The sequence below is a fragment of the Agromyces sp. Y182 genome (genome assembly GCF_059445385.1).
In genome coordinates, this window is record NZ_JCAIUF010000001.1 from 1 (window position 1) to 111,550 (window position 111,550).

Sequence of the window (111,550 nt, forward strand, 5' to 3'; positions counted from 1 at the left end):
TGCATGTGTTAAGCACGCCGCCAGCGTTCGTCCTGAGCCAGGATCAAACTCTCCAAAAAAACTGGTTCCAACACCCGAAGGCATTGAGAGTTTCAATCACTGACAGAGAAACAACTGACTACTTAGAATCAAATTGTCCATCAATCAAAGGAATCCCACCCGGCCAAAAAGACCGGGACAGGGTTCAAAAATTGGCATTGAACATAGTGCACGCTGTTGAGTTCTCAAGGAACGGACGCACCCGGCGTTCGAACCTGAGCGGATCGAACTACCGGAGCTTGTCGTTCTCATTCGGGCATCCTGTAAAGGACGGAACCGAACGCTTCAAACGCACTGAAGACATTGTCTTCAAGGTTTGGGATCTTCGTGCCACTTGAGGAGGATGAGCAGTTCTGCTCTTCCGCTCCTGTGGGGCAACGAGTGATTACATTACGTGGATTCCGGGGGGCGTGCAACTTCTGGCCGCATCCCGGGCGTGTCGTGTGTTGAGCCCCGGAAACAGAAGGGCTCCGGGCTCTCACCGAAGTGAGCGACCGGAGCCCTGGACGTCGTCATGAACGACTACTCGACGAAGATTCCGGCGAGCGTCTTCTTGCCACGGCGGAGGACCGCCATGCCGCCGGTGGCGACGCGACCATCGAGCGTTGCCGCCTCGTCGTCGATGCGCACATTGTCGAGCGACACTCCCCCCTGTGCGATCGCGCGCCGGCCCTCACTCTGGCTCGAGACCAGGCCGGTGTCGACGAGGAGCTGCACGATCGGGGCATCCGCTGCACTCGTGGTGTTCGGCAGCTCGCGCAAGGCGGCCTCGAGTGTCGCGAGATCGAGAGTGGCGAGGTCGCCTTGACCGAACAAGGCACGCGAGGCAGCGATGACGGCCGCCGTGGCATCCGTACCGTGCACCAGTGTGGTCACCTCGGTGGCGAGCACCCGCTGCGCCTCTCGCCTGAACGGCTCGGTTTCAACGAGCTGCTCGAGCTCATCGATGCGCTCCCGGCTGAGGAACGTGAAGATCTTCAGCCGTGAGATGACATCGGCATCGTCGGTATTGAGCCAGAACTGGTAGAACGCGTACGGGCTGCACATCGCGGCATCCAGCCAGATCGCATTGCCCTCGCTCTTGCCGAACTTCGTGCCGTCGCTATTGGTGACGAGCGGCGTGCCGATCGCATGCGCGCTCGCGCCCTCGACCCGATGAATGAGATCGGTGCCACTCGTGAGGTTGCCCCACTGGTCGCTGCCGCCCGTCTGCAGCACACAGCCGTGCTGGCGGTAGAGCTCGAGGTAGTCGAACCCCTGCAGGATCTGGTAACTGAACTCGGTGTAGCTGATGCCGGCATCGGAGTTGAGCCGCGAGGCGACGGCGTCTTTCTTCAACATCGTTCCGACTCGGTAGTGCTTGCCGATGTCACGGAGGAAGTCGATCGCGGAGAGACCGCCGGTCCAGTCGAGGTTGTTCACGAGCCGAACGGGGTTCTCGCCCTCGGCGGAGAGGAACCTCGAAACCTGGCCCTGCAGGTACCCGACCCACTCGGCGACGGTCTCCTTCGTGTTCAGCGTGCGCTCGGCCGAGGGCCTCGGGTCGCCGATCAGGCCCGTCGAACCGCCGACGAGGCCGAGCGGCTTGTGGCCGGCCAACTGGAGACGTCGCATCACGAGGAGCTGCACGAGGTTGCCCAGGTGCAGACTCGGCGCAGTGGGATCGAACCCGCAGTAATAGGTGATCGGCTCGCCCGCGAGGAGGTCTTTCAGCGCAGCCTGATCGGTCGAGACGTGCACGAGGCCACGCCAGACGAGCTCCTCCCAGACGTCTGCGAAGGAGGCGTCGTTCTGCTGGGTACTGAGGATCACGGGGTCTGACACTCCGTCAGGTTATCAGCGGGCCCATTAGGTTCGACCTCTAACCGACATTCGATTAAGGTTTCATGCTTACTTAGCCCGCGATGAAGGAGTCAAGGTGAAGGCAGTCCGCCCCGTCTCACGCTGGAACAGTGTCGTGCGATGATTAATGCTGTATGCTTATCCACACCACGATGAAGGATTCAAGGTGAAGGAGATGCCATGATCGTCGTCACCGCCGACCAAGTCGCCAGTCGTACGAACGCCGATCTGGCGGGTGTGGAGCGCGACCGAATCCAGCGCGATCATGGAGATCGGCTCCGACTCCCCGTCGCGCGCAACGCGGGAGACGAGATACAGCTGCTCACGAGTGACGCGCGGACCGTGGTCGACGTCGTCTTCGAACTCACCCGCGACGCCGCATGGAGCGTCGGCGTGGGCTGCGGCGCCGTGCGCGAGCCGCTGCCCGCCGATATCCGGGAAGCGAGCGGCGAGGCGTTCTTCGCCGCGAGGGACGCGGTCGAGCGGGCCAAGAAGAGCTCGCCTCGGCTCGCGATCGAGGCTGCCCACGACGATGCCGCGCACGTCGAGGCGATCTTCAAGCTCGCACTCATCCTGCGTGAACGGCGCTCGGACCAGGGTTGGGAGGTCTACGACCGCATCGTCGCCGGCGCTCTCCAATCCGACATCGCCGACGAGCTCGGGGTGAGCGCGCCGGCGATCAGCTCACGCGTGAAGTCGGCGAATATTCGAGCCGAGCTCGATGCAGTGCCGGCGCTCGCTAGGCTGCTTGAGAATCTGGATGCCGCGACGGGAGCCCGCACATGAATCACCTCGTCGTCATCGCCGACGCCATCACCTGGTCCGCCCTGCTGATCGCCATGGTCGCGGCCACCGCGCTGTCGGTGCTGGCATACCTTCGACCGCGGCGTGCCTACATCTGGTTCGCCGCAGGCACGCTCACGGTCGCGCTGCTCGCCGCGGCCTCTGCAACCGGCCCGGCTCAGTTCGGGCTCGCGCCGCTGATCACCGTGCTCGGACTCACCATCGCGGTCTTCGGCGGCAGCCCGGCCGCTGCCACGGCGCTCGACCTCGCCATGGGCGGCACCGTCGCACCCGGCCTGCACGGCGGCATCATCGTCGCTGACAAGCGATCAGCCGACGAAGAGCACCGCGGCGTGCAGTCCAGCAGCCGACGCGAGGTGCTGCGCGGAGGACTCACCATCGGTGTGCTCGAGCGCGTCGCCTCGGCGGGAGCGATCATCGCAGGCTTCCCCGAAGCGCTTGCCATCGTCGTCGCGGTCAAAGGCGTCGGCCGTTTCACCGAGCTCGAGGCACCCGAGGCGCGCGAGCGATTCATCATCGGCACCTTCGCGAGCCTCATCTGGGCATGCGCGGCGGCCTTCGTCGTGCACCTCGCCGTGCGCTGACGAGCGTCACGAGGTGCGGATGCCGCAACTCGGTCGTTCGGCCACGCGAGCGCGTACCTGCTTCCGGCGACGAGTGACCGTCTCCCCGTCGAACGTCACTCCGCGGCGAGCTTGTGACGCCGATACGGCGAGACACCCTCGTCGCCAGGCAGCCAGAATCGCCACGGATACTCCGATCCGCCGCCCGCACCGCCGACTCCCGTGCGCGGGCCGCTCGCGTGATGGAGCGGAACACTCGGCACTTGCAGTGTGAACGGCGCCGCGAGCAGGTCGCTGCCGCCGGCGTCGAGCGGCACTCCCAGTGCCTTCGAGAGCCGGCCAGGACCCCTTGCGAGGTCGCGATCGCTCACGCCTGGGCGACGGCGTCTGGCGATCTCGAGCCCTTCGACCACCGTCGCGCCGCGCATGAGCACACCCGATGAGCTGCCCACTGGTCGAGCCACGACGTTCAGACAGACGTGCATGCCGTAACTGAAATACGCGTAGAGGTGTGCGGGCGCACCGAACATCACCTCATTGCGCGGCGTTCGGCCCCGGAACGCGTGCGAGCCCGGGTCTTCGCCGACACCCCGGTATGCCTCGAGTTCCGAGAGCCGGATCGCGACCCGACCGTCGGGCGCATCGTACGCCAGCACCGCGCCGAGGAGGAGCGGCGCGAGTGCCACGGGATCCTGTTGGAAGAACTCCCGCGCCTGTGCGACGAGCTCGCTCAGTTCCGCGCCTCCGGAAGACCCGCCACGAGATGGCGCACGCGGTCGGCGAGCCGCGCGAACTGCTCGGCGACGCGCACAGGGGCGGTGCCGCCGATGCCGTCACGACTCGCGACCGAGCCCTCGACGGTGAGCACCTCCCGCACATCGGGAGTCAGGTGCGGCGAGATCGCCGCAAGGGCGTCGTCGTCGACGGCGTCGAGCTCGAGGGAGTGCTCCTCTGCGTAGCGTACGAGCGCACCGGTGATCTCGTGCGCATCGCGGAACGGCACCCGCCGCTTCACGAGCCACTCCGCGACATCCGTGGCCAGTGAGAAGCCGGCCGGCGCCTGCTCTGCCATGCGCTCAACATGGAAGATGAGCGTCGCGACCATGCCGGTGAATGCCGGCAGCAGCACCTCGAGCGTCTCGACCGAGTCGAAGACGGGCTCCTTGTCTTCCTGCAGGTCGCGATTGTAGGCGAGCGGCAGCGCCTTCAGTGTCGCGAGGAGGCCGGTGAGGTTGCCGATGAGGCGGCCAGACTTGCCGCGTGCGAGCTCGGCGATATCGGGGTTCTTCTTCTGCGGCATGATCGACGAGCCCGTCGAATAGCCGTCGTCGAGGGTGACGAAGCCGAACTCGCGCGTGTTCCAGAGGATGATCTCTTCGGCGAAGCGCGAGAGGTCGATGCCGATCATCGCCGTGATGAAGGCGAACTCGGCGACGACGTCGCGGCTCGAGGTGCCGTCGATCGAGTTCTCAGCAGGGGCGGCGAGTCCCAGGTCACGGGCGACGGATGCCGCGTCGAGACCGAGTGTCGAACCGGCGAGCGCTCCCCCGCCGTACGGCGAGACATCCGCTCGCTTCGTCCAGTCGACGAGTCGATCGAGATCGCGTGAGAGCGCCCAGGCGTGCGCGAGCAGGTGGTGCGCGAGCAGCACCGGTTGCGCATGCTGCAAGTGCGTACGCCCCGGCATGATCGCGGTGCGGTGCGTGTCGGCCTGGGCCGCCAACGCGTCGATCAGGTGCACGAGGTCGCGTCCGATCGTCGCTGCGTGGTCTTTCAGGTAGAGGCGCACGAGCGTGGCGATCTGGTCGTTGCGGCTGCGCCCGGCGCGGAGCTTGCCGCCGAGTTCGGGGCCGACGATGTCGATCAGCGCGGTCTCGAGCGCCCCGTGCACGTCTTCATCGGCGTCGCCGGCGATGATCTCACCCGAGACGACCCGGGCCTCGAGCGTGTCGAGCCCGCCGAGCATCGCGTCGAGCTCATCGGGCGAGAGGTAGCCTGCAGCGGCGAGCGCCCGGGCGTGCGCTCGAGAGCCGGCGATGTCGTAGCCGGCAAGCTGCCAATCGAAATGCGTCGACTTCGAGAGGCGTGCCAGTTCGGGCGACGGCCCGGTGGCGAATCGTGCGCCCCAGAGCGAACCCTCGTTCGTGCCGTGCGCGTCGTCGTTCGCGCCCTGTGCGCCGTTGGCGTCGGCCATCATGCACCCTTCCTGGCGAGCAGCCAGACGAGCAGCGCCTTCTGCGCATGCAGCCGGTTCTCCGCCTCGTCCCAGATGATCGATTGCGGGCCGTCGATGACGTCGGCGGTCACTTCGTACCCCCGGTCGGCAGGCAGGCAGTGCAGGAAGACGGCGTCGGATGCCGCGATCGACATGAGTTCGGTATCGACCTGGTACCCGCCGAACGTCGCGACGCGATGCGCCTTCTCCTCCTCTTTGCCCATCGACACCCAGGTGTCGGTGACGACGACGTCGGCGCCGGTCACGGACTCCCGCGCGTCGGTGAGCACCGCGACCGATCCACCGGTGGTCGCGGCGATGCGTTCGGCATCTGCAACGACGGATGCCTGGGGGGCGAACTCCGCGGGTGCGGCGACACGCACGTGCATGCCGGCCGTCGCACCCGCGAGCAGGTAGGACTGCGCCATGTTGCTGCGACCATCGCCGAGGAACGTGACGGTGAGTCCGGCGAGCCGGCCCTTGTGCTCACGGATCGTGAGCAGGTCGGCAAGCAGCTGACACGGGTGGAAGTCGTCGGACAGGGCGTTGACGACCGGAACGGTGGTGCCGGCCGCCATCTCTTCGAGGCCCGCCTGCGCATAGGTGCGCCAGACGATAGCCGAGACCAAGCGCTCGAGCACGCGCGCGGTGTCTGACGGGGTCTCCTTGCCGCCGAGCTGGCTGTTGGCGGTGGAGATGATGAGCGGCGAGCCGCCGAGATCGGCGATGCCGACCGCGAACGAGACGCGGGTGCGCGTCGACGACTTGTCGAAGATCACCGCGACGGTCTGCGGGCCGGCGAGCGGGGTCTGCGACCAGCGGTCGGCTTTCAACTGCTCGGCGAGGTCGAGGATCTCGGTCTGCTCGGCGTGAGTGAGGTCGTCGTCGCGGAGGAAGTGGCGGGTCATGGTGAGGTGTCGTCCGTTTCGTGAGTGGTGTCGGTGAGGTCAGTGCGCATGAGCTTCGCCGAGGGCGCTGGTGAGGGCGCGCGTGAATCGCACCTCGAACTCGGCGATCTCGGCGTCGCCGATGATGAGCGGCGGCGCGATGCGGATGGTGTGGTCATTGGCGGCGTTCACGATGAGGCCTTCGCGCATCGCGTCGGCGACCACGTGCCCGGCGAGCGGTTCGGTGAGGGCGACGCCGATGAGCAGACCGAGCCCGCGCGTGCCGCCGACGAGCGGCGAACCGATCGCCTCGATGCGCTCGCGCAGTTGGGTGCCGCGCACGGCGGCGTTCTCGACGAGGCCGGCACGCTCGATTTCGCCGAGCACGGCGTTGGACACCGCGGTTGCGAGAGGGTTGCCGCCGAACGTCGACCCGTGCTGGCCCTTCTGGTAGAGCGAGGATGCGTGGCCGAAGGTCACGAGCCCGCCGATCGGCATGCCGCCGCCGATGCCCTTCGCAACGGTGATCGCGTCGGGCGTGATGCCGGCGTGCTGGAAGCCGAACCATTCGCCCGTGCGCCCGGCGCCCGTCTGGATCTCGTCGACGATGAGCAGCGCTCCGTGTCGATGCGTCAGCTCGCGCGCAGCCTGCAGGAAGCCCTCGGGCAGCTCGACGACCCCGGCCTCGCCCTGGATGGGCTCGACGAACACGGCGGCCACCGCATCGTCGACGGATGCTTCGAGCGCCTCGATCGTCGCCGGGATGTGTTCCACTCCCCCGACCATCGGTTCGAACGGCGCGCGCATGTGCGGCTTGCCGGTGAGTGCGAGTGAGCCCATCGTGCGGCCGTGGAAGGCGTCGACGAGGGCCAGGATGCGCGTCCGCGCTCCGCCTGAATTGTTGAGCCTCGCGAGCTTGAACGCCGCCTCGTTGGCCTCGGCGCCCGAGTTGCCGAACCAGGCGCGCCCCTCGGGCTCTGCGCCCGCCAGCCGCACGAGCCGTTCGGCGAGTTCGAGGGCCGGCTCGGTCGTGAAGTAGTTCGACACGTGGGCGAGCTTCGATGCCTGTGCGGTCACCGCCTCGACGAACACGGGATGCGCGTGCCCGAGCGAGTTCACGGCGATGCCGGCGAGGAAGTCGAGGTACGTCGTGCCCGCGGCATCCGTCACCCAAGCGCCCGTGCCGTGCTCGAGCTTCGCGAGGGGCATGCCGATCGAGCCCATCATGCGCTGGTCGAAGCGCTGCTGCCAGTCGCTCATGCCGCGACCACCTCGGTGCCGATGCCCGACTGCGTGAAGACCTCGAGCAGGATCGAGTGCGGCACCCGGCCGTCGATGATGGCCGCCTTCGGCACACCGCCCTCGACGGCTTCGAGGCACGCGGACATCTTCGGGATCATTCCCGACTCGAGGCTCGGCAGCAGGTCGATGAGCGCGGGCACGTCGATCACCGAGACGAGCGAATCGCGATTCGGCCAGTCGCGGTAGAGGCCGGCGACGTCGGTGAGGATGACGAGCTTCGCGGCGCCGAGCGCGACGGCCAATGCGGCGGCGGCGGAGTCGGCGTTCACGTTGAGTGACTGGCCGGTGACGTCACCGTCGGGTGCGATCGAAGAGACCACCGGAATGCGTTCGGCAGCGAGTTCGGCGAGCACCGCGGCCGGGTCGACCGCGATGACGTCGCCGACGAGACCGAGATCGACTTCTTCGCCGTCGACGAGCGCTCCGCGTCGGCGGCCCGTGAAGAGCCCCGCGTCTTCACCCGACAGCCCCGAGGCGAGTGGGCCGTGCTCGTTGATGAGCGAGACGAGCTCGCGGTTCACCTGGCCGGAGAGCACCATGCGCACGACGTCCATCGTCTCGGGCGTCGTGACCCGGTAGCCGCCGCGGAACTCGCTCGGGATGCCCAGGCGCTCGAGCATCGCCGAGATCTGCGGCCCGCCACCGTGCACGACGACGGGCTTGATGCCCGCGTAGCGCAGGTAGACCATGTCTTCGGCGAACGCGCGCTGCAGCTCGGGACTCACCATGGCGTTGCCGCCGAACTTCACCACGATCGTTTCGCCATGGAACCGCTTGAGCCAGGGCAGTGAGTCGATGAGCACCTGCGCTTTCGCCGCAGCGTCGTTCTCGTCTGGTTCTGTGTCGTCGCTCATGCTCAACTCGCGTAGGCGCTGTTCTCGTGCACGTAGTCGTGCGTGAGATCGTTCGTGAAAATGGTGGCGGATGCCTCGCCGGCGTGCAGTTCGATGAGCACGTGCGTGGCCCGCGGCGTGAGGTCGACCTGGTCGCGCGGCGCGTCGGGGCGACCCGCATGGCAGACCCGGACCCCGTTCATCGAGACGTCGACGAGGTACGGGTCGAACGGCGCGCTCGTAGTGCCGATCGCGGCGAGCACCCGCCCCCAGTTCGGATCGTTGCCGAAGATCGCGGCCTTGAAGAGGTTGTTGCGGGCCACCGAACGACCGACCTCGACGGCGTCGTCTTCGGTCTCGGCACCGACGACCTCGATCGCGATGTCATGGCTCGCGCCCTCGGCGTCGGCCAGAAGCTGCAGAGCCAGGTCGCTGCACGCTGCAGTGAGCGCCGCGGTGAAGTCGGCGAGGTCGGGCGCGACGCCGGATGCCCCGGAGGCGAGCAATGACACCTGGTCGTTCGTCGACATGCATCCGTCGGAGTCGAGCCGGTCGAAGGTCACGCGAGTCGCGGCGCGGAGCGCGGAATCGAGATCTGACGCCGGCAGCGAGGCATCCGTCGTGACGACCACCAGCATCGTTGCGAGGCCAGGCGCGAGCATGCCGGCGCCCTTCGCGATGCCGCCGATCGACCAACCGTCGCCCTCGACGACGACCTGCTTCGGCGTCGTGTCGGTCGTCATGATGGCGCGCGCTGCGTCGTCGCCGCCATCGGAGGAGAGCCGGGCGATCGCCGAGACGACGCCTTCTTCGAGAACCTCGCCGTCGAGCTGGTCGCCGATGAGCCCGGTCGAACAGACGAGCACGTCGCCCGCGGCGACCCCGAGCCCGGAGGCCGCGGCTTCAGCCGTGCGATGCGTGACCTGGAACCCCTCGGGGCCGGTGAAGCAGTTCGCGCCGCCCGAGTTCAGCACGATCGCCGAGACGATGCCGTCGGCCGCGACCTGCTTCGACCAGATGATCGGGTTGGCCTGTGCGCGGTTCGAAGTGAACACGACGGCCGCCTGCTGGGCAGGTCCCCGGTTCACGACGAGCGCGAGGTCGAGTGCCCCGGTGCGCTTGATGCCCGCGGCGACACCTGCCGCCTCGAATCCCTGCGGGTGGGTGACCGTCACGGGGCGACTCCGTTCACGGGAAGGCCGGTCGACTCGGTGAGCCCGAGCGCGATGTTGGCTGACTGGATGGCGGCACCTGCGGTGCCCTTGACGAGGTTGTCGACGGCGGCGACCACCACGACGCGGCCCGCGTTCTCGTCGATCTGCAGGCCGAGCAGGGCCGTGTTCGCGCCCAGCACGTCGCCGGTGCGCGGGAACTGGCCCGCCGGCAGAAGCTGCACGAACCGTTCGCCCGCATAGGCGTCTTCCCACGCTGCACGCACCGTCGCGGCATCCGTACCCGGCACGATCTTCGCCGTGGAGGTCGCGAGGATGCCCCGCGCCATCGGAACGATGACCGGGGTGAACGAGATCGTGGGATGCGCCCCACCCGCCCAGCGCAGCGCCTGCTGGATCTCGGGGATGTGTCGGTGCACCCCGCCGACCGAGTACGGGTTCGCCGAGCCGAGGATCTCGGAGCCGAGCAGGTGCGCCTTCAAGCTCTTGCCTGCTCCCGAGGGGCCGACCGCGAGCACCGACACCAGGTCGGCCGCCTCGATGACCCCCGCGCGGATGCCGGGCGCGAGCGACAACGCCACCGTGGAGGCGTTGCAGCCCGGCGCGGCGATGCGCTTCGTCTTCGCAAGGCGATCGCGCTGCGTGCCCGATAGGCGGGGCAGCTCGGGCACGCCGTAGGTCCAGGCGCCATGGAAGTCGCCGCCGTAGAAGGCCGCCCAGTCGGCCTTGCTCTCGAGCCGGTGATCGGCGCCGCAGTCGATGACGAGCGTCTCGGCCGACAGCTCGGCGGCGATCGTACCGGATGCCCCGTGCGGAAGCGCGAGGAACACGATGTCGTGACCGGCGAGCGTCTCGGCGGTCGTTTCTTTCAACGTGAGATGCGTGTAGCTGCGTAAGTGCGGCTGCACCGCGATGAGCGGCTGGCCGGCGTTGGAGTGCGCGGTCACGGTGCGCACATCGAAGTCGGGATGATCGGCGAGGAGGCGAAGGATCTCGCCTCCGGCATAGCCGGACGCGCCGGAAACGGCGACGGAGAACGTCATGATTCCACCTTAAAGGTCGAAGCGGTCGAGGGATGGCTCTGGCGACACCTGCTGACGGCCTCGTTGCCGCGTGCGGGGTCGCCTAGAGTCGGCGCTCGCCACGACGTCGGCTGCGCACCACGACGACACGCGTGACGCGTGCGGAGGCGGCGAACCGAGCGGTGGACATGCAGCGACCCTACCGGGCGGCGCGTGGGCCGCGCAAACCGAGGGCGCGGCCCTGCTCGTGCGCGTGGCGGGCGAGCAGGGCCGCTTGCACTCGCGAGTCGAGCCCGAGCTTGCCGAGCACTCGCGACACGTGCGTCTTCGCGGTCGCCTCGGTGATCACAAGGCGATCGGCGATCTCGACGTTCGACAGACCCAGGGCGAGCGCGTCGAACACCTCCCGTTCTCGGGCCGTGAGCTTGTCGAGCCGAGCGGATGCCTCGGGGAACGGACTCCCGAGCGACTCTGCCTCGACCCTCCGCAAGCGGTCGAGCACCATGCCCGTGACCTCGGGAGCAAGGACCGAGTCGCCGGCGGCGATGCGCCGGACGGCCGCGATGAGTTCGTCGGCGGTGGCGGTCTTCACGAGGAATCCGGCTGCCCCCGCGGCGAGCGCGGCGGTCACGATGTCGTCGAGCCCGAACGTCGTGAGCACGAGCACGCGGGCATCGTGGTGTGCGACGATCTGCCTCGTTGCAGCGACACCGTCGAGCACGGGCATCTGCACGTCCATGAGCACGACGTCGAAGCTCGACTGTTCGAGTCGATGCATCGCCTCACGCCCGTTGCCCGCCTCCCCGTCGACCACGATGTCATCGGCCGCCGCGAGAAGGGCACCCAGCCCCGCGCGCACCGCTGCGTGGTCGTCGACGATGAGCACCCGGATCATCGGGCAGCTCCGGTCTGCGCGTTCTCGTCGGCCGGCTCGCCTCGACCGAGCGGGAGTTCGGCGCGGAGCCTCCACCGTCCGTCCGCGAGCCCCGCCTCAGCGTGCCCGCCGAGAAGCCGGGCGCGCTCGACGATGCCGATCAGGCCGTGGCCCCCCGCGATCGGTGGCAGCGCGTCGGAGTCCGAGCCGGCGGGGTTCGAGAGCTCGATGCGCAGCAGATCGGACTCGACGACGACGTGTACTTCGACGGCCCGGCCGGGAGCGTGCTTTGCGGCGTTCACGAGTCCCTCGGCGACGATGCGATACCCCGCGACCGAAACGGCTGTCCGCAACTGGGCGATGGCCACGGCGTCCGACTCCACCTCGATCGTCGCGCCCGACGACCGTGCACGCGCGACGAGGTCGCCGAGCTCGGCGAGCGTCGCTGGAGCTGCGAAGGAGTCTCCGTCGCTCCGGAGCACATCGATCATCGACCGCAACTCGGCGAGCGCCTCGAGGCTCGATGCCCGGATCGCCTCGAGGCCGCTCGCCGTCGCCGAACGCTCGCGCCGCGCGGTCGCGAGTGCCGCCTCGCTCTGCATGGCGATGGCGACGACGTGGCCGGCGAGGAGGTCGTGCAGCTCGAGCCCGATTCCCATGCGCTCGGCGGCGAGCGCGCCGCGGCGCTCTGATTCCGCGGCGCGTTCGACGGCCGCAGCCCGCTCGCGTTCGGACGCGGCCTCGAGCCGGGGAACGCGCACCGCGCGCCCCCACCACAAAACAAGCCCGAGGGCCATCGGCACCCAGAGGACTCTCGCGAACTCCTCGGGGGGTCCGCCCGGCAACGCGAGCGCGAGCAGTGCGAGCACAGCCGCCCCGTTCGCCGCGTACATCATCACGTCGACCCCGCGTGACGAGGAGGTGAGGGCGACGACGTAGATCAGGTCGACCACGATGATCAGGGCACCGATCGGGCTGGCGCCGGTGATGACCCCGAACGCGAACAGCACCGTGGTGGAGATGAGCGCGACCGCAAGTGGAGCCCGGAACCGAACGAGGTGCAGCGCGGCGATCATGAGAACGAGGACGACATCGAGCACCACGTCGAGCGCGGGCGAGAGCTCGGCGGGCGCCTCGGCCCAGGAGACGCGCAGACCGGCCGGCAGCAGCACGACGGCGAGCGCGAGGTAGACGACCGTCATGGCGAGCGTCGAGTGGCGCGCGAGAAGCGGGCGGAGGCGTTGGGAAGCCATACCTCCATGCAAGCAGTTTGAAAAGGCCCCCGCGACCCCACTCCTGCTGAGCCAAACGGGCCGACCGTCATTCGAAGTGTGTACACGTCGACCTCGATGACACCGATTTCGGTCGACGCGCGCCTTCGGATCACGGACAAGGCTCGAAGTATGGATCATCTTCTCGACGACGGCCGACTCAGCCCGATCATCTTCGCGATCCTCGGAGTGGAGGTCGTCTTCTGGCTCCTCCTCTTCGGCGGACTCGCGACTCGCTACCTTCTGCGCCGTGAGCTGGCGAGCCGCGTGATCCTCCTTTGCGTCCCGCTCGCCGATATCCTGCTCATCGCACTCACCGCGGTCGACCTCGCCGGCGGGGGTGAACCCGGCGTCGCCCACGCGCTCGCGGCGATCTACCTCGGATTCACCGTCGGGTTCGGTCACTCGATCATCGCGGCGACCGACCGATGGTTCGCCTTCCGATTCGCCGGTGGCCCGCCACCTGAGACGCCGGAGAAGAGTGGACCCGTGTATATCCGGCGCATGTGGCGGGAATGGCTGCGAGTGCTCGTCGCGTGGGCGATCGCGCTCCCGTGCCTGCTCCTCATGGCCGTTCTCGCGGGAGCGGGGGTTCCGACGAGTTTCGAGGACATCTGGTCTGACCAACTCTGGGCGATGGCCGCACGACTCACCGTCATCGCGGGGCTCTGGCTCGCGTTCGGTCCCGTCTACGCGATGCTGTTCCGATGGAAGCGGCACGAACCGCACACCGTCGCGCACGAAGCCGAGAACGAATCGCCCGAAGCGGTGACGGGCACTCGCCGGCCATGATCAGCATCCGCCCGCCCGATGTCAGCACGAGATCTCGCGGCCTAGGCTCGACACGACGGTGCCGCGACCACCGCGGCCGTCGAGGAGGAAACCATGGCTCTACGCGTGCTGTTCATCGGCGGCAACGGCGTCATCAGCTCGGCGGCGAGTGCTCGCGTCATCGATCGAGGCGACGAGCTCACGCTTCTCAACCGAGGCAGGAGCCGACAGCGTGCGCCGATCCCCGGGGCACGTCAGCTCATCGGAGACGCCGGGGACGCGGCATCCATCGCGACCGCGATCGGTGACGAGGAGTTCGACGTCGTCGCGAACTTCCGTTCGTTCTCGCCGGCTCAGCTCGCACACGACATCGAGCTCTTCGACGGGCGGTGCGCGCAGTACGTCTACATCTCGTCGGCCTCGGCGTACCAGAAGCCCGTCGCCCGCCTGCCGATCACCGAGTCCACCCCGCTGCGCAACCCGTTCTGGCAGTACTCCCGCGACAAGATCGCGAGCGAAGACCTGCTCGTCGCTGCCTACCGCGAGCGAGGGTTCCCGGCGACGATCATCCGGCCCTCGCACACGTACGATCGCACGAGCATTCCGCTCCTCGGCGGCTGGACCGCGATCGATCGGATGCGCCGAGCCGCCCCGGTCGTCGTGCACGGCGACGGCACGAGCCTCTGGACCCTCACCCACACGGAGGACTTCGCCGTCGCGTTCACCGGGCTGCTCGGCAACGACCGCGCGGTCGGTGAGGCATTCCAGATCACCTCGGACGAGGTGCTCACCTGGAACCAGATCTTCGCGCTGCTCGCACGAGCTGCCGGCGCACGCGCCGAGTTCAACCCGGTGCATGTCGCAAGCGAGGTGCTGGCACGAGAACTGCCCGAGCACGGCCCGGGTCTTCTGGGCGACAAGTCGCACTCGGTCGTATTCGACAACGCGAAGGTGAAGGCGCTCGTGCCCGAGTACCGCGCGACCGTGCCCTTCTGGCGCGGAGCTCAGGAGATCGTCGACTGGTACGACGCGGATGCCTCGCGGCGCGTCGTCGACCAGCAGCTGGATGCCGCATTCGACCGCATCGCAGCGCGCTACGGCGCCTGATCGATGATCGCCGCAGCGCGCTGCGCCAGTGCGCCGGTGCGTACTGTGATTCAGCGAGTTCGCGCGACCCGAAGGCGGCGTCGGATTCGCGCTCGCGCGATCACTCGCGGATGGTGGCCCCGAACCGCTCACGCGCGAGCGCTGCACCGGCGAGCTTCGCTTCGCTCGCCTCGGCAGCGGTCAACGTGCGGTCGCCGGCACGGAACCTGAGCGCGAACGTCAGGCTCTTCGAGCCCGGCGGCACGCCCTGGCCGCGATAGTCGTCGACGAGCGAAAGTTGCTCGAGCAACTCCCCCGCGCCTTCTCGAACTGCCTCGGCGACCTCGGCGGCGGCCGCGTCGACGGGAGCGATGAGCGAGAGATCCTGCGTCGCCGCCGGAAGCGTACCGATCGCGTGCGCCTCCACAGTCGGCTCCGTCAATGCGATGACGGCGTCGAGGTCGAGTTCGACGACGGCCACGACACGGGGAAGATCCGCTTCATCGGCGAGAGCAGGCAGCAGTTCGCCTGCGAAGCCGACGGTCGTGCCGTTCACGCGGAGCTCGGCGGTGCGACCCGGGTGCAGCGCCCGATGCCGACCCTGCACGAACTCGATGCGAGCGCCCGTCGCAAGCTCGACCGCGCGAACGAGGTCGAGCGCGTCGGCGATACCGGCTGGCACGGCTGGCTGGCCAGGCTGCTTCGACACGACGTCGCCGATGATGAGCGCACCCAGGTGGCGGGGCTGCGGCGGGATGCCGGCGTCGAGCACCGCCAGCACGTCGTCACTCGGCCTGGCGTCGCCGACCGGAAGTTCGGGCGAGCCGTAAACACGGCCCGGCTCGGGCAGGAACACCGTGCCGATCTCGAACAGGTCGAGGTCGGTCAGTCCACGCGAGAGGTTTCGACGGGCGGCGCCGATCAGGCCGGGCAGCAGAGAACGGCGAAGGAACGGCGCGGTCTGGTCGAGTGCATTCGCGATGCGAACGGATGGCACGGGCGAGCCGTCGGCGCTGCCGAACACGGCATTCTCTTCAGCCGAGACGAACGGGAACGAGAGCACCTCGGTCGAGCCGGCCGCGGCGAGCGCGTCTGCCGTGCGACGGCGGAGCCGCTGCGAACGGGTGAGGCCACGACCGGGCGGCGCGACGGGCAGCACCGACGGGATACGGTCGTACCCGATGAGGCGGGCGACCTCTTCGGCGAGTTCTTCACGGCCGGTGAGGTCGGGTCGCCACGCGGGAGGCACGACCGAGAGTCCGCCATCGACGGAGGTGATGCCGCCACCGATCTCGGCGAGCGCGTCGTGCACCTCGTCGTCGGAGTACTCGACGCCGATGATCGCCGAGACGAATCCATGGGGCAGGAAGATCGGCGTTCGCGGCGGGGTGGTCTGGATCAGGGACCCGCCGTCATCGGCGGTGCCGCCGGCGAGATCGGCCATGAGCTGGGCGACCCTCGACACTGCGGCAGCCGCGATCTCGGGGTCCACGCCGCGCTCGTAGCGTTTGGCCGCTTCACTCGGCAACTTGTGACGGCGTGCGGTGCGGGCGATCGACACGGGGTCCCAGTTCGCCGCCTCGACGAGCACATTGCGCGTCGAATCACCCATCTCCGTCTCGGCACCGCCCATGACGCCGCCGAGCCCGATCGGCCCGCGGTCGTCGGTGACGACGAGGTCTTCGACGTCGAGCGTGCGCTCCTTGCCGTCGAGCGTCGTGAACTTCTCCCCCGCCGTAGCACGACGCACGACAAGGCCGCCGCGGAGTTGGTCGAGGTCGTAGCCGTGGATCGGCTGGCCGAGTTCGAGCATGACGTAGTTGGTGATGTCGACGAGCACCGAGATCGAGCGGATGCCGGCGAGCTTCAGCCGTGCGATCATCCATGCCGGCGTCGGGCGGCTCGGGTCGACACCGCGCACGATGCGCGTGGCGAAGACCGAGGAGCCGAGCCTGCCGCGGATCGGTGCAGCGTCGTCGATCACGACGGAGAACGCGTCGTCCGAGACATCCGTCGCCGTGACCTGCTCGACGGGGTCGCGGAACCGCGCGCCCGTCGCGTGGGCGTACTCGCGCGCGACGCCGCGGATCGAGAACGCGTAGCCGCGGTCGGGAGTGACGTTGATCTCGATGGCGGCGTCGTCGAGGCCGAGCAACGCAATCGCGTCGGTACCGACTGGCGCATCGATGCCGAGCGTCGACAAGCGCAGGATGCCGTCGTGGTCTTCGCCGAGCCCGAGCTCGCGCGCCGAGGCGATCATGCCGTCGGAGACATGTCCGTAGGTCTTGCGCGCCGCGATCGGGAACGGACCGGGCAGTACGGCACCCGGAAGCGTCACCAAGACCTTGTCGCCGACGAAGAAGTTGCGGGCACCGCAGACGATGCCGTGTACGGCGTCGCCGCCGTCGGCCGCGGGCTCGCCCTCAGGGGCGACGCGCACCTGGCACCAGCGGATGGTCTTGCCGTTCGTCTGCGGTTCCTCGACGAACTCGAGCACTTCGCCGACGACGATCGGACCCTCGAGGTCGAACGTGTGCACGTCCTCCTCTTCGAGGCCGACCTTCACGAGGGCGGCATGCACGTCTTCGGGCGTCGTGCCCGGTACGAGTTCGACGTACTCGGCGAGCCAACTGAGCGGCACCCTCATTTCAGACCACCATTCCGAACTGCTGGGAGAAACGGATGTCTCCCTCGACCATTTCACGCATGTCCTGCACATCGTTGCGAAGCATGAGCCCGCGCTCGATGCCCATGCCGAACGCGAACCCGGTGTACACCTCGGGGTCGATGCCGGCGGCTTTCAGCACGTTGGGGTGCATCATGCCGCAGCCGCCCCACTCGATCCAGCGCGGCCCGTCTTTGAAGGTCGGGTGCCAGAAGTCGAGCTCGGCGGAGGGCTCGGTGAACGGGAAGTAGCTCGGGCGCAGGCGGATCTTCGCCTCGTCGCCGAAGATCGACTTCACGAAGTGGTCGAGGGTGCCCTTGAGGTGCGCCATTGTGAGGCCCTTGTCGACGGCGACGCCCTCGAACTGCATGAAGACCGGCAGGTGGGTCGCGTCGAACTCATCGGTGCGGTAGACGCGACCCGGGGCGAGCACGTAGAGCGGCAGCTCGCGATCGAGCATCGATCGGATCTGCACCGGGCTCGTGTGCGTGCGCAGCACGAGGTGCGCCTCGGGCGGGTCGACGAAGAACGTGTCCTGCATCGCGCGCGCCGGGTGATCGGCGTCGAAGTTCAGCGCGTCGAAGTTGAACCACTCGCTCTCGACCTCGGGGCCTTCGGCGATCTCCCAGCCCATGCCGGTGAACACGTCGCAGACGCGGTCTTGCAGCAGGGTCAGCGGATGCCGCGCGCCCGGCCGGTATCGTGACGCGAGCGCCGTGACATCCACCGTCTCAGCCTCGAGTTGCGCGACAGCTTCGGCCTCGAGGATCTCGGCCTCACGTGCAGCGAACGCCTGAGTCACCCGGCCGCGGGCGCCGCCGACGAGCTTGCCCAGCGCGGCCTTCTGATCGTTCGGCACGTTGCGCAGCTGCGCGTTGAGCAGTGCGAGGGCGGACTTCTCCCCGGTGTGCTCGGTGCGGACCTGCTTCAGCGCGGCGGAGTCGCCGGCCGATGCGATCGCCGCGAGGGCTGCATCGACCGCCGTCTGGACGGCGTTCTCGGTGATTTCACGGGGCTCGGACACGAGAAACGAGTCTAGTCGTCCTCGGTCGCTAGCTCAGTTGCTCGGATGGACGCGAACCGGTTCAGAAATTGCCAGGCGTGTACGACTGCTTCGCCGCGGCCGTCGCCTGCGCGACGAGCATCGCCTGGTTCGGGTCATCGGGGTTCAGCCGCTTGCCGCTCGACTTCGACGCCGTACGCCGCGACAGCCAGCGTGCGAACCACGAGAGTGAGAGGTTCATGATCAGGTAGAGCACGAGCGTCACGACGAAGAGCGAGAACAGGTAGCGGTTGCCGTAGAAGCTGCCGAGGTTGTTCATGTTGACCCGCAGCAGCTCGCTGTAGCCGACGATGAATCCGAGCGAGGTGTCTTTCAGGAGCACGACGAGCTGGGCGACGATGATCGGCAGCATCTGTCGGAACGCCTGCGGGAATTCCACGAGCATCTTCGACTGCAGCGGCCGCATGCCGAGGCTGAGCCCGGCTTCGCGCTGTCCGCGCGGAAGTGCGACCAGGCCCGCGCGCAGAGCTTCACCGATGATCGCGCCGTTGTAGAGGCTGAGCGCCGCTACCACTGCCCAGAACGAACCGGTGTTCAGTACGAGCAGGATGAACAGCATCATGAGCAGCACCGGCATGCCGCGCAGGAACTCGAGCACGACCGTGGTCGGAACGCGGATCCACGCGTGCTCCGAGCTGCGCAGCAGCGAGAACAAGACACCGATCGTGACCGCGAAGACCGCCGCCGTAAGTGCGGCGCGCAAGGTGCCGGCCACACCCTCGAAGATGATGAACTGCCACACCTCCGGGTCGGCGAAGATGTTCCAGCGACTCGCGTCGAAAAAGCCTGGAAGCGTGATGCCCCCGCTGTCGCGCGGCTGGGCGAGCGTCCATACGATCCAGCCGATTCCGGCGAGGATCAGAATGCCGGCGATGATCGAGGAGATCAACGAGAGACGGCGCGCCTTGGGCCCCGGAGCGTCGAAGAGAACCGATGAGTTGCTCATCGCTGCACCACCCACTTGCGTTCGAGTCGGCCGGCCAGGATGCCCAACGGGATCGTCACCACGAGGTAGAGCGTCGCGGCGGCCAGAAGGATCGCGATCACCGCATTTCCGTTCGCGTTCGCGATCTCACGGGTCGCGGCGAAGAGTTCGAAGACGAAGAATCCGCCCGCGACCGAGGTGTTCTTCGTGAGCGCGATGAAGACGTTGATGAGCGGCGGGATCGTCATGCGGAACGCCTGCGGCATGATCACGAGGCTGACCGTCTGGCCGAACCCGAGCCCCACGCTGCGTGCGGCCTCGGCTTGGCCGAGCGGCACGCCGTTGATGCCCGAGCGGAGCGCCTCGGCCACGAACGGCGAGGTGTAGACCGAGAGTCCGATCATCGCGGCAGTGACGTAGTCGAGACGCGAGCCGAGGTACGGCAGGATGATCGCGCAGAAGAAGAGCACGAGCGTGAGCGGCGTGTTGCGCACGAGCTCGGTGTAGACGGTCGCGAAGCCGCGCAGCGACCCGACCGGCGAGATGCGCATCGCCGCGATGATCGTGCCGAGGATGAGCGCCGAGATACCGCTTACCACGAGGAGCAACAGGGTCGTCCTGAAGCCCTCGAAGTAGGTCGGCAGGTTCTCGATGACGGCGTCCACGAGTCTCCGTTCCGGTCAGTAGGGATGGGACGCGTCCCGGGCGATGCTCGCCCGGGACGCGTGTCGAATCAGTAGCGGTCGACTGCCGGCGGCTCGACGAACGGCAGCACGGTTCCGGCGGTGGAGTTCCACGCCTCCTCGTAGCGGCCGTCTTCGTAGGCCTCCTCGAGGACGTCGTTGATCCAGTCGCGGAACTCGGTGTCGTCGAGTGCGAGGCCGATGCCGTAAGGCTCTTCGGTGAAGGGTTTGCCGACGACCTTGAACTCGCCCTCGTTCTGGGCGGCGAGACCCGCGAGGATCACGTTGTCGGTCGACACTGCGACGACCTGGCCGCTGCGGAGCGGCTCGAGGCAGTTGCTGTAGGTGTCGGTCTCGATGACCTCGGCGCCGAGCTCCTTCAGGTTCGCTGCCGGCGTCGAGCCGGTGACGGAGCAGACGGGCTGGCCGACGAGGTCTTCTTCGCTCTCGATGTCGTCGTTGTCGGCGAGCACGAGGATCGACTGACCTGCCATGTAGTACGGGCCCGCGAAGGAGACGACCTCTTTGCGCTTGTCGTTGATCGTGTACGTCGCCACGACGATGTCGACCTGACCGTTCTCGATGAACGGCTCACGGTTCGCGGAGACCGTCTCGACCCATTCGATGTTCTCTTCATCGATGCCGAGTTCGCTCGCGATGATCTTGCCGATCTCGACGTCGAAGCCCTCGGGATCGCCTGACGGCCCCTTGAGTCCGAAGAGCGGCTGGTCGAACTTGGTGCCGATGGTGATCTTGCCCGCCTCGGAGAGTTCCGCCATCGTCGTGCCGGCCTCGAACGTGGGCGCAGGCTCTGCCGACGGCTCTTCAGCCGTGTCGCCTCCGTTGCCGGCGCAGCCGGCGAGCGCGAGTGCCGACACCGCTGCTGCCGCGACGAGTGCCATTCTCATGCGTTTCATGTCTCTGCCTCTTCTCTGTGTTTGGTTCCTCGCCGCTCGTGGCAGCGCGGGTCTCTAGTGCTCGAGGATCTTCGAGAGGAAGTCCTTCGCGCGGTCGGACTTCGGGTGGTCGAAGAACTCGGCCGGCGTCGCCTCTTCGACGATCTTGCCGTCGGCCATGAAGAGCACACGGTCGGCAGCCTTGCGAGCGAAGCCCATCTCGTGCGTGACGACGATCATGGTCATGCCGTCTTTGGCGAGACCGACCATGACGTCGAGCACCTCATTGATCATCTCGGGATCGAGTGCGCTCGTCGGCTCGTCGAGGAGGATCAGCTTGGGGTTCATCGCAAGCGACCGAGCGATCGCAACGCGCTGCTGCTGACCGCCCGAGAGCTGAGCCGGCATCTTCTTCGCCTGGTTCGCCACGCCGACGCGCTCGAGCAGCTCCATCGCCTTCGCTTCGGCGTCTTTGCGCGACATCCGCTTCACCTTGATCGGCGCGAGCGTGACGTTCTCGAGCACCGTCTTGTGGGCGAACAGGTTGAACGACTGGAAGACCATGCCGACATCGGCACGCAGCTTCGCGAGAGCCGCGCCTTCGTCGGGCAGTTGCTCGCCGTCGATCGAGATCGTGCCGGAGTCGATGGTCTCGAGCCGGTTGATCGCCCGGCACAGCGTGGACTTGCCCGACCCGCTGGGCCCGATGACCACGACCACCTCACCGCGGTTCACGACGGTGTTGATGTCGTTCAGCACGTGCAGATCACCGAAGTGCTTCTCGACGTGGTCGACGACGACGAGGGGTTCACCGCGACGCACCGAGATGTTGGAGGTCGGCGGGGCGGGCTGGGTTGGCTCCATACTCCCAAAACTAGGGCTCGCGATGGCTCAGCACCAAGCCGGGGCGCGGTGGTTACCTAACCGTGATGCGCACTTCGCTGCGCGAAGGCGCTCTCGTACAGGCAGACGGATGCCGCGGTGGCGAGGTTCATCGACTCGGCGTGCCCGTAGATCGGCACGGTCACGACCCGGTCGGCGAGTTCGAGCTGCTCATCGAGGAGGCCGCGCGCCTCGTTGCCGAACAACCACGCGGTCGGCTTGGCCAGCACGCCGTCATTGCGAGTGGAGAGCAGGTCGTCGCCCTTCACATCGGCGGCGAGCACCGTCAGACCCGCAGCACGCGCACGCGCGAGCACATCTTCGAGCTCTGCACCGACGGCGACGGGCAGGTGGAAGATCGAACCCGTCGAGGAGCGAACGACCTTCGGGTTGTACAGGTCGACCGTGCGACCGGTGAAGATCACGGCGTCGGCGCCTGCCGCATCGGCGGCACGCACGATGGTGCCTGCGTTGCCCGGATCGCGCACCTCTTCGAGAATCGCGACGAGTTTCGGGCCAGCCGCGAAGACGTCTTTCACCGCGGTCGGGAACTGGCGGCACACGGCGACGAAGCCCTGCGGCGTCACCGTGTCGGCCATCGAATCGAGCACCTCTTCGGTGACGAACTCGACCTCGACGCCGGCCGTTGCGGCAGCCTCGCCGATCTCGGCATGCCGGTCGAGTGCGCTCGGCGTCGCGAAGAGCTCGACGACGAGTTGCGGCCGGAACGTCAGCGCCTCTGCGACCGCCTGCGGTCCCTCGAGCAGGAACAGGCCGCTCTCGGCACGTGCGGCCTTCTTGGCGAGTTTCGCGACGGCGCGGACGCGCGGCGACCTGGGATTTTCGAGCATGTCACCAGTCTATTCCCGGGCCACGATGGAGACAGGACGGCCCGGCACGCTCTGCTTCTCACGCAGTGGTGCCGGGCCGAACGAATGCGAAAGGTCGCTGCTTACGCCGCGGTCTTCGGCGCCGACGTGTCGGCGGGGAGGGCCTTCTTGGCCGACTCGACGAGCGCCGCGAACGTCGCGGGCTCGTTGACCGCGAGGTCGGCGAGGATACGACGGTCGACCTCGATGCCTGCAAGGCCGAGGCCCTGGATCAGGCGGTTGTAGGTGAGGCCGTTCGCACGCGACGCGGCGTTGATGCGCTGGATCCAGAGGCGACGGAAGTCGCCCTTCTTCTGGCGGCGGTCGCGGTACGCGTAGACGAGGGAGTGGGTGACTTGCTCCTTGGCCTTGCGGTACAGACGCGAACGCTGGCCGCGGTAACCCTCGGCGCGCTCGAGGATGACCCGGCGCTTCTTGTGGGCGTTGACCGCCCGCTTCACTCTTGCCATGACTCTGTTTCTTCCTTACGGGTCTCGCGGCTCAGCGGCCGAGAAGCTTCTTGATGACCTTGGCGTCGGGGGCCGACACGACCTTGTCCTGGTTCAGGCGGGCCTTGCGCTTCGAGGACTTGACCTCGAGGTTGTGGCGCATCCCGGCCTGCTGCTTCTTGATCTTGCCGCTGCCGGTGATCTTGAAGCGCTTCTTGGACCCGGAATGGGTCTTCTGCTTCGGCATCTCGTCTTTCTCCTTGGTTCTGCCGCCACGCGAGTGGCGGACGGGGGTGTGTCTGGCCTAGCCCTCGGCGGACTCGGCCGTCTGCGACGGGGCGTTGTCGGGGGCATCCGCCGCCGGTCGCGCCTTCGCCGCAGCACGCTGTGCATTCGCCTCGGCCTTGGCCTCGGACTTGTTCTTGAGAGGCCCGATGACCATGACCATGTTGCGGCCGTCGATCGTGGGGTTGTGCTCGACCGTGCCGTACTCGGCGACGTCTTCGGCGAAGCGCTGCAGGAGGCGGACACCCATCTCGGGGCGCGACTGCTCGCGACCGCGGAAGAGGATCATCGCCTTGACCTTGTCGCCGGCCTTCAGGAAGCCGACGGCACGCTTCATCTTCGTCTCGTAGTCGTGCTTGTCAATCTTGAGACGGAAGCGAACCTCTTTGAGGATCGTGTTCGCCTGGTTGCGCCGGGCCTCTTTCGCCTTCTGCGCAGCCTCGTACTTGAACTTGCCGTAGTCCATGATCTTCGCGACCGGCGGCTTCGAGTTCGGAGCGACCTCGACGAGATCGAGATCGGCCTCCTGCGCGAGCCGCAGGGCCACCTCGATCTTCACGACGCCGACCTGCTCTCCGGCAGGCCCTACGAGTCGGACCTCGGGGACGCGGATACGGTCGTTTGTACGGGGATCGCTGATGCGTGTTCTCCTCTACTCAAGCTGATTCGCTCGGTCGGGAGGCATCTGCCGCCCGACGACGAAAGGAGAAATCCACGTAATCGCGCACGGAATCCCACCGTGCATTCATACGGCACCCTGTCTACTCCCCCGTACTGCGCTGGTTGGCGCGGTGACGTGGAAGCGGAGTGCAATCGACCCGGTAACCTTGATGAAGCGGTATGCGCGGGTGGGAGAATCTCCACTTTCGTACCGGGGTGAAGCCCCGGAGCCCGAAGCAGTCTAACAGAGGAAGTCCGTGAACAGTAGTTCAGACGAGACCACCGTCGAGGGCGCCACCCGCGACATCGCCGAGGTCGCCGCAGTCGAGATCATCACAACCGCCGCCGTGCACCTCATGAGCGCCGCCGCCGTGAAGGTCGGACTCGCCGAAGACCCCGAAGAGCAGATCGACCTCGACGAGGCGCGCAAGCTCATCAACGCGCTCGCGGGTCTCATCACCGCCGGGGCGCCCGAGATCAGCGACATGCACGCACGGAGCCTTCGCGACGGACTGCGGTCGCTGCAACTCGCGTTCCGCGAGGCGTCGGTCATTCCCGACCCGATCGGGCAGGGTCCCGGCGAGAAGTGGACCGGCCCGGTCAGCTGAGTCCGCGTGCGTCAGCGCTGACAGTTCGGGCACCACCACGTCTCACGCAGCTCGAGATCGTTGCGCCCGAGTCGGCCGTGCTCGATGCGGGTGCCGCAGCGCCGGCAAGCTTCACCGCCGCGGCCGCACACCCAGAGCTGGCGGCCGCGGTGCGTGTCACCGGTCGTCGTGCGCACCGCACGCTCGCGGTTCGCGCGGATGACCCTGCTGGCCAGCGCCACCAACGGCTCGACGTCTACCTCGGCTACCGGCCGCGTCGGCAGGATGCCACGGAGGAAGCAGAGCTCGTTGACGTAGACGTTGCCGAGGCCGGCGAGGTTGCGCTGCTCGCCGAGCGCGACCGCGATCGGCGTCTCAGGAGAGCTTGCGAGGCGACGCACCGCCTCGTCGGCGTTCCAGTCATCGCCGAGCAGATCAGGACCGAGATACGCGAGTCGCTGCGCTTCTTCACCCGCCGGGAAGACCTCGAGGGCGCCGAGGTCGAAACCGACTGCCGAGGCATCCGTCACCTCGATGATCGCGCGCGCCTGCCAGGCCGGCCGACGCCAGTGCTCGCCTGGGCGGAACACCCGCCACTCCCCCTCCATCTTGAGGTGCGAGTGCACCACCTGATCACCGATGCGCATCAGCAGGTGCTTGCCGCGGCTGGCCACCGAATGGACGCGTTCTCCGGCCAGGTCGACGGTCGCGAAGGCCGGCACGCGGAAGTCTGAGCGCGTCACCAGATGCCCGGCGAGCACGGCGTCGAGCTGGCGTGCAGCGCGGAAGACGGTATCACCCTCGGGCATCGAACCGGAGCCCTCGGGGAGTCTCGCGGAAGCCCGCGGCGCGCAGCGGCCGGTCGAGCACCGAACCGAACACCGGAGCGCCGTTCACCGTCTCGACACGGAGGCGCTCTGAGCGCCCGCGGGTGAGAGCGGCGGCGAGTGCCGCGGATGCCGCGGACAACGCGTCGGTGTCTTCGGTGAACACGAGCGCCGTGCGCCCGCCGCGCTCGAGGTAGAACACCGCCTCGCCGTCGACGATCGCGACGAATGCACCCGACTTGCGGGCAGGGCGATGCGCGCCCTCGCCGGCTGTCTCGGGCCAGTCGAGTGCCGCACCGAATGGGTTCGCAGGGTCGGTCGCGGCGAGCGCGACGGCCTCACCCTTCGGTGCGGCGCGAAGCCGATCGACGGCGGCACCCGTGGCGAACTGCGCACCGCCCTGCCCGTCGATGAAATACCCGCGGCGCACCCGGCCCGAGTCTTCGAAGCCCGACAGGGTGCGGTACGCGAGCGCGAAGCCGCCGAGATGACCTTCGGCGACGACCGAGCCCCGGGTGACCACGCCGTAGCGTTCGAGCAATGCCTCACCGAGGGCATGCGCACGCGGCGTCGCCGCGGCGCTCACGAACGGCAGCACCGACCATCGACCCGCTGCCCGTGGCGGGTTGGCGCGCGCCGCTGCGGTGCGCCCGGCCTGCACGCTGGCCGCCAGCGAACGCCGTGAGAGCGACCCGGCACGCAGCCTCGCCCGAGGCGTCGGCGCCGCAGTCTTGTGCGCTCCGCCGCCGGTGAGCATTCCGCGCACCGGGGCGAAGGTGTCGTTCGTCACGAGCCCCGCCCAGACGAGCCGCCACAGTGCGTCGGCGAGAGCGCGGTCGTCTTCGGACCCGACAGCCTCGGCCAATTGCCGGAAGAAGAAGCCGCCACCGCCTCCGAGTACCGCGATGAGTTCGGACTCGAGCGGGTCGAGCGGTGCGGATGCCGGGGCCGGCAGGGTGAGCTCGGCGGCCTCGGCGAGGTGGAGGCTGATCCACCCGTCGTCGCCGGCGAGCGACCCGGCGCCCGCCCAGAGCACTTCGCCTGCCGCGGTCAGCTCATCGAGCATGCCGGGCCGATAGTCGGCAACCCGTGCGGGCAGTACGTAGGCCTCCCATGCCGAGGCGGGAATGCGAGCCCCCTCGAGCTGCTCGATGACCGCGGCGACGCCGTCGACCCCGGTGAGGCGCCCACCGACGTGCTGCCACGCCGGCAGGAAGCGCGCGAACTCGCGCGGTTCGACGGGTTCGACCTCGTTGCGGAGCACCGCGAGCGAACGGCGACGGATGCGCCGGAGCACACCGCTGTCGCACCACTCCAGACCGGACCCGTGCGGCAGGAACTCGCCTTCGACCACCCGCCGCTCACCGCCCAATCGAGCGAGGGCGGCGGATGCCACGGCCTGGCCGATGCCGAACCGTGCTGCCACCGCGTGAACGGTGAACGGCCCGTGTGTGCGGGCGAACCGGGCGACGAGGTCTCCGAGCGGGTCGCGCACGGGCTCGCCGAACACCTCTGGCAGTCCGGGCGGGATCGGCACACCCAGGGCGTCGCGCAGCCGGCTGACGTCTTCGACCGCGACGAACCACGACTCCCCGGCGAAGCGCACGGGCGCCGCACGGCGGGTCTCGACGAGCGAGGCGAGGGCCGCGGCGGCATCCGTCTCGTCATCGACTCTCTCGGCGACCTCGTCGGCCGTGAGGGGCCCGAGATCGCTGAGCAGATCTGCGACGCCCTCTTCGCCGCGTGCGACACGTTCGGGATGGAGTCGCTGGAGCATGCGCTCGACCTCGTCGACCACCTCTGGGTCGAGCAACTCGCGCAGCTCGACGGTGCCGAGCAACTCGGCGAGGAGTGCCGGGTCGAGCGAGAGCGCCGCCGCCCGCCGCTCGGCGAGCGGGGCGTCGCCCTCGTACATGAACGCGCCGACGTACCCGAAGAGCAGGCTCGAGGCGAATGGGCTCGGCGACTCGGTGGTGACGTCGACGAAGCGCAGCTCTCGCCGCTCGATGCGCTCGGCGAGTCGTGTGAGGGCCGGCAGGTCGTAGACGTCTTGCAGGCACTCGCGCACCGCCTCGAGCACGATCGGGAACTCGGGGAAGTCGCGGGCCACCTCGAGCAGTTGCGAGGCGCGCTGCCGCTGCTGCCAGAGCGGCGACCGCTTGCCCGGGTTGCTGCGGGGCAGGATGAGCGCTCTGGCCGCGCACTCGCGGAATCGTGCCGCGAACAACGCCGAACCACCGACATTCGCCGTGACCAACTCAGTGAGCTCCGCCGGCTCGAACGCGAAGAGTTCGGCGCCCGGCGGATCGTCGCCGGTGTCGGGCATGCGCAGCACGATGCCGTCGTCGCTCGCCACCGCGTTCGAGTCGACGCCGCTCTGCTCGCGCACGCGCGCCCCGATGGCGAGCGCCCACGGCGCATGCACGCGCATGCCGTACGGCGAGTGCAGCACGATGCGCCAGTCGCCGAGCTCGTCGCGGAACCGCTCGACCACGAGGTTCGTCGCGTCGGGCACCACTCTGGTCGCCGCGCGCTGGTCGTCGATGAACTTCACCAGGTTGATCGCTGCGCGCTCGTCGAGCCCGGCGGCGCGACTGCGTACGAGGGCATCGGATGTCGGTGCACCCGCGAGTTCGGCGATGAATTCGCCGATCGCGGCTCCGAGCTCGGCAGGGCGCCCGATGCCGTCGCCCCTCCAGAACGGAAGTCGACCCGGCTCGCCGAAAGCCGGCGCCACGAGCACCCGGTCGTGCGTGATCTCTTGGATGCGCCAGCTCGTCGCGCCGAGCGCGAAGACATCGCCGACCCGCGACTCGTACACCATCTCCTCATCGAGCTCGCCGACCCGGCGGCCGGGGCCGGCCTCGCCGACCATGAACACGCCGAAGAGGCCACGATCGGGAATCGTGCCGCCGCTCGTGACCGCGAGGCGCTGGGCCCCGCGGCGGCCGACGATCGTGCCGGCGTCGCGATCCCAGACGATACGAGCGCGAAGCTCGCCGAAGCGGTCGGACGGATACCGGCCCGCGAGCAGGTCGAGGGTCGCGTCGAACGCCGACCGCGGCAACGCCGCGTACGGCGCCGCGCGGCGCACGAGTTCGAACCACGCCTCGACGTCCCACTCGTCGAGCGCGGTCGCGGCGATGGTCTGCTGCGCGAGCACGTCGAGCGGGTTGGCGGGAATGCGCAGTGCTTCGATCGCTCCACCGATCATGCGTTCGGCGACGACCGCCGAGTGCAGCACGTCGGCACGGTGTTTCGGGAAGATGAGCCCCTTCGACACCTCCCCGACCTGGTGACCGGCACGACCGAGGCGCTGCAGGCCGCTCGCGACCGAGGGCGGCGACTCGACCTGCATCACGAGGTCGACCGCGCCCATATCGATGCCGAGTTCGAGGCTCGACGTCGCCACGACGCAGCGGAGTCGGCCCGACTTCAGGTCGTCTTCGACGAGGGCACGCTCCTCTTTGCTGACCGAGCCGTGGTGCGAGCGGGCGATGACCGGCGGGGCACCACCCGTGATGCCCGAGGCGCCGACCGCTTCGGCGGGGGTGCGGCGAGTGGCCGCCGACTCGACGAGAGCGTCGACGGGCTCTGCCGTGCGCTCTGCCCATAGCTCGTTGAGCCTCGCGGTCAAGCGTTCGGCGAGACGACGCGAGTTCGCGAAGACGATCGTGGAGCGATGGGCGAGCACCTCGTCGAGGATCGCCTCTTCGACGTGCGGCCAGACCGAACCGGCACTCGTCTCGCCTGCGAGGTCCGACAGGTCGTCGACCGGCACCGTGACCTTGAGATCGAACCGCTTGCCCGAGGCTGGGGCGACGATCGTGACCTTCCGCGTGCCACCGAGGAACCGGGCGACCTCTTCGTGCGGACGCACCGTCGCCGACAGGCCGATGCGTTGCACCGGCTGCGCCGTGAGCTCGTCGAGTCGTTCGAGCGAGAGCGCGAGATGCGAGCCGCGCTTGGTGCCCGCGAGCGCGTGGATCTCGTCGACGATGACCGTCTGCACACCGCGGAGCGTCTCGCGTGCAGCCGAAGTGAGCATGAGGAAGAGCGACTCGGGGGTCGTGATGAGGATCTCGGGCGGATGCGCGACGAGCGAGCGTCGCTCGGCCGGTGGCGTGTCGCCCGAGCGGACCCCAACCGACACCTCAGGCACCTCGAGACCATGGGCGGCGGCCGTACGCGCAATGCCCACGAGCGGTGCCCGCAGGTTGCGTTCGACGTCGACGCCGAGGGCCTTCAGCGGCGAGAGGTAGATGACCCGGGTGCCCGTGGTGGTCGCGTCGGCCCCCTCGTGGTGGAGTCGGTCGATCGCCCAGAGGAACGCGGCGAGCGTCTTACCTGAACCGGTCGGCGCGACGACCAGCGAGTGATCGCCACGGGAGATCGACTGCCAGGCGCCGCGCTGTACCGCGGTGGGCGCGCGGAAGGACTCGGTGAACCACGCCCGCGTCGCAGGCGAGAACGCGTCGAGCGCTTCCGTCATGACTCCATTCAAGCGGATGCCGCCGACTGCGGGCTGAGCGTTGTGGGGTCTCGATACGCGTCCTCCTTCGTCGGGCGCTACTCGACCGACGGGGAAGGCGCTACTCGACCAGCGGGGAGGGCGCTACTCGACCGACGGGGAAGGCTACTCGACCGACGGAGTCTCCGCGCGGATCGCGGCCAGGGCACGGGAGACGGCTTCGACCGTGCGCGCGACCTGCGCGGCATCCGTGCGCCAATTGCTCACCGAGAACCGCACGACGGTGCGACCCCGCCAGCGCGAGGTCATCGCGAGCACCTCGCCGTCGGACCACAGCCGCTCGCTGAGCGCGGCTGTCGCCGCGTCGTCATCGAGCGCGATGCACACTTGTGTGAACACGACGTCGTTCAGCACCTCGACGCCCTGAAGCCGGCCGAGGCCGTCGGCGATGGCACGGGCCGATTCGGCCAGGCCGTCGACGAGGCCCGCGACCCCCGTGCGGCCGAGGGAACGCAGCACCGCCCACGTCGGCACCCCTCGCGCGCGGCGCGACAGCTCGGGCACCTTCTCGTGCGGGTCCGCACCGACGTCCGTCGCCTGCAGGTAGCTCGCGTGCATACCGAGCGCGCGGCGCATCGCCGCAGGATCACGCACGATGGCGATGCCGCAGTCATAGGGCACATTGAGGGTCTTGTGCGCATCGGTCGACCAGGAGTCGGCCCCTTCGAATCCCGCCACGAGGTGGCCGAGCGCGGAGGACGCCGCCGCCCACAGCCCGAACGCGCCGTCGACGTGCACCCAAGCGCCGGCGGCATGGGCGACTTCGATCGCGGCGGCGAAGTCGTCGAATGCGCCCGAGTGGATGTTGCCGGCCTGGAGGGCGACGATCGCCGGGCCCGTGCCCATTGCGAGCGCAGCGCTCAACTCGTCGACGCGGATGCGCCCCTGCCCGTCGGCCGGTACCGTCGTCGGCGCCCCGAGGCCGAGATAACGCGCCGCCAGGTCGACCGTGCCGTGCCGCTCTTCACCGGCGATGTACCGCACGGCCGGCGCACCGGCGAGCCCATTGGTCTCGACATCCCAGCCGACGCGGTGCAGCACCTCGTTTCGAGCGGCCGCCATGCACGAGAACTGCGCCATCGTCGCCCCGGTCGTGAACCCGACGTCACTGCCCTCCGGCAATCCGAGGATCTCGAGGAGCCACTCCCCCGCGAGCTCCTCGACGGCGACCGCACCCGGAGTGATCGCTCGCAGTCCCGTGTTCTGATCCCACGCCGAAACCAGCCAGTCTGCAGCGAGCGCGACCGGCTGCGTGCCGCCGATCACCCAGCCGTAGAAGCGAGGCGACCCGATCGCGATGAGTCCCGGCTCGGCGCCCTCTGCGAGCCGCACGAGAACATCGAGGTCTGGCTCACCGATCACGGGCAGCTCGCGCCCCAGTCGGTCCTTGATCTCATCGAGGGTCGCGCGCGGCGGAATCCGGCGCTCGCCCACCCCCGACAGCCACTCCCGTGCGTGATGACCGGCAGCCTCGAGCACTTCGTCGTACGCGGTGTCGCCACCGGTCGGCGATGTCGATCCATCCATGCCGCACCTGGATTCCGTGCGCCGCACGCACAACCCGATTGTGCGCCGCTGCAGGGGGAACGGTCAACGGCCCCATTCAGGCGACAGACGCATCCACCCGCGCGATGCCACGCCAGCGCCCACGCAATCGGCAGACGCGCGATCAGGCGAGTGGTGCGCCACCCACGAGTCTGACCGTGAGCGAATCCACCGACGTCGCAATGACGTCGTCGGCCGCCCACCGACGTGCAAGACGCGCCGTCGTCGCGTCCAGCTCGTCCCGGCTGAGCCCACCGATGAGCTCCAGGCGCACCACGAGCTCGGGACCGGCGAGTCGCGCGTCGGGGTCGCCGGCGAGGAGGGTCACACCGAGCACCGCGAGCTCCCGGTCGATCGAACGACGGAATGCGGCCTCGACCTCTCGGGATTCGAACGGCGGATGCCAGTCCTGCGACTGCGCGACCGCCCAGAGCGCCGGCCTCCGCAGCACGAATTCGGTCGCGGAGCCCGGGTCGAGCACGACGAGATCGGTGCCGTCGTCAGCGGCGGCGAGGGCGACCCGCACACCGTCGGCCGGCACCGGCCGCGCCACGGGGTTCCATCGCGACATCGCCTGCACCGAGGCGAACACCGGCAGCACCTTGCGCCCATCAGGCCCCTCGACGGTGACGATCGAGAGCTCCTGGCTCTTGTCGACAGCGAGGCCGTGCGCGCCCGTCTCCGCACCGCCGGTTCCGAGTTCGGCGAGGAGCGGGATCAGGAGACGCGATCGGGCGAACTCCGCCACAACGGCGGCCTGGCCGATCGTGCCCGCGCGGAAACCGTCCAGCGCGGCGGCGAGGGCCTCCGGTGCCCGGCCGTCGTCGGCGGCATGCGCGTTCGACTGGAACGCCCGCCCCGCCCACGGCACGCCGGCGGAGTCGGTACCAGCACCGGCACCGGCAGCCGACTGCGAGTCGACGGATGCCGCGGCATCCGTCTCACCGCGACCCGGCTCGGCGCCGGGGTCACTGCGAAGCGACATCCAGCGCCTCGGCCAACGTGAATGCACCGGCGTAGAGCGCCTTGCCCACGATGGCACCCTCGAGGCCGAGCGGCACGAGCTCGCGGAGGGCGACGATGTCGTCGAGGCTCGAGATGCCCCCCGATGCCACGACCGGGCGGTGCGTGCGGTCCATCACCTGGCGCAGCAGATCGAGGTTCGGGCCCTGCAGCGTGCCGTCTTTCGTGACGTCGGTGACGACGTATCGGGCGGCGCCGGCTTCTTCGAGGCGCTCCATGACCTGCCAGAGGTCACCGCCGTCCTGCGTCCAACCACGCGCGGCGAGCGTCGTGCCGCGCACGTCGAGCCCGATCGCGATCGCCTCGCCGTACTGAGCGATGACGGACGCCGCCCACTCGGGGTTCTCGAGCGCTGCCGTACCGAGGTTGATGCGCTTGGCGCCGATCTCGAGGGCATGCTCGAGCGACTCGTCGTCGCGGATGCCACCGGAGAGTTCGACGTTCACGCCACGCACCTGGCGGATGGCCTTCTTCAGCACGCCCGCGTTCGAGCCGCGACCGAACGCCGCGTCGAGGTCGACGAGGTGGATCCACTCGGCCCCCTGATCGGCCCAATCGACGGCCGCGTCGACGGGGTCGCCGTAGCTGGTCTCGGTGCCGGCCTCACCCTGCGTCAGGCGCACCGCCTTGCCACCGGCCACATCGACGGCCGGAAGCAAAACCAGGCGGGGGGTCTTGTTGAATTCACTCATTCACTGTCCTAGAGATCGCGGTCGCGCCTGCGAATCGGCACAGTCACAGCATCCTAGTCCGACCACGTCGCGGCGACGTGCACGTGACGCCGATGGGCTCAGTCGAGCGTGCCGAGCCAGTTGGCGAGCAAGCGGATGCCGGGCCCCGACGACTTCTCGGGATGGAACTGGGTCGCCGACAGCGGTCCGTTCTCGACGGCCGCGAGGAACCGACCGCCGTGCTCGGCCCACGTGAGCGCGGGCTTCGGGAACGGCGGCTGCACGTCGAGCAGCCACTGCTGCGCTGCGAACGAGTGCACGAAGTAGAAGCGCTCGTCTTCGATGCCCGCGAAGAGCGCGGAGCCCTCACCCGCTTCGACCGTGTTCCAACCCATGTGCGGCAGTACCGCGGCAGGCAACTCGGTGACGATGCCGGGCCATTCGCCGAGTCCTTCGGTGTCGACGCCACGCTCGACGCCCCGCTCGAACAGCACCTGCATGCCCACGCAGATGCCGAGCACCGGCCGGCCGCCGGCAAGTCGCCGATCGATGATCTCTTCACCGCGAACCGCGTGCAGTTGCTGCATGACCGCCTTGAACGCACCGACACCCGGCACGACGAGACCATCGGCCTCGAGTGCTGCGGCCCGGTCGGCGGTGACGGTGACTTCTGCGCCGGAACGCTCGAGCGCCTTCGCGGCAGAGTGCACGTTGCCCGAGCCGTAGTCGAGCACGACGACGCGCCGGGTGCGGCTCACAAAGCGCCCTTCGTCGACGGAACGCCGGACACGAGCGGGTCGAACGACTTCGCCTGACGGAATGCCCGCGCGAACGCTTTGAATTCGGCTTCGGCGACGTGATGCGGGTCGCGGCCGCCGAGCACGGTAACGTGCACGGTCAGGCCCGCGTTGAACGCGATGGCCTCGAAGACGTGCCGCACCATCGAGCCGGTGAAGTGCCCGCCGATGAGGTGGTACTCGAACCCGGTGGGCTCTCCGGTGTGCACGAGGAACGGACGCCCCGAGATGTCGACGACCGCCTGTGCGAGCGCCTCATCGAGCGGCACGAGGGCATCGCCGTACCGCGAGATGCCGCGCTTGTCGCCGAGCGCCTGCTTGATGGCCTGCCCCAGCACGATGCCGACGTCTTCGACCGTGTGGTGCACGTCGATCTCGATATCGCCGCGTGCCCGCACGGTGAGGTCGGTGAGCGAGTGCTTCGCGAACGCCGTGAGCAGGTGGTCGTAGAACGGCACGCTCGTCTCGATGTCGCTCACGCCTGTGCCGTCGAGATCGATCGAGAGGTCGATGCTCGATTCACTCGTCTCGCGCTGGACCCGGGCGGTGCGCGGCGGTCTCGTTGCGGTCATGAGTCAATCCTATTCGGGGCCGAAACGGCGATCGCTTCGAGGAAGGCGGTGGTCTCGGCCTCAGTGCCGGCCGTGACGCGCAAGTGACCGGGGATGCCGATCTCGCGGATCAGGATGCCGCGCGCGAGCAACTGATCGAAGACCGCATGCGGGTCGTCGATCCCGCCGAAGAGCACGAAGTTCGAGCCGCTGCGATATGGGTGGAACCCGAGTCGAAGGAGCTCGACCGAGATGCGCTCGCGCTGGGTGCGTATCTCATCGACCATCGCGAGCATCTCGGTCGAGTGCGCCAGGGCGCCGAGCGCAGCCGCCTGAGTGAGCGCGGAGAGGTGGTACGGCAGTCGCACGAGCCGAAGTGCGTCGATGGCGGCCGGATCACCGGCGAGGTAGCCGACGCGGGCGCCGGCGAACGCGAACGCCTTGCTCATCGTGCGCGACACGAGCAGCCGGGGCCGCCCCGGCAGCAGCGTGAGCGCACTCGGGGTTCCGGGGTCGGCGAACTCGAAGTAGGCCTCATCGACGACGACGATGCCGCGCGCCGCGTCGACGACCGCCTCGATCGTCTCGAGTGAGAGCGGCGTACCCGTCGGGTTGTTCGGCGCGCAGAGCAGCACGATGTCGGGATCGTGCTCTCGCACCGCCGACACGGCCGTTTCGGGACTGAGTTCGAACTCGTCATCACGACCGGCGGTGAGCCACTCGGTGCCGGTGCCGGAGGCCAGCAGGCCGTACATCGAATACGTCGGCGCAAAGCCCAGCACGGTGCGGCCCGGCCCGCCGTAGGCCTGGAGGATGTGCTGGAGCACTTCGTTCGAACCGTTCGCAGCCCAGATCTGCGCCGGCTCGAGGCCATGGCGCAGATAGCGGGCGAATGCACGCCGCAGCTCGGTGAACTCTCGATCGGGATAGCGATTGAGCGTGAGAATGGCGGCGGCGACACGGGCGACGACATCGTGTGCGACGTCTTCGGGAATCGGATGCGTGTTCTCGTTGACATTGAGCGCGACCGGAACTGCCTGCTGCGGAGCCCCGTACGGCGTGCGACCACGAAGGTCATCGCGGATGGGGAGGTCTTCGAGACTCGTCACCCTTCAATGCTAACGATGCGCACCGAGGTCATTCGGACGCGCCGTCATCGACCGGCGGAACCCCGACGCTTCAGACGGTCACGGGTCACGGAGCGGCGGGAAGCGCAAGGCGCTGACCGGGTTCGACCACCGCGTCATCGAGCCCGTTGAGCCGCATGATTTCGGCGATGATCTCTCGCACATCGGCCCCGGGGTCGATCGACTCGGCGATCTCCCAGAGCGAGTCGCCTTGCCCGACCGTCGTGTATTCGAACGACGCAGCCTCGAACGAGACGCCAGTGGATTCGACGTCGGCCGCGGCGCCGCCCGCGCCGATCACCGCAACGAATGCCCACACGACGAGCGGAACTGCGCCGAGCGACGTGAACACGATGCGGCCCCGTCGCGTCAGTCGGAGCCGCGTGCGCGCGGGAACAACCGACGCCGCCTCCTCTCGCTGAAGGGCACTTGGGGGCTGGAAGCCGGGCGTTGCGATCGCTGCACTCATGTCACACCTCCTGTAGGAGTCGCATCCGGCTCTCGGCCGGGAGAACCGGATGCGAAACTCTGTTCCGAACATACATTCGAATGACGAACAACGCAAGGGAAGACGCGGGGAATTCTGTCGAGCGGATTCCGCGACACACTCGAACAAATGTTTGCCGAGCGCGCGCGAGGCGGATACAGTTTCGAATATCTGGAAGAGAGTCGACCAGAGACCACCGACATCCGGCCGCGAGGCGGCCGCTACGAGGGGCGAAGACGTTGAGCACCGACATCGACGACGTGCAGGCGGCCGGCAGGCCACGCCGCCGAAAGAGCTTGAGCGCCAAGCAGATCTCGATCCTCGAGATGATCCAGCGCTCGGTCTCCAGCCGCGGCTACCCGCCGAGCATGCGCGAGATCGGCGACGACGTCGGGCTCTCCTCGCTCTCGAGTGTCACGCACCAACTGAACCAGCTCGAGCTCGCCGGGTACCTCCGGCGCGACCCCAACCGCCCTCGAGCACTCGAGGTGCTCATCGAGCTGCCGGGCGTCACCGAGCGACCCGTCACCTCTTCCGACCCGATCCCGGTCGGCGACGCGGCGATGGTGCCGCTGGTCGGCCGCATCGCCGCGGGTGTGCCGATCACGGCCGAACAGCAGATCGACGAGGTGTTCCCGCTCCCCCGTCAACTGGTCGGCAAAGGCGAGCTGTTCATGTTGAAGGTCGTGGGCGACTCCATGATCGACGCCGCGATCTGCGACGGCGATTGGGTAGTGGTGCGCTCGCAGCGCACCGCAGAGAACGGTGAGATCGTCGCGGCGATGCTCGACGGCGAGGCCACCGTGAAGGTGTTCCGCCAGCGCGACGGCCACACCTGGCTGCTGCCGCGGAACAGCGCGTTCGAGCCCATCGTCGGCGACCATGCCGAAGTGCTCGGCAAGATCGTCGCGGTGCTCCGAGCAGTCTGACCGGGCAACCCCACCGGTCAGTCATGGAGCGGCCGGCGACGGCCGGTCGCTACGCCGCGGTCCGGACTCCGGCGAGACCGCTTCCGACCGTGGCAGGCGCCAGCGCGTTGAACCAGTCGAACACCGCATCCATGAACCCGGCGTGATCGTCACGAAACACGGTGTGGCCCGTTCCGCGCAGGGTCGCCACGGTCATGCCCTGTCCGCGAAGCTGCCGGGCGACCTTCGCCGTGATGAGCAGGCTCTTCTCCGCCAGGAGCACCAGAGTGGGGGCGACGAGGCGCACGGGCGGCACCAGCGGTCGCGTATCGGTGAAACCGAGGATGGTGCGCTTGTCCCAGTCTCGAAGCGTCGCGAGCTCGATCTCGACGTCGACCGCACTCCACTTCGGATTCATGCGCACCAGCGCCGACCGGCGCGGCCTCGGTGCTATCGCGAAGAATGCCTTGAACGCCCACCCCTTCACGCCCTTCGGGAAGGAGAAGGCCGGGTCGATGTAGATCGCCGCGCGAGGCGCGAGCCGATCTGCGACGAGGCTCGCCACCAGCCCGCCGAGCGAGTGGCCCATGACGAGATCGGGAGGGCCGTCGAGCACCGGCGTGAGCGTCTCGACGACGTCGCTCGCCCATGCGGCGGGCGAGTAGTGCACGGCACGCGGACTGCGTCCATGACCTGTCAGGTCGACGGCGAGCACCCGGAACCCCTGCGCCTCGAGCTCGGCAGTCACTCGGTGCCACGCGCGGGAATCGGACATGATGCCGTGGATGAGGACCGCGGTTCGCGAACCCCGGCCGGATTCGTGGACCGCAAGTTGCATACGACCAAAGTACGCGCTGCGCCTGTGCGTCGCCTCGACACCAGCCGAGCGTCGGCCGAACACCAGCTGAGTCCCAGCCCTGCGTCGGCCGAACGTCAGCCGAGCGGATGTCGCGAGCCGCGGCATCCGCTCGCCCGTGCTACCCGGCGAGTACCGAGGCGGCGCGACCGGCCCGCACCGCACGGGTCGCCTCGACGATGTGCCGCAGCGACTCGACGGTCTCGTCGTAGCCGCGCGTCTTCAGACCGCAGTCGGGATTGACCCAGAGCCGGGTGGCGGGGATCGCGCCGGCTGCGCGTTCGAGGAGCGCCTGCACCTCGTCGACGCTCGGCACTCGTGGCGAGTGGATGTCGTAGACGCCCGGGCCGATGCCGTGGTCGAAGCCGCTCGTCTCGAGGTCGTCGACGACCTCCATACGGCTGCGGGCCGCTTCGATCGAAGTGACGTCGGCGTCGAGGTTCTTGATCGCATCGATCACGACGCCGAACTCCGAATAGCAGAGGTGCGTGTGCACCTGCGTCGCCGGGGCCGCACCGCCGGTCGAGAGGCGGAAGGCACCGACCGACCACCCGAGGTAGGCGGGCTGGTCGGCGCGCTTCAGCGGCAGCAGCTCTCGGAGTGCGGGCTCGTCGACCTGGATGACCCGGATACCGGCTGCCTCGAGATCGGCGATCTCGTCGCGCAGGGCGAGCGCAACCTGTCGCGCCGTGTCGCCGAGCGGCTGGTCGTCGCGCACGAACGACCAGGCGAGGATCGTGACGGGGCCGGTCAACATGCCCTTCATGGGCTGCTCGGTCAGCGACTGGGCGTACGCGGACCATTCGACCGTCATCGGCGCCGGCCGCGAGACATCACCCCAGAGGATCGAGGGACGCGTGCAGCGCGAGCCGTACGACTGCACCCAACCGTGCTTGGTGACCGCGAACCCGTCGAGCAGTTCGGCGAAGTACTGCACCATGTCGTTGCGCTCGGGTTCGCCGTGCACGAGCACGTCGAGCCCGAGGTCTTCCTGCAACCGCACGACGCGCTCGATCTCCTCGCGCATGAGCGAGGTGTACTCCTCACCCGTGAGCGTGCCGCCCACCAGGCCGGCGCGGGCGCGACGGATCTCGCCGGTCTGCGGGAACGACCCGATCGTCGTCGTCGGCAGCTCGGGCAGGCCGAGGGACGCCTGCGCCACAACACGCTCGTCGTAGCTCGCGCGAGCGAAGTCACTCTCAGTGAGCGACGCGAGGCGGTCGCGTACGACCGGCACGCGCACACCCGGCGCACCGCCGCGATCGGCGAGGGCAGCGGATGCCGCGGCGAGCTCGCCCTCGATCGCGGCGCGCCCGTTCGCAAGTCCGCGACCGAGCGCGGCCACCTGGCCGACCTTCTGGTCGGCGAACGCGAGCCAGCCGACGAGTCGTGCATCGAGCGCATCCTCGTCGTCGACGTCGTGCGGCACGTGCAGCAACGAGGTGGAGGTGGAGACGGCGACGGTCGCGGTGAGGCGCTGAGCGGCCTCGAGCTGTTCGAATGCGGCGGCGAGGTCCCCGCGCCAGATGTTGTGCCCGTCGATGACGCCCGCGACCACCGTCTTCGCCGCGAGCGACTCGGCCGTCGCCGGGTCGAGCGACGCGGGCAGTACGCCGCGCACGAGGTCGAGGCCGATCGCCTCCACCGGGGTGGCTGCGAGGGCGGACAGCGCGTCGTCGAGCGAGCCGTATGGTGCGGCGACGAAGATCGCCGGGCGGCGTTCGAGGGAGCCCAGCGCGTCGTAGGCCGCAGCGACGGATTCGAGCACCCGGTCGCGTGCGACATCGATGCTCTCGCTCACGAGGGCGGGCTCGTCGAGTTGCACCCATTCGGCACCTGCTTCGGCGAGCTCCTCGAGCAGCGCCGCGTAGACGGGCACGAGGTCGGCGAGCCGGTCGATCGGCTGGAAGCTCTCGGGAGCCCCGTCGGCCGCCTTCGCGAGCAGCAGGAACGTGACGGGGCCGACGATCACGGGCCGGGTCACGAAGCCGGCGGCCTTCGCCTCGGCGAATTCGGCGAGGATCCGCTCGGCGTGCAGGGAGAAGTCGGTGTCGGGGGCGATCTCGGGGACGAGGTAGTGATAGTTCGAGTCGAACCACTTGGTCATCTCGAGCGGAGCGTCGTCGCCGACACCGCGGGCGATCGTGAAGTACCCCGCGAGGTCGATACCCCCATGCTCATCGGCGAGCCTCGCGAAACGTGGTGGGACCGCACCGACGGCCACGGCGGTATCGAGCACCTGGTCGTAGAACGAGAAGGTCTCGGGAATCGCCGAATCCGTGCGGGCCAGGCCGAGGGAGGCGAGGCGCTCACGTGTCGCGGCTCGCAGTTCGGCGGCCGTCTGCTCGAGTTCGTCGGCGGAGATCGAACCGGCCCAGAACGCCTCCACGGCTCGCTTCAGTTCGCGTCGGCGCCCGATGCGCGGATATCCCAGGATCGTGGCGATCGGGAAGGCGGGGGCATGGGTGGTCATCGTGCGGTGTTCCTTTCGTCGGCGAGCCGCTCGGCTCGCAGCCCGAGCCGGTCGACGACGTCGAGTACGGCCTCATGGCGGTTGAAGGTATAGAGGTGCAGGCCGGGGACGCCACCCGCGATCACGTCGGCGGAGAGCCGGGTGGCGAAGGCGATGCCGAGCTCTGCCTGCGCCGCGGCATCCGGCTCGATCTCGAGGTTGATCGCCAGCTCGGCGGGCGGTTCGACAGCGGTCAACTCGGTCAGGCGGGCCAGGCGAGCGGGCGTCGTGACGGGCATGATGCCCGGCAGGATGGGGATCGTCACGCCGCCCGCACGGGCACGCTGAACGAAGCCGAGGTAGTCGTCGGCACGCCAGAACAGCTGCGTGATCGCGAGGTTCGCACCCGCGATCTCTTTCGCGAGCAGGGTATCGACGTCTTGCCCGACGTCGCGCGATCGCGGATGTCCGCTGGGGAACGCCGCAACCGCGACACGTTCGGGGCGAGGCCGTTCCCTGATACGAGATGCCCCTGGATTTCCGGGCACGCCGATCTGGCCGAACGGCTCCCGTTCCTCCTGTACCCGGTGGATGAGTTGCACGAGCTCAGCGGCGCTGCCGAGGTCACCGATGCCGGCATCGGGGTCGGCATCGGTCGGCGGGTCGCCGCGCAGCGCCAGGAAGCTCGTGATGCCCGCATCGAGGAACTCTCGCACGAGCCGGTTGGCCTCGGCGTGGGAGGAGCTCACGCACGTGAGGTGGGCCATCGCTTCGACATGCGTATGCTCGAGCATGTATCGCAGCACCGTGAGGGACCGCGCGCGGGAACTGCCGCCGGCGCCGAAAGTCACCGAGATGAACGCCGGATCGACCTCGGCGAGCCGATCGATGGTACGACCGAGGGCCAGCGCCGCGGCATCGGTGCGCGGCGGGTAGAGCTCGAAGGAGATCGGCAGCCTGGGCCGACAGTCGTCGCCCGATGCATCGGATGAGGTCGGTGACATGGTGCTCCTGCTGGCGAGCGGCAACGGGGCGAACACGGCAGGCCGCGCTCCCCCGGCCGGAACGGCGGGTAGGTCTCGCGGGCGGGTGCCGGGCTCGGCGGTCGCTCCGTGTGGTCGGCTTCGGGCCGATCACAGATCGATCAAGAGCGACGATACGCCTCATCGGCCGTCGGCGAACGTCTGTGACGCGAGGTGACACGAGGTCGCGGCATCCCTCGAGCCAGAGAGTCATGGATGCCTCGGCGCTCGCGCCTCCGCGACGACCGCGCCGATCAGTCTCGGGCTGCTCCTGCGGCGCGCACTGGTCGGCAGCGCCGCCGGTCGTTCACGCCCGGACGGACGCCGCCGCGAACTCCTCGAGCTGGCCCGCGAGTTCGGGCGAAGCAAGCGCGCGAACGCGGGTGCCGTCTTCGGCATACTCGATCGACAGCACTCGCCCGGTCTCGTGGAGCGTTGAGACGACATCGCCCCGGTCGTACGGTACGAGCAGGTCGATCTCGACGGCGGGGTCGGGCAGCATGCGCGCGATCGCCTCGAGCACCTCGGGGATGCCCTCGCCCGTGCGTGCCGAGGCGAAGATCGCGCCCGGTTCGAGCCCGCGCAGCACGAGACGGTCTTCAGGCGTCACGAGGTCGGCCTTGTTGAAGACGATGAGCTCGGGGATGTCGCGTGCCCCGACCTCGCCGATGACGTCGCGCACTGTCGCGATCTGCCCGGCGGGGTCTGGGTGGGCGGCGTCGACGACGTGCACGATGAGGTCGGAATCGGCGACCTCCTCGAGAGTCGACCGGAAGGCCTCCACGAGCTGGTGCGGCAGATTGCGCACGAAGCCGACCGTATCGGCGATCGTGTAGACGCGCCCGTCGGCCGTCGTGTTGCGGCGCACCGTCGCATCGAGGGTCGCGAAGAGGGCGTTCTCGACGAGCACCCCGGCGCCCGTGATGCGGTTCAGGAGGCTCGACTTGCCGGCGTTCGTGTAACCCGCGATCGCAACGGACGGCACTGCGTTGCGCTTGCGGTTGGCGCGTTTGGCTTCACGCGCGGGCTTCATGCCGACGATCTGCTTGCGCAGCTTCGCCATGCGCGAGTGGATGCGGCGCCGGTCGAGCTCGATCTTCGTCTCACCGGGGCCACGGGAGCCCATGCCCGCACCGGTGCCGCCGACCTGGCCGCCGGCCTGTCGGGACATCGACTCACCCCAGCCGCGAAGCCTGGGAAGCAGGTACTCGAGTTGGGCGAGTTCGACCTGCGCCCTGCCTTCACGGCTCTTCGCGTGCTGGCTGAAGATATCGAGGATCACGGCGGTTCGGTCGATGACCTTGACCTTGACCGCGTCTTCGAGCGCGCGACGCTGGCTGGGCGCGAGTTCGGTGTCGGCGACGACCGTGTCGGCACCGAGGGAGGAGACGATGTGCCGCAGCTCTTCGACCTTGCCACGGCCGAGGTAGGTGCTCGGGTCGGGATGCGGTCTGCGCTGCAGCACTCCGTCGAGCACTCGGGCGCCTGCGGTCTCAGCGAGGGCGGCGAGCTCCCGCATGGAGTTCTCGGCCTCGTCTTGGGAGCCCTGCGAGTACACACCGATGAGTACGACGTTCTCGAGGCGAAGCTGTCGGTACTCGACCTCGGTGACGTCTTCAAGTTCGGTGGAGAGCCCTCCCACCCGCCGGAGGCCCGCTCGCGCCTCGCGGTCGTACTGCTCGCCGTCGGTGTCGGAGTCGGCGCCGAAGGCCGCTTCGGGCGCCATGAGCGCCGCTGCGGCATCGGAACCGAAGCGCGACACTCCGGCCTTGGTCTCAGCGCCACGGAGCACCCGCTCGACGGCATCGTCTGCGGAGTTCTGTTCGGCGTCATTCATCGTGTTAACCCTAGTTCCCGTCGCTGCGATAGGTTCCCCTGTATGGCCCCCGACCACTATTTCTCCTCTCGTCCGGGCGGCGAGGCCACTCTCCGCACCATCACCGCCACCATCGCGGGGCGCGAACTCTCGCTCTCCACCGCCGGCGGCGTGTTCAGCCCCGAGCATCTCGACACCGGCACCCGCATCCTTCTCGACCGTGCCCCCGCACCTCCAGCGACGGGCGACCTGCTCGATCTCGGCTGCGGGTGGGGTGCGATCGCGATCTCACTTGCGCTGCGATCTCCGGACGCCACCGTGTGGGCCGTCGACGTGAACGAGCGAGCTCTCGACCTCGTGCGTCGCAACACTGGTCGTCTCGGCATCACCAATGTCAACGCGGCGCTGCCTGGCGATGTTCCCGCGGACGTTCGATTCGCCGGCATCTGGTCGAATCCGCCGATCCGTGTCGGCAAAGCCGAATTGCACGCGATCCTCACGCAGTGGCTGCCCCTCCTCCAAGACGACGCGAGTGCGTGGCTCGTCGTGGCCAAGCATCTCGGCGCCGAGTCGCTGCAACGCTGGATCGCCGAAGAGCTCGGCCTCGAGGTCGACCGCGCGGCGCAAGACAAGGGATTCCGTGTACTCGAGGTACGCCACGCTGCAACCGCTCAGTGATGCATTCGTACGAACACGTCAGGCGAGGCTGAGTACTCCGTCGAAGACGAGCTCGGCGGGCCCTGACAGCGCGACGTGCTCGCCGTCGTCGGCCTGGAACATGCGCACACCCAGCACGCCACCGGGTACCTGAACCCGCCACGTGCCTGGCGCAGACTCGCCCGCCCAGTGCCGCACCGCGAGCGCCGCCGCCACCGCACCCGTGCCGCACGAGAGGGTCTCACCCGAACCACGCTCGTGCACCCGCATGCGGATGCGACCGACTCCGTCTTCGACGAGCGGCTCGGCGGGCACGACGAACTCGATGTTGGCACCGGCCTCGGGCACCGGCTCGAGCACCGGCTGGTACGCGAGATCGAGCCCCTCGAGCTCATCGTCATCGGCCAAGGCGACCACGATGTGCGGATTGCCGACGTCGATACCGAGTCCGGGGCGGGCGACCGGGAGGCTCTTGGCGCGCACGAGCGGCTCCCCGCCGGCGAGACGCCAGCGACCGAGGTCCGCCTCGAAGCCCGACGCGCTGCGGCGGACGGTGCGCACTCCGGCGCGCGTGCCGATCGCGATCGAAGCATCGGGGCCGAGATCGGCCAACCCCTGATCGAGCAGGTAGCTCGTGAACACCCGAATTCCGTTGCCGCACATCTCGGAGACGGTGCCGTCGGCGTTCCAGTAGTCCATGAACCACAGCGCTTGCGCGTTCTCGGCGAGAGCAGCCGCACCGTCGGCGAGGTTCGCGGAACGCACGGCACGGATGACCCCGTCGCCGCCCACGCCGAAGTGGCGGTCGCAGACGGCGGCGATCTGGACGGGCGTGAGTTCGGTCTCGCCTTCGGGATCGCTGAAGAGCACGAAGTCGTTGCCGGTGCCCTGCCCCTTGGTGAACCGCAGATCAAACGCCATCGGATCAGTCTATGGCCGCCTGGCGGGCGAGTTCCGTGGCTCGGGCGAACGAGTCGTCTGCGTCGATCGTGGCGGCATCTCGATACCGCTTGAACCAGCTCACCTGGCGCCGTGCGTAGGTGCGCGTGAGCTGCTGCGTCTCGGCGATCGCCTCTGCGCTCGACATGCGCCCCGTGATCTCACCGAGTGCTTGGGCGTACCCGATGGCTTTGCGAGCGGTGACCCCGCGCTCGAGGCCCTTCGGGATGAGCCCGCGCACCTCGTCGATGAGGCCGCCTCGCCACATCCGCTCGACGCGCGCATCCAGCCGCTCCACCAGGGGTGCGCGCTCGCTTCGGAGATGCACCACGCGATGCGCGCGCCACGGCACGGGTTGGTCGGGCAATCGCGCCGCCTTCGGTTCGCCGGTGACCTCGATGACCTCGAGCGCGCGTACGAGGCGGCGGCCGTTCTGCGCGTCGACACTCGCGGCTGTTGCGGCATCGATCGCGCGCAGCCGCGCATGCAAGAGCCCCGGGCCCTGCTCCGCGAGTTCGGCTTCGAGGCGGGCGCGCACCGCAGCATCCGTGCCGGGAAACCGGAAGTCGTGGATGACCGACGAGACGTAGAGTCCGGATCCACCGACCAGCAATGCGACGCCGCCGCGTGAGAGCACGTCGTCGATCGCGGCGCGGGCCGCCGACTGGTATTCGGCGACGGATGCCTCGGCGACGACGTCGAGCACGTCGAGCAGGTGGTGCGGCACCCCGTGTCGCTCATCGAGCGGGAGCTTCGCCGTGCCGATGTCCATTCCGCGGTAGAGCTGCATCGCGTCGGCGTTCACGACCTCCGCGGTGCGACCGTCTCGTGTGAGCGCCCCGGCGAGATCGAGCGCGAACGCGGACTTGCCGGTGCCCGTCGCGCCGACGATCGCGATGAGGGTCACGTCAGCGTTGGCCGTCGGCGGGATCGTAGATCGGCATGGTGCCCACTCCGGGCGAGACGAGCGGTTCGGCCCCGCGGGCTCGCAGCGTCGGCAGGCCGAGCGAGACGCGACCGGCGACGGATGTGCCGGGGGCGGCCGGGACGGCGCAGCTCTCTGCTTGGGCTCGATCCCATGCGTCGCCGGCCTGGGTGCGACGAATGCGCAATGGCGCATCGTCGACTGAATCGGCGAGCAGGTGGAACGGTGCGGCCTGCGTGATGGTGACGGAGACGACGTCGCCCGGGCGCGGCACCTCGGAGCCCTCGGGCACCTCGAAGTGCACGAGTCGACTGTCTTCGGCGCGACCGCTCAGCCGATGGGTCGCGTCGTCCTTCTTTCCGTCGGCGTTCGAGACGAGCACTTCGACGGAGTGGCCGACGAGTCGTTGGTTCTCTTCCCAGGAGATGCGATCTTGCAGGGCGGCGAGTCGTTCGTATCGCTCCTGAACGACCGCCTTCGGTACCTGGTCCTCCATCGTGGCGGCGGGGGTGCCGGGCCGAATGGAGTACTGGAAGGTGAACGCCGAGGCGAACCGCGCTGCTTCGACGACGCGAAGGGTCTCTTGGAAGTCCTCTTCGGTCTCGCCGGGGAAGCCCACGATGATGTCGGTGGAGATCGCGGCGTTGGGAATCTTCGCGCGCACGCGGTCGAGGATGCCGAGGAACTTCTCGGAACGGTAGGAGCGGCGCATCGCCTTGAGGATTCGGTCGGAACCCGACTGGAGCGGCATGTGCAGCTGCGGCATGACGCTCGGCGTCTCAGCCATCGCATCGATGACGTCATCGGTGAAGGCAGCGGGGTGCGGGCTCGTGAATCGGATGCGCTCGAGTCCGTCGATCTGGCCGGCTGCTCTGAGCAACTTGCCGAACGCCTGCCGGTCGCCGAACTCGACCCCGTAGGAGTTCACGTTCTGGCCGAGGAGTGTGATCTCGACGACGCCGTCGTCGACGAGCGCCTGGATCTCGGCGAGGATGTCGCCCGGGCGTCGGTCTTTCTCTTTTCCGCGCAGCGCAGGCACGATGCAGAAGGTGCAGGTGTTGTTGCAGCCGACCGAGATCGACACCCAGCCGCTGGAGCTCGAGTCGCGCTTGCTCGGCAGCGTCGACGGGAAGACCTCGAGCGAGTCGAGGATCTCGAGTTGCGCTTCGTCATTGTGGCGGGCGCGCTCGAGCAGGCTCGGCAGGGAACCCATGTTGTGCGTGCCGAACACGACATCGACCCAAGGCGCCTTCTCGAGGATGACGTTCTTGTCTTTCTGCGCGAGACAGCCGCCGACCGCGATCTGCATGCCCGCGTGCCGCCGCTTCACCGAGGCGAGGTGGCCGAGGTTGCCGTACAGCTTGTTGTCGGCGTTCTCTCGCACCGCACAGGTGTTGATCACGACGATGTCGGCTTCGGCGCCGTCGGCGGGAACATAACCTGCGGCCTCGAGGGAGCCCGAGAGCCGCTCCGAATCGTGCACGTTCATCTGGCAACCGAAGGTGCGGACCTCGTAGGTGCGCGGCGACGCTGCCGCTTCAGCGACCTGGTCGCGGGGTGTCTCATGAAGGGAGACGTCGTGAATGGTGCTCATGATCGCACCAGTTTACGAGCCATCCGCCGAGAGTGCCGCCGTCACCGCCTCGCGCACGATATGGCCGGGGTACCCGCGGCGCTGGAGGAACGCAGACAGGCGCCGTTCGGCGGTCTGCCGGTCGAGGCCCCTGAGCTGACGCGCTCGGCGCTCGGCGACCGCGCGCGCGTTCTCGAGCTCGGTCTCAGGGTCGAGGTCTTCGACGGCTTCACGAGCAAGCGAGGCGTCGACACCGCGGCGCCCGAGCTCTTGCAGGATCGCTCCGCTGCCTCGGCCTTTGCGCACGCCGTGGCTGTGCACGAGTTGTTCGGCGAGCCGGGCGTCGTCGAGGTACCCGAGTCGCTCGTAACGCTCGAGCCAGTCTTCGACCTCGCTGTCGTCGAGTCCGTGTTCGACGAGCACCGCGCGCACCTCTGACGTCGACAACGCCGAGCGACGAAGCCTGGAGACGACGAGCCGATCGATGCGCGCGTCTCGCTCTGCGCCGCTCTCGTCGGGAGCCGACTCCTCAGCCTCTGTCGCCCGCCGGCGAGCGCCACGGGCACTCGGAGCCGAAGGCTCCATCGCCGGCGCAAGCGCCGCAGACTCTCTCGTCAGCGCAGGAGCCGCAGGCTCTTTCATCGGTGCAGGAGCCGCAGGCTCCTTCGTCGGCGTGCGCCGGCGAGCACCATCGGCGCGACGTGCCGCAGGCTCTTTCGCCCACGGCAGGTAGGTGACCGGGGCGAGCCGCTCAGACGATGCATCGTTCATTTCAGTGCCCACCCCGGTCATCTCCGCTCGTTCGCGGTACCCAATTGGTCAGGCGCCCTTGCGCCCGAGCTTCGGCTCGATGGACTCGACGTTCGACGGAACCGCCGCAACGGCCGGTTGGCCGACGTTGAGCTTGACGAGGATCTTCTGCTCGATGTCGGCGGCGATGTCAGGGTTCTGCAACAGGAAGTTGCGGGCGTTCTCTTTGCCCTGGCCGAGCTGATCGCCGTCGTAGGTGTACCACGCACCCGACTTCTTCACGATCGCCTGATCGACGCCGAAGTCGATGAGACTGCCCTCGCGCGAGATGCCGGTGCCGTACAGGATGTCGAACTCCGCCTGCTTGAACGGCGGCGCCATCTTGTTCTTCACGACCTTGACCCGGGTGCGGTTACCCACTGCTTCCGTGCCGTCTTTCATCGTCTCGATGCGACGGATGTCGAGTCGCACCGAGGCGTAGAACTTCAGTGCCTTGCCGCCCGCGGTGGTCTCGGGGCTGCCGAAGAAGACACCGATCTTCTCGCGCAACTGGTTGATGAAGATCATGGTCGTGTTGGTCTGGCTGAGGCCACCCGTGAGCTTGCGGAGCGCCTGCGACATGAGGCGGGCCTGGAGGCCCACGTGCGAGTCGCCCATCTCGCCCTCGATCTCGGCGCGAGGCACGAGCGCCGCGACCGAGTCGATGACGATGAGGTCGATCGAGCCGGAGCGCACGAGCATGTCGGCGATCTCGAGCGCCTGCTCGCCCGTGTCTGGCTGGGAGACGAGAAGGGCATCGATGTCGACGCCGAGCTTCTTGGCGTATTCGGGATCGAGCGCGTGCTCCGCGTCGATGAACGCCGCGATGCCGCCGGACTTCTGCGCGTTGGCGATGGCGTGCAGCGTGAGCGTGGTCTTGCCCGAGGATTCGGGGCCGTAGATCTCGACGATGCGGCCGCGCGGGATGCCCCCGATGCCGAGCGCGATGTCGAGCGCGATCGAGCCGGTCGGGATGACCTCGACGGGGGCGCGATCTTCGCTGCCGAGGCGCATGACCGAGCCCTTGCCGAATTGGCGGTCGATCTGTGCGAGCGCGGTTTCGAGTGCCTTCTCGCGGTCTGCTGCTGATGCCATGGGTGGGGCTCCTTCTTGCTCGATTGCTGCTGCCTGTAGGCTGTCGTTCCACGTTGCGGGCCCAGACCGGCTGGCGCTGGCCCGCGGCGTCTCGCGACAAGGCGGTGCGGTGTGTTCCGACGCATCGACCGTATGGTCGGCCACCGACATCCGACGCCGGTTCGGCGAAGAATGTGGACGGATGCGCTGTTGCTCCTGCTGTTGAGGAGCCTAACGCAGTCTCCGAACGCATGTTCGAAGAAACGCCCGCGTGTCGAACACTTCTTCGGGCGCGATGGGGTGACCGAACGGACTACGGCTGCCCAGGCGAACGAGACTCCCCCGGAACCGGCCTACCGGCTCCGTGCCGACGCGACTCGGGGACATCCGTCGCCTCGCAGAGCGCCAACCAGACCTCGCGAGGCCGAATGCCCGCAGCGAGCGCCTCGCGTGCCGTGCGGTCGCCGAGCGACGCGAGCACCAGGTCGCCCACGATCACGCTGCCGTAGCCCGCGCCGAACTCGGTTTCGACCGCGGTATGGAACTCGCTCAGCTTCACGGGTGCCTCCCGGACAGGCGATCGGCCGGTCCGAGGACCGGCCGATCGCCAAAACGTTGAATAGTCAGCTCGCAAGTGGGTGGTGGTCAGCGGACCATCATGTCGGCGTCGAACTCGGCGACGAGCTCGTCTGGCAGGCTGTCGGGCACTACCGAGAGGCCTTCGATCACGGCGATACGGTCGCCGACCTCGTGCATGATCACCGAGATGGGCGTGTCGAGTGCATCGGCGACCGACGCGAGAATCTCTGACGAGGCCTCTTTCTGGCCACGCTCAACCTCGCTCAAGTAGCCGAGCGCGACGCTCGCCTTGGAAGCGACCTGACGAAGGGTACGGCCCTTCTGCAGGCGGAAGTCCCTCAGCACATCGCCGATCTCCTGTCGAACCAGGACCATCGGGAACCTCCTTCTCTCTGCCTACGACTCTGCTGGAGCCGGAAACCGGAGCGTCAGTCTACCTGACTCTCCGTGCTTCCAATCTAGCGTTGCACACTGGGGCTTTCGTGTGAACCTGCCACATGTAACAGGGTGTTCACGAAGACTATTCCGAGTGCCGCCGGTCGACTTCCGAGATATCCACGACGAGCGGTCGGATGCTTCGAGGCGGATCAGTCTCGTGCGAGCCGATCGAGCGCGGCGTCGAGCACCGCGACCACCGTCGCCGCGCGGATCTCGGCGCGACTGCCATGCAGCGCGAGCGCGATCGACTCGATCTCGTCGCCGAATGCGACGCCGAGGAAGACGGTTCCGGGCGACTTCCCGTCTTGACCGGTCGGGCCGGCGACGCCCGTCGTCGAGATGCCGAGGTCGGCCGCACGACCGTCGACCGCGAGCGCGCGGCGAACGCCGTCGGCCATCTGCCGAGCGACCTCGGGGTGCACGGCGCCCTCACTCGCGAGCAGCTCGGCCGAGACCCCCAGCACCGACCGCTTCACGTCGGTGTCGTACGCGACCACGCCGCCGTTCACCACGACGGATGCGCCGGGGATGCTCGTGAGTTCGGCGACGACGAGACCGCCTGTCAGCGACTCGGCGACGGCGATGCGCAGGCCGCGATCGGTGAGCTCGGCGATCAGCCGAGCTGCCGAGTCGACGGTCGCGCGAGGCATCCGCTCTCGCCCGTCTCAGCTCGCATCGCGCGAGGCGCGTGCGAGGCGCACGGCATCGCGCACGTACAGGAGCCCTGACCACAGCGTGAGGGCCAGCGCCAGCGCCATCACGGTCCAGTTCACCCAGAGCACCCAGTCGCCGAGAATGGTCCAGAGCGGCACGAGTGCGAGCGAGATCGCGACCGCCTGCACGACCGTCTTCAACTTGCCGCCCGATGACGCGGGCACGACGTTGCCTCGGCGTAGCTCGAAGAGCCGCCAGACGGTGATGCCGACCTCACGGACGACGATCACGATCGTCACCCACCACCACAGCTCGCCGAGGATCGAGAGGCAGACGAGGGCGCCGCTCGTGAGCAGCTTGTCGGCGATCGGATCGAGGATTTTGCCGAGGTCGGTGACGAGCCCGCGTGAACGTGCGATATGCCCGTCGATGCCGTCGGTGGCGATCGCCAGGATGAAGAGCACGGCCGCCGCCCAGCGCAGCCAGCCGTCTTCGCCGGCGTCGGCGAGCAACATCCAGAAGAACACGGGCGCTGCGAGGATGCGCACGACCGTGATCGCGTTCGGAAGGTTCCAGTTCGCCGATCGCGGGGGGCTTCCGGCGGAGGAGGTCATACGTCCAGACTACCGGGCGCGCCGTACGCGGGCCGAGCTCAATCGCGCCCGGTGAGACCCCATGCGTCTTCGTCAGCGTCTCCGTCGACCTCTGGGCGACCCTCGCTCATGCGGGCGACGGGATCGTCGTATCGAGCGTCGGGGGCGTCGTATGCCTCGGTCGGGGCGATGCCGTCGCCGAGCGGACCCGTCTGCGCCGCAGGAGCCGGAGCCGCGGCCGCCGTTGCCGCCGGCGCCACCGCGCGCGGGGCCGGAGCACTGGCCGGTTCTTCGCCTCGGAGACGTGCGAGCACACCGGCCAGCTGCTCGACGGTCACCAGCACGTCGCGCGCCTTCGACCCCTCGGAGGGTCCGACGATCTCGCGCGACTCCAGGAGGTCCATGAGGCGGCCGGCTTTCGCGAAGCCCACCCGCAGTTTGCGCTGCAGCATCGAGGTCGAACCGAATTGCGTCGACACCACGAGCTCGGCCGCCGCGAGCAGCAGCTCGAGGTCGTCGCCGATGTCGGAGTCGATCTGTTTACGGTCGACGGATGCCGCGACATCCTGCCGGTACTCCGGCCGTGCCTGCCGCGTGACGTGCTTCACGACCTTCTCGATCTCGGCCTCGGTGACCCAGGCGCCCTGCACGCGGATCGACTTCGAGGCGCCCATCGGCAGGAACAGCGCGTCGCCCTGACCGATGAGCTTGTCTGCGCCCGGCTGGTCGAGGATGACGCGGGAGTCGGTCACGCTCGTGACGGCGAACGCAAGTCGCGACGGAACGTTCGCCTTGATGAGACCCGTCACGACGTCGACAGACGGCCGCTGAGTCGCGAGCACGAGGTGGATACCGGAAGCGCGCGCGAGCTGGGTGATGCGCACGATCGATTCCTCGACGTCTCGGGGCGCGACCATCATGAGGTCGGCGAGCTCGTCGACCACCACGAGCAGGTAGGGGTAGGGCTTGAGCTTCCGCTCGGAACCGGCGGGCAGCACGATCTCTTCGTTGACGACGGCCTTGTTGAAGTCGTCGATGTGGCGGAAGCCGAACGACGCGAGATCGTCGTAGCGCATGTCCATCTCTTTCACGACCCACGACAGCGCCTCTGCGGCCTTCTTCGGGTTCGTGATGATGGGGGTGATCAGGTGAGGCACGCCCGCGTACGGCGCGAGCTCGACGCGCTTCGGGTCGATCAGCACCATGCGCACGTCTGAGGGCTTCGCGCGCATGAGCAGCGACGTGATCATCGAGTTGACGAAGCTCGACTTGCCCGAGCCCGTCGAGCCGGCGACGAGCAAGTGCGGCATCTTGGCGAGGTTCGCGACGACGTAACCGCCGCCGACGTCTTTGCCGACGCCGATCGTCATGGGGTGCTTCGCGTTGACGGCTGCGCCGGAGCGCAGCACGTCTCCGAGGGTGACGGTCTCGCGGTCGGCGTTCGGGATCTCGACGCCGATCGCACTCTTGCCGGGAATCGGCGAGAGGATGCGCACCTCGTTGGAGGCGACCGAGTAGGCGAGGTTCTTCGAGAGTGCGGTGACCCGCTCGACCTTGACGCCCGGGCCGAGCTCGATCTCGTACTGCGTGACGGTCGGTCCGCGCGAGAAACCGGTGACCTTCGCGTCGACGCCGAATTGGTCGAGCACCGCGGTGATCTGGCGCACGACGTCGTCGTTCGCCTGGGAGCGCGACTTCGGGGGCGGACCGGCCGCCAGACTCGACGATGCGGGCAAGTGATACGGACGATCCGGCTCGGCTGCCGCTTCCGGCTCGAATTGCGAGGGCTCCGCGCCTGCCGCCGCGGGAACGACGGCGCCGCCCGCATCGACCTCGTCGAAGACCGCGAGCACGTTCGTCGCCCCTGCGTCGTCACCGCGAAGGCCGGTGCCGCCGCGCGGCACGTCGCCCGTGAAGCCCTGCAGGGCCGACTCGGCACGCTCGAGGTCACCGAGTACCTCGGTGTCATAGCTGCTCGGAGCGGCCGCGACCTCGAGCGGCGTCTCGAAGCTGCCTGCGGCAGAACCCGCGCCGAAGACCTCGGTGAGGCCTTCCACTCCCGGCGCTTCGAACGACGGGTCCTCTTCGCGATTGGAATCGTTGCGACGCCACCACGGCACGAGACCGCCACGACCTGTGTCTTCGCCGTCGCCGTCTGCGTCGAGCGCGTCGAGGCCAGACAGTTCGGTCTGCACCGCCTTCTTGCGATCGCGACGCGACGGCTTCGGCCCGACTTCGGTCACGGGTTCGTCGTGCGTCGCCCCGAAGAGCCACTCGTAGAGCTCGCGGAACCGCGCCGGAATGCGGTTCGGCGGCGTCTTCGTGATGATCAGCAGCGCCAGCAGGAGGAGGACGATGACGACTGCCGTGGCCCCGGCCTGCGTGATCAGCGCGGTGAGCGGAGCCGCCACCATCCAGCCGAGGACGCCGCCCGCGCGGGCGAGCACGGCCATGCCCTCGCGGGGCTCGGGCAGGCCGCCGAAGAGGTGGCAGAGCGCGGAGACCGTGAGGAGCAACAGGCCGAGGCCGATGCCGATGCGGGTGTTGTCGTGCACGGAACTCGGGTGCCGGAAGAGCCACACGGCGAAGAGCAGCATGACGACGGGCAAGGCGAACGCGACGCGGCCGAACAGGCCGCCGAACGTCCACGAGTCGAGCGCCTGCGCGATGGGGTCGTTGATGAAGAACCACTCGACGACCGCACCGGCGATGGCGAGCACGACGATGAAGAACGGCAAGCCGTCGCGGCGCTCCTCTTTCGAGAGCGTCTCGGGTCCGAGTGCACGGGCGGCGCCGCCGGTGAGGTGAGCGAGTCCCATCCACGCGCGCACGACCACGTTCGGTCTCTCGGGCGTCTGGGACGTCTTCTTCGACGCGGCGGCACGAGTGCTCGCCGCGGGCAGCTTCTTCGTGGGCGCCGTGCGCGAACTCGAAGCACGCGAAGACGTGCCCGAGGCACGACCGTTCGACCTGGTGCTCGTAGCCATGCCCATAAGGCTACGGCCGCGCGCCCCCACCGGGTGTCAGCCGGACGCGAGTGTTCGCGATCCGCGAGGCGCATCCTGGGCCTGCGAAGCGCTCGACGGCTGGGCGCGCGATGGCGGACGCACGACGGCGGGGGCGCACGACGCTGACCGCACGACGATGCAGGTCACCGCAGCGACCGCACCATCGTGTCGCGGCCGGCGTGAGCGTCGACGATCGCGAAGCCCTCGGAGCGATACAACGACTCAGCGAAGTACTCCGCAGTTCAGAGCCTCCGAACCCTCAGAATCGGATCGCGTCGATGACCTTCACGCGCACCGCGCCGAGCGCAGGCAGGAGACCCGCGAGCGCGCCCACCGCGACCGCCGCGCCGATGCCGATGACCGCCGCCTCGATCGGGAATCCGGGAAGGTCCTGCACCTCGACGCCGCCCAGAGCCATGCCCATGAGCGGGCTGCGCACGAGCGCGATGGCGACTCCGACGCCGACGACGCCCGCCACGAAGGTGCCGACGACGGTCTCCATGAGCACGGAGAAGAACACCCTCCCGGCGGTCGCACCGAACGAGCGCCGCACTCCGATCTCCCTGATGCGGCCGCGCACGGTCACGAGCGCGATCGTCAGGAGGCCGAGCGCACCGAGCAGCAGGATCACGACCGCCACCCCGGTGACGAGGAGCTTGATCGGCAGGAACGGGTCGCCCTCTTGGGCCGCGTAGTCGGTGCGATATCCGTCGACCGTCGCGCCTCCACCCAGTTCGGCCATGAAGGCCTGCTTCATCGACTCGGTGAGCTCGTCGGCCGAGCCGTCGGGAACCCACATCTCGTACGCCGGCATGTACTCGCCCATCATCGGATCGGGCGTCGCAGACTGCAGCGGCAGGAACCCGTCGGCCAGGATGAACCCGCTCGGCTCGGTGTCCCACTCGCTCTGCGCGGGAGTGACGCCGATGATCACGCCCGTGGTCTGGCCCTTCCCGATCAGTTCGACCGTCGGATGGGTTGCGAGCGACGGACTCCCGAGCCGTTCCCAGAAGGCCTCGCTCACGATGACCGCCGGTGCCAGCCGATCGGCATCGCGCTCGGAGAACCAGACCCCCTCCATCAGGCGCACGCGGTGCATGATGCCGAAGTCGGGATCGACGACCTGCATCTGCACCGGCACCGCGCCGTCGACGAATTGCACCGTGAGGCTGCCCCAACCCGAGCGGCTCGCATATTCGATCTCGTGACGGTCGAGCGCGGTCTGCCACGCGGCGGCCGCAGCCTCGGTGTCGACGGCTCCACTCGCCGAGCTGACGTTGAGCGAGACCGTCGCGGGTCGCCCGCCATAGCGCTCCTGCATCTCGCGGCCGGCCTGCTCGGCGATCGCAGCCCCGGCGACCACGGTCGCGAGCGCGCACACGGCGACGGCGACGCCGATGAGCGACAGCAGCACGCGCCCGCGGTGGATGCGCAACTCTTCGAGGGCCTCGACGACCGTGCTCACCATGCCCGTCGCGGTGCGGGCCAGCCAGCCGGTCATGCGACTGCCTCAGCCGAGGCATCCGTCGTCTCGAGTCGCCCGCTCACGAGCCGGAAGTGCCGGTTGGCACGCGCGGCGATCGCGGGGTCGTGCGTGATCGTCACGAGAGCGGCACCGGTCTCGACGGCAACGGACTCGATGAGCGCCATCACCTCGGCACCGGTCTCGAGGTCGAGGGCACCGGTCGGCTCGTCGGCGAGGATCAGCCGCGGCCGGCGCACGAGCGCACGTGCGATGGCCACCCGCTGCTGCTCGCCGCCCGACAGTCGCTCGGGCTTCGTCGACAGCCGCTCCCCCAGTCCGACGCGTTCGAGCATGTCGCGGGCGATGCGCTCGCGCTGCCAGAACTCGCGCCCGCCCGAATACAGCAGCGGCGTCTGCACGTTCTCGAGGGCTGTGCGACCTGGCAGCAGGTTGAACTGCTGGAACACGAAGCCGATCTCGCGCCCGCGCAGCCGATCGCGCGCGCCGCTGCCGATGCGCCGCACGTCGTGCCCGAGGAACGCGAGCTCGCCCTCGGTCGGCGTGTCGAGAAGGCCGAGCAGGTTCAGAAACGTCGACTTTCCCGAGCCCGAGCGGCCGACGATCGAGATTCGGTCGCCTTCGAAGACCGTGAGGTCGACGCCCGAGAGGATCGTGAGCGGATGCCCGTCGGCGAGTTCCACCGTGCGACCGACGCCGCGTGCTTCGACGAGCGTCATTTCGTGACGGTTCCGCACGTCATCATGCCGTCGGGCGTCTGCACGCAGCCCTCAGCGCCGCTGTCGCCTGGCGCACCGGGCACGAACTGCAGCACCTGATCGCCCTCGGCGACGCCTTCGACGACCTCGACCTGGCTGCCGTCGCTCAGGCCGAGGCGTACGGGCTGCTCGGTGCGTTCGCCGTCGGGCGTCACGAGCCACACCACGCCGGTCTCGGCGCCGCCCTCGACCGCGGTGATCGGCACGACGAGGACGTCGTCGGCGCTGCCCGCGGAGATCGTGACCTGGGCGGAGAGGCCCGGGAAGACACGCACGTCGCCGGGCACGGCGCAACGCACAGTCGTGCCTCCGGATGCCTCGCCACCGGCGCCTGCACCAGCGCCACCGGCCGCACCCGCGGCCGATCCGGTCGGGCTGCTGCCGGCGCCCGACAGCGGCGTCGAGATCACCAGGCCCCCGCACGTGAAGGGCGCCGGACCGCCCGCGATGGTCACGGCCGCCTCGGTCGGCGCACTCGTCAGCCGATACTGCTGTTCGGGACTCAGCGTCGCCGTCACGTTGAAGCTCGGCGGGGCGACCTGGCCCGCGACATCCCCCGTGGCGACCGGTTGGCCCGCGATGACATCGAGGGAGGAGAGCACGCCCGCCGTCGGCGCGAGCACCTTCTCGAAGTGGAAGCTCGCACGCGGCACCGTGACCGTCGGCAGGCCGTCGGGGCCCGTCGACTCGACCGGTTCGACCGGATCCTCGACCTTGATGTCGAAGATCTTCTGTCCGGCGGCGACCTGCTGCCCCGCCGTCGCGAAGACCTCGTCGACCGTGCCGGTGCCCGTCGCCTTGACGGGCGCCGAGGCATCCGCGTTCACGGTGCCGGTGAGCACGACGTCGTTCGCGATGGAACCGCGTGCCACGACGGCCTGCGGCTCGGACACCGTGCCCGTGGGCGAGATCACCTCTGCGTCGGCCTCCGCCCGATCGGGGAAGAACGCGAGCTTCGCGAGTGCGATCGCGATCACCGCCACCATCACGATGCGAACGGTCGGGAAGATCCACTTGCGCCAGACGCCCACGGCACTCCTTCGTCGGGTCGCCCAGCCGTAGGGGCCGCCGGGCATCCCCACCACCTTAGGGATTCGGAGCGCCCCGCGGAATCCCTCTCAGGGAGGATTCGGGGTCATCCCCGACTCGGGGGCCACCGGTATCGACGTGCGTTGCGACGAGACCGAACCGAGCGGATGCCGCGGGCCGGGCCGACGCCGCCGCGACCGTGCACCTCGGCCCACGAGGATCAGGGCCGCCGCCGGAAGCAGGAGCGCTACGGGGCAGTCGTGATCGCGGCCACGAGCAGGCCGACTTCGCTGAGCGCCATCGACGGCGCCAGGAGGACTCGGGGCGGGGCGACGCGGTCGCCGACGCGCCCGTCATCGCCGGCCGTCGCCGAGGCTCGCCCCAGCGACCGCCCCGATGACGAGCGCGCCTCGCCGGGCTACGCCTCGATGACGAGCGGCACGAGCATGGGCCGACGGCGCAGGCGACGGTTCACCCAGCCACCGAGTACACGGCGCAAGATCTGCGAGAGTGCGTGCGAATCACGAACGCCGTTCTGCGCCGCCTCGGCGAGCGCCTCGATGATCTTCGGCTTGACGTCGTCGAACACCGACGCGTCTTCGGCGAAACCGCGCGCGTGGATCTCGGGCCCGGTGATGACCCGACCCGTCGACGCGTCGACGACGACGATGACGGAGATGAATCCCTCCTCGGCGAGGATGCGGCGATCCTTCAGGTCGGCGTCGGTGATCTCGCCGACTGTCGAGCCGTCGACGTAGACGAAGCCGAGGTCGAGCTGACCGACGACCCGCAGCACGCCGCCCCGCAGGTCGTAGACCGAGCCGTTCTCGCCGATGAAGGTGTTCTTCGCGGGGATGCCCGTGTCTTGCGCGAGCTTCGCGTTGGCGAAGAGGTGCCGGTACTCGCCGTGGATCGGCAGCACGTTCTTCGGCTTCAGGATGTTGTAGCAGTAGAGCAGCTCGCCGGCGGCCGCGTGGCCCGAGACGTGCACCTTCGCATTCGCCTTGTGCACGACGTTCGCACCGAGCTTCGTGAGGCCGTCGATCACTCGGTAGACCGCGTTCTCATTGCCCGGGATCAGGCTCGACGCGAGAATCACCGTGTCGCCCTCGCCGACCTCGATCTGGTGGTCGCGATTCGCCATGCGGGAGAGCACCGCCATCGGCTCGCCCTGCGAACCCGTCGACATGTAGACGATCTGGTCGTCGGGGATGTTGCCGGCCTTCTTGTAGTCGATGAGCACGCCCTCGGGCACATTCAGGTAGCCGAGGTCGGCCGCGATCGTCATGTTGCGCACCATGCTGCGACCGAGGAGCGCGACACGGCGGTGGTTCGCCCACGCGGCGTCGAGCACCTGCTGCACGCGGTGCACGTGGCTCGAGAAGCTCGCGACGATGACGCGGCGGGGAGCACGGTTGATGACCTCGTCGAGCACAGGACCGATCGAACGCTCGAGTGGGGTGAAGCCCGGGACATCCGCGTTCGTCGAATCGACCATGAAGAGGTCGACGCCCTCTTCGCCGAGACGCGCGAACTCGCGCAGGTCGGTGAGGCGCCCGTCGAGCGGCAGCTGGTCCATCTTGAAGTCGCCGGTCGCGAGCACGGTGCCGCCGTCGGTCTTGATCGCCACGGCGAGCGCGTCGGGGATCGAGTGGTTCACGGCGATGAACTCGAGCCGGAACGGGCCGATCTGCTCGTGCTGGCCCTCTTTCACCGTGAGGCTGTAGGGCTGGATGCGGTGCTCCTTGAGCTTCGCCTCCACGAGCGCGAGCGTGAGCTGCGAGCCCATCAGGGGAATGTCACCGCGGAGCTTCAGCAGGTACGGCACCGCACCGATGTGGTCTTCGTGACCGTGTGTCAGCACGACGCCGACGACATCGTCGAGGCGCTCCTTCAAGAAGCCGAAGTCGGGCAGGATCAGGTCGACGCCCGGCTGGTGCTCTTCGGGGAACAGCACGCCGCAGTCGACGATGAGGATCTTGCCGTCGATCTCGTAGCTGGTCATGTTGCGGCCGACCTCCCCCAGGCCGCCGATGGGGATGATGCGGAGCGTTCCGGCCTCGAGCGGGGCAGGATCGATGACGACGTCGGGCATGGGCCCTCCTTCTGTTGCGGTGTTCAGTTCGGTGCGGCCATTCAGGGCCGCGGATGTCTCATGGCGCGAGCGAACTCGTGCGTGCGACTAGCGCGTGGTGCCCGCCACCTTCGGCAGCGCGCCGCCCGCGGCGGCGTTGCGGTCGGGGCGGAAGTTGTGGAAGTCGGCGCCCGGGATGCCCGTGACGTGGTCGATCTCGTCTTCGATGAGGGCGGCCTCCCACTCTTCGGGGCCGACGAGGGGCAGGCGCACGCGCGGGCTGGCGATGCGACCGAGGCCGTGCAGGATGTACTTCGCGGCGACCGTGCCCGGCACGTGCGTCATGACGGCGCGCACGAGCGGTTCGAGCTGCTGATGCGCGGCGGTCGCCGTTGCCAGGTCGCCCGCGTTCACGGCGTCGATCATCTGGCGATACGGCGCCGGTGCGACGTTCGCCGTGATGCCGATGAGCCCGGTCGCGCCGATCGAGAGGTGCGGCAGCACGTTGGCGTCGTCACCTGAGAAGTACATGAGGTCGGTCTGGTTCAGCACTCGGCTCACCTCGGAGAAGTCGCCCTTGGCGTCTTTCACGGCGAGGATGTTCGGGTGCTTGGCGAGCCGCAGGATCGTCTCGTACATGATGGGCACCCCGGTGCGAGCCGGGATGTCGTAGAGGATGACCGGCAGGTCGGTGGCGTCGGCAACCAGACGGAAGTGCGTGAGGATGCCCGCCTGCGTCGGCTTGTTGTAGTACGGCGTGACGATCATGATGCCGTCGGCGCCGGCCTGCTCGCTGTGCTTGTAGAGCTCGATGGCGTGCGCGGTCTCGTTCGAGCCGCCGCCCGTGATGATCTTCGCGCGGCCGGCGGCGACGTCTTTGCCGACCTCGACGAGCTTGATCTTCTCGGGGTCGGTGAGCGTCGAGGTCTCGCCCGTGGTGCCGGTGACGACGATGCCGTCGGCGCCGGCCGAGATGACATCGTCGATGTGCTTCTCGACCCCTGGCCAATCGACCTCGCCGTCCGCCGTCATCGGCGTGACGAGCGCGACGAGCACTTGTCCGAAGGGATTATCTTGAGCCACGTGGTCAAGGCTATCGTCCCGCCCGCACGCATCGCTCCCACTGCAACCACGCGGCCTCAGCATCGACCGCAGCCCGATTCCCATTCGATGGATGCCGCGACCAGTGAAGCCTCACGTTCCACTGTTCGTCGCGCCTGGCGCGAGCCACCGCGTTCGCAGGCATCTCGACGTGCAGAACGCCGTCGTCGGCGATGAGCGCGCCGTGGAAGCGAAGTGCGCTCCCGCAGGCGAGACGGCCGCCGATCTCGCATGCCCGCATGACGTCTACATCCGTGTCGGGCAGCGCATACCAAGCCTGACGCACACGAAGCAGTCGGCCATGCGCGACGAGGATGCGCACGGTTTCATCGTCGAGCGCCATTCGTCGCAGATCGGATCGTCTCGCAATGCCGCCGAGGGCGGCCGTCTCCCGTTCGTATCGCATACCCGAGCATGACCGCCTCCAGCCTGGAGGACGACGTCTTCGAACCGTCCCGTGCCGAGCTGGCGTCGACCGGCGCCTGTTGAGGAGTACCCGGCTTCGGACGGACCGCGCCTCGCCGTCACGCGTGCAAGAGAACGACCTCTGATCGGAAACGCCCCTCGACTCCTGAACACAAGGACGAGCGCCGTCTTGAAACACGGACGAACGCCGACTCCTCATACATGCCAAAGGACAAACACTGATACCAACAGACAAACGCCGCCTCCCGAACACAAGGACAAACGCTCCCGAACACAAGGACAAACGCCGCCTCCCGAACACAAGGACAAACGCCGCCTCCCGAACACAAGGACAAACGCCGCCTCCTGAACACAAGGACAACGGATCGTTGACGCGCAGTGTCCTTGCATTCAGGAGTCGCGCGGTCTGAACGCGGCTCGAGTCCGTCTTTCGGGTCGCTCGGCTGATCCTGGTCGGGCCCACCGTGGTGGGTCTGATCGTGGTCAGGCGCTCGCGTCAGGCGCGACCGTGATCAGCCGCGGACCGCGGGCAGTCGTGATGTCGGTCGATCGCGATCGTAGCGACACCATCGGTAGCGGATTCCGGAGCGGGAGAGATGCTCGCCGACGAGTGGATCCGATGCCGTGAGCTTGAACACGGCAGGGATCGCCGGGGCATACACATCGCCATCAATGGGCACGAATGCATCGCCCTCAGAGTGACGCAGCTCGGTGATCTCGAGGCGATCGGCCAGTCCGAGAGCCTCCGCATACAGCTGCCCGCCGCCGATGAACCACACGCGTTCGACGTCGTCTTGCGCGACGAGGGCGAGTGCGTCATCGATGGATGCCGCGACGTCGGCGCCTTCCGCCGCCCAATCGGGCTGGCGGGTGACGACGATGTTGCGGCGCCCCGGAAGCGGGCGATAGCGCGCAGACAGCGATTCCCACGTCTTGCGGCCCATCACGACGGGGCTCCCGAGAGTGACGGACTTGAAGTGCGCGAGATCTTCGGGCACATGCCACGGCATGCCACCGTTGCGGCCGATGACGTGGCCTTCTGCCTCTGCCCAGATCAGACCGACACGAGGAGCCATGGGCGACGGGGCCATGGGCGACGCATCGACGGGCGCCGCGGCATCCGCTCGACTCATACGGCGACGGCAGCGCGGATGGGCGGGTGGTGCTGGTAGCCCTCGACGATGAAGTCGTCGAACTCGTAGTCGAAGATCGAGTCGGGGGTGCGGGCCAAGCGCAGGGTCGGCGCGGGGAACGGGTCGCGCTCGAGCTGGAGGCGCACCTGCTCGACGTGGTTGTCGTAGATGTGGCAGTCGCCGCCGGTCCAGACGAAGTCACCGACCTCGAGCCCGGTCTGCGCGGCGACCATGTGCGTGAGCAACGCGTAGGAGGCGATGTTGAAGGGCACGCCGAGGAAGAGATCGGCGCTGCGCTGATAGAGCTGGCACGAGAGCTTGCCGTCGGCGACGTAGAACTGGAAGAGCGCGTGGCACGGCGCGAGCGCCATGTCGGGGATGTCGGCCGGGTTCCATGCCGAGACGATGAGGCGGCGAGAGTCGGGGTCCGTGCGGATCTGCTCGACGACCTGCGAGATCTGGTCGATCGTCTCGCCCGATGGCGTCGGCCACGAACGCCACTGCACACCGTAGACGGGACCGAGTTCGCCCGCGGCATCGGCCCACTCGTCCCAGATGGTGACGCCGTGCTCACGAAGCCAGCCGACGTTCGACGAGCCCTGCAGGAACCACAGCAGCTCGTAGGCGATCGACTTGAAGTGCACGCGTTTGGTGGTCACGAGCGGGAAGCCCGCCGAGAGGTCGAACCGCAGCTGTCGCCCGAACACGCTGCGCGTGCCGGTGCCCGTGCGATCGGTCTTGACCGTGCCATGCTCGAGCACGTCGCGCAGCAGGTCTTCGTACGGTGTGGGAATCGTCTCGGCCATCCCCTCAAGGCTAACGCGGGCCGGCGACATCCGGGCCGAGGCGGGCCGTCGGATGAGGGGATGCCGCGAGCCTGCGTCATCCTCGGTCACACTCCCCCGGGCGCACCGGCCGCTGCGTACGCTCGACGCATGGATTGGCTCACCGCCCTCGCGACGGGCGCCGCGCTGCTCGTGGCCGCGACGGCGGTCGGTCTCGCGTGGCGCTCGCGGCAGGGCGTCGCGCGGCGGGGATCGGGCGACACGGTCCGACCGGGCGAGCTCGGTGTCGAGGCGTTCGGCGAGCGCGCCACGCTGGTGCAGTTCTCGACCGAGTTCTGCGCCCGTTGCCCGGCGACCGGTCGCCTGCTCGGGCAGCTCGCGCACGAACACGAAGGCGCAGCCCACATCGTCGTCGACCTCACGCATCGGCCCGACCTCGCCGGCCGCTTCCGCGTGACCGAGACCCCCACGACCCTCCTGCTCGACGGTGAAGGCGCGGTCCGTGCTCGCATCGCCGGCCTGCCCCGTGCCGCCGCGGTGCGGGAACGACTCGACGATCTCCTGAGGAGCAGCAGTGCTATCTCCCACTGACCCCACCACTGTGCGCGACGAGCAATCGGCATCCGCCGAGGATGCGGCATCCGCTCGAGGAGCCCAGGGCATCGACCCGCGCGGTCCGCGCTTCGGCGCTGCGATCACCGCGACCCTGCTCCTCGTCACCGTGGTGCTCTCGGTCGCCGGTGCGGCCGACGCGGCGTTCTGGCTGCTCGCGGCCATCACGCTCCTGTTCGCGTGGGGTGCGTTCGCGGGCATCCGTCGGCATCCGTTCGGCCTGATCTTCGCGAAGCTCGTGCGTCCGCGAATCGCGCCACCGACCGAGCTCGAAGATCCGCGTCCGCCGACGTTCGCGCAGGGAGTCGGCTTCGCCGTCGCGGTCGCCGGCGTCATCCTGTCGCTGCTCGGCCTGCCGTACGCGGTGCCGATCGCCGCGGCGATCGCGTTCGTCGCGGCGTTCCTGAATGCCGCGTTCGACTTCTGCTTGGGCTGCCAGATCTACCTGCTCCTCGCCCGGGCGCGGATCGTCGCTCGAACCTGACCGTCGGGCGCGCGCGCCGCTAGGCTGGAAGCCCGGCTCGACGAGGAGGACCACATGGCAGTCACGAGTGAAGCGACCACCGTCTGGAAAGGTACGCTCTTCGAGGGATCGGGCGACGTCGCCCTCGACTCCTCGGGTCTCGCCACCTTCCCGGTGAACTGGAAGGCCCGCTCCGAGGGTACGGCCGGAACGACGAACCCCGAAGAACTGCTCGCGGCGGCCCACTCCTCGTGTTTCTCGATGGCCCTCTCGCTCGGACTCGCGCAAGCGGGCACACCGGCCGAGAGCATCCAGACCACCGCGGCGGTCACGTTCGAGGCCGGCAAGGGCGTGCTCGGCAGTCACCTGCTCGTGAGCGCCCGCGTGCCGGGCCTGACCGAAGAGCAGTTCGAGGTGCTCGCCGAAGACGCGAAGAAGAACTGCCCGATCTCCCAGGCGCTCGCCGGCATCCCGATCACGATCGAAGCCGAACTCGCCTGAGTGATGCGGGTTCTCGTCGCCGGCGCATCCGGATTCATCGGCACCGCGCTCGTCGGCAGACTGACCGCTGACGGGCACGAGGTGGTGCGTCTCGTACGCCGTCGCGCGCAAGGGCTCGACGAGGCGGCATGGTCGCCTGCGGCCGGCATCATCGACTTCACCGTCATGGATCGGGTCGATGCGGTCGTGAACCTCTCGGGTGCCTCGCTCGCACGTCTTCCGTGGACGAAGTCCTACCGCGGCGAGATCCTCGAGTCGCGCGTCACGGCGACTCGCACGCTCGCCGATGCGATGCGCAAGGCGCGGCGCCCGCCCGCGGTGTTCCTCAACGCCTCGGCGGTCGGCTATTACGGCGACCGGCCCGGCGAGCTCCTCACCGAACATTCGAGCCCGGGCTCCGGCTTCCTCGCCGAAGTCGTCGCCCGGTGGGAGGCCGCGGCGCAGCTCGCGCCGGAAGAGACCCGCACCGTCGTCTTCCGCACCGGGGTCGTCGTCGGCCGTGGCGGTGCATTGAAACGGGTCGGCACGCTGACCCGGCTCGGGGTCTCAGGGCGCCTCGGCACCGGTGGCCAGCACTGGCCCTGGGTCGCCCTCGACGACGAGGTCGGCGCGATCGTGCACCTGCTCGGCTCCCCCATGTCAGGCGCCGTCAACATCGTCGGGCCTACACCGGCGACGGCCGATCGGGTGATGACCGCGATGGCCGAACGCATGCGGCGGCCCTACGTGTTCGGCGTGCCCGAGCGCGTGCTCGAGATCGCCCTCGGCCGCGCCGCCGACGAACTCCTGCTCGCGAGCCAGAAGGTGCGACCGCAGCGACTCATCGACGGCGGCTATCGCTTCCGACACACCACGGTCGAGTCGGCGCTCGATGCGATGCTCAGCGCGCCGCACGCGCCGGTTGGCTAGCCGGGCGACGCTTCGTCGAGAGTTCAGCGCTCCGAGCGCTCCGAGCGCTCCAGTTCGAGGGCTCGCCGCACGGCCTGTCTGGCGTTCCGCCGGTCGCCGGCGGCGTCGTAGGCGAGGCCGAGTCGGAACGCCGACCGCCACGACCCGGGCTCGGCCGCTGCCGCGGCCCGGAACGCGTCGAGCGCGGCAGCGGCAGCCGCCCGCTCGGGTCGGCCGCTCGGTAGGAGCGGCAGCTGCAGATCGAGACCGCCCTCTGCGTCGAGACGCTTCACGAGCGCCTGAGAACCGATGCCGAACGAGAGTTCCCGCCAGAGCGCCCAGACGGCGATGAGGGGCAGCACCATGAGCGCGACACCCATGGCGATCGCGATCGGCTCCCCCGTGCCCATGAACTGCACCGCGCGCCAGCCGACGAGCACGAGGTAGAGCACGAGGAGCGCGGCCATGATGAGCGCGCCGATCATCTTGGTCATCGGGTGGCACCCGTCTTCTCGGTCATCGGGTGGCGCCCGGCACCCCGAGGTCGAGCAGCTTGTCGAGCCCCACGGTGACTCCGGATGCCTCGGGGGCGCTGCGCAGGGCGAGCAGAATGCCGGTCTCGTACGAGCTCGGCGAGAGTGTGGAGTGAGTGATCGTGAGCGTCTCGCCATCGCCACCGAAGATCACGCGCTGCTCGGCCGAGACGCCCGACAGGCGCAAGCTGTGCACGGGCACGCCGCTCACGAGCTGCCCGCGAGCGCGCTGGTCGGCGTGGGGAGCCGCGACCGGCCCGCCTCGACCACGAGCATCGCCGATGAGCTCTGCCGTGCGCACGGCCGTGCCCGACGGCGAGTCGACCTTGCCGGCGTGGTGCGCCTCGACGATCTCGATCGAGTCGAAGTAGGGAGCCGCGAGGGCGGCGAAGGCGGTGCCGAGCACGCTGCCGATCGAGAAGTTCGGAATGAACAGCACCGCGCCTGCGTCAGCGTGGCCGCGCACGAATGCCGAGATGTCGGCGATGCGATCGCTCGACCAGCCCGAGGTGCCGACGACGATCGGAATACCGGCCCCTGCTGCGAACTCGACGATCTCGGCGCTCACTCCCGGATGCGTGACATCGAGCGCGACGTCTGCGCCCAGCATGAGGTCGAGGCTCGAGCGGGAATCGAGCGCTGCGTGGAGCTCGAGGTCTTCGGCCTCCTCGATCAGTCGAACGGCCAGTTGCCCCATCTTGCCTGTGGCCCCGGCCACGGCGACCCGTATCGTCACCGCTTCACCCTAGCAAGCGCGCATGAGGGTACGGATGCCTCGGGGTGGGCCCGGCCGCGGCATCCGCTGCCCGTGCTCAAATAGTGTGGGTGCATGCTGCGCTTCCGAGACGCCTCAGTGACCGACGCCGACGCGCTCGCGCTGCTCGGCGCGTATTTCGCCGAACGCGCAACCGGATTTCCCGCCGCGCAGGGCGAGTACCGGCCTTCCTGGCCGGACCAGGCGCAGTTCACTCCCCCGGCGGGCATCTTCCTCCTCGGGGTCGACGAGTCTGGTGCGGCGGTCGGATGCGGCGGTGTGCGAGGCCTGCAGCATCGCGACGGCAGCTTCGAGGTCAAGCATCTCTGGCTCGCTCCGGCGGCGCGCGGATCGGGCGAGGGGCGGCGACTGCTCGAGGAGCTCGAGCTGCGTGCGACGGAATTCGGGGCGCGCGAGCTCGTGCTCGACACGAATGCGAGCCTCGAGGCGGCCGGCGGACTCTACCGTTCGAGCGGCTACCTCGAGATCGAGCCGTACAACGAGAACCCGAACGCGACGCACTGGTTCGGCAAACGCCTCGCGGGGTGATCGGGGTCGCCGGCGCTCGCTTCGACAGGCTCAGCGAACCTCAGAGCAGGCTCAGCGAACCTCAGAGCTGGCTCAGCGAACCTCAGAGCAGGCTCAGCGAACTTCAGAGCGCGTAGGGCTCGGGCAAACCCGTTCGGAGCTCGGGCGGCAGGTGCGCGATGTCGTTGTGCGCGACCAGACTCCACGGCCGACCGGGCCGCTGCGTGAGCACGGTCAACGCGCAGTTCGCCTGGTTGAGCGAGACCCATCGCCAGTCGGGGGCGCCGAGCACCTCGCGCACGAACCAGCCGATGACGAAGTTGTGGGTGATCAGCAGCTCGTGCCGGTCTTCACGGTGCGAGCGGAGGAACTCCGCAGCCGCGTCGGCCATCTGCGCACTGCCCGCCTCGATCTCGGCCTCGGTGACCGACCCGAAGAACGGATCGTACGCCTTCGGCGTCTCGGGAGCGGGCCCCGACGGAACGCAGTCGAAGAGCAACGCCGAAGGCTCGGGGTTCAGGGCCGGCATCTTCGCCGCGATGATCGCCGCCGTCTCGGTCGCCCGCTGCAGCGGCGAGTGCCAGGCGTTGTCGAACGGGACCCCGCCGAGGCGCTCCGCGAGGAGTTCGGCCTGACGGCGCCCGCGCGGCGAGAGGGGCCCGTCGGGCAGGCCGTGCTCGGCGTCGAGCTGCTCGCCATGCCGGACGAGGTAGAGATGGTTTGCCACAGGTATCGGTTCCTCTGTTGCGGGTCGGGTGCCGCGCTCAGGCGACGTCGGAGCTCGAGGCGACCGCATCGGTCGCACCGGTGAATGCCGATTCGTCGATCGCGCCGACGGCGACGAGCGAGAACGGGCGGTCGATGAGGTCTGCGGCGAGACGTTGCACATCGTCGGCGGTGACGAGTGCGATGCGCCGCAAGGCCTCATCGAGATCGGCGAACTCGCCGAGGGTCAGTTCGGCCCGGCCGAGTCGGGACATCCGGGTGTCGGAGTCTTCGAGAGCGAGCGCGGAGGCACCCGCGAGCTGGCCGGATGCCCGTCGGAGTTCATCGGCGGTCACCCCGTGCTCGGCGAGGCGTCCGAGTTCGTCGCGCATGAGCTCGGCGACGATGCCCGCCTTGGCGGGTGCGCATCCGGCGTACATGCCGAAGAGCCCGGCGTCGGAGTATCCGGGAGCGAAGGAGTAGACGGAGTACGCGAGGCCGCGACGTTCGCGCACCTGTTGGAAAAGCCGGGAGGACATGCCGGAACCGAAGATCGCGTTCAGCACGCTCATCGTGGGGCGTCGATCATCGGTTGCGACGAGCCCGGGCACCCCGAGCAGGAGGTTCACCTGTTCTTTCGGGCGCGCGACGACCGTGAGCGCCGGGCCGGCTTCGAGCACGACGGGCTCGACCGGCCGGCGGTCCACCGGTAGCGCAGCGACCGATACGTCCCATCCGGCCGTGGCGAGGGCACGATCGAGTTCTGCAAGGAGAACGTCATGGTCGACGGCGCCGGCGACGGTGACGACGAGGTCTTGCGGCCGGTAGTTCGCCCGATAGTGCTCCCACACGCCGTCACGGGTGGCGCCGCGGATGGTCTCGGGGTTGCCGCCGATCGGACGGCCGAGGGGGTGACGGCCGAGCACCGCTTCGAAGAAGCGCTCGTTCGCGACATCGCCGGGGTCGTCGCCAGCCATCGACAACTCTTCGAGGATGACGCCGCGCTCGCTCTCGAACTCGACCGGGTCGAGGAGTGAGGAGGTGAACATGTCGGCGAGCACGGCGACGGCCATCGGCAGGTCGCGGTCTTGCACCTTCGCGTAGTAGCACGTGTACTCCTTCGCGGTGAGCGCGTTGTGCTCGCCACCGACCGCGTCGAAGGAGATGGCGATGTCGAGAGCCGACCGCGTCGTCGTGCCCTTGAAGAGGAGGTGTTCGAGGAAGTGCGTCGATCCGTACGTCGCCGGGTGCGCGGCATCCGCTCGCTGCTCGTCTCGAGAGCCGACCGCCACCCAGAACCCGATCGTCACGCTGCGGCTGCCGGGCACCTGTTCGCTGAGCACCCGAACCCCCGATGGGAGCACACTGCGCCGAACTCGCGCATCTCCTGCTGCCGTGAAAGAGAGTTCGGCCTGGCCGAGTGGGAGGTCAACGGCGCCGTTCATCCCGCTCAGCCTATGCCACGCTCGGCAGAAGCGCTCAGACGACGTGCGTTCGGTCGTCTGCGTCGCGGGCGCCGTCAGGCCGAGGCGCGGTCGAGCTCGACGATCTCAGAACGCGCCAGTTCGATGGATGCCGCGGCCACGAGCGCATCGACCTGCTCGGGTCGGCTCGCGCTGACGACGGGAGCGACCACGGTGGGCTTGGCGAGCAGCCAGGCGAGGGCGATCGCTGCGGGCTGCACACCGTGCGCGAAGGCGACCTCGTCGACGGCGGCGAGCACCCGGTGCCCGCGCCGCCCGAGGTGGCGCGCCTGGCGTTCGCCGCGAGCATCGTGGCGAATGTCGGCACGTCGACGCACCTGGCCGCCGAGGAATCCGTTGGCCAGGCCGAAGTAGGGCATCACCGCGAGTCCTTGCGCGTGCGCAACGAGCTCGGGAGCGCCCTCGAACGGGTGGCGATCCATGAGGTTGTACTTCGTCGTGTACGCCTGGAACCTGGGCAGGCCGTTGGCGGCGAGCACCCGCGCCTCGATGAGGCGTTCGGGGGTGAAATCGGCCGCGCCGATCGCGCGGACCTTGCCCGCCGCGATCAGGGCGTCGACTGCGCCGAGGCTCTCTTCGAGCGGCACGTCGCGGTCATCGCCGTGGAAGTAGAGCAGATCGATGCGATCGACGCCGAGGCGCAGAAGCGAGTCGTCGACGGCCACGACGAGTTCGGCCGGCGCGAGCCCGCGGTGGTCGGGGTGGTGTCCGACCTTCGTCATGACGGCCATTCGATCACGCGTGCCGCGGGCGGCCATCCACTTGCCGATGATCGACTCGCTGCGGCCCGCGGCGTAGCTGTCGGCCGTGTCGAGGAGCGCCCCGCCGACTCCCGCGAAGCGATCGAGCACGTCGAATGCCTGCTCGGTGCTGAGGGTCCAGCCGAAGGTGCTGCCGCCGAGCGCCAGCGGGTGAACGTTCAGCCCGGTGTCGCCGATCGTGGCGCGGCGAGTCACCTTGATGGGGCCCGAGAGCGGGTTCGTCGCGACCACCTCGACGTGAAGCCCGTCGAACGTCGCCGAGAGCTCGTCGTGCGGCATCGTCTCGGCCGGCATCGTCTCAGCCAACGCGAGCGTTGCCCCTCCGGCGCTCGCCGTGTGTGCCCGGTATACGTGTCGTCGTGCCACGCTCCCCTCCTCCCCAGGATTGACTCCGACGATACGGGTGGATACGTGCTCGGGGTATGCGATCCGCGGAACAGCGGGTGAACCGTTACCGAATCGTTCTTCAGCCGCCTGCGCGGCGCACGACCGTCGCGGCCTGCCGCAACAGCGGCGCGTCGACCATTCCGCCCCTGAAGGCGAACACTCCGGGCTCGCTCTCTGCTGCGTCGAGCACCGCGCGCGCCCACTCGAGTCGGTCGGCGTCCGGCCGGTACGCCTCGCGTACGACATCGACCTGCGACGGGTGGATGCACGCCGTGGCGGCGAAGCCGACCGCGGCGGCATCTTCGGCCTCGGCCCGCAGTCCGTCGAGGTCGGCGATCTCCAGGTGCACGGTATCGATCGCGGCGATGCCGTGGGCGGCCGCGGCGAGGCTCACGCGGGACCTGGCATCCCTCGCGACGTCGCGGTACCGGCCGTTCGCGAATCGGCTCGACGAACCGCCGAGCGAGGCGATGAGGTCTTCCGCGCCCCACATGAGCGCCGAGACGTTCGGGATCGCCGCGATGTCGTTCGCCGCGAGTACCCCCTTCGCCGTCTCGCAGAGGGCGATGACCTCGAAATCGCCGAGGTCGACGAGATCGGCGGTGCCCTCGCACTTCGCGAGCATCACCGTGCGGTACCCGGTCTCGGCGAGGGCCGCGAGATCGTCCGAGAAGTACGGGCCCGACGCGGGGTTCACGCGCAGGATCACCCGTTCGGGATCGAGCGGTGCGCCCAGGAGTGCGAGACGGGCGCCGTGCTTCGACTCATCGGCGACGGCATCTTCGAGGTCGAGGATCACGGCGTCGGCGCGCCCGAGCGCCTTCGCGTAGCGGTCGGGCCGGTCGGCCGGGCAGAAGAGCAGGGCCGGGCCGAATCGGAACGACGGATGCGTCATCCTCTCGTCTCCTCGTCGGCGCGCGCCCCGACGGCCCCGGCAGCGGCCGTGGCCGCGGCAGCCGCGGCGGATGCGTCGGCGGCGCCCGCTGCCAGCTGCGCGTCGGCGATCGCCGCCTGCCGCTGCCCCGCTTCGCGGAACCACACGAGCGTCGACCGGGTCGCGTGGGCGACCTCGACGCCGTGCTGGTTGCGTCCGACGTGACGCAGGGTCACGATTCCCTGCCCCGGCCGCGACGTCGACGGCCGTATCGCGACCACGACGGTCTCGCTGTAGAGCGTGTCGCCATGGAACAGCGGCGCAGGGAACGCGACCTCGGTGAAGCCCAGGTTCGCAACGATCGTGCCTTGCGTGAGCTGGGCGACGGACGCCCCGACGATCGTCGCGAGCGTGAACATCGAATTGACGAGCCTCTCGCCGAACGGCTGGGTCTCGGCCCAGGCAGCATCGAGGTGGAGCGCCTGCGTATTCATGGTGAGCGTCGTGAACAGCACATTGTCGGCCTCGGTGACGGTGCGACCCGGGCGGTGCAAGTAGCGAGTGCCCGGTTCGAACTCCTCGAACCAGAGGCCGCGCTCGAGCACGTCGCGGTGCACGGGTGGGATGACGGCTTCACCGGACATCTCGGCTCCTTCGTGTCATGGATGCCCGCGGCATCCGCTCGCCTCAGGCGGCGATTCCGAGTTCGCGGGTGATGATCATGAGCTGCACTTCGGTGGTTCCCTCGCCGATCTCGAGGATCTTCGAGTCACGGTAGTGGCGCGCAACGGTGTTCTCGTTCATGAAGCCGTAGCCGCCGAAGATCTGCGTGGCGTCGCGGGCGTTGTCCATCGCGGCCTCCCCTCCGACCATCTTGGCGATTGAAGCCTCGAGTTTGAAGGGCTTGCCCGCATCGAGCTTGCGGGCGGCGTCGTGCCAGGCGAGGCGGGACTGGTGCACGCGGGCCTGCATGCGGGCGATCTTGAAGGCGATGTGCTGGTTCGAGCCGATGGACGAGCCGAACACGACGCGCTCCTTCGCGTAGCGCAGCGCCTCTTCGAGGCATCCCTGCGCGGCGCCGGTCGCGAGCGCCGCGAACGCCACGCGGCCTTCATCGAGAGTCTGCAGGAAGTTCGCGTACCCGCGGCCGCGGGCGCCGAGCAGGTTCGCCGCAGGCACCCGCACATCGGCGAGGGTGAGCGGGTGCGTGTCGGAGGTGTGCCATCCGACCTTGTCGTAGCCCTCCTCGACGGTGAAGCCAGGCGTGCCGTTCGGCACGATGATGGTCGAGAGCTCTTTCTTGACGGTGCCGTCGGGCGCCGTCTTCTCGCCCGTGACCGCCGTGATCGTGACGAACCGGGTGATGGGCGTGCCCGAGTTGGTGATGAACTGCTTGGTGCCGTTGATGACCCACTCGTCGCCGTCGAGCACCGCCGTGGTCTGCGTCGCGCCGGCGTCGGAGCCGGCCTTGGCCTCGGTGAGGCCGAATCCGGCGAGCGCGCGGCCGGCGACGAGGTCGGGCAGGTACTCGGCTTGCTGCGCTGGCGTGCCGTGCCGGTACATCGGCATGATTCCGAGGCCGACGCCCGCCTCGAGGGTGACGCCGATCGACTGGTCGACCCGCCCGAGCGCCTCGACGGCGAGGCAGAGCTGGAAGTAGCTCTTGCCCTGACCCCCGACCGACTCGGGGAACGGCAGCCCGAAGAGGCCGAGATCGCCCATCTGCGCGATGATCTCCATCGGCAGGCGGCGCTTCGTGTCGTACTCGTAGGCCGCGGGGGCGACGACGGTGTCGGCGAATTCCTTGACCCGGTCGAAGAGCGCCTGCTCTTCGGTGCTCAGCTCGTAGTTCACGGTCGTGCTCCTCATTCTGTGCGGGGTGCGGTCGGGTGTGCGCCTTCGTGGAGCGCGGTCGACGGTGCGGGGACGGATGTCGCGGCGTCGCGAGTCGGTGCGTCGGATGTCGCGGCGTCGCGAGTCGGTGCGTCGGATGCAACGGGGTGAGGCTCGATGCGTGCGACGGTTTGGTCGCGCGCGACCTGTTCGCCGACCCCCACGGCGAGGCGCACGACGCCGGCAATGGACGCGGTGACGCGGTGTTCCATCTTCATCGCCTCGATCGCGACGACGGCGTCTCCGGCATCGACGGTGTCGCCGTCGGCGACGAGCACGGCAGTGACGGTACCGGGCATGGGCGCGCGCAGTTCGGGATCGGCGAGGCCACCACGTTCGATCATGGCCAGACGCGCGTCGAGGGCGGCGCGACGGTCTCGGGCCGGCACGCTCCAAGTGCCGGATGACGCGTGCACCCATACCGTGCCGTCGTCGGCCGTCGCGAAGGCCGGTTCGCCGCCCTGCCCCGAGGTCGGCGCGCTGCCGAGATCGGCGCCGGAGCCGCTACGGCGAGTGGAATCGGCGTCTCGCGGCGACGGAGTGATGCGGCCGAGTCGCCAGCCGCGGGCCGTCTGCCAGGCATGCGCACCACCGGCACGAGCGGCGGCGACGGCCTGGGCGTCACGGAACGCGGTGACGTCGGCGAGCATTTCGGGCGGAGCGGCATCCGTGTCAGGGGCCGGAAGTCGATCGATGAGGCCCGTGTCGAGATCACCGCGCTGCACCGCCTCGTCGGCGAGCAGGCGGCGCAGGAACCCGAGGTTCGTCTCGACGCCGAGCACGACGGTGTCGGCGAGCGCGCGGTCGAGTCGGTCGAGCGCCTCGGCGCGGTCTCGCCCGTAGGCGATGATCTTCGCAAGCATCGGGTCGTAATCGGCCGTGATGGACTGGCCGGTGACGATGCCGTCGTCGACGCGTACACCGATGCCCATTGGTGCCCGATACACGAGCAGCTCACCGGTCGAGGGGAGGAAGCCGCGCTCGGGGCTCTCGGCGTAGACACGGGCCTCGATCGCATGCCCGGTGAGACGCACCTCCGATTGCGCGAGCTCGAGCGGCTGCCCCGCCGCGATGCGCAACTGCTGTTCGACGAGGTCGATGCCGGTGACGAACTCGGTGACCGCGTGCTCGACCTGGAGCCGGGTGTTCATCTCGATGAAGAAGAACTCGTCGGGAGCGGCATCCGAGACCAGGAACTCGACGGTGCCGGCGCCGCGGTAGTTGACGCTGCGCGCCGCACCGCACGCCGCCAGCCCGATGCGAGCGCGGGTCTCGGCATCGAGCAGGGGCGATGGCGCCTCTTCGATGACCTTCTGATGGCGGCGCTGCAACGAGCACTCGCGTTCGCCGAGGTGGATCACGTTGCCGTGGTCGTCGGCCAGCACTTGCACCTCGATGTGGCGCGGTCGCTCGATGAGTCGTTCGAGGAGCAGCGTGTCGTCGCCGAACGCGGCGAGTGCCACGCGCCTCGCCGCGGCCAATGCAGCGGCGAGCTCTCGTGCATCACGCGCGATCTGCATGCCCTTGCCGCCGCCACCGGCGCTCGGCTTCACGAGCAGCGGAAAGCCCACGGACTCTGCTGCGGCTGCGAGCGCGCCGTCGTCGAGCGAGGCATCGGCGACGCCCGGCACGGTTGGAACGCCGGATGCCGCGACGTGCTGCTTCGCCCGGATCTTGTCACCCATGATCTCGAGGGCGTCGACCCCTGGGCCGACGAAGACGATGCCGGCCGCGCGGCATGCGTCGGCGAATCCGGCATGTTCCGAGAGGAAGCCGTAACCCGGGTGGATCGCCTGGGCTCCGGTCTCGCGCGCGGCGTCGATGATGCGCGACGGATCGAGATAGCTCTCGGCCGCGGCCGCCGGGCCGATGCGCACGGCATCGTCGGCGAACCGAACATGGGGTGCGCCGGCGTCGGCATCGGAGAACACGGCGATCGAGTGGATGCCGAGCCGCTTCAGAGTGCGGATGACCCGCACGGCGATCTCGCCTCGGTTGGCGACGAGCACGCGGTCGAACGGACGCGTTGCCCGACGCGGCGATCGTGACTCGGTGACGGTGTCGCCCGTGCCCATCCGCGCCTCCCTGCGCTCGACGTGCGCGAACATCAGTTAACGCACACTAACTGGATTCGATGTTAGTGCTCGCTAACTGAAATGACAAGCGGTGGCGCTGCGAGATCGACGAACAGCGGATGATTCGGCCGGCGGGCGACCGCCGGCCGCTCAGGCGCTCGTCGACGCGAGGGCAGCGCTGATGCGATCGACGCCGAACTCGAATGCCCGGTCGACGTCTCCTCCCAATCGGAACGCGCCCGAGAGCTCCATGCTGATGAACCCGGTGACCCACGCGGTGAGCGTACGGGCCGCGTCGAGGGCATGATCGGGGCCGGCGAGTTCGGTGGCGACGTCGAACAGCGGTGCGCTCGCATCGCGCAGCGCCTCGACCTCGAGCCCTGAGTCGTCGCCCGGCGCGAAGACGAGCCCGTACGCCGCGGGGCGCTCGTGTGCGAACGCCCGCACGGCGCGAGCGAGACGGGCCACCTCGGCGAGCGCGGCGTGGCCACCGTCGGCCCGAACGTTGCTCGCATCGCCGACCGCACCGAGGCGCACGCTGAGATCGACGACGGCCGCCGCAGCGATCAACCGCACGAGCTCACTGCGGTTGCGCACGCGCTTGTAGAGCGATGGGGCGCGCACGCCGACGCGTTCGGCGACGGCCTGCATGGTCAGGCCCGTGAGGCCGTCGGCCTCGAGGATCTCGCGACCCGCCGCCACGATGGCCTCGAGGGAAGTTCGTTCCGGTGTCGGCATCCTCGGCCCCTTTCGACATCTCGACTCTAGGCTATTGCGCGTAGCCATGATAGCTATGTATCATAGCCATCACCCCCTCCCGCATCCATGATCAAGCGAGGCACCAAATGAAGCTCGGCCCCTCCCTCTCCCGCATCGGCTCCGACATCGTCGCGGTCTACCTCGTCGACACGCCCGAGGGCGTCACGGTCATCGACGCCGGGCTCGCCGGCCAGTGGGGCGAGCTCACCGTCGAACTCGAGGCGATGGGCCGCTCGCTCGACGACATCCGCGGCGTCGTGCTCACGCACGGCGACTCCGACCACATCGGTTTCGCCGAGCGCCTGCGGCGCGACCATGGCGTGCCGGTCTACGTGCACGAGGCCGACGCCGCTCGTGCCCGCGGCGAGGTCTCGACCAAGCCCGAGTGGGGCAGCGTGAAGCTCGGCCCGACGGCGAGGTTCCTCTGGTACTCCATGACGCACAACGGGCTCCGCACGACCCCGCTCACCGAGGTCGTCACGGTACGAGACGGTGATGTGCTCGACCTGCCGGGCGCACCGAAAGTGATCGGCATGCCCGGCCACTCCCCCGGCAGCATCGCGATCCACGTACCGGTGGCCGATGCCGTCTTCGTCGGCGACGCACTCACCACTCGCCACGTGCTGACGGGGGCGACCGGCCCGCGGCCGGCGCCGTTCACCGACGACCCCGAAGAGGCGCTCGCCTCGCTCCGGCGTCTCGAGGGCCTCGGCGTCACCTGGGTGCTACCCGGCCACGGTTCGCCCTGGAACCGCGGAGTCGATGAGGCCGTGCGCGAGGTCGAGCGGGCCGCCGCGGCATCCGCTTCATGACCGAATGCATCTGACGCGCCGAACGTGCAGGAAACGCCCCTCAAGGGGCGCCAAATGCACGCTCGGCAGGCACGGTGAGCCCCACGACCCGCGGGCGCGGGCGAGGCGCGGGCGAGCCCTACATGCGGAAGAGTCCGAAGGAGGGCTCGGGCAACGGCGTGCGACTCGCGAGCTCGAGCGCGAACGCGAGCACCGTGCGCGTGTCCTCCGGAGCGATGATCCCGTCGTCCCAGAGACGAGCAGTCGAGTGGTACGGACTGCCCTGGTCGTCGTACTGGGCCCGGATCGGATCCTTGAACGCCTGCTCCGCGGCATCCGACCACTGTTCGCCCTTCACCGCGAGCTGGTCGCGCTTGACGGTCGCGAGCACGGATGCCGCCTGCTCGCCGCCCATCACCGAGATGCGGGCGTTCGGCCACATCCAGAGGAACCGCGGCGAGTACGCCCGCCCGCACATCGAGTAGTTGCCCGCGCCGAAGGAACCGCCGATCACGACCGTGAACTTCGGCACGCGCGTCGTCGCAACCGCGGTCACCATCTTCGCGCCGTGCTTGGCGATGCCACCCGCTTCGGCGTCGCGACCCACCATGAAGCCCGAGATGTTCTGCAGGAAGACGAGCGGGATGCCGCGCTGGTCGCAGAGTTCGATGAAGTGGGCGCCCTTCATCGCCGCCTCGCTGAAGAGCACGCCGTTGTTCGCGACGATGCCGACGGGGTGTCCGTCGATGTGGGCGAAACCCGTGACGAGCGTGTCGCCGTACTCGCGCTTGAACTCGGTGAACTCGCTGCCGTCGACGAGGCGGGCGATGACCTCGCGCACGTCATAGGGCTGCTGCACGTCGAGCGGCACGGCCGCTGTGAGCGTCGACGGGTCGACAGCGGGCTGCCGGGGCTCGCGCACCGTCCACGCGCGAGGCTCTTGCGCCGGAAGGGTCGCGACCATGTCGCGCACGAGTTCAAGGGCGTGCTCGTCGTCTTCGGCGAGATGATCGGTCACCCCCGATACCCGCGAGTGCAGTTCGCCGCCGCCGAGTTCTTCGGGCGTCACGATCTCGCCGATCGCGGCCTTCACGAGCGGCGGGCCGCCGAGGAAGATCGTGCCCTGGCCCCGAACGATCACGGTCTCGTCGCTCATCGCCGGCACGTAGGCGCCGCCGGCGGTGCATGAGCCGAGCACGGCAGCGAGCTGCGGAATGCGCTTCGCCGATAGCTGCGCCTGATTGAAGAAGATGCGGCCGAAGTGCTCGCGGTCGGGGAAGACCTCGTCTTGCAGGGGCAGGAATGCCCCACCCGAGTCGACCAGGTAGATGCACGGCAGCCGGTGCTCCTTCGCGACTTCCTGAGCCCGCAGGTGCTTCTTCACGGTCATCGGGTAGTAGGTGCCGCCCTTGACGGTCGCGTCGTTGCACACGACGAGCACGGGGCGGCCGTGCACGAGACCGATGCCCGTGATGATGCCCGCGCCCGGCGAGTCTCCTCCGTAGAGACCAGCGGCGGCGAGCGGCGAGAGTTCGAGGAACGGGCTGCCCTCGTCGAGCAAGCGGTCGACCCGGTCGCGCGGCAGCAGCTTGCCACGGGCGACATGGCGCTCACGGGATGCCGCGGGGCCGCCCGCCGCCGCCGCGGCGACCTTCTCGCGGAGTTCACGAACGAGCGCCGCGTGGCCCGCGCCGTTCGCGCGCGCCGCCTCACCGGCGGGGTCGATGCCGCTGTGGAGTGTGCCCATTCCGCTTCGCCTTCGAGCTCGGCGCGGCCCCTTGTGCGGGTGCGCGATTTCGGTTAGTGTGCACTAACTCGATCCCCGATGTTAGCGAGCATTAACCGAGATGGCAACCACTTCGCGTGCGGTCGATCAGGCCGGCACCGACCTCAGCACCGACGAGACGGTCGGCACCGACACCGACCTCGATGCCGACGACGCGGCGACCACCGACGACGCAACCACCGATGATGCGGCCGCAGCCGGCGATGCGGCCACAGCCGGCGCAACCACCGAGCGGAGCCGGCAGAAGGCCGACCGGCGCCAGGCGATCCTCACTGCGGCAGCCACGCTCTTCGCCGAGCGAGGCTACGCGGGTGTCACGATCGAAGACCTCGGCGCCGCCGTGGGCGTGCGGGGCCCGGCCGTGTACCGCCACTTCCCCGGCAAGGCCGCCGTGCTCGCCGCGATCCTCCAGGGTGCGAGCCGCACACTCCTCGACGGCGCCGAGCGAGTGCTCGGCGAGGCGCCCGACGCGACATCCGCCCTGCACCGGCTGATCGCCTTCCACGTCGATTTCGCGCTCGGCGACGCCGACGTCATCCTCGTGCAAGACCGGGAGCTCGAGCAGCTCGATGTCGGCGCCCGGCACAAAGTGCGGCTCCTCCAGCGCCGGTACGTCGAACACTGGGTCGACACCCTCGAAAGACTCCGGCCCGATCGGGCCGAGACGGAGCTCAGGTTCCGGGCACACGCCGCCTTCGGTCTCCTGAACTCCACTCCGCACAGCGCCCGCATCCCTGGGCGCAGACCCGCCGACGGCGCCGCCCGCGGCATCCTGGAGGAAATGGCATGGGCGAGCCTCATGTCGTGACCCTGCGCGTGACCCGCGCGGGTGATCTCGACGCACTGTTCCGCTTCGAACAAGATCCTGTGGCCGTGCGCATGGCCGCGTTCACCCCGACCGACCCGACAGATCGCGCTCTGTTCGACGCCCACTGGCAGCGCCTGTTCGACGACCCCACGGTCGATGCGCGCACCGTACGCGCCGACGGGGACATCGTGGGCAGTGTCGCCCGCTGGTTCGAAGGCGGTACCGCCGAGGTCACCTGCTGGATCGACCCCGGGCACTGGAACGAAGGCATTGCGACGCGCGCGATGCGGCTCTTCCTCGACTCGTTCTCCGAACGGCCGGTGCGGGCGCGGGTCGCAGCTGACAACGCCGCGTCCATCGCCCTGCTCGAGACGCTCGGCTTCCGCCGCACGGGCGGCGACGTCGCGTTCGCGAACGCCCGCGGCGCCGAGATCGAGGAGTTCACCCACATCCTCGAATAGGGCGAGCGGATGCCGCGGCGCGCTCAGTTGGCGGTGCGCGCGCCCAGCTCGGCCGCGAGCACGCCGATCCGCCGTGCGAGTGACACGTCACGCGGGGTGACACCGCCGACATCGTGCGAGGTCAGTTCGAACTCGACACGGCCCCAGCCCAGCCGCACATCGGGGTGATGGTTCAGCTCGTCGGCGACGACCGCCACGGCATCGAGCAGCCGCACCGCGCTCGCGAAATCGTCTGTCGCGTATGCGGCAACCAGATGATCCTCGACGTGGATGAAGGCCGTTCCGGCGAGCCCGTCGGCTGTGTCGGCGGGCGAGAGGATGGTGCGTTCGTCCATGTGTCCATCCTCCCGCCGCCGCGTCGATTGCGCCATGGGGTGCCGACGCCCACTCTCAGGCCATGGTCAGCGCTCGGCCCGGCTCACGAAGGATCGTGCCGATGTCGGCGAGGAACCGCGACCCCTGCGCCCCGTCGACGAGACGATGGTCGAACGAGAGACTCAGGGTCATCAGTTCACGGAGCGCGATCTCGCCGTGGTGTTCCCAGGGCTGGCGACGCACGGCCCCCATCGCGAGGATGGCCGCCTCGCCCGGGTTGAGGATGGGTGTGCCGGCATCGATGCCGAACACGCCGATGTTCGTGATCGAGATCGTGCCGCCGCTGAGTTCGGCCGGGCTCGTACGGCCCGCCCGCGCCGTTTCGGCGAGCGCGGCGATCGCGTCGGCGAGCTCGATGAGCGTCATGCGCCCCGCTCCCTTGACGTTCGGCACCACGAGTCCCCGCTCGGTCGCCGTCGCGATACCGAGGTTCACCCCACCGAATCGCACGATCTCCTGGGCGTCCTCATCCCATCGGGAGTTGATCTCTGGGGTGCGACGGGCGGCGAGGCACACGGCCTTCGCGACGACCGTGAGCGGGGTCACCTTGTGCCCGGTGAGGTCGCGATCTTCACGGATGCCGCGGAGGAGCTCCATCGTCGCCGTCACGTCGACGGTCAGGAACTCGGTCACGTGCGGCGCCGTGAACGCACTCCGAACCATCGCGGCCGCGGTGTGCTTGCGCACGCCCTTGATCGGGATGCGAGTCTCAGGGGGCGCGTCGACCGAACCCGCCGAGGTGAGCGACGAGACGTCGTCGGGCACCGGCATCGCGAGACCGGATGCCGCGCGTTCGACGTCGTCGCGCGTGATCAGGCCCCGCTGTCCCGTGCCCGTGACCGTCTCGAGATCGAGTCCGAGGTCGCGGGCGAGCTTGCGCACTGGCGGCGTCGAGCGCGGACGCTCGCCCTGGCGGGTCGCATCGGCAGGCGAGACGGCTGCGCCGGGGGTGGCATCAGCGGGACGCTCGGCCATCTCGGGCAGCGACGGAACGAGATCGTCGGCGAGCGCCGTGCGGCGTGCGCGCCGCTTCGGTCCCGACTCCGCTGCGGCGCCGTAGCCCACGAGGTTCGGGCCGGGCGCGGCTTCCGTCGCGGTGCTCTCTGAGCTCGCCTCGGACGGCGTCGGCTTCGATGTCGGCGCGACGGTCGGGGCATCCGTCACCGGAGCACCGCCCGACCCACCCGTGTCGCACGAGAACAACGGCGCGCCCACCTCGACGGTCTCGCCCTCGGCCGCGTGCAGCGCCGTCACGACCCCCGCGAATGGCGATGGCAGCTCGACCACGGCCTTGGCGGTCTCGACGTCGGCGATGATCTGGTTCAGCTCGACCCGGTCGCCGACGCCGACCCGCCAGGCGACCACCTCGGACTCGGTGAGGCCCTCGCCGAGGTCGGGCAGTGCGAAGTCTCTGATCATCATGCTCACGCCGTCGCCCCGCTCATGGAATTCGGACGCCCGAGCACCCGGTCGACGCCGTCGAGAATGCGGTCGAGGTCGGGCAGATGGTGACGCTCGAGCTTCGCCGGCGGATACGGGATGTCGTGGCCGGTGACCCGCACTGGCGCGGCCTCGAGAAACTCGAAGCAACGCTCGGTGATCGAGGCCGCGAGCTCGGCGCCGACGCCGCCCTGCTGGCCCGCCTCGTGGGTGATGACGAGCCGGCCGGTGCGGCGCACCGAAGCCTCGACCGTCGCGTAGTCGACGGGGGCGAGCGAACGCAGGTCGATGACCTCGATCGAGACGCCGTCCTCCGCAGCGGCGACCGCGGCGTCGCGGGCCGTCTGCACGAGGGCGCCGTAGGTCACGAGCGTGGCGTCGGTGCCCGTGGTGACCGTGGTCGCAACGCCCATCGGCCGCGCGTCGGCGAGGCTCGCCGTCTCGTCGACCTCTCCCTTCACGTGGTACCGCCGCTTCGGCTCGAAGAAGAGCACGGGGTCGTCGCTCGCGATGGCCTGCCGGATCATGACGAACGCGTCGGCCGGGTTCGAGCACGCGACGACGCGCAGGCCCGCGGTGTGCGCGAAGTAGGCCTCGGGCGACTCGGAGTGGTGCTCGGCCGCACCGATGCCGCCGCCGAACGGCACGCGGATCGTGATCGGCATGCGCACGTTGCCGCGTGAACGGTAGTGCAGCTTCGCGACCTGGGCGACGATCTGGTCGAAGCCCGGGTAGATGAAGCCGTCGAACTGGATCTCGACCACCGGGCGGAAGCCGCGGTACGCGAGACCGACCGCGGTGCCGACGATGCCTGCCTCGGAGAGCGGCGTGTCGACGACCCGCTTCGCCCCGAACTCGGACTTCAGGCCGTCGGTGACGCGGAAGACCCCGCCGAGCGTGCCGATGTCCTCGCCCATGAGCACGACCTTCTCGTCGTCGGCGAGCGCGCGACGAAGACCTGAGTTGAGCGCCTTTGCGAGCGTGAGTGTGGTCATCGTGGGTCTCCTTCGGCGGTGACGGATGTCGCGGCACCTGTGCTGAGCTCCGTCGAAGCATCCGAGCCGTCGAACATCGCAAGGTAGCGCGTGTAGTGCTCGCGCTGCCGGTCGAGGTGGCTGTTGGGTTCTGCGTACACGTGGTCGAACACCGTCAACGGCTCGGGGTCGGTGATCGTCGTGATGGCGGCACGAAGCTCGGCGGCGGCGCGGTCGGCCTCGGCCGAGACGTCGCGTTCGAGACGCGCGATGTCGACACCGGATGCCTCGAGCAGCGCGAGCACTCGTGACAGCGGATCGCGCCCGCTCCACTCGGCGAGCTCGTCGTCGGTGCGGTAGCGCTTGGGGTCGTCGGCGGTCGTGTGCGGGCCCATGCGATAGGTCACCGCCTCGATGAACGTCGGCCCGTCGCCGCGTCGCGCGCGGTCGAGCGCGATGCGGGTCGCCGCGAGCACGGCCAGCACGTCGTTGCCGTCGACACGCACGCCCGGCATACCGAAGCCGTCGGCTCGACGCGCGAGATGCTGCTTCGATTGCAGGCCGACGGGTTCGGAGATGGCCCACTGGTTGTTCTGGCAGAAGAAGACGACGGGGGCGTCGAAGCTCGCGGCGAACACGAGGGCCTCGTTGACGTCGCCCTCGCTCGTGGCGCCGTCGCCGAAGTAGGCGACGGCGGCGGTGTCCGTGCCCTCCCAGGCAGCACCCATGGCGTAGCCGGTCGCGTGCAGAGCTTGCGCGCCGATGATGATCTGAGGCACGGCCATGCCGTGCTCGTACGGGTTCCAGCCCGACGCCGCGGTTCCTCGCCACACCGAGAGGAGCTCGGCCGGCTGCACTCCGCGGCACCAGGCGAGCGCGTGCTCGCGATAGCTCGAGAAGATGAAGTCATCGTCGCGGAGCGCACGCCCCGACCCGATCTGCGCCGCCTCCTGGCCGGCGAGCGGCGGCCAGAGTCCGAGCTCGCCCTGCCGTTGCAGTGCGGTCGCCTCGGTGTCGATGCGCCGCACGATCGCCATGTCGCGGTAGAGGCGGCCGAGCGCCACGAGGTCGACGTCGGCGACCCACGGGTCGAAGTCGGCGTTCGAACGGCGCTCGCCGGTCGGGCTGATGAGCTGCACGAACTCGTCTGGCCGGGTGAACTCGCGCTGTATGAGGAGCCCGGTGGCGTCTCGGTCGGATGGGGTCATCGTCGATCCTCGCTGTCGGCGGGCGCGCTTCGTGGGCTGCCCGCACCCGGCGGCTCTGCCGGTTACCCAGAGCGTACGTCGATCTTGCACACAGCTCAACCAACCGCCGAGCTGTTGAGCATGTTGCACGATTCGAGCGCCCGGAGCGGTGCTATCGTGTGGCGTTATGACCGGTTACGACGCCGTCGACAAGGCCCTGCTCATCGCTCTGGCCCCCGACCCTCGCGCGACGGTGGTCGCGCTCGCCGACCGACTCGGGCTCTCGCGCAACACCGTGCAGGCGCGCATGGCGCGGCTCGAGGCATCCGGAGCGTTCCTCTCCTTCGAACGCAGCATGGACCCGACGCCGCTCGGCTACCCGCTCGAGGCATTCATCGCCGTGCACGTGCGCCAGAAGCTGCTCGGCTCCGTCGTCGACGAGATCGCACGCATCCCCGAGGTGATCCAGGCGCACGGACTCTCGGGCTCGATCGACCTCCTCGTGCGCGTCGTCTGCCGTGACGCGCACGACCTCTTCCGCATCGACGGGGAGATCCTCGCGATCGATGGCGTCGAGCGCACCGAGACGTCCCTCGCGATGGGCGAACTCATCCCCTACCGGCTGGGGCCACTGCTCGAGCGGTGATCGACAAGTTGCAAAGAACTATTTGCAAAGGTTCCTTTGCAACATGGATGCTACGAACGGCGACGACCTCGAAACACAGCCGAGCAGCACGCGGCACCCGGGTGTCGACCATATGCTCACGAGCTCGAGCCTGAAGAGCCTCGCCCACCCGCTCCGTGTACGCATCTACGACGAGCTCTCGGCGTACGGGCCATTCACCGCCAGTGGCTCGCCGCTCGTCTCGGCGAGTCCAGCGGCGCAACGAGCTACCACTTGCGCCAGCTCGAGCGCGCGGGTCTCGTACGCGAAGACGAGACCCGCGGCAAGGGTCGCGAGCGCTGGTGGGAGCGACGACCGGGGTCGATCACGGTCCCGGATGCCCGGAAGCTGCCGCCGGGCAGCGCCGAACGGCTCGCGGTGCGCATGTTGGAAGACGAGTGGTACCGCACCCGCGAACGGAACTTCCACGAGTACCTCGCCGAGGGAGAACACGTCTTCGGAGCGGAGTGACTCGACGTCGCCACCTCGGACACGATCAACGTGCGCCTGACGGCCGAGCAACTGCACGCGCTCGTCATCGATCTCGACGCCGTACTCAAGAGGTACCTCGACGCCTACAAGCGCACACCCACACCGGGCGCGCGGCCGGTGCAGCTCCACATCAACGCGTTCCCACTCGTGCGGGGCGAACTCACTCCCGCACCGACCGACGAGGAATCATCATGAACACCGCAACGTTGGGAGGCCAGACGGCCCGCCCCGTATTCCCCACCGGGGTGCCCGGCCTCGCCGTCCGTGCGGGCCGCGCGCTCGAGAGCTGGGGCGCACGTCGCGCGTCCGCCCGCCCGACACGCGACGAGCTCGCGCAGCTCATCGCGCTTCGAGGCGAGGCGCGCCGCGCCGTCGCGGACAACCCGGAGGCGATGCGGCGCGCCGGGCTTCCTCCGGTGAGCTGACACGGCGGTCGGCCTCGACCCGGCCATGTGTCCCCCGCCCTGCTACGGAGTGCGCAATTCAGGTCGGCCCTCGGTGTGTCGCGTTCGAGCGCGGCGTGTCGCGACCGCGACACACCTCCGCACCTGAATTGCGCACGGTTCAATGGCTGGCGAGACGACGGATGCCCCGCCCGAACGTGTCGGGCGGGGCATCCGTGTGTCGTCGCTCAAGCGACGAATGGGCGCGAACTACGCGTCGACGTCAGCACCCTCGGCCGGAGCCTCGGCGTGCGTGCCGGCGATCTCGCGACCGTTGGTGTCGGCGTCTTCAGCCAGCACCGGGGCGAGCGAGAGCTTGCCGCGGTCGTCGATCTTCGTGATCTCGACGAGGATCTTCTGTCCGACGGCGAGCACGTCGTCGACGTTCTCGACACGCTTGCCACCGGCGAGCTTGCGCACCTCGGAGATGTGCAGCAGGCCGTCTTTGCCCGGGAGCAGTGAGACGAACGCACCGAACGCGGCGATCTTGACGACGGTTCCGAGGAACTGCTCGCCGGCCTCGGGGTTCGTCGGGTTCGCGATCGCGTTGACCTGGGCGCGGGCGGCCTCGGCCGACGGACCGTCGGTCGCGCCGATGTAGACGGTGCCGTCCTCCTCGATGGAGATGTCGGCGCCGGTCTCATCTTGAATCGCGTTGATCGTCTTACCCTTCGGGCCGATCAGCTCGCCGATCTTGTCGACGGGGATCTGCACCGAGATCACGCGGGGCGCGGTCGGGGCCATCTCGTCGGGACCGTCGATCGCCGCGTTCAGCACGGCGAGGATCGTCGTGCGGGCGTCCTTCGCCTGCGTCAGCGCGCCGGCGAGCACCGAGGCGGGGATGCCGTCGAGCTTCGTGTCGAGCTGGATCGCGGTGACGAACTCGCTCGTGCCGGCGACCTTGAAGTCCATGTCGCCGAGGGCGTCTTCGGCGCCGAGGATGTCGGTGAGCGCCGCGTAGCGGGTCTCACCGTTCACGGTGTCGGAGATGAGGCCCATCGCGATGCCGGCGACGGGTGCGCGCAGCGGCACGCCCGCGTTCAGGAGCGCGAGGGTCGAAGCGCAGACCGAGCCCATCGACGTCGAGCCGTTGGAGCCGAGCGCCTCGGACACCTGGCGGATCGCGTAGGGGAATTCTTCACGCGTGGGCAGCACGGGTACGAGTGCGCGCTCGGCGAGTGCGCCGTGCCCGATCTCGCGACGCTTCGGCGACCCGACGCGACCGGTCTCACCGGTCGAGTAGGGCGGGAAGTTGTAGTTGTGCATGTAGCGCTTCTTGGTGACCGGGCTGAGCGAGTCGATCGACTGCTCGAGCTTCAGCATGTTCAGCGTCGTGACGCCGAGGATCTGGGTCTCACCACGCTGGAAGATGGCCGAGCCGTGCACGCGAGGCACGACCTGCACCTCGGCGTCGAGCGGGCGGATGTCGGCGAGCCCGCGACCGTCGATGCGCACACCCTCTTCGAGCACGCGCGAACGCACGACGTGCTTCGTGACCGACTTGTACGCGGCCGACACCTCGGCGTTGGCCGACTCGGGCAGCTCGCCCGCTTCGACCTTCGCTGCGACGTGCCCTTTGGCACGCGCCTTGAGCGCGTCGTCGGCGTCTTGACGAGCGACCTTCTCGGCGATCTTGTAGATGCCCTTGAGCTCTTCGAGTGCGAACGCCTCGACGACGGCCTTCGTCTCAGCCTGGTAGGGCGGGAACGTCGGGTAGTCGGCGGTGGGCTTCGCAGCGGTCTTGGCGACGTGCTGCTGGGCCTCGACGAGCTGCTTGATGAAGGGCTTCGACGCTTCGATGCCCTGCGCGATGACGGCCTCGTCGGGCTTGATCCCGCCTGCCTGGATGAGGTTCCACGCGTTGTCGGTGGCCTCGGCCTCGATCATCATGATCGCGACATCCTGCGAGCCGTCGGCCTCGGTGATCACGCGACCGGCGACGACCATGCTGAACACGGCGTCTTCGATCTGCGAGTACTTCGGGAAGGCGACCCACTGGCCGTCGATGAGGGCGACGCGAACGCCGCCGACCGGACCGGAGAACGGCAGGCCGGAGAGCTGGGTCGAGAGCGACGCCGCGTTGATCGCGAGCACGTCGTAGTATTCGTCGGGCTCGATGGCGAGCACGGTGATGACGACCTGCACCTCGTTGCGGAGGCCCTCGACGAACGAGGGACGCAGGGGGCGGTCGATCAGGCGGCAGGTGAGGATCGCCTCGGTCGAGGGGCGACCCTCGCGACGGAAGAACGAGCCCGGGATACGCCCTGCGGCATACATGCGCTCTTCGACGTCGATCGTGAGCGGGAAGAAGTCGAAGTGCTCCTTCGGCTGCTTGGAGACCGAGGTCGCCGAGAGCAGCATGGTCTCTTCGTCGATGTAGGCGACGGCGGAGCCCTGCGACTGCTGGGCGAGGCGGCCGGTCTCGAAGCGGATGGTGCGGGTGCCGAACTTGCCATTGTCGATGACGGCTTCGGCGAACGTGATTTCTGGACCTTCCAAGAGGTCGTCTCCTTTGTTTACCGTCGCACCCCGTGTGGGCGCGACTCATACAGAGGAGCAGGAACAGGCAATACGAATCGCACCGGTCGGTGCGTTCACGCTGGCCACCAGTAGAAGTCCACCAAACCGGTCGGCTTGGTAATCCACCACAGGGGACCAGCTTCCTGCCGGCCTGCTCCAAATGCTCAAAATGAGCACAGTGCTCGATATTCGATTGTGCGTCTGCGCCCGGACAGGCAAGCGCCGGTTCGCGGCACATCAGACGACGGCAACCCATCGAGCTACCGCTTCAATGCTAGCAGAGCGCGCGAATTCGCCCGGTGAACAGCGGATGTCGCGTGCCGCGTGCCGTCCACGCCGGGATCGCGTGGTGCGCGGGCCCGAGTCATCCGTGGCAAACTCGAATGCATGAGTTCCGACGAGCAGAGCACACCGGGCCCCTCCGAGGAGACGAAGCGCAAGTTCCGCGAGGCGCTCGATCGCAAGAACAACGCGTCGAAGAAGCGTGAGGGCGAAGCCCACCTCGACGGCGGCGGCGGCGCGAACCACACTCAGGGTCCCGCCGAGCACAAGCGCGAGTTCCGACGCAAGAGCGGTTGAGCCGGCCTCACTCCATCGGCACCGTCGTCTGCGCGTTGGTCGCCGGCACGATGACGGGCAGCAGCACGGCGCGTTTCGGTTCACGACCGTCGCCCGCCGCCCGGCCGCGAAGCCGTCGCAGCATCCACGGCACGGCGTGCCGTCCGAGCCATGCCACGTCACCGACCTTCGTCGACTGCTGATCCTCCGCCGGCTCGTGGACGGCGTGCTCGAGTGCGCCGAGCTCGCCCGCATCCGGCACGCCGAGGACGCGCGCGGCGGCGTAGGCGATGCCACGGTGCCCGGCCGCGTTGAGGTGCACGCGATCCTCGGCCCACCGTTCGTCATCGACGAGTTCAGGTCGGGCGTCGACATCGAGCAACATCGAGCCGGTCGCCGCTGCGAGCGCGCGAAGCCGCGAGTTGAAGACCCTGAAGCGCCGAGCGAAGAGCCGGGCAGCAGGCCGTCGCGGCATGAACGCGGTCACGAGCAGCACATCGCAGCCGGTCGCACGCAGTCGTGAAACGGCGTCGCCGAGCTGCGCCGCGAGCCGCTCGGGATCGGCGCGACGCCCCACGAGGTCGTTCGCGCCGATGAGCACGGAGACGAGATCGGCGCCGAGCGCGGCGGCGTTCGGCAACTGCACCTCGACCGCATCGCGGATTCGACGGCTCCGCACCGCGAGGTTGGCGTAGGCGATGGGCGCGCCCGCCGAACTCGTGACGGCGAGGAGCATCGCGAGCCGATCCGCCCAGCCACGGTACTCACCCGCCGGCATGCGGGAGACGTCGCAGAGCCCCTCCGTCAGCGAGTCGCCCACGGCGACATAGCGACTCCAGGTCTTGGCTGCGCCCGCGGGCCGCGGCGTCGCAACGATCTGCGCCGGCCGCACCGCATCCGTCGGGCGAACCGTTCGTCGCTCCATCGCCTCCTCGTAGTGCCCGATGAGTTCGTCGCCCAGCCTGTCCCAACTGCGCCCCGCGACGGAGGCGCGCGCCCGCTCGCCGAACGCCCGTCGCTTCGCGTCGTCCCCTGTGAGGTCCCGCACCCGTCCGCGGAAGTCCTCGAGGTCACCCGGCCGGTAGAGCCAACCGTTCACGCTGCTGTCCACGAGGTCGAGCGGGCCACCGCGGCCGGTCGCCACGACCGGCACCCCGCTCGCCAGTGCCTCCTGCACCGTCTGGCAGAATGTCTCGCTCTCGCCGGGATGCACGAACACGTCGAGGCTCGCCATCGCCCGCGCGAGCTCGTCACCGTCGAGGAAGCCCGTGAACCGGGCATCGGGCAGCATGCGCTCGAGTGCGGGCCTGGATGGCCCGTCGCCGATCACGACGAGCCGCACACCCGGCAGGCCGTCGATCGCACGGAGGTCTTCGACCTGTTTCTCGGGAGCGAGTCGGCCGACGTAGCCGACGAGAACCTCGTCGCCGCGGGCGTACTCGCGTCGCCAGGCTGAATCTCGCCGGGCGGGCGAGAACCGGTCGGTGTCGACCCCACGCCGCCAGAGCCTGATGCGGTCGACGCCGAGCGACTCGAGCCGTTCGATGGCCGACGACGACGGGGCGAGCGTCAGGGTCGCGCGCCGGTGCAGCCGCCCGAGGTGCCGGGTGAGCGCGGGAGCCGCGCCGGGCGCGCCGTAACGTTCGGCATACGACGGGATGTCGGTCTGGTACACGGCGACCGACGGGATGCCGAGCGCGTCGGCGGCGAGGACGCCGCGCCAGCCGAGCACGAACGGAGACGCGAGGTGCACGACGTCGGCCTCGTGCTCGCGCATGAGGGCAGCGACTCGGTGCGCACTCGCGAGGCTCACCCGTACTTCGGGATAGCTCGGCAGCGGCATCGACGGCAGCAGCACGACGCGAGCGCCGAAGAGCGAGTGGTCGATGGATCCGGATCGAGGGGCGATCACGAGCGCGTCATGACCGCGTCGTTCGAGGTGACGCAGCGCCTGCAGGAGGGAATGCGTCACGCCGTTCATGTGCGGGAGGAACGATTCTGCGAGGAGGACGACCTTCACGCCCCCAGCGTGAAGGTCGCCGGGCGCGGAAACCGCCGGAAACGCGGGCCGAAACCGAGGGTTCACCGACTCGTCGGAAGCCGTTCGCCCAGCCGTCGACGGCACGTCGTGCATGGCCGGTCACCCTCGAAGCGCCCTTCGTGCTCGACGACTGATCCGGTCACGGTCGGCCGTCGGTGAACCCACGGCGCCGGCTTCCGTCGGCACGGGTTCGCCCGGCCGGAATCGGTGCGAGCACTGAGGTCGCGCGTGCAGCTGCGTCGGTACGATGTCGCCACCCGCAAGATCTCCGTCGAGGAGTCGCCGATGTCCGCACCGAACCCGCCGCCGCCGCCGCACGAGTACGTCACGCTTCGCCTCGATCCAGACGGTGACGCCGCGCGCGACTACGGCGTCTTCCCCGTGCCTGCCGGCATCGACCTCGCACCGCCCGAACCCGGATGCGCGGTCGCGCCCGACGGTCGGGCCGACCTGAACCAGCGCGTCTTCCTCCCCGAGGGAGCGCGGCCGTACCACGCACGCGGCCTGAGAGTCGCGCTGGCGATGAAGGGCGGAGTGAGCCTCGCGGTGTGGATCGGCGGTGCGATCGCCGAACTCGACATCCTCCGCCGCATCCGCATCTATCGCGATGGACGGGACCCGCGTCCGAAAGCGCTGCTCATCCACCCGAACGGGCACGAGGCCGACGCCCATCTGCTCGCACGGGCGGACGCGTACGCCCGGCTCCTGTGTTCGAGAGGATACGACCGGGTCGAGTACGACGTGCTCGCCGGTGCCAGCGCGGGCGGCCTGAACGGCGTCATGTACGCCGTCGCCCAGCGAGCCGGCGTCGGACTCGAAGGAATCCTCGGCACCTGGCTCAGCACCGGCTCGGCCTGGGGCCTGTTGCAGACGGGCCGTCGCCCTTCCTACGACTCGGTCCTTCGCGGCGACGAGTACTTCTGGGTCGAACTCGATCGTGCTCTCGCCGACATCGCTTCCGGCACAGTGAGTCCGGGCGGCGCGGGCCAGGCGCCGAAGGCGGTCAATCCGCCGCATCCCGCCCTCGCCGTGCCGCACGTCGTCGTCGACCTCTCAGCGACCCTCATCGACGCGAAGGACACGAACGAACGGAGTGCAGCAGAAGGCCGGGCGCACTTCCGCTTCGTCGGGGCCGACGTCGATCCGGTGCCCGATCGCGGCATTCCCGGCCACGGCGCCACCGACATCCGACGGAAACGGGACTTCGCCCGCCTCGCCTACGCGGCCCGGGCGACGTCGTCGTTCCCGGGGGCGTTCGAACCGGCCCTCATCTATTCCGACGAAGAGCCGCTCACCGGCCCCGACGCCGTCATGAGTCCGCCCGACATGCGCAACGTCTTCAGCGCGCACCGGGAGCGAGGCCGAGCGCATCCCTTCCGGGTGGTCGACGGCGGCGTGCTCGACAACATCCCGATCGACCGCGCGCTTCGTGCCGTGCGCAACATCCCCGCGAATGAGCACGTGAACCGGGCGCTGATCTATCTGGATCCATCGCCGAAGGAGACCTCGCACTGGCTCATCCGCGCGACCGAGTACAACGGGCCGGCACCCGAGCTGACTCCGGACTCGGCGACGGCACGCAATGACCCGCTCTCACGATTCCTGTCGCCGATCCTCACCGCCGTGCGCAAGCGGGCCGGGTCTGAGTCGAGTGAAGACGAGATCGACGCGGTCGATGCCGCGCGCGCCGCGGCGCTCGTCGTCAAGGGGCGCGACGAGATGCTCGCCGTGCGACTGGACGGAGGACCGGTCGCGGCAGACGGTCCGGCCGCGCTGGCGCATGTCGCGGCATTCGCGCGGCTGCGATCCACGACCGACGCGGCGTTCCTGCGCTCGGTCTTCACTCGCCCGGGCGAGTGGACGCTCGGCACGAATCTCGTCGATCGTCCGGCCCGACGGGCGCTCGATCGCATCAGCATCGGCCGATTCGAGAAGGCACTTCGCGCGGTGCTCGACGACTTGAGTCGTGGCACGCTCCCCGACGGCGTGCCGATCGATGCGATCCCGGCCGGCTCCCAGACACTCGTCGACGCCTCGTACTGCGCACTCACCTGGATCCGCGCCCTCGAAGATCAGAGCTTCCGCACCGTCTCGCTGCACGCCTTCGACGCCGCGGTCGCCGATGAACCCGCGACCCGGTCGCGATCGCGCGCCGCGATCCGCGAGTGCCTCTACGCCGTGATGTCCGAGGCCCGCGATCTCCGCGACTCGGCCGTCGAACGCACACTCGATGCCGTCGACGGCATCCCACAGGTCGAGGGCACGCTCTCCGACGTCCGTGCGCGCCGGCTCGTGCTGACGTGGCTCACGGCCAACGCCGCGACCCCCGAGCGGCGCCGGGAGCTCTGGGCAGAACTCGATCGCATCGTGCGCTGGCTGCAGGACGCGAGCGCTGTGCTCGAACGGTTCCCCGATCAATCGGGATGGCTGGAGTCCCCTTGGCACCGCCTGCCCGCTTCGTCCGTGGACCTGCCGGCGAGAGATCTTCCGCTCATCTTCGCGGGCAGCGGCATGCCGACCGCGATGTCGACGGTGCGATTCCATCGCATCGGTTCCGACACGCAGCCGGCCTCGCCGCGTCGCTATCGAACCCTGTTCGACGCGCAGCTGCTCGAGGGGTATCGGGCGACGCTGGCCAAACCGATCGACCAACTCGACCGCGAGACCGTGATGAAGCTGCTCGACGACGACGCCGAACTGCGTTCCTCCTCGAAGCTGGCCGGACTCCGCATCGCGAACTTCGCCGGCTTCCTGAGTGCTGCGTGGCGTCGCAACGACTGGTGGTGGGGGCGCCTCGATGCATCGGCCGGCATGCTCGAGTTGCTCGGCAGCATGGAGCGGGCTCCGGATGTCGCGGACAACGAGCTGCCCGTTGCGATCGAAGCCGAGGCCGAGCTGCACACTGTGCACGACGCCCTCCTCCTCGAACTGAACGCCGACGATGCCCGACCGTACGAGCACGCCATCGAATCGGCCGACGCCGACGCCGTGCGCGCGGAGCTCGTGCGCGGCACGCAGGACCTCGAGTCGTTGCATTCCGGGTATCGCGTGGCGCTCGCTTCGCGAGTGGTGCGTTCCGCATCGGTCGCGCTCGTGCGCGGCACCGGCACGCTGTCGCCGATACGGGTGCTGCAGTGGATCATCCGCCCTCTGCTCGTGCTCGTTCCCGCGGTGCTCTCGCCGCCGCGACTCATCCTCGCCATCGTGATCGTCGCCTGCGGCATCCTGCTCGCCTGGCCAGAGCTCGAGGATCCGGCGCCGCTCGCCTGGCCGTCGACCTCGAGGTGGGTGATGTTCGCCATCGTCGCCGTATTCGCGGCGTTCCGGTTGACGAGCGCCGCCGCGTCGTGGCGGCGTCACTGGCTCGTCGTCGCCAATCACACGGAGCAGTCGAGCCGGGCGCGGCGGGTGATCGCCGCAGCCGAGCGACGGGCGACCATCCTGCGTGCGACGCTCATCGGCATCACGATCGTGCTCTTCATCGTGTTCGCCGCCGCGTGCCTCGTCTACGGCCTCTGGGGCGTTCCCTTCTGGTTGTCACTCATCGCGGTGCTCGCCGCAACCGAGGTGACGAGCCGTGCGTTGCAGACCGTGCCGGCCGCCCGGCGATCCCGACCCGGCCGCTGGATCGCGCTCGCCGTGCTGGCGGCAGCGGCGTTCGCGGTCACGGCAGTGCTGCCCGCGAGCCTCGATGCGCTCACAGCGGGAATGCCGGAGCCCTGGAACCATGTCGTCTGGCGTTCGATCGCCGCTGCGATCGTTGCCGCTGCCCTCACCCTGACGCTGCTCGCGCAGGCGCTGCGGGTGCGTCAGTTGCTCGCGGTGACCGCGACCACCGTCGTGACGACTGCGGTGGCCGTCATCATCACGACGCTGGCTCTCAGCCGATCGACGATCGAGACGCAGACCTGGGTCGGGTTCGTCGTCTGCGCATGGGTGGCCGGCACGACGATCTGGTGGGCTCCGTGGTTTCGCGGGTGGGACACCGGCCCGGCCGGGATGCCGAAGGACTCGGTGCACGATCTGGAGCCCGGCTCGCTCGTTTCAGCCGACGACTGACGACCACGCATCCGGCCCCTGCTGTTCACTTCCAGCCGGTAGAACGATCGCGTGGATGACGCGTGGATCAGCGGGCTCGCCGCCTCACCCTGGCTCATTCCGCTGCTCTTCGGGCTCGTCGTCGGCGACGCCTTCGTCGTGGTGCTCCCGAGCGAGACCGCTGTGGTCGCACTCGGCGCACTGTCGGCGACGACCGGATCGCCGCCGCTCGGCGCGATCATCCCCGTCGCCGCGCTCGGCGCCGTCGTCGGCGACGGCCTCTGCTACCTGATCGGGCGCAGGGTCGGTCTCGACCGGTGGCGTTGGCAACGCGAGGGTCGCATCGGTGCCGCTCTCTCCCGAATGCGTGACACCGTGCACCGGCGCACGGCGGTGCTCGTCTTCACGGCACGCTACGTGCCGTTCGCCCGCATCGCGGTGAATCTCGCCGCGGGTGCTGGGCGCGTGCCGCTCCGCCGGTACCTCCCGCTCTCGGCCGCGGCCGGATTGGCGTGGGCCTGCTACAACGTGGCGATCGGCGCGATCGTCGGCAACCTGTTGCGCGATTCGCCGCTCCTCGCCGCGGCCATCTCCGTTCCGGTCGCCATCGTGATCGGTCTCGTGGTCGACCGGACGATCGGCCGACTCGATGCGCGGCGGAGCGGTGTCGCACCGGCACCGGCCGACGAGGAGATCACTCCCCCGCGAGACCCCCGATGAGATGGCCGAACGGACGGTCGAGGGCGAACGGGTCACGCACCGTCGTGGAACGATCGCTCGCCGCGACGAGCGCGGCGAGCTCACCCGCGGCCCGCTCGATGCGGGCCGGCAGCGTCTTCACGCTGTCCGCGGACTCGCCCCAGTCCCCCGTCGCCGCGAACACGCCCGTGGGGGCGACGATCGCGTGCAGATAGGTGAACATCGGGCGCAGGGCGTAGTCGAGCGCAAGCGAATGGCGCGGCGTACCGGCGGTGGCGCCGATCACGACGGGGAGGTCGGCGAGCGCGGCGCTGTCGACCACGTCGAAGAACGACTTGAAGAGGCCGGAGTAGCTCGTCGTGAAGATCGGCGTGACCGCGATGAGGCCGTCTGCGCCGGTCACGGCCTCGATGACCGCCTCGAGCTTCGGGCTCGGGAAGCCCGTCAGCATGTGATTCATGATGTCGGTCGCGACGTCCCGGAGCTCGAAGGTCTCGACGGTCGTGTCGATGCCCTGCCCGGTGAGCTTGACGACGGTGGCCTCGGTGAGCTTGTCGGCGAGCATGCGCGTCGACGACGGCTGGCTGAGGCCTGCCGAGACGACGGCGAGGGTACGTGTGGTCATCGTCAGGCTCCCTTCACGGCCGCGGCGCCGAACGCTGCGCCCTTCGGGGTCTCGATACGCTCGCTGGAGCTCGCTACTCGACCAGCGGTGGAGTTGCGCGCGGCGACGAGCGACGCGTGCGTCGGGGCATCCGGAACCGTGTCAGGGCGGTTCTTCGCGAACTCGCGGCGCAGCACCGGCACGACCTCTGAGCCCAGCAGGTCGAGCTGCTCGAGCACGGTCTTCAGCGGCAGGCCGGCGTGGTCCATCAGGAAGAGCTGGCGCTGGTAGTCGCCGACGTAGTCGCGGAAGCCGAGGGTCTTGTCGATGACCTCCTGCGGGCTGCCGACCGTGAGCGGCGTCTGCGAGGTGAACTCCTCGAGGCTCGGGCCGTGTCCGTACACCGGTGCGTTGTCGAAGTACGGGCGGAACTCGCGCACGGCGTCTTGCGAGTTCTTGCGCATGAAGACCTGGCCGCCGAGTCCGACGATCGCCTGCTCGGCGGTGCCGTGCTCGTAGTGCTCGAAGCGCTGGCGATAGAGCGCCACCATGCGCTGCGTGTGCGACGCGGGCCAGAAGATATGGTTCGCGAAGAATCCGTCGCCGTAGTAGGCGGCCTGCTCGGCGATCTCGGGGCTGCGGATCGAGCCGTGCCAGACGAACGGCGGCACGTCGTCGAGCGGCCTCGGGGTCGACTGGAAGCCCTGGAGCGGCGTGCGGAACTGGCCGTCCCAGTCGACGGAGTCTTCACGCCACAGTCGGTGCAGGAGGGCGTAGTTCTCGAGGGCGAGGTTGATGCCCTGGCGGATGTCCTTGCCGAACCACGGGTAGACCGGCCCGGTGTTGCCGCGACCGAGCATGAGGTCGACGCGGCCGTCGGCCATGTGCTGGAGCATCGCGAAGTCCTCGGCGATCTTGACGGGGTCGTTCGTCGTGATGAGTGTCGTCGAGGTCGTCAGCTGCAACGTGGAGGTCTTCGCCGCGATGTACGCGAGCGTCGTCGTGGGCGAGGAGGAGAAGAAGGGCGGGTTGTGGTGCTCACCGAGCGCGAAGACGTCGAGGCCCACCTCTTCGGCGTGCTGGGCGATCTTCACGACGTCGGTGATGCGCTCGTGCTCGCTCGGCGTGCGTCCCGTCGTGGGGTCCTGCGTGATGTCGCTGACGGTGAAGATTCCGAACTGCATGTTGCCCTCCTGGGCTCGTCCTCGCGAGGTATCCGTAATGCATACTTTTGCATACACTTCGATTAACGGATGCCCCTCGCCCACTATTCCCGATCGATCAGCGCCGCGCACGTCGAGGGCGGGGGTGCCGACTCGGCACCCCCGCCCTCGATCGCCGGCCTCAGTCGATGAGGCTGTGCTCGTGACCGCCGCCACCGCCGACCGTGCCCTGCGGGCCGGCCGGTTCGGGAAGGAACTTGAAGGGCAGCTTCTTGCCCTTCACCCCGTTGACGTCTTCGGTGGAGTACGCGTACGTGAGCACCGCTGTCGCGATCGCACCCGTGTTCACGAGCAGCGCCGTTCGGTCGACGTTCTCGATCGTGTCGCAGGCGATGTGGTAGCACTGGTCGAGCTGCTCGCCCGCGGTGCCGCCCCAGATCGCCGCCTGCTGCTCGGTCTTCACGACCTCGGCACCGGTGAACAGGCCGCCCGCCGGAATGCCGTTGAGGATGAACGCCTCGTAGTCGCTGCGACCCGAGAACTCCGCATCGTCGTACGGGATCCGCAGGAGCGTGAAGTAGCTCTCGAAGAGGTCCTCGATCGCGATCGATCCTTCAGGTACCGGCACGGGCGCCTCGTACCCCGACTCGTCACTGTCGTACACCATGTACATGTAGTTCGGCGATGCGATCATGTCGAAGTTGAGGTAGAGCGCGATCTCGTCTTTCTCCGCCTGCGGGAGTCCATCGACGTAGGCCGCGGATCCCAGCAGTCCAGACTCCTCTGCTCCCCACCAAGCGAACCGCAGCGTGTTCTGCGGCTTCAGCTTGCCGAGATGCTCGGCGAGCTCGAGAAGTGCCGCCGAGCCGCTGCCGTTGTCGTTGATGCCCGGACCTGCCTGCACCGAGTCGAGGTGCGCGCCGGCCATGACGACGTTCTGGTCGTTCTTGCCGGGCAGCTCTGCGATCACGTTGACCTGAGGCCGCTCCTCCGGATCCGGCACGAAGGCCTTCGCCGTCGATCCCGGTTGCGCGAGCGCGAGGCCGTCGGCGGTGCTCGCACCGACGACGGGGATGTCGAGCGGATCGGGGTTCTCTCCGATGAGCGTGCCGGTCACGAGTCCCGACCGCTCGGGCGTGTTGCCCTGGTTGAAGATGATCACCGCTTCGGCGCCGGCGTCTTGGGCGTTCTTCGCCTTGACACCGAACTCGCAGGTGCCGCGCTGGACGAGCGCGATATCGTTCGCGCCCGAGAAGTCGAGACCGGTGAAGTCTTCCGCGTCGCAGCCGCTCGTCACTGGATCGAAAGGTGCGGTGAGCACGACGTCGACCGGGATGACGGTGCCTTCGACGGTTCCCGACCCGGTGCCCGAGAACGACTCCGTCTCGTACGTCGCGGCGACCGGCGCCAATTGTTCGAGCGCGGACGGCCCCGTGAACGTGAACGGGAACTCCTCCAGCGTGACCTGCCAGCCCGCGTCCTCGAGCGTCTCGGCGACGTACTCGACGCTCTGGTCGTACCCCGGAAGTCCGGCGGCGCGGTTGCCTCCGTTGTCGTCGGCGATCGCCTGGAGCTCCTCGAGATGAGCCATGATGCCGTTCGGCTTCACGCACTCGAGCAGCTTGGCTGCCGTGTTGTTGTTTCGGTTCTCGCACTTCGCGGATTGACCGGCGACGGCGGCCCCCGCGGGAATCAGTGCGAACGTGAACGCCGCGGCGGTCGCGATCGCGATCACACGGGCCTTTCTGGAACGTGGGGTGGTTGGGCGCATCGTTTTCCCCTCCTTACCGGGTGTCTCCGTTGGCACCCGTTCGGGGGGCAGCCTAGGCGCTGGTCGCGACTGCCCGACAGCCCCCATCGGCAAACTCGTCCAAGCACGCAGGAATCCTGCGCCACGACGCGACGCGATGGCTAGACTCGCCGTGATGGGCACGATTTCGGTCATCATCCCAAGCCTGAACGACGCGGGCTTCCTCGCCGCCTGCCTCGAAGCGCTCGACCAGCAGACGCGGCCCGCCGACGAGGTCATCGTGGTCGACAACGGGTCGACGGATGCCACGGCCGACGTCGCTCGAGCGGCCGGCGCGCGTGTCGTCACCGAGCCGCTGCGCGGCATCTGGCCGGCGACGGCCGCAGGCTTCGACGCGGCATCCGGCGAACTGCTCGCTCGCCTCGATGCCGATTCGGTGCCCGCGCCGGACTGGCTGGCCGAGGTGGAACGCCGCATGACCCGGCCCGATCGCCCGACCGTCGTGACGAACGGCGGCACGTTCTACGGCGGCAACGCCGTCGTGCGGTGGATCGCCCGAAACATCTATATCGGCGGTTACTTCACCGTGATCGGTCCTCTGCTCGGCCACCCGCCGATCTTCGGTTCGAACTACGCGATGCGCGCCGACGCCTGGGGCGAGCTCCGAAGCATCGTGCACCGCGACCGTGCCGACGTGCACGACGATCTCGACCTCGCCTGGTCGATGAGGCCCGGCATGACGGTCGTGCGCGACCGCCGGCTCGTGGTCGGTGTCTCCGCACGGCCGTTCGACAGCTTCGGCGGTCTCGCCCGTCGCGTTCGGATGGCCTTCCATACGATGTCGATCGAATCACGGGAATGGCCGCCGCTGACGCGCCGCGCTGAACGGCGGCGTGCGCCCGCCTGGGTGTGGGAGTCCGAGGGTACTGAGCCACTGAACCTCGACGTGGTCGAGCACGACGATGACAGTGAGGAGCCGCTGCCGGCGTGAGTCACCTCGCGGCCCTGTCGAACGACAGCAGCGCTGCCGCCGCGCGGCCCCGCCGCCGTGGAGCTACGGTGTGGCGTCGGTCGCGGCGAAGAGGCCGAGCATGTCGCGCACGAGCTGGTGCGGCGCGGTCTCGCATGGACTGTGGCCTGTGGGGTACACCGCGAGACGGGCGCCGATCTCGCGGGCGAATCGCTCGTGCGATGCGCGTGGCCAGAGGTCGTGCTCGCCGACGGCGACGAGCTTGGGCACGGGCGCCGCAGCGAGGCTCGCCCGCACATCGGGCGTCTGCATCATGAGCGCGATGATGTCGACGACGCTCTCTCGCCGAGTCAGCGCGAACCGTTCGCGCACGAACGCGAGCCGCCGTGGCGGCACCCGGTTGAGGTTGTTTCGGATGCCCCACAACATGAGCGTTGCACCCTGCCGCGGCGACGTGAAGCCGCTGATCTGTCCGATGCGCTTGACGCCGCGGAACGCCTGGCCCGACTCCGGCGGCGCGCTCAGCAACGTGAGACTCGCGAAGCGGTCGGGTCGTTCGAGCAGGGCGAGCTCTGCGAGCGTTCCGGCGAAGCTGTAGCCGAGCACGTGGGCGCTGCCCGCTCCGTCGTCGAGCACCGCGAGCAGGTCGTCGAGGAAGAGCCGTTGGTCGTAGCGGACGCGCGGCGGATCGAGGTTCCACGGACCCGCGCGCCACGATTCGTACTGCCCGGCGAGGTCGAACGCCTCGACTCGGTAGCCCGCCGCCGCGAGGAGCGGCATCATCAGCACGAAGTCTTCCTTCGAGCCCGTCGCCCCGGGCACGAGCACGACCCGCGGTGCAGACGGCGGCCCGAGCGCGACCCGTGCCAATGCCCCGCTCGGCGCACTGAAAATCGAGTGCTCCGCAGCGGCCGGGAATGCGCGCCAGTCGATATCGGGGATCGCCTCATCGAGCAGGCCGGCTTCGTCGAGCGCGAGTCTCGGCTCCGACGGACCGTCGGGCACCGGCACGCGCCGACGGAACGAACCGCGCGCGCCTCCGAATGCGACCACGACTTCACGATACCGGCGACGTCCGATCCTGCGCACGCAACCCGCTCGAGAGGCCCGCTTCAGCTCATGCGGCGCCGACGGCGTCTCGCGGTCGGATGCAGATGTCGCGCACAGGCCGCGCAGAGCGAACACCGAGCGCAGGCACAGCGAGCGCGTTTAGGCTGGACCCATGGCAACCGTTGCACTCACCCTCGACAACTTCGAGAAGACGATCCTCGAGGGCGGCACCGTCTTCGTCGACTTCTGGGCGGGCTGGTGCGGCCCCTGCCTGCAGTTCGCGCCGCACTATGACGCAGCATCCGAGTCGAACCCCGACTTCACCTTCGCGAAGGTCGACACCGAAGACCAGCAGCAGTTGGCCGCGGCGATGAACATCACGTCGATCCCGACGATCATGGCGTTCAAAGACGGCATCGGCGTGTTCGCGCAAGCGGGTGCACTGCCCCGGCCGATGCTCGACGAACTCGTCTCACAGGTGCGGGCGCTCGACATGGAGCAGGTGCGCGCCGACCTCGCCAAGCAGGAGGCCGAGGAGGCCTCGGCCTGAACAGCTCGGCTGGGCTCAGTCCGGCTGCGCTCAGTCCGGCTGCTCAGTCCGTCGGGGCATCCCCGAGGTGCTCGAGCCCGCTGAGGTCGAGTTCGACCTTGTAGGGGCGCGAGTCCCCGGTCACGAGTGCCGGAACGCGCACGTACCGACCGCGCATCCGCAGGTCGTCGAGCACGTCTCGCCACCGCTCGTCGGCTGCCCCATCGAGGAACCCGGCGTGGCGGGGCCGGTCGTCCCCGACGAGTTGCACCCCGATGCGGTACCGGCGCGAGAGCCAGCGGCTCGCGCGCGGCACGAGCACGGCGTGCTGCTCCGGACCGCCGTGCAGGCGCGCCAACTCGATCGCCGGCTGATGGCGATGCGTGTCGGCGACCGGTGAGACGGCACGCACCTCACGCTCCACCCGCGGCGCGTCGACGAGCTCGATACCGTCGAGGGTCGTGAGGTCTCCCCACTGGTCGGGGTTCGTCCGCCTGGACCCGCGCACGAGGCCGGCGACCAGCCACGCGACCGCTGCCACGATCAGCAGCACGAAGGGCCAGAACAGCCACGGCGCGGCATCCGGTCGCACGATGCCGGTTGCGAGGAGCAGCACGAGCACGACGAGATACGGGAGCGGTTCCCAAGCGAGCAACGGCTTCGAACGGGGCGCAGGCATGAGAATCAGGCTATCGCGCCGGATGCCGCGGCGCCCGCCCTCAACGAAGCGAGCAACGGCTTCGAACGGGGCGCAGGCATGAGAATCAGGCTATCGCGCCGGATGCCGCGGCGTCCGCCCTCAACGAAGCGAGCAACGGCTTCGAACGGGGCGCAGGCATGAGAATCAGGGCCATCGCGCCGGATGCCGCGGCGCCCGCCCTCAACGAAGCGAGCAACGGCTTCGAACGGGGCGCAGGCATGAGAATCAGGCTATCGCGCCGGATGCCGCGGCGTCCGCGCCTGCGCCAGCGCCCACGGATGCCCCGGTGCCGCGTTCAGCGCAGGCTCGGCATGAGCTGCGCCACGTCGTCGAGCACCGACTCGTCGCCGGCGTAGAGGCCGTGCTCCCGCGGCCAGTGTGCCACGACGTCGGTGAATCCGAGTTCGGCCGTCCGTTTCACGGCGTCTTCGAATGCGGCGACGCTCGACAGGCTGTACAGCGACTCCGAGTCGAGTGAGAGAGTGCGGTCGAGGCTCGAGACCTCGCGCCCCGCGTTCGCGCAGGCTTCATCGAGACGTGAACTCAGCTCGGCCAGGCGCCGCCACCAGGCCTCGGTGTCGTCGACGGAGCCGCCGGTCGTCACCCAGCCGTCGCCGAGCCGCGCCGCGAACTCCAGGCTTTTCGGGCCCTCGGCAGCCACGTGCAGCGGCATGCGCGGATGCTGCGCCGGCTCGCCGACCATACGGGCGCCCGAAGCCGTGAACCACTCGCCCTCGAAGGAGATGCCGCCCGACCCCGGCCGCTCGAAGCGCAGCAGCACATCGAGTGCTTCGGTGAACTCGACGAACCGCTCGAAGCGCTGCCGCGGCGTGTACTCGGGCTGGCCCAGTACATACGCATCGAATCCGGTGCCGCCCGAGCCGACGCCGAGTAGCAGCCGGCCGCCCGAGATCTGGTCGAGCGTGGCGACATCCTTCGCGAACGGCACCGGGTGCCGGAAGTTGGGGCTCGCCACGAAGGTGCCGAGCCGGATGCGATCGGTGACCATCGCCGCCGCGGTGAGCGTCGGCACGGTCGCATGCCAGGGCTCCCCCGCGAGGCCTCGCCACGAGAGGTGGTCGTAGGTCCAGGCGTGATCGAAGCCGAGCTCTTCGGCGCCGCGCCAGTAGCGGGCGGCCTGGGGCCAGTCGTGCTGCGGAAGGATGACGATGCCGAAACGCATGACCCGAGTCTAGGCACGCCTCGGTGCCGGCCTGTGCCTCAGCCCGCGATCGGGCCCACTGCGGCGTCGAGCGCCTGCCGCAAGTCGTCGATCAGGTCGCCGGCATCCTCGAGCCCGATCGAGAAGCGCAAGTGTCCGAAGCGCTTGAAGCCGTCGGGGTAGAAAGCCACCCGCGGCCCGGTCGTTCCCACGTGCACGATGAGCGATTCGTCGTGTCCGAGCGAGACCGCGGAGGTCACGATCTTCAGCGCCGCGACGAACGCGTTCTGCACCTCGGGGCCGCCGTCGACGGCGAACGACATCACGCCGCCGAACGCCTCGCCGAACTGCGCGGTCGCGAGTTCGTGCTGCGGATGCCCCGACAGCCCCGGGTACGCGACGAACGCGATACGCGGGTCGGCGTCGAGCGCCTCGGCCACGCGCAGCGCGGTCGTGAACGTCTGGTGCAGGCGCAGCGGAAGCGTCACGGATCCGCGCATGATGAGCCACGCGTTGAACGGGCTGATGACCCCGCCGACGTCGACCATCGCATCGGCCTTCAGCTCGGCCACGAGGTCGCGGCGACCGATGACGGCCCCGCCCATCGCATCGCCGTGCCCGTTGATGTACTTCGTGAGCGAATGCACCGAGAGGTCGGCGCCGTGGTCGAGCGGGCGGAAGAACGGTGGCGGGGTGAATGTCGAGTCGACACTGAGCAGGGCATCGGCCTCGTGCGCGAGAGCCGCGACGCCCGCGACATCCGTCACCTTCGTCGTCGGGTTCGCGATCGCTTCGATGTGCACGAGCCGGGTGTTCGGTCGCACGGCGGCGCGCACCGCTGAGAGGTCGCTCGTATCGACGAAATCGGCGTGGATGCCGTACTTGTCGGGCAGCAGCTCGGTGAACAGCCGGAAGGTCGCCTCGTACGAGACATCCGACACGATGACGTGGTCGCCCGACTTCAGGAACGTGAAGAACACGGCGTGCAGCGCCGCGACGCCGCTCGCGAGCACGACCGCGTCGTCACCGTGCTCGAGGATCGCGAGTTTGCGCTGCAGTCCGATCTGGTTCGCGCCCGAGTTGCGCGTGTAGAGCGGCGCCTCGGTGCCCGACCAGCTCATCGTCGACGGATCGTCGGGCAAGGCGTAGGAGTTCGCCATCACGATCGGGGTGCGGATGGCCCCCGAACCGCCGTCGACGGCATTGCCGGCGTGCACCGCCTGGGTCGAGTCGGCGAGATGGGTCCAGTCCGCGCGTGTCATAGCTCGACGCTACGCCTGCCGAACCGAGTGTTACGGCGCCCGGCGCCGCCCGGCGCCCGCCCGGCGCCGCCTCGCGAGTCGGACTCGCGTCGGCTATGCCCGGCCCGTGTCGGCGGGAACCGGCACGAGGTCGATATCGAGAGCGATCGCAGCGGCATCGCGCGGCCGCTCGAACCGCACGAGCACGATGCCGCCGAGGATGAGCAGTCCGCCGAGCCCCTGCAGCGGGCCGACCGCTTCGCCGAGCACGAACCACGCGACGATCGCGGCGAAGATCACCTCGGAGAGGCCGAGGAACGACGAGAGCCGGGTGCCGAGCAGCCGGATCGCGCTGATGCCGGCGACGTAGGCGAATGCGGTCGAGACGACGCCGACCGTGAGCACCGGCGCCCACCACGGCGCGATCGCGCCGAGGTACGGCACGTCGACGAAGGTCGCCGTGTACGGCACGATGCCGATCGCCCCGACCGCGCCGAGCACGATGGCACCGACCACGAAGCCGCTCGCGGCGAGGGCGATCGGCGGCACCGAGGCATCCGCTCGCTCGCCCAGCACGTAGTAGACGCAGACGCCGACCATCGCGAGGCCCGCGAGCAGCAGGCCGACGACGTCGAGCCCGCCGCCGCCCGGCCCGACGACGAGCACGAGGCCGGCGATCGCGAGCACCGACCCTGCGATCACGACGAGCTGCGGCGCACGGCGCTGCCGCGCCCAGGCGAAGAGCACGAGCGCGACGGGCGCGAGGTACTCGATGAGCAGGGCCGTGCTCACGGGAATGAGCGCGATCGACGCGTAGAAGGCCACCTGGGTGCCGACGACGGCGATGAGCGAGTATGCGAGCACCGTCCAGCGGGCGCGCCACAGTGGCCGGAGGTCGAAGCGCAGGGCGATGAGGCCCGGAACGATGAGCACGAGCGCGGCGACGCTGATGCGCGCGAAGACCGCTGCGCCGGGCGACCAACCCGACTCGAGGAGCGGTTTCACCACCGCGCCGCCCGCGCCGAATGCGAGGCCGGCACCGAGGCCGAGAACGATGCCGAGCACACCCCGCGAACCGCGCATCATCGTCTCCTTCGCGTTCGGGCGTTGCGGCGCCGTCATGACCGAACGACGTTATGCTCGTGACTGTAGTACACACGAAAGTCAGGAGTCAAATGATTTTCACCGATGACACGACGGCCTCGCTCAACTTCGTCGCGGCGCTCGCCGACACGGTGCCCGAGGCATCCGAATCGGGCACCGACGAGCTCTCGACCCCACAAGAACTGGCCGCGATCCTCGACACCTGGTGGTACACGGGGCGACGCGACGGCGACACCGCCGAGGTCGCCGACGTCGCGGCGGCTCGCGACCGCCTGCGCGCGCTCTGGAGGCTCGACCGAGACGACGCGGTGACCGAGGTGAACGCGATCCTCGCGGAGGCGAACGCCCTGCCCCGACTCGTTCGGCACGACGACCTCGGCTGGCACATCCATGCGACGTCGCAAGACGCGCCGCTGACCGAACGCATCCTCGTCGAGGCCGCGATGGCGTTCGTCGACGTCATCCGTGCCGACGAGACGAACCGCCTGCGCGGCTGCGACGCCGACGACTGCGCCGGGGTCTTCGTCGACCTGTCGAAGAACGCGTCGCGACGCTTCTGCAGCACCCGGTGCGGCAACCGCATGGCGGCGCGGGCGCACCGCGCGCGCGTCGGCGAGTAGCCGCGACACGCGAAACGGGCCGCCACCCGGAGGTGACGACCCGTTCGAAGAAGTTCGCGGTATCAGCGAGAGCCGCAGAGACTACTCTGCTTAGCGGCGCAGACCGAGACGCTCGATGAGCTTGCGGTAGCGGTTGATGTCCACATCGGCGAGGTAGCCGAGCAGACGACGACGCTGACCGACGAGGAGGAGCAGGCCACGACGCGAGTGGTGGTCGTGCTTGTGCTCCTTCAGGTGCTCGGTGAGGTCTTTGATTCGCTTCGTGAGGAGCGCGATCTGAACCTCGGGGGATCCAGTGTCACCGGGGTGCGTCGCGTACTCTTCGATGATCGCCTTCTTGACATCAGCTTCAAGTGCCATAGATGGGATCCCCTCTCTCTTCGTTGCGCGCTGCCCGTGGCCGAATGCCTGGGCTCTCTTTGTGCGCGGCCGTCATGACGGCAACCTCAATACTCTACCAGAGCGGATGCCTCGTGGCCGCCCTGTGCGCATCGCCGCCCTCGTCCGAAATCTGATCCGAGCGCACGCATCGAGGTCAGCCGATCGCGATGACCGCTTTGCCGAGAACTTCCCCGGCGCGGAGCCGCTCGAGTTGACGCGGTACCTGTTCGAGCGGGTGCGGGCCGTCGAGGATCGCCCGCAGCTCGCCGGCGACGGCCAGCGCGGCGAGTTCGGGCAAGTCGCGGTTCGGGACCGCAGCAAGCAACCCGACATGGCCGGCGGCGGCATTCCGGCTGCCGCGCACGCTCGCGATGAGCACCTGCATGATGCGGCGAGGACTCCCGCCGATGGCGACGGCACGCCCGCCGTCGGCGAGCAGCTCGCGCGACCGCGAGGGCGGCAATGCGCCCACCACGTCGAGCACGAGATCGTAGGGCTCGGGTGACGTCGCCGCGCCCTCGATGCCCGCTCCGTCGATACCCGTACCGACGACGTCCGCACCGAGTTCGACGAGCGCGGCGAGCTTCCACGCCGCGCGCTCGACCGCCGTCACATGCGCCCCAGCGCGCGCCGCGAGCTGGATCGCGAACGTGCCGACTCCCCCGCCGGCGCCGACGATGAGCACGCGTCGCCCGCCCAGCGCGCCGTTCTGAGCGATCGCATCTGCGCCGCCGAGCGCCTGCCATGCCATGCTCGCGGCCTGCGGAAGTGCGGCCGCGGTGAGATCGTCGAGTCCGGGCGGCCTCGAAACGAGGGCCTCCTCAGGCGCAACCACGAACTCGGCGAAGCCGCCCCAGCCCGACGCCGAGAGCTCGCCGAAGACGGCATCGCCCACCCGATGCCGGCTCGTGCCGGGGCCGACGGCGACGACCGCGCCCGAGACATCCGAGCCGATCACCCGATGCCTCGGACGGAACGGCGCCGCGAGGCGCACGAGCGTTGCGCCGATGGCGAGGTCGACATCCCAGGAGTTGAGCGACACCGCGGCAACCCGCACCGCGACCTCGCCGGCCGCCGGCACTGGCTCCGGGACATCGGCGAGCCGCATGACGCGCTCGGGCGGGCCGTACCGGTCGAGCACGATCGCACGCATCGGCACGGCGTCCCCTCCCCTCGCACAACGAGTGCTCCGAGGATAGCGAGACCCGACTCTGCGCGGCGGATGCTTGCGCCCGGGCGCGAGGTGCGCAAAGCTGCCCGCATGCGGATTCTCCCCGTCGTCATCGGCGCGATCGTCGCCGTCATGGGCGTGATCTTCATGTTCCAGGGGTTCGGTGTGATCGGCGGCAGCCAGATGACGGGCTCAACCCTGTGGGCCATCCTCGGGCCGATCATCGCGCTCCTCGGCATCGGCCTCATCGTCTACGGGGTGCGCGGCCGCCGCAAAAGCTGACCGCGCGCGCACCGACGCACGCCGGGTGCTTGGCAGAACGGATGCCCCGGGGCAGACTGGCCCCATGGGGTTCGTCATCAAACGGGTCTACGACGCGGCCGAGGCATCCGACGGCTATCGGGTGCTGGTCGATCGGCTCTGGCCGCGCGGGGTGAGCAAAGAGCGCGCCGAGCTCGACCTGTGGGACAAGGAGGTCGCGCCCTCCCCCGAACTCCGCACCGAGTGGCACCACAACCGCGAACGGTTCGACGAGTTCGCCGAGCGCTACCGCGGCGAGCTCGACGAGAACGAGGCGGCGCAAGAGCTCATCGCCCTCGGCGGGGAGCACGAGCGGGTGACTCTGCTCTTCGGGGCGCGCGACGAGGAGGTCAACCACGCGACCGTGCTGTTGGAGTGGCTCGCCGAGCACGGGGCATCCGTCGAGAGTGACGCATCCTGAAATTCGAGGATTGATCAGCGCTTCCTGTCGATTCCGATGTCGGTGGGTGCTGGTTGAATGAAGACATGCCAGCCACCGCGATCGCACCGTCAGAGACGGCGTTGGCCTTCGAGCTTGCGGCGATCTCGGCGTTCGACGGCATGATCCGGCAGATCCAGGCCGACCAGTTCCGGCGCATCGGGCGCGCTCGTGAACTCGCTGCAGAGGTCGAGGGCGTGACCGCGGCGACCAGCGCGTCGCAGCGCGACCTCGCCGAACGCTCGTTCGTCGCCGAGCTCGCGACGACGCTCGGTCAGCACGAGGCATCCGCAGCCCGACTGGTCGACGAGGCCGACCGGCTGACCGGCCCGCGCTGGGCGACCCTCGCTGCGCTCGAGCACGGCGACCTCGGCCTGACGCAGGTGCGATCAGTACTCGAGCTCACCCGGGCACTGCCGCCTGAAGTCGCCGACGCGGTCGAACAGGTGGCCCTCGATGCTGCTACCGCTGCGGCGGCCGACGGCACGGTCTCGACGAACGCCGATGTGCGTCGACGCATGCGCAGGGCGGCCGAGCGCTTGCACCCCGAGGCGTTGGCCGCACGGCAGGTGCGTGCCGTCGACGAACGGCGGGTGTACGTCGACCCGGCGCCAGATGGCATGGCGTGGCTGAGCGTGCTCCTCGAAGCCGAGCGGGCGCTCGCGATCAAGCACCGGCTCGACGCGCTCGCGGCGCGCGACGCATCCGGCGATGTTCGCACGACCCGCTCCTGCACCGCCGACGTGCGAACGACGGCACAGCGCGCCGCCGACCTCGCGGCCGATCTCCTGCTCGGCGGCACGCTGGCCGAGGACGAGCGCACCCGGTCCGGCGCAGCTGCGACCGGCGGCGTGCAGCCGCGCATCAACGTCACGGTGCCGGTGCTGACGCTGCTCGGGCTCTCCGACGAGCCGGCCGACCTCGAGGGCTACGGCCCCATCGACGCCGATACTGCTCGACGGCTCGCAGCGCACGCGCCCTCGATGCGGCGCATCCTCGTGCACCCCGAGACCGGCGCGGTGCTCAGCTACGGCCGCGAACACTACCGGGCGCCCGCCGACCTCGACGGCTTCGTGCGTTCGCGTGATGGCGGCTGCCGGTTCCCGGGCTGCTCACGCCGCGCCGACCTCACCGACCTCGACCACACTCGTGCGTGGGCGCACGGCGGCAAGACCGAGGCGTCGAACCTCGCGGCGCTGTGTCGCCACCATCACCGCTTGAAGCATGAGAGCGAATGGCGCGTCGTGCACGAACCCGGCGGGGTCCTGCGCTGGACCTCGCCGGCCGGGCACCTCTTGCGCACGCAGCCCGAACGGCCGTTCATGTCGGTCAGGGCGGGCGAGGGGGTCGCACCGCCCGATCCACCGCCAGACCTTCCTCGACCACCGGACGCCGCACCGCAGCAGAGCGCCGATCCGCACGAGAGCATCGATCCGCAGCCGAGCTGTGATGAGGAGTTCGCAGCACTGCTGCTTCGATACGAAACCGAAGCGCCGTTCTGATCGCGTGTCACCGACGTTCGCGTGTCGCGCTGCCCCATACGGTCGCGCGCCGAGACCGAGCGAGCAGGAAGCTGGTCGGGCTCGCTCCGCAACGGCGCCGGCGCCGGCAGAAGAAGATCACCGGGCTCGCTCCGCAACGGCGCCGGAGCAAGATCACCAGGCTCACGGCGCTACCGCGAAAGCAGGAAGATCGCGGGCCACCCCGTGTGCGCGTAGACGATGACGGCGAACACCACGGCGTCGAAGAGCATGTGCACGACGAAGACGTACGTGAGCGACTTCGTGAGCTTGAACGTGTAGCCCTGGATCAACGCGAACGGGATGGTGAGCAGCGGCCCCCACGATTGGTAGCCGAGCTCCCACAGGAACGACACGAACACGATCGATTGCAGCAGGTTCGCCTGCCACGCCGGGAAGTGCCGGAGCAGCAGCACGAACACCGTGCAGACGAAGAACAGCTCGTCCCACGTGCCGACGGCGCCGACGCCGACGAACAGGCGCGCGATCGTGTCGGGCTCGGTCACCGTGGGCCAGTTCTGGTAGACGCCCGAGGTGATGAAGTAGAACGGCAGGATCAGCCAGCCGGCGAGCGTGACGAAGATCAGGTACAGCCACTGGGTGCGATTCCAGCGGTTGCCGGTTCGCCACGGGAATCGGATGACGCGTTCGCGGTACACGAATCGCGAGACGAGGTAGGGCACGAGCACGGCGAGCCCGAGCACGACCGCGAACCGCACCATGCCCTCATTGCTGAGGTCGGCCTTGAGCGAGACGGTCGAGATGATGACCTGTCCGACGGCGATGAGCGCGAGATCGGCGAGCAACCGCTCGGTGCGGCCCGAACGGTCGCAGAGCCACGCGGCGACGAGACCCGCTGCGAGCATCGCGTAGCCCGCGATCGGCACCATGAAGCCGAACAGCAGCACCGCCGCCCCGCACACGAGGAGGGCGGGCACCAAGGCGATCGGATGCGTTCGGACGGCTGCCTGAGCGCCGAGCGCCGGGCTGCGGGAGTCGGGCGTCTGGTCGTCGTCGGTACGCGGCATGCGTTGCCCGTTCTCAGTCGTCGTCGCCGAGGTCGCCGCGACGCGATG

General features: G+C 69.0%; 109 protein-coding genes, 1 rRNA gene and 1 pseudogene (1 of these 111 cut by a window edge). 30 read left to right on the forward strand and 81 right to left on the reverse strand.

What is annotated here, in order from left to right:
* Both AC1C2R_RS00005 and tyrS read right to left on the reverse strand, forming a co-directional pair.
* A 16S ribosomal RNA gene (locus AC1C2R_RS00005) occupies positions 1-59 on the reverse strand; the annotation flags it as partial.
* A gap of 502 nt (positions 60-561) precedes the next feature.
* Positions 562-1,863, reverse strand: a complete 1,302-nt coding sequence (tyrS, locus tag AC1C2R_RS00010) for a tyrosine--tRNA ligase (RefSeq protein WP_495350492.1) — start codon at positions 1,861-1,863, stop codon at positions 562-564.
* A gap of 198 nt (positions 1,864-2,061) precedes the next feature.
* Between tyrS and AC1C2R_RS00015 the strand changes: the two genes are divergently transcribed.
* On the forward strand, positions 2,062-2,667 hold the full coding sequence (locus tag AC1C2R_RS00015; protein ID WP_495350493.1) for a DNA-binding protein: 606 nt from the start codon (positions 2,062-2,064) through the stop codon (positions 2,665-2,667).
* Positions 2,664-3,269: a hypothetical protein gene (locus AC1C2R_RS00020; protein WP_495350494.1), complete on the forward strand. Its 606-nt coding sequence runs from the start codon at positions 2,664-2,666 to the stop codon at positions 3,267-3,269. The genes AC1C2R_RS00015 and AC1C2R_RS00020 overlap by 4 nt, the downstream gene beginning before the upstream one ends.
* Positions 3,270-3,364: 95 nt before the next feature.
* Here the strand turns inward: AC1C2R_RS00020 and AC1C2R_RS00025 are convergent, their stop codons facing one another.
* The 9 genes from AC1C2R_RS00025 to AC1C2R_RS00065 form a co-directional block, all read right to left on the reverse strand.
* Positions 3,365-3,982, reverse strand: coding sequence for a DNA-3-methyladenine glycosylase (locus AC1C2R_RS00025; RefSeq protein WP_495380354.1), 618 nt, complete (start codon positions 3,980-3,982; stop codon positions 3,365-3,367).
* Positions 3,979-5,442, reverse strand: a complete 1,464-nt coding sequence (argH, locus tag AC1C2R_RS00030; protein WP_495378532.1) for an argininosuccinate lyase — start codon at positions 5,440-5,442, stop codon at positions 3,979-3,981. The genes AC1C2R_RS00025 and argH overlap by 4 nt, the downstream gene beginning before the upstream one ends.
* Entirely contained in the window at positions 5,442-6,371 is a 930-nt protein-coding gene (gene argF / locus AC1C2R_RS00035; protein WP_495350496.1) for an ornithine carbamoyltransferase, read from the reverse strand. The genes argH and argF overlap by 1 nt, the downstream gene beginning before the upstream one ends.
* A gap of 39 nt (positions 6,372-6,410) precedes the next feature.
* Entirely contained in the window at positions 6,411-7,610 is a 1,200-nt protein-coding gene (locus tag AC1C2R_RS00040; RefSeq protein WP_495350497.1) for an acetylornithine transaminase, read from the reverse strand.
* Positions 7,607-8,506: an acetylglutamate kinase gene (argB, locus tag AC1C2R_RS00045; RefSeq protein WP_495378533.1), complete on the reverse strand. Its 900-nt coding sequence runs from the start codon at positions 8,504-8,506 to the stop codon at positions 7,607-7,609. The genes AC1C2R_RS00040 and argB overlap by 4 nt, the downstream gene beginning before the upstream one ends.
* Before the next feature lie 2 nt (positions 8,507-8,508).
* On the reverse strand, positions 8,509-9,660 hold the full coding sequence (argJ, locus tag AC1C2R_RS00050; protein WP_495378534.1) for a bifunctional glutamate N-acetyltransferase/amino-acid acetyltransferase ArgJ: 1,152 nt from the start codon (positions 9,658-9,660) through the stop codon (positions 8,509-8,511).
* Positions 9,657-10,700, reverse strand: coding sequence for an N-acetyl-gamma-glutamyl-phosphate reductase (gene argC / locus AC1C2R_RS00055; RefSeq protein WP_495378535.1), 1,044 nt, complete (start codon positions 10,698-10,700; stop codon positions 9,657-9,659). Before argC ends, argJ begins: the two co-directional genes overlap by 4 nt.
* A gap of 178 nt (positions 10,701-10,878) precedes the next feature.
* Entirely contained in the window at positions 10,879-11,574 is a 696-nt protein-coding gene (locus AC1C2R_RS00060) for a response regulator (RefSeq protein ID WP_495350501.1), read from the reverse strand.
* Entirely contained in the window at positions 11,571-12,806 is a 1,236-nt protein-coding gene (locus AC1C2R_RS00065) for a sensor histidine kinase (protein ID WP_495378536.1), read from the reverse strand. Before AC1C2R_RS00065 ends, AC1C2R_RS00060 begins: the two co-directional genes overlap by 4 nt.
* Before the next feature lie 150 nt (positions 12,807-12,956).
* Here AC1C2R_RS00065 and AC1C2R_RS00070 point away from each other — a divergent pair, with 150 nt between their 5' ends.
* Positions 12,957-13,616 (forward strand): hypothetical protein, encoded by a 660-nt coding sequence (locus AC1C2R_RS00070; protein WP_495378537.1) that lies wholly within the window; start codon positions 12,957-12,959, stop codon positions 13,614-13,616.
* 93 nt (positions 13,617-13,709) lie between these two features.
* Positions 13,710-14,702 carry an NAD-dependent epimerase/dehydratase family protein gene (locus tag AC1C2R_RS00075; protein WP_495378538.1) on the forward strand — a complete coding sequence of 331 codons (993 nt, stop codon included), beginning with the start codon at positions 13,710-13,712 and terminating at the stop codon, positions 14,700-14,702.
* Between the two features lie 100 nt (positions 14,703-14,802).
* Here AC1C2R_RS00075 and pheT read toward each other — a convergent pair whose 3' ends face one another.
* From pheT to infC, 10 genes are all read right to left on the reverse strand, one after another.
* Positions 14,803-17,328 (reverse strand): phenylalanine--tRNA ligase subunit beta, encoded by a 2,526-nt coding sequence (gene pheT / locus AC1C2R_RS00080; RefSeq protein ID WP_495378539.1) that lies wholly within the window; start codon positions 17,326-17,328, stop codon positions 14,803-14,805.
* A 1-nt stretch (position 17,329) separates the two neighbouring features.
* Positions 17,330-18,370 (reverse strand): phenylalanine--tRNA ligase subunit alpha, encoded by a 1,041-nt coding sequence (gene pheS / locus AC1C2R_RS00085; RefSeq protein WP_495378540.1) that lies wholly within the window; start codon positions 18,368-18,370, stop codon positions 17,330-17,332.
* Between the two features lie 61 nt (positions 18,371-18,431).
* Positions 18,432-19,355: an amino acid ABC transporter permease gene (locus AC1C2R_RS00090; RefSeq protein ID WP_495362721.1), complete on the reverse strand. Its 924-nt coding sequence runs from the start codon at positions 19,353-19,355 to the stop codon at positions 18,432-18,434.
* Entirely contained in the window at positions 19,352-19,999 is a 648-nt protein-coding gene (locus tag AC1C2R_RS00095; protein WP_495378541.1) for an amino acid ABC transporter permease, read from the reverse strand. The genes AC1C2R_RS00090 and AC1C2R_RS00095 overlap by 4 nt, the downstream gene beginning before the upstream one ends.
* 68 nt (positions 20,000-20,067) lie before the next feature.
* Entirely contained in the window at positions 20,068-20,934 is an 867-nt protein-coding gene (locus AC1C2R_RS00100) for a glutamate ABC transporter substrate-binding protein (RefSeq protein ID WP_495378542.1), read from the reverse strand.
* Positions 20,935-20,988: 54 nt separating this feature from the next.
* Positions 20,989-21,777 (reverse strand): amino acid ABC transporter ATP-binding protein, encoded by a 789-nt coding sequence (locus tag AC1C2R_RS00105; protein ID WP_495350510.1) that lies wholly within the window; start codon positions 21,775-21,777, stop codon positions 20,989-20,991.
* 56 nt (positions 21,778-21,833) lie between these two features.
* Entirely contained in the window at positions 21,834-22,646 is an 813-nt protein-coding gene (locus AC1C2R_RS00110; RefSeq protein ID WP_495350511.1) for a TrmH family RNA methyltransferase, read from the reverse strand.
* Positions 22,647-22,747: 101 nt separating this feature from the next.
* Positions 22,748-23,134 (reverse strand): 50S ribosomal protein L20, encoded by a 387-nt coding sequence (rplT, locus tag AC1C2R_RS00115; protein WP_056657885.1) that lies wholly within the window; start codon positions 23,132-23,134, stop codon positions 22,748-22,750.
* 31 nt (positions 23,135-23,165) lie between these two features.
* Positions 23,166-23,360: a 50S ribosomal protein L35 gene (gene rpmI, locus AC1C2R_RS00120; protein WP_495350512.1), complete on the reverse strand. Its 195-nt coding sequence runs from the start codon at positions 23,358-23,360 to the stop codon at positions 23,166-23,168.
* A 57-nt stretch (positions 23,361-23,417) separates the two neighbouring features.
* Positions 23,418-24,038 (reverse strand): translation initiation factor IF-3, encoded by a 621-nt coding sequence (infC, locus tag AC1C2R_RS00125; protein ID WP_495380355.1) that lies wholly within the window; start codon positions 24,036-24,038, stop codon positions 23,418-23,420.
* A gap of 277 nt (positions 24,039-24,315) precedes the next feature.
* Between infC and AC1C2R_RS00130 the strand changes: the two genes are divergently transcribed.
* Positions 24,316-24,666 carry a DUF1844 domain-containing protein gene (locus AC1C2R_RS00130; RefSeq protein WP_495350513.1) on the forward strand — a complete coding sequence of 117 codons (351 nt, stop codon included), beginning with the start codon at positions 24,316-24,318 and terminating at the stop codon, positions 24,664-24,666.
* Between the two features lie 11 nt (positions 24,667-24,677).
* On the opposite strand, the gene AC1C2R_RS00135 is transcribed toward AC1C2R_RS00130, so the two are convergent.
* From AC1C2R_RS00135 to AC1C2R_RS00175, 9 genes are all read right to left on the reverse strand, one after another.
* Positions 24,678-25,454 (reverse strand): DNA-formamidopyrimidine glycosylase family protein, encoded by a 777-nt coding sequence (locus AC1C2R_RS00135; protein WP_495378543.1) that lies wholly within the window; start codon positions 25,452-25,454, stop codon positions 24,678-24,680.
* On the reverse strand, positions 25,441-29,964 hold the full coding sequence (locus tag AC1C2R_RS00140) for an ATP-dependent helicase (RefSeq protein WP_495378544.1): 4,524 nt from the start codon (positions 29,962-29,964) through the stop codon (positions 25,441-25,443). Before AC1C2R_RS00140 ends, AC1C2R_RS00135 begins: the two co-directional genes overlap by 14 nt.
* A 144-nt stretch (positions 29,965-30,108) precedes the next feature.
* On the reverse strand, positions 30,109-31,530 hold the full coding sequence (locus AC1C2R_RS00145; protein ID WP_495378545.1) for a pyridoxal phosphate-dependent decarboxylase family protein: 1,422 nt from the start codon (positions 31,528-31,530) through the stop codon (positions 30,109-30,111).
* Positions 31,531-31,672: 142 nt separating this feature from the next.
* The gene (locus AC1C2R_RS00150) at positions 31,673-32,533 is read right to left on the reverse strand and encodes an SseB family protein (protein WP_495350517.1); all 861 of its coding nucleotides are present in this window, start codon (positions 32,531-32,533) and stop codon (positions 31,673-31,675) included.
* Positions 32,517-33,263: a bifunctional 1-(5-phosphoribosyl)-5-((5-phosphoribosylamino)methylideneamino)imidazole-4-carboxamide isomerase/phosphoribosylanthranilate isomerase PriA gene (gene priA, locus AC1C2R_RS00155; RefSeq protein ID WP_495350518.1), complete on the reverse strand. Its 747-nt coding sequence runs from the start codon at positions 33,261-33,263 to the stop codon at positions 32,517-32,519. The genes AC1C2R_RS00150 and priA overlap by 17 nt, the downstream gene beginning before the upstream one ends.
* Positions 33,264-33,361: 98 nt before the next feature.
* Positions 33,362-34,000: an imidazole glycerol phosphate synthase subunit HisH gene (gene hisH, locus AC1C2R_RS00160; protein WP_495350519.1), complete on the reverse strand. Its 639-nt coding sequence runs from the start codon at positions 33,998-34,000 to the stop codon at positions 33,362-33,364.
* Entirely contained in the window at positions 33,997-34,611 is a 615-nt protein-coding gene (gene hisB, locus AC1C2R_RS00165; RefSeq protein ID WP_495350520.1) for an imidazoleglycerol-phosphate dehydratase HisB, read from the reverse strand. The genes hisH and hisB overlap by 4 nt, the downstream gene beginning before the upstream one ends.
* On the reverse strand, positions 34,608-35,699 hold the full coding sequence (locus AC1C2R_RS00170; RefSeq protein WP_495350521.1) for a histidinol-phosphate transaminase: 1,092 nt from the start codon (positions 35,697-35,699) through the stop codon (positions 34,608-34,610). Before AC1C2R_RS00170 ends, hisB begins: the two co-directional genes overlap by 4 nt.
* Before the next feature lie 85 nt (positions 35,700-35,784).
* Positions 35,785-36,186, reverse strand: a complete 402-nt coding sequence (locus AC1C2R_RS00175; protein ID WP_495378546.1) for a LysM peptidoglycan-binding domain-containing protein — start codon at positions 36,184-36,186, stop codon at positions 35,785-35,787.
* A 269-nt stretch (positions 36,187-36,455) separates the two neighbouring features.
* On the opposite strand from AC1C2R_RS00175, the gene lexA reads away from it, so the two are divergent.
* Complete coding sequence (gene lexA / locus AC1C2R_RS00180) at positions 36,456-37,133, forward strand: transcriptional repressor LexA (protein WP_495353163.1); 678 nt, start codon at positions 36,456-36,458, stop codon at positions 37,131-37,133.
* Positions 37,134-37,182: 49 nt separating this feature from the next.
* Here the strand turns inward: lexA and AC1C2R_RS00185 are convergent, their stop codons facing one another.
* From AC1C2R_RS00185 to hflX, 4 genes are all read right to left on the reverse strand, one after another.
* A complete protein-coding gene (locus AC1C2R_RS00185; protein WP_495378547.1) occupies positions 37,183-38,076 on the reverse strand; it encodes an alpha/beta fold hydrolase in 894 nt (297 codons plus the stop codon).
* A 13-nt stretch (positions 38,077-38,089) separates the two neighbouring features.
* Positions 38,090-40,441 (reverse strand): 5-methyltetrahydropteroyltriglutamate--homocysteine S-methyltransferase, encoded by a 2,352-nt coding sequence (gene metE, locus AC1C2R_RS00190; RefSeq protein ID WP_495378548.1) that lies wholly within the window; start codon positions 40,439-40,441, stop codon positions 38,090-38,092.
* A complete protein-coding gene (locus AC1C2R_RS00195) occupies positions 40,438-41,424 on the reverse strand; it encodes a methylenetetrahydrofolate reductase (protein WP_495350525.1) in 987 nt (328 codons plus the stop codon). Before AC1C2R_RS00195 ends, metE begins: the two co-directional genes overlap by 4 nt.
* Positions 41,425-41,749: 325 nt before the next feature.
* Positions 41,750-43,279, reverse strand: coding sequence for a GTPase HflX (gene hflX, locus AC1C2R_RS00200; protein ID WP_495350526.1), 1,530 nt, complete (start codon positions 43,277-43,279; stop codon positions 41,750-41,752).
* Between the two features lie 42 nt (positions 43,280-43,321).
* On the opposite strand from hflX, the gene AC1C2R_RS00205 reads away from it, so the two are divergent.
* Positions 43,322-43,936 (forward strand): class I SAM-dependent methyltransferase, encoded by a 615-nt coding sequence (locus AC1C2R_RS00205; protein WP_495378549.1) that lies wholly within the window; start codon positions 43,322-43,324, stop codon positions 43,934-43,936.
* An 18-nt stretch (positions 43,937-43,954) separates the two neighbouring features.
* Here the strand turns inward: AC1C2R_RS00205 and dapF are convergent, their stop codons facing one another.
* The 15 genes from dapF to dapA form a co-directional block, all read right to left on the reverse strand.
* Positions 43,955-44,836 (reverse strand): diaminopimelate epimerase, encoded by an 882-nt coding sequence (gene dapF / locus AC1C2R_RS00210; protein ID WP_495350528.1) that lies wholly within the window; start codon positions 44,834-44,836, stop codon positions 43,955-43,957.
* Between the two features lie 4 nt (positions 44,837-44,840).
* A complete protein-coding gene (gene miaA, locus AC1C2R_RS00215; protein ID WP_495378550.1) occupies positions 44,841-45,761 on the reverse strand; it encodes a tRNA (adenosine(37)-N6)-dimethylallyltransferase MiaA in 921 nt (306 codons plus the stop codon).
* Between the two features lies 1 nt (position 45,762).
* Positions 45,763-47,373, reverse strand: a complete 1,611-nt coding sequence (miaB, locus tag AC1C2R_RS00220; protein ID WP_495378551.1) for a tRNA (N6-isopentenyl adenosine(37)-C2)-methylthiotransferase MiaB — start codon at positions 47,371-47,373, stop codon at positions 45,763-45,765.
* A gap of 12 nt (positions 47,374-47,385) precedes the next feature.
* A complete protein-coding gene (locus AC1C2R_RS00225) occupies positions 47,386-48,123 on the reverse strand; it encodes a regulatory protein RecX (RefSeq protein WP_495378552.1) in 738 nt (245 codons plus the stop codon).
* 48 nt (positions 48,124-48,171) lie between these two features.
* Positions 48,172-49,236, reverse strand: coding sequence for a recombinase RecA (gene recA, locus AC1C2R_RS00230; RefSeq protein WP_495350532.1), 1,065 nt, complete (start codon positions 49,234-49,236; stop codon positions 48,172-48,174).
* A 292-nt stretch (positions 49,237-49,528) separates the two neighbouring features.
* Positions 49,529-49,774, reverse strand: a complete 246-nt coding sequence (locus AC1C2R_RS00235; RefSeq protein ID WP_495350533.1) for a DUF3046 domain-containing protein — start codon at positions 49,772-49,774, stop codon at positions 49,529-49,531.
* An 86-nt stretch (positions 49,775-49,860) separates the two neighbouring features.
* Positions 49,861-50,169: a helix-turn-helix domain-containing protein gene (locus AC1C2R_RS00240; RefSeq protein WP_344293510.1), complete on the reverse strand. Its 309-nt coding sequence runs from the start codon at positions 50,167-50,169 to the stop codon at positions 49,861-49,863.
* A gap of 212 nt (positions 50,170-50,381) precedes the next feature.
* On the reverse strand, positions 50,382-50,882 hold the full coding sequence (locus AC1C2R_RS00245) for a CinA family protein (RefSeq protein ID WP_495350534.1): 501 nt from the start codon (positions 50,880-50,882) through the stop codon (positions 50,382-50,384).
* Between the two features lie 15 nt (positions 50,883-50,897).
* Positions 50,898-51,500 carry a CDP-diacylglycerol--glycerol-3-phosphate 3-phosphatidyltransferase gene (gene pgsA, locus AC1C2R_RS00250; RefSeq protein WP_495350535.1) on the reverse strand — a complete coding sequence of 201 codons (603 nt, stop codon included), beginning with the start codon at positions 51,498-51,500 and terminating at the stop codon, positions 50,898-50,900.
* Between the two features lie 38 nt (positions 51,501-51,538).
* Positions 51,539-54,472, reverse strand: a complete 2,934-nt coding sequence (locus AC1C2R_RS00255; RefSeq protein WP_495378553.1) for an FtsK/SpoIIIE family DNA translocase — start codon at positions 54,470-54,472, stop codon at positions 51,539-51,541.
* Positions 54,473-54,746: 274 nt separating this feature from the next.
* Entirely contained in the window at positions 54,747-55,988 is a 1,242-nt protein-coding gene (locus tag AC1C2R_RS00260; protein WP_495378554.1) for an ABC transporter permease, read from the reverse strand.
* Positions 55,985-56,689: an ABC transporter ATP-binding protein gene (locus AC1C2R_RS00265; protein WP_495350538.1), complete on the reverse strand. Its 705-nt coding sequence runs from the start codon at positions 56,687-56,689 to the stop codon at positions 55,985-55,987. Before AC1C2R_RS00265 ends, AC1C2R_RS00260 begins: the two co-directional genes overlap by 4 nt.
* Positions 56,686-57,804 carry an efflux RND transporter periplasmic adaptor subunit gene (locus tag AC1C2R_RS00270; protein ID WP_495350539.1) on the reverse strand — a complete coding sequence of 373 codons (1,119 nt, stop codon included), beginning with the start codon at positions 57,802-57,804 and terminating at the stop codon, positions 56,686-56,688. Before AC1C2R_RS00270 ends, AC1C2R_RS00265 begins: the two co-directional genes overlap by 4 nt.
* A 371-nt stretch (positions 57,805-58,175) precedes the next feature.
* Entirely contained in the window at positions 58,176-59,852 is a 1,677-nt protein-coding gene (locus AC1C2R_RS00275; protein ID WP_495350540.1) for a ribonuclease J, read from the reverse strand.
* Between the two features lie 87 nt (positions 59,853-59,939).
* The gene (gene dapA / locus AC1C2R_RS00280; RefSeq protein ID WP_495350541.1) at positions 59,940-60,914 is read right to left on the reverse strand and encodes a 4-hydroxy-tetrahydrodipicolinate synthase; all 975 of its coding nucleotides are present in this window, start codon (positions 60,912-60,914) and stop codon (positions 59,940-59,942) included.
* A 169-nt stretch (positions 60,915-61,083) separates the two neighbouring features.
* On the opposite strand from dapA, the gene AC1C2R_RS00285 reads away from it, so the two are divergent.
* Positions 61,084-61,350, forward strand: a complete 267-nt coding sequence (locus tag AC1C2R_RS00285) for a hypothetical protein (RefSeq protein ID WP_495350542.1) — start codon at positions 61,084-61,086, stop codon at positions 61,348-61,350.
* A 520-nt stretch (positions 61,351-61,870) separates the two neighbouring features.
* On the opposite strand, the gene AC1C2R_RS00290 is transcribed toward AC1C2R_RS00285, so the two are convergent.
* Together AC1C2R_RS00290 and AC1C2R_RS00295 are read right to left on the reverse strand one after the other, a co-directional pair.
* Positions 61,871-62,449 (reverse strand): dihydrofolate reductase, encoded by a 579-nt coding sequence (locus AC1C2R_RS00290; RefSeq protein WP_495378555.1) that lies wholly within the window; start codon positions 62,447-62,449, stop codon positions 61,871-61,873.
* A 38-nt stretch (positions 62,450-62,487) separates the two neighbouring features.
* Positions 62,488-63,297 carry a thymidylate synthase gene (locus AC1C2R_RS00295; protein ID WP_495350544.1) on the reverse strand — a complete coding sequence of 270 codons (810 nt, stop codon included), beginning with the start codon at positions 63,295-63,297 and terminating at the stop codon, positions 62,488-62,490.
* 129 nt (positions 63,298-63,426) lie between these two features.
* Between AC1C2R_RS00295 and AC1C2R_RS00300 the strand changes: the two genes are divergently transcribed.
* From AC1C2R_RS00300 to AC1C2R_RS00315, 4 genes are read left to right on the forward strand one after another with little or no spacing between them, the layout of a single operon-like run.
* Positions 63,427-63,867, forward strand: a complete 441-nt coding sequence (locus AC1C2R_RS00300; RefSeq protein ID WP_495378556.1) for a thioredoxin family protein — start codon at positions 63,427-63,429, stop codon at positions 63,865-63,867.
* A gap of 10 nt (positions 63,868-63,877) precedes the next feature.
* Positions 63,878-64,372, forward strand: a complete 495-nt coding sequence (locus AC1C2R_RS00305) for a DUF4395 domain-containing protein (protein ID WP_495353164.1) — start codon at positions 63,878-63,880, stop codon at positions 64,370-64,372.
* A gap of 54 nt (positions 64,373-64,426) precedes the next feature.
* Positions 64,427-64,852 carry an OsmC family peroxiredoxin gene (locus AC1C2R_RS00310; protein ID WP_495350546.1) on the forward strand — a complete coding sequence of 142 codons (426 nt, stop codon included), beginning with the start codon at positions 64,427-64,429 and terminating at the stop codon, positions 64,850-64,852.
* Positions 64,853-64,855: 3 nt separating this feature from the next.
* The gene (locus tag AC1C2R_RS00315; RefSeq protein ID WP_495350547.1) at positions 64,856-65,761 is read left to right on the forward strand and encodes a TIGR01777 family oxidoreductase; all 906 of its coding nucleotides are present in this window, start codon (positions 64,856-64,858) and stop codon (positions 65,759-65,761) included.
* A gap of 23 nt (positions 65,762-65,784) precedes the next feature.
* Here AC1C2R_RS00315 and AC1C2R_RS00320 read toward each other — a convergent pair whose 3' ends face one another.
* On the reverse strand, positions 65,785-66,234 hold the full coding sequence (locus AC1C2R_RS00320; RefSeq protein WP_495378557.1) for a hypothetical protein: 450 nt from the start codon (positions 66,232-66,234) through the stop codon (positions 65,785-65,787).
* A gap of 22 nt (positions 66,235-66,256) precedes the next feature.
* Positions 66,257-67,009 carry a 4-hydroxy-tetrahydrodipicolinate reductase gene (gene dapB / locus AC1C2R_RS00325; RefSeq protein ID WP_495350549.1) on the reverse strand — a complete coding sequence of 251 codons (753 nt, stop codon included), beginning with the start codon at positions 67,007-67,009 and terminating at the stop codon, positions 66,257-66,259.
* Positions 67,010-67,102: 93 nt separating this feature from the next.
* On the opposite strand from dapB, the gene AC1C2R_RS00330 reads away from it, so the two are divergent.
* Positions 67,103-67,576, forward strand: a complete 474-nt coding sequence (locus AC1C2R_RS00330) for a GNAT family N-acetyltransferase (protein WP_495378558.1) — start codon at positions 67,103-67,105, stop codon at positions 67,574-67,576.
* 103 nt (positions 67,577-67,679) lie between these two features.
* On the opposite strand, the gene AC1C2R_RS00335 is transcribed toward AC1C2R_RS00330, so the two are convergent.
* From AC1C2R_RS00335 to AC1C2R_RS00370, 8 genes are all read right to left on the reverse strand, one after another.
* Positions 67,680-68,282 carry a histidine phosphatase family protein gene (locus AC1C2R_RS00335; RefSeq protein WP_495350551.1) on the reverse strand — a complete coding sequence of 201 codons (603 nt, stop codon included), beginning with the start codon at positions 68,280-68,282 and terminating at the stop codon, positions 67,680-67,682.
* Positions 68,283-68,319: 37 nt separating this feature from the next.
* Entirely contained in the window at positions 68,320-69,705 is a 1,386-nt protein-coding gene (locus tag AC1C2R_RS00340) for a M16 family metallopeptidase (protein ID WP_495378559.1), read from the reverse strand.
* A 74-nt stretch (positions 69,706-69,779) separates the two neighbouring features.
* On the reverse strand, positions 69,780-70,871 hold the full coding sequence (locus tag AC1C2R_RS00345) for an aldo/keto reductase (protein WP_495378560.1): 1,092 nt from the start codon (positions 70,869-70,871) through the stop codon (positions 69,780-69,782).
* A gap of 100 nt (positions 70,872-70,971) precedes the next feature.
* Entirely contained in the window at positions 70,972-71,787 is an 816-nt protein-coding gene (locus AC1C2R_RS00350; protein ID WP_495378561.1) for an HpcH/HpaI aldolase/citrate lyase family protein, read from the reverse strand.
* A complete protein-coding gene (locus AC1C2R_RS00355; RefSeq protein ID WP_495350555.1) occupies positions 71,784-72,410 on the reverse strand; it encodes a MaoC family dehydratase in 627 nt (208 codons plus the stop codon). Before AC1C2R_RS00355 ends, AC1C2R_RS00350 begins: the two co-directional genes overlap by 4 nt.
* 43 nt (positions 72,411-72,453) lie before the next feature.
* Complete coding sequence (locus tag AC1C2R_RS00360; RefSeq protein WP_495350556.1) at positions 72,454-73,620, reverse strand: acyl-CoA dehydrogenase family protein; 1,167 nt, start codon at positions 73,618-73,620, stop codon at positions 72,454-72,456.
* A gap of 11 nt (positions 73,621-73,631) precedes the next feature.
* Positions 73,632-75,734: an acetyl/propionyl/methylcrotonyl-CoA carboxylase subunit alpha gene (locus AC1C2R_RS00365; protein ID WP_495378562.1), complete on the reverse strand. Its 2,103-nt coding sequence runs from the start codon at positions 75,732-75,734 to the stop codon at positions 73,632-73,634.
* A gap of 150 nt (positions 75,735-75,884) precedes the next feature.
* Positions 75,885-76,472 (reverse strand): TetR/AcrR family transcriptional regulator, encoded by a 588-nt coding sequence (locus AC1C2R_RS00370; RefSeq protein WP_495378563.1) that lies wholly within the window; start codon positions 76,470-76,472, stop codon positions 75,885-75,887.
* Between the two features lie 107 nt (positions 76,473-76,579).
* Between AC1C2R_RS00370 and AC1C2R_RS00375 the strand changes: the two genes are divergently transcribed.
* Entirely contained in the window at positions 76,580-77,305 is a 726-nt protein-coding gene (locus tag AC1C2R_RS00375; protein ID WP_495378564.1) for an MBL fold metallo-hydrolase, read from the forward strand.
* Positions 77,306-77,423: 118 nt separating this feature from the next.
* On the opposite strand, the gene AC1C2R_RS00380 is transcribed toward AC1C2R_RS00375, so the two are convergent.
* Positions 77,424-79,031, reverse strand: coding sequence for a carboxyl transferase domain-containing protein (locus AC1C2R_RS00380; RefSeq protein WP_495350560.1), 1,608 nt, complete (start codon positions 79,029-79,031; stop codon positions 77,424-77,426).
* A 100-nt stretch (positions 79,032-79,131) separates the two neighbouring features.
* Here AC1C2R_RS00380 and AC1C2R_RS00385 point away from each other — a divergent pair, with 100 nt between their 5' ends.
* Together AC1C2R_RS00385 and AC1C2R_RS00390 are read left to right on the forward strand one after the other, a co-directional pair.
* Complete coding sequence (locus AC1C2R_RS00385) at positions 79,132-79,878, forward strand: TetR/AcrR family transcriptional regulator (RefSeq protein WP_495378565.1); 747 nt, start codon at positions 79,132-79,134, stop codon at positions 79,876-79,878.
* On the forward strand, positions 79,857-80,339 hold the full coding sequence (locus tag AC1C2R_RS00390) for a GNAT family N-acetyltransferase (RefSeq protein ID WP_495378566.1): 483 nt from the start codon (positions 79,857-79,859) through the stop codon (positions 80,337-80,339). Before AC1C2R_RS00385 ends, AC1C2R_RS00390 begins: the two co-directional genes overlap by 22 nt.
* Before the next feature lie 23 nt (positions 80,340-80,362).
* Here AC1C2R_RS00390 and AC1C2R_RS00395 read toward each other — a convergent pair whose 3' ends face one another.
* The 4 genes from AC1C2R_RS00395 to pdhA are packed head-to-tail and all read right to left on the reverse strand — an operon-like array spanning position 80,363 to position 84,336.
* A complete protein-coding gene (locus AC1C2R_RS00395; RefSeq protein WP_495350563.1) occupies positions 80,363-80,674 on the reverse strand; it encodes a 4a-hydroxytetrahydrobiopterin dehydratase in 312 nt (103 codons plus the stop codon).
* Between the two features lie 55 nt (positions 80,675-80,729).
* The gene (locus AC1C2R_RS00400) at positions 80,730-82,133 is read right to left on the reverse strand and encodes a dihydrolipoamide acetyltransferase family protein (protein ID WP_495380356.1); all 1,404 of its coding nucleotides are present in this window, start codon (positions 82,131-82,133) and stop codon (positions 80,730-80,732) included.
* Between the two features lie 5 nt (positions 82,134-82,138).
* On the reverse strand, positions 82,139-83,149 hold the full coding sequence (locus tag AC1C2R_RS00405) for an alpha-ketoacid dehydrogenase subunit beta (protein WP_495378567.1): 1,011 nt from the start codon (positions 83,147-83,149) through the stop codon (positions 82,139-82,141).
* Complete coding sequence (gene pdhA / locus AC1C2R_RS00410) at positions 83,146-84,336, reverse strand: pyruvate dehydrogenase (acetyl-transferring) E1 component subunit alpha (RefSeq protein WP_495378568.1); 1,191 nt, start codon at positions 84,334-84,336, stop codon at positions 83,146-83,148. The genes AC1C2R_RS00405 and pdhA overlap by 4 nt, the downstream gene beginning before the upstream one ends.
* 166 nt (positions 84,337-84,502) lie before the next feature.
* Here pdhA and AC1C2R_RS00415 point away from each other — a divergent pair, with 166 nt between their 5' ends.
* The 5 genes and pseudogenes from AC1C2R_RS00415 to AC1C2R_RS00435 all read left to right on the forward strand — a co-directional run bounded on the left by AC1C2R_RS00415 (position 84,503) and on the right by AC1C2R_RS00435 (position 85,896).
* Complete coding sequence (locus AC1C2R_RS00415) at positions 84,503-84,961, forward strand: Lrp/AsnC family transcriptional regulator (RefSeq protein WP_495350566.1); 459 nt, start codon at positions 84,503-84,505, stop codon at positions 84,959-84,961.
* Between the two features lie 36 nt (positions 84,962-84,997).
* Positions 84,998-85,210, forward strand: a pseudogene (locus AC1C2R_RS00420) (hypothetical protein); the annotation flags it as partial.
* Positions 85,211-85,213: 3 nt separating this feature from the next.
* Positions 85,214-85,450 carry a hypothetical protein gene (locus AC1C2R_RS00425; RefSeq protein ID WP_495380411.1) on the forward strand — a complete coding sequence of 79 codons (237 nt, stop codon included), beginning with the start codon at positions 85,214-85,216 and terminating at the stop codon, positions 85,448-85,450.
* A gap of 30 nt (positions 85,451-85,480) precedes the next feature.
* Complete coding sequence (locus tag AC1C2R_RS00430; protein ID WP_495378569.1) at positions 85,481-85,666, forward strand: hypothetical protein; 186 nt, start codon at positions 85,481-85,483, stop codon at positions 85,664-85,666.
* The gene (locus tag AC1C2R_RS00435) at positions 85,663-85,896 is read left to right on the forward strand and encodes a hypothetical protein (RefSeq protein ID WP_495378570.1); all 234 of its coding nucleotides are present in this window, start codon (positions 85,663-85,665) and stop codon (positions 85,894-85,896) included. The genes AC1C2R_RS00430 and AC1C2R_RS00435 overlap by 4 nt, the downstream gene beginning before the upstream one ends.
* A gap of 228 nt (positions 85,897-86,124) precedes the next feature.
* Here the strand turns inward: AC1C2R_RS00435 and AC1C2R_RS00440 are convergent, their stop codons facing one another.
* Positions 86,125-88,413 carry a polyribonucleotide nucleotidyltransferase gene (locus AC1C2R_RS00440; RefSeq protein WP_495350569.1) on the reverse strand — a complete coding sequence of 763 codons (2,289 nt, stop codon included), beginning with the start codon at positions 88,411-88,413 and terminating at the stop codon, positions 86,125-86,127.
* Between the two features lie 408 nt (positions 88,414-88,821).
* Between AC1C2R_RS00440 and AC1C2R_RS00445 the strand changes: the two genes are divergently transcribed.
* Entirely contained in the window at positions 88,822-89,013 is a 192-nt protein-coding gene (locus AC1C2R_RS00445) for a DUF5302 domain-containing protein (RefSeq protein WP_495350570.1), read from the forward strand.
* Positions 89,014-89,020: 7 nt separating this feature from the next.
* Here the strand turns inward: AC1C2R_RS00445 and AC1C2R_RS00450 are convergent, their stop codons facing one another.
* Positions 89,021-91,012: a glycosyltransferase gene (locus AC1C2R_RS00450; RefSeq protein WP_495378571.1), complete on the reverse strand. Its 1,992-nt coding sequence runs from the start codon at positions 91,010-91,012 to the stop codon at positions 89,021-89,023.
* A gap of 306 nt (positions 91,013-91,318) precedes the next feature.
* Between AC1C2R_RS00450 and AC1C2R_RS00455 the strand changes: the two genes are divergently transcribed.
* The gene (locus AC1C2R_RS00455; RefSeq protein ID WP_495378572.1) at positions 91,319-95,092 is read left to right on the forward strand and encodes a DUF3376 domain-containing protein; all 3,774 of its coding nucleotides are present in this window, start codon (positions 91,319-91,321) and stop codon (positions 95,090-95,092) included.
* A gap of 51 nt (positions 95,093-95,143) precedes the next feature.
* On the forward strand, positions 95,144-95,791 hold the full coding sequence (locus tag AC1C2R_RS00460; RefSeq protein ID WP_495350573.1) for a DedA family protein: 648 nt from the start codon (positions 95,144-95,146) through the stop codon (positions 95,789-95,791).
* Here the strand turns inward: AC1C2R_RS00460 and AC1C2R_RS00465 are convergent.
* The 3 genes from AC1C2R_RS00465 to AC1C2R_RS00475 all read right to left on the reverse strand — a co-directional run bounded on the left by AC1C2R_RS00465 (position 95,766) and on the right by AC1C2R_RS00475 (position 99,308).
* Positions 95,766-96,395, reverse strand: a complete 630-nt coding sequence (locus AC1C2R_RS00465) for an FMN reductase (protein ID WP_495378573.1) — start codon at positions 96,393-96,395, stop codon at positions 95,766-95,768. The genes AC1C2R_RS00460 and AC1C2R_RS00465 overlap by 26 nt on opposite strands.
* A gap of 2 nt (positions 96,396-96,397) precedes the next feature.
* The gene (locus tag AC1C2R_RS00470; RefSeq protein ID WP_495378574.1) at positions 96,398-97,558 is read right to left on the reverse strand and encodes an LLM class flavin-dependent oxidoreductase; all 1,161 of its coding nucleotides are present in this window, start codon (positions 97,556-97,558) and stop codon (positions 96,398-96,400) included.
* Positions 97,559-97,718: 160 nt separating this feature from the next.
* Positions 97,719-99,308, reverse strand: a complete 1,590-nt coding sequence (locus AC1C2R_RS00475; RefSeq protein WP_495378575.1) for a M28 family metallopeptidase — start codon at positions 99,306-99,308, stop codon at positions 97,719-97,721.
* A gap of 154 nt (positions 99,309-99,462) precedes the next feature.
* On the opposite strand from AC1C2R_RS00475, the gene AC1C2R_RS00480 reads away from it, so the two are divergent.
* On the forward strand, positions 99,463-100,278 hold the full coding sequence (locus AC1C2R_RS00480; protein WP_495350577.1) for a glycosyltransferase family 2 protein: 816 nt from the start codon (positions 99,463-99,465) through the stop codon (positions 100,276-100,278).
* 63 nt (positions 100,279-100,341) lie between these two features.
* Here the strand turns inward: AC1C2R_RS00480 and AC1C2R_RS00485 are convergent, their stop codons facing one another.
* Positions 100,342-101,262 carry an alpha/beta fold hydrolase gene (locus AC1C2R_RS00485; RefSeq protein ID WP_495380357.1) on the reverse strand — a complete coding sequence of 307 codons (921 nt, stop codon included), beginning with the start codon at positions 101,260-101,262 and terminating at the stop codon, positions 100,342-100,344.
* Positions 101,263-101,479: 217 nt separating this feature from the next.
* Between AC1C2R_RS00485 and AC1C2R_RS00490 the strand changes: the two genes are divergently transcribed.
* Positions 101,480-101,857 carry a thioredoxin family protein gene (locus tag AC1C2R_RS00490; protein ID WP_495350578.1) on the forward strand — a complete coding sequence of 126 codons (378 nt, stop codon included), beginning with the start codon at positions 101,480-101,482 and terminating at the stop codon, positions 101,855-101,857.
* Between the two features lie 43 nt (positions 101,858-101,900).
* On the opposite strand, the gene AC1C2R_RS00495 is transcribed toward AC1C2R_RS00490, so the two are convergent.
* The 5 genes from AC1C2R_RS00495 to AC1C2R_RS00515 form a co-directional block, all read right to left on the reverse strand.
* A complete protein-coding gene (locus tag AC1C2R_RS00495) occupies positions 101,901-102,515 on the reverse strand; it encodes a hypothetical protein (protein WP_495350579.1) in 615 nt (204 codons plus the stop codon).
* A gap of 85 nt (positions 102,516-102,600) precedes the next feature.
* Positions 102,601-102,756: a hypothetical protein gene (locus AC1C2R_RS00500; RefSeq protein ID WP_495378576.1), complete on the reverse strand. Its 156-nt coding sequence runs from the start codon at positions 102,754-102,756 to the stop codon at positions 102,601-102,603.
* Positions 102,757-102,831: 75 nt separating this feature from the next.
* Positions 102,832-103,719 carry an LLM class flavin-dependent oxidoreductase gene (locus tag AC1C2R_RS00505; RefSeq protein ID WP_495378577.1) on the reverse strand — a complete coding sequence of 296 codons (888 nt, stop codon included), beginning with the start codon at positions 103,717-103,719 and terminating at the stop codon, positions 102,832-102,834.
* A gap of 38 nt (positions 103,720-103,757) precedes the next feature.
* Entirely contained in the window at positions 103,758-104,960 is a 1,203-nt protein-coding gene (locus tag AC1C2R_RS00510) for a trans-sulfuration enzyme family protein (protein WP_495378578.1), read from the reverse strand.
* A 93-nt stretch (positions 104,961-105,053) separates the two neighbouring features.
* The gene (locus AC1C2R_RS00515; protein ID WP_495378579.1) at positions 105,054-106,022 is read right to left on the reverse strand and encodes an EamA family transporter; all 969 of its coding nucleotides are present in this window, start codon (positions 106,020-106,022) and stop codon (positions 105,054-105,056) included.
* Between the two features lie 92 nt (positions 106,023-106,114).
* On the opposite strand from AC1C2R_RS00515, the gene AC1C2R_RS00520 reads away from it, so the two are divergent.
* A complete protein-coding gene (locus AC1C2R_RS00520; protein WP_495350583.1) occupies positions 106,115-106,663 on the forward strand; it encodes a CGNR zinc finger domain-containing protein in 549 nt (182 codons plus the stop codon).
* Positions 106,664-106,753: 90 nt separating this feature from the next.
* Here AC1C2R_RS00520 and rpsO read toward each other — a convergent pair whose 3' ends face one another.
* Positions 106,754-107,023, reverse strand: a complete 270-nt coding sequence (rpsO, locus tag AC1C2R_RS00525; protein ID WP_056658110.1) for a 30S ribosomal protein S15 — start codon at positions 107,021-107,023, stop codon at positions 106,754-106,756.
* A 175-nt stretch (positions 107,024-107,198) separates the two neighbouring features.
* A complete protein-coding gene (locus AC1C2R_RS00530) occupies positions 107,199-108,197 on the reverse strand; it encodes an NAD(P)-dependent alcohol dehydrogenase (protein WP_495353167.1) in 999 nt (332 codons plus the stop codon).
* A gap of 108 nt (positions 108,198-108,305) precedes the next feature.
* Here AC1C2R_RS00530 and AC1C2R_RS00535 point away from each other — a divergent pair, with 108 nt between their 5' ends.
* The 3 genes from AC1C2R_RS00535 to AC1C2R_RS00545 all read left to right on the forward strand — a co-directional run bounded on the left by AC1C2R_RS00535 (position 108,306) and on the right by AC1C2R_RS00545 (position 110,456).
* Positions 108,306-108,497: a hypothetical protein gene (locus tag AC1C2R_RS00535; protein WP_495350584.1), complete on the forward strand. Its 192-nt coding sequence runs from the start codon at positions 108,306-108,308 to the stop codon at positions 108,495-108,497.
* Between the two features lie 64 nt (positions 108,498-108,561).
* Positions 108,562-108,936, forward strand: a complete 375-nt coding sequence (locus AC1C2R_RS00540; RefSeq protein WP_495378580.1) for a DUF488 domain-containing protein — start codon at positions 108,562-108,564, stop codon at positions 108,934-108,936.
* A 65-nt stretch (positions 108,937-109,001) separates the two neighbouring features.
* Positions 109,002-110,456, forward strand: coding sequence for an HNH endonuclease signature motif containing protein (locus AC1C2R_RS00545; RefSeq protein ID WP_495378581.1), 1,455 nt, complete (start codon positions 109,002-109,004; stop codon positions 110,454-110,456).
* 170 nt (positions 110,457-110,626) lie between these two features.
* On the opposite strand, the gene AC1C2R_RS00550 is transcribed toward AC1C2R_RS00545, so the two are convergent.
* Together AC1C2R_RS00550 and AC1C2R_RS00555 are read right to left on the reverse strand one after the other, a co-directional pair.
* Positions 110,627-111,502, reverse strand: a complete 876-nt coding sequence (locus tag AC1C2R_RS00550; RefSeq protein WP_495378582.1) for a CPBP family intramembrane glutamic endopeptidase — start codon at positions 111,500-111,502, stop codon at positions 110,627-110,629.
* Between the two features lie 13 nt (positions 111,503-111,515).
* Positions 111,516-111,550, reverse strand: partial view of a hypothetical protein gene (locus tag AC1C2R_RS00555; protein WP_495378583.1) — the 3' portion only. Its footprint extends 856 nt past the window's final position; 35 of the gene's 891 nt are visible here — the last part of the coding sequence; the start codon falls outside the window, past its right edge — the gene reads right to left on this strand; the stop codon is at positions 111,516-111,518.

What these genes read in the sequence shown, in the direction of transcription:
- AC1C2R_RS00455 (WP_495378572.1), top strand. Translation starts at nt 91,319, where the DNA reads ATGTCCGCACCGAACCCGCCGCCGCCGCCGCACGAGTACGTCACGCTT.
- hflX (WP_495350526.1), bottom strand. Translation starts at nt 43,279, where the DNA reads ATGAATGACGCCGAACAGAACTCCGCAGACGATGCCGTCGAGCGGGTG.
- argC (WP_495378535.1), bottom strand. Translation starts at nt 10,700, where the DNA reads ATGACGTTCTCCGTCGCCGTTTCCGGCGCGTCCGGCTATGCCGGAGGC.
- AC1C2R_RS00505 (WP_495378577.1), bottom strand. Translation starts at nt 103,719, where the DNA reads ATGCGTTTCGGCATCGTCATCCTTCCGCAGCACGACTGGCCCCAGGCC.
- AC1C2R_RS00530 (WP_495353167.1), bottom strand. Translation starts at nt 108,197, where the DNA reads ATGCGTGCGATCGTGCTCGACCGGTACGGCCCGCCCGAGCGCGTCATG.
- AC1C2R_RS00310 (WP_495350546.1), top strand. Translation starts at nt 64,427, where the DNA reads ATGGCAGTCACGAGTGAAGCGACCACCGTCTGGAAAGGTACGCTCTTC.
- AC1C2R_RS00480 (WP_495350577.1), top strand. Translation starts at nt 99,463, where the DNA reads ATGGGCACGATTTCGGTCATCATCCCAAGCCTGAACGACGCGGGCTTC.
- AC1C2R_RS00520 (WP_495350583.1), top strand. Translation starts at nt 106,115, where the DNA reads ATGATTTTCACCGATGACACGACGGCCTCGCTCAACTTCGTCGCGGCG.
- AC1C2R_RS00105 (WP_495350510.1), bottom strand. Translation starts at nt 21,777, where the DNA reads ATGGAGCCAACCCAGCCCGCCCCGCCGACCTCCAACATCTCGGTGCGT.
- AC1C2R_RS00445 (WP_495350570.1), top strand. Translation starts at nt 88,822, where the DNA reads ATGAGTTCCGACGAGCAGAGCACACCGGGCCCCTCCGAGGAGACGAAG.
- AC1C2R_RS00370 (WP_495378563.1), bottom strand. Translation starts at nt 76,472, where the DNA reads ATGCCGACACCGGAACGAACTTCCCTCGAGGCCATCGTGGCGGCGGGT.
- AC1C2R_RS00390 (WP_495378566.1), top strand. Translation starts at nt 79,857, where the DNA reads ATGGGCGAGCCTCATGTCGTGACCCTGCGCGTGACCCGCGCGGGTGAT.
- AC1C2R_RS00275 (WP_495350540.1), bottom strand. Translation starts at nt 59,852, where the DNA reads ATGCCCGACGTCGTCATCGATCCTGCCCCGCTCGAGGCCGGAACGCTC.
- AC1C2R_RS00475 (WP_495378575.1), bottom strand. Translation starts at nt 99,308, where the DNA reads ATGCGCCCAACCACCCCACGTTCCAGAAAGGCCCGTGTGATCGCGATC.
- AC1C2R_RS00435 (WP_495378570.1), top strand. Translation starts at nt 85,663, where the DNA reads ATGAACACCGCAACGTTGGGAGGCCAGACGGCCCGCCCCGTATTCCCC.
- AC1C2R_RS00240 (WP_344293510.1), bottom strand. Translation starts at nt 50,169, where the DNA reads ATGGTCCTGGTTCGACAGGAGATCGGCGATGTGCTGAGGGACTTCCGC.
- AC1C2R_RS00075 (WP_495378538.1), top strand. Translation starts at nt 13,710, where the DNA reads ATGGCTCTACGCGTGCTGTTCATCGGCGGCAACGGCGTCATCAGCTCG.
- pdhA (WP_495378568.1), bottom strand. Translation starts at nt 84,336, where the DNA reads ATGACCCCATCCGACCGAGACGCCACCGGGCTCCTCATACAGCGCGAG.
- AC1C2R_RS00015 (WP_495350493.1), top strand. Translation starts at nt 2,062, where the DNA reads ATGATCGTCGTCACCGCCGACCAAGTCGCCAGTCGTACGAACGCCGAT.
- AC1C2R_RS00070 (WP_495378537.1), top strand. Translation starts at nt 12,957, where the DNA reads ATGGATCATCTTCTCGACGACGGCCGACTCAGCCCGATCATCTTCGCG.
- rpsO (WP_056658110.1), bottom strand. Translation starts at nt 107,023, where the DNA reads ATGGCACTTGAAGCTGATGTCAAGAAGGCGATCATCGAAGAGTACGCG.
- AC1C2R_RS00145 (WP_495378545.1), bottom strand. Translation starts at nt 31,530, where the DNA reads ATGGATGGATCGACATCGCCGACCGGTGGCGACACCGCGTACGACGAA.
- AC1C2R_RS00100 (WP_495378542.1), bottom strand. Translation starts at nt 20,934, where the DNA reads ATGAAACGCATGAGAATGGCACTCGTCGCGGCAGCAGCGGTGTCGGCA.
- AC1C2R_RS00065 (WP_495378536.1), bottom strand. Translation starts at nt 12,806, where the DNA reads ATGGCTTCCCAACGCCTCCGCCCGCTTCTCGCGCGCCACTCGACGCTC.
- AC1C2R_RS00490 (WP_495350578.1), top strand. Translation starts at nt 101,480, where the DNA reads ATGGCAACCGTTGCACTCACCCTCGACAACTTCGAGAAGACGATCCTC.
- dapF (WP_495350528.1), bottom strand. Translation starts at nt 44,836, where the DNA reads ATGGCGTTTGATCTGCGGTTCACCAAGGGGCAGGGCACCGGCAACGAC.
- AC1C2R_RS00355 (WP_495350555.1), bottom strand. Translation starts at nt 72,410, where the DNA reads ATGTCCGGTGAAGCCGTCATCCCACCCGTGCACCGCGACGTGCTCGAG.
- AC1C2R_RS00260 (WP_495378554.1), bottom strand. Translation starts at nt 55,988, where the DNA reads ATGACCGGCTGGCTGGCCCGCACCGCGACGGGCATGGTGAGCACGGTC.
- AC1C2R_RS00495 (WP_495350579.1), bottom strand. Translation starts at nt 102,515, where the DNA reads ATGCCTGCGCCCCGTTCGAAGCCGTTGCTCGCTTGGGAACCGCTCCCG.
- recA (WP_495350532.1), bottom strand. Translation starts at nt 49,236, where the DNA reads ATGGCATCAGCAGCAGACCGCGAGAAGGCACTCGAAACCGCGCTCGCA.
- AC1C2R_RS00415 (WP_495350566.1), top strand. Translation starts at nt 84,503, where the DNA reads ATGACCGGTTACGACGCCGTCGACAAGGCCCTGCTCATCGCTCTGGCC.
- argB (WP_495378533.1), bottom strand. Translation starts at nt 8,506, where the DNA reads ATGAGCGACGACACAGAACCAGACGAGAACGACGCTGCGGCGAAAGCG.
- AC1C2R_RS00135 (WP_495378543.1), bottom strand. Translation starts at nt 25,454, where the DNA reads ATGCCCGAGGGTGATACCGTCTTCCGCGCTGCACGCCAGCTCGACGCC.
- AC1C2R_RS00255 (WP_495378553.1), bottom strand. Translation starts at nt 54,472, where the DNA reads ATGGGCATGGCTACGAGCACCAGGTCGAACGGTCGTGCCTCGGGCACG.
- AC1C2R_RS00500 (WP_495378576.1), bottom strand. Translation starts at nt 102,756, where the DNA reads ATGCCTGCGCCCCGTTCGAAGCCGTTGCTCGCTTCGTTGAGGGCGGGC.
- AC1C2R_RS00350 (WP_495378561.1), bottom strand. Translation starts at nt 71,787, where the DNA reads ATGACGCATCCGTCGTTCCGATTCGGCCCGGCCCTGCTCTTCTGCCCG.
- AC1C2R_RS00140 (WP_495378544.1), bottom strand. Translation starts at nt 29,964, where the DNA reads ATGACGGAAGCGCTCGACGCGTTCTCGCCTGCGACGCGGGCGTGGTTC.
- AC1C2R_RS00550 (WP_495378582.1), bottom strand. Translation starts at nt 111,502, where the DNA reads ATGCCGCGTACCGACGACGACCAGACGCCCGACTCCCGCAGCCCGGCG.
- AC1C2R_RS00330 (WP_495378558.1), top strand. Translation starts at nt 67,103, where the DNA reads ATGCTGCGCTTCCGAGACGCCTCAGTGACCGACGCCGACGCGCTCGCG.
- AC1C2R_RS00535 (WP_495350584.1), top strand. Translation starts at nt 108,306, where the DNA reads ATGCGGATTCTCCCCGTCGTCATCGGCGCGATCGTCGCCGTCATGGGC.
- AC1C2R_RS00060 (WP_495350501.1), bottom strand. Translation starts at nt 11,574, where the DNA reads ATGATCCGGGTGCTCATCGTCGACGACCACGCAGCGGTGCGCGCGGGG.
- AC1C2R_RS00175 (WP_495378546.1), bottom strand. Translation starts at nt 36,186, where the DNA reads ATGAGTGCAGCGATCGCAACGCCCGGCTTCCAGCCCCCAAGTGCCCTT.
- AC1C2R_RS00040 (WP_495350497.1), bottom strand. Translation starts at nt 7,610, where the DNA reads ATGAGCGACTGGCAGCAGCGCTTCGACCAGCGCATGATGGGCTCGATC.
- AC1C2R_RS00365 (WP_495378562.1), bottom strand. Translation starts at nt 75,734, where the DNA reads ATGGGCACGGGCGACACCGTCACCGAGTCACGATCGCCGCGTCGGGCA.
- AC1C2R_RS00205 (WP_495378549.1), top strand. Translation starts at nt 43,322, where the DNA reads ATGGCCCCCGACCACTATTTCTCCTCTCGTCCGGGCGGCGAGGCCACT.
- AC1C2R_RS00515 (WP_495378579.1), bottom strand. Translation starts at nt 106,022, where the DNA reads ATGCGCGGTTCGCGGGGTGTGCTCGGCATCGTTCTCGGCCTCGGTGCC.
- AC1C2R_RS00395 (WP_495350563.1), bottom strand. Translation starts at nt 80,674, where the DNA reads ATGGACGAACGCACCATCCTCTCGCCCGCCGACACAGCCGACGGGCTC.
- AC1C2R_RS00405 (WP_495378567.1), bottom strand. Translation starts at nt 83,149, where the DNA reads ATGACCACACTCACGCTCGCAAAGGCGCTCAACTCAGGTCTTCGTCGC.
- AC1C2R_RS00375 (WP_495378564.1), top strand. Translation starts at nt 76,580, where the DNA reads ATGAAGCTCGGCCCCTCCCTCTCCCGCATCGGCTCCGACATCGTCGCG.
- AC1C2R_RS00545 (WP_495378581.1), top strand. Translation starts at nt 109,002, where the DNA reads ATGCCAGCCACCGCGATCGCACCGTCAGAGACGGCGTTGGCCTTCGAG.
- AC1C2R_RS00540 (WP_495378580.1), top strand. Translation starts at nt 108,562, where the DNA reads ATGGGGTTCGTCATCAAACGGGTCTACGACGCGGCCGAGGCATCCGAC.
- AC1C2R_RS00380 (WP_495350560.1), bottom strand. Translation starts at nt 79,031, where the DNA reads ATGGGCACACTCCACAGCGGCATCGACCCCGCCGGTGAGGCGGCGCGC.
- pheT (WP_495378539.1), bottom strand. Translation starts at nt 17,328, where the DNA reads ATGAGGGTGCCGCTCAGTTGGCTCGCCGAGTACGTCGAACTCGTACCG.
- AC1C2R_RS00320 (WP_495378557.1), bottom strand. Translation starts at nt 66,234, where the DNA reads ATGACCAAGATGATCGGCGCGCTCATCATGGCCGCGCTCCTCGTGCTC.
- rplT (WP_056657885.1), bottom strand. Translation starts at nt 23,134, where the DNA reads ATGGCAAGAGTGAAGCGGGCGGTCAACGCCCACAAGAAGCGCCGGGTC.
- miaB (WP_495378551.1), bottom strand. Translation starts at nt 47,373, where the DNA reads ATGAGCACCATTCACGACGTCTCCCTTCATGAGACACCCCGCGACCAG.
- AC1C2R_RS00195 (WP_495350525.1), bottom strand. Translation starts at nt 41,424, where the DNA reads ATGTCACCGACCTCATCCGATGCATCGGGCGACGACTGTCGGCCCAGG.
- AC1C2R_RS00245 (WP_495350534.1), bottom strand. Translation starts at nt 50,882, where the DNA reads ATGCCTCGCGCGACCGTCGACTCGGCAGCTCGGCTGATCGCCGAGCTC.
- pgsA (WP_495350535.1), bottom strand. Translation starts at nt 51,500, where the DNA reads ATGACCTCCTCCGCCGGAAGCCCCCCGCGATCGGCGAACTGGAACCTT.
- AC1C2R_RS00385 (WP_495378565.1), top strand. Translation starts at nt 79,132, where the DNA reads ATGGCAACCACTTCGCGTGCGGTCGATCAGGCCGGCACCGACCTCAGC.
- metE (WP_495378548.1), bottom strand. Translation starts at nt 40,441, where the DNA reads ATGACCACCCATGCCCCCGCCTTCCCGATCGCCACGATCCTGGGATAT.
- hisB (WP_495350520.1), bottom strand. Translation starts at nt 34,611, where the DNA reads ATGACCGCAACGAGACCGCCGCGCACCGCCCGGGTCCAGCGCGAGACG.
- AC1C2R_RS00185 (WP_495378547.1), bottom strand. Translation starts at nt 38,076, where the DNA reads ATGCCGCGGCTCGCGACATCCGCTCGGCTGACGTTCGGCCGACGCAGG.
- rpmI (WP_495350512.1), bottom strand. Translation starts at nt 23,360, where the DNA reads ATGCCGAAGCAGAAGACCCATTCCGGGTCCAAGAAGCGCTTCAAGATC.
- priA (WP_495350518.1), bottom strand. Translation starts at nt 33,263, where the DNA reads ATGAGTGAATTCAACAAGACCCCCCGCCTGGTTTTGCTTCCGGCCGTC.
- AC1C2R_RS00090 (WP_495362721.1), bottom strand. Translation starts at nt 19,355, where the DNA reads ATGAGCAACTCATCGGTTCTCTTCGACGCTCCGGGGCCCAAGGCGCGC.
- AC1C2R_RS00295 (WP_495350544.1), bottom strand. Translation starts at nt 63,297, where the DNA reads ATGGCCGAGACGATTCCCACACCGTACGAAGACCTGCTGCGCGACGTG.
- argF (WP_495350496.1), bottom strand. Translation starts at nt 6,371, where the DNA reads ATGACCCGCCACTTCCTCCGCGACGACGACCTCACTCACGCCGAGCAG.
- AC1C2R_RS00020 (WP_495350494.1), top strand. Translation starts at nt 2,664, where the DNA reads ATGAATCACCTCGTCGTCATCGCCGACGCCATCACCTGGTCCGCCCTG.
- AC1C2R_RS00110 (WP_495350511.1), bottom strand. Translation starts at nt 22,646, where the DNA reads ATGCTCGAAAATCCCAGGTCGCCGCGCGTCCGCGCCGTCGCGAAACTC.
- AC1C2R_RS00150 (WP_495350517.1), bottom strand. Translation starts at nt 32,533, where the DNA reads ATGTCGCTTCGCAGTGACCCCGGCGCCGAGCCGGGTCGCGGTGAGACG.
- AC1C2R_RS00315 (WP_495350547.1), top strand. Translation starts at nt 64,856, where the DNA reads ATGCGGGTTCTCGTCGCCGGCGCATCCGGATTCATCGGCACCGCGCTC.
- AC1C2R_RS00270 (WP_495350539.1), bottom strand. Translation starts at nt 57,804, where the DNA reads ATGCCCGGCGGCCCCTACGGCTGGGCGACCCGACGAAGGAGTGCCGTG.
- AC1C2R_RS00225 (WP_495378552.1), bottom strand. Translation starts at nt 48,123, where the DNA reads ATGAACGATGCATCGTCTGAGCGGCTCGCCCCGGTCACCTACCTGCCG.
- AC1C2R_RS00510 (WP_495378578.1), bottom strand. Translation starts at nt 104,960, where the DNA reads ATGACACGCGCGGACTGGACCCATCTCGCCGACTCGACCCAGGCGGTG.
- AC1C2R_RS00340 (WP_495378559.1), bottom strand. Translation starts at nt 69,705, where the DNA reads ATGAACGGCGCCGTTGACCTCCCACTCGGCCAGGCCGAACTCTCTTTC.
- AC1C2R_RS00470 (WP_495378574.1), bottom strand. Translation starts at nt 97,558, where the DNA reads ATGCAGTTCGGAATCTTCACCGTCAGCGACATCACGCAGGACCCCACG.
- AC1C2R_RS00300 (WP_495378556.1), top strand. Translation starts at nt 63,427, where the DNA reads ATGGATTGGCTCACCGCCCTCGCGACGGGCGCCGCGCTGCTCGTGGCC.
- AC1C2R_RS00400 (WP_495380356.1), bottom strand. Translation starts at nt 82,133, where the DNA reads ATGATCAGAGACTTCGCACTGCCCGACCTCGGCGAGGGCCTCACCGAG.
- AC1C2R_RS00290 (WP_495378555.1), bottom strand. Translation starts at nt 62,449, where the DNA reads ATGGCCCCGTCGCCCATGGCTCCTCGTGTCGGTCTGATCTGGGCAGAG.
- argH (WP_495378532.1), bottom strand. Translation starts at nt 5,442, where the DNA reads ATGGCCGACGCCAACGGCGCACAGGGCGCGAACGACGACGCGCACGGC.
- AC1C2R_RS00265 (WP_495350538.1), bottom strand. Translation starts at nt 56,689, where the DNA reads ATGACGCTCGTCGAAGCACGCGGCGTCGGTCGCACGGTGGAACTCGCC.
- AC1C2R_RS00465 (WP_495378573.1), bottom strand. Translation starts at nt 96,395, where the DNA reads ATGACCACACGTACCCTCGCCGTCGTCTCGGCAGGCCTCAGCCAGCCG.